Source organism: Bacillus sp. PK6-16 (genome assembly GCF_056530295.1).
In genome coordinates, this window is the sequence record NZ_CP096511.1 from 1865481 (window position 1) to 1980823 (window position 115343).

Consider the following 115343-nt stretch of genomic DNA (forward strand, 5'->3'; position numbering starts at 1 on the left):
GGTCCCAAATACAGGAACAGGAAGTGCAGAAAACGTTGTATTACGTGATAGTATTCCGAGCGGAACGACGTTTGTTGCAGGTAGTGTTACGGTAGGGGGAGTAACACAGCCGAATGCAAACCCTGCTAATGGAATTAATTTAGGCACAATCCCAAATAACACGCAAAGAATTGTTACATTTCAAGTTCGAATAACATCATTCCCGAATCCCAATCCTATTTTAAATCGTGCAATGGTGTCATATCAATTCCGTCCCTTCGTTGGTAGTCCTCCTATTACAAGTACGTCTTCTTCAAACACAGTACAAACGACAGTGAATCAAGCAACTATAAGTATGCAGAAATCTGTAGATTTACAGACGGCAACGCTTAATGATGTATTAACGTACACAGTTAATGTCACAAATAATGGAAACGTCACTGCGAACAATGTTATTTTTGTTGATAGTATCCCTGCTGGAACAACATTTGTCGCAAATAGCGTTACGGTAAATGGAGTAGCGCGTCCAGGAGCGAATCCAGCAAGTAGTATTAATCTTGGAAGTATTAATGCATCGCAAACGACTGTAGTGCGCTTTCAAGTTCGAGTAACATCGAACCCTCTTGTCAATCCAATTCCAAACCGTGCGAGTGTAACATTTACCTTTACTCCAGTGCCTGGTCAACAACCAGTTTCAGGGCAAGCGACAAGTAATACTGTAGTTACGACAATTAATATAGCTGATATAGCAACGAGAAAAACAGTGGATAAAGCTTTTGCAACGGTTAACGACGTTCTTACGTACACGGTAACAATTCAAAATACAGGAAATGTACTTGCAACGAACGTTATTTTTCAAGATCCGATCCCAATTGGAACGACATTTATCGTAAATAGTGTGACTGTGGATGGGGTTTCACAACCTGGGGTAAATCCAGCGACTGGGTTTACAGTAGCTAATATATCTCCTGGCGGAAGTAGGACTGTTACATTTCAAGTACGAGTAACATCTACACCATCGGGAGGTACGATTGCGAATCGCGGAAATGTATCTGCTAATTTCGTCGTTATTCCGAATCAGCCACCGATAACAATTAATAGACAAACGAATACAGTTGTGACACAAGTTAATACAGGCGGTTTAAATGTAATAAAAGAAGTAAATACAACGCAAGCGGCGGTAGGGGATACTTTAACGTACACAATTGCCGTCCAAAATACAGGGAACGTTCCGTTAACAAATGTATTTTTCCAAGACCCTATTTCTTCTGCTGTTTCATTTGTTGCAAATTCTGTAACAATTAATGGAGTACAGCAAAGTGGACTAAATCCGAATACAGGATTCTCTCTTCCGAATATTCCTGCGGCTCAAACGGTTGTAGTCACATTTGACGTAGTAATTGTACAGAATCCAGAAAATGAAGATATTTTAAATCAAGCAAATGTAACAGCAAGCTTTCAAGTGAATCCGAATGAACCACCAGTAACAATCAATGTACCGAGTAATGTTGTGAATACGACAGTACAATCAGGAAACTTTGAAGTTGTGAAAGCAGTCAATACGGATGTTGCAACGGTAGGAGATGTTTTAGTATATACAATCGAAGTTATAAATGCAGGTAGTGTACCAGCTGCAAATGTATTTTTCCAAGATTCAATTCCACAAGGGACATTATTTATTGAAAATAGTGTATTGGTTGATGGTGTTTTACAAGAGGGGGCAGATCCAGGACTAGGATTCCCATTAAATGATTTACCTACTGGCGCGAGTGTAATTATTTCATTTGAGGTATTAATTGATGAAATTCCACCAGGGAATAATGTTGTAAATAACGCGAATGTAACTGGAGATTTTCTTGTAAATCCAACAGAGCCACCAATTACTGTGACGGTTCCAAGTAATACTGTTATGACAGTTGTGAATTCCTCAGGGTTAAATGTAATGAAGAGTGTGAGCGCTACTGAAGCAGGTGTAGGAGATACACTAACATATACAGTTGCTATACAAAATAGTGGAACGGTAGTAGCGACAAATGTATCATTCCTTGATCCGATTCCAGCTGGAACCACTTTTGTAGCGAATAGTGTAACGATAAACGGGACACCTCAACCAGGTTTAAACCCGACAACTGGATTTCCACTTGCTAATATTCCAGTAGGAGGTATGGTGACGGTCACTTTTCAAGTGACAATCACGAGTGTACCACCAAATAGAGTTCTTCCGAATAATGCGAATGTCACTGCTGATTTCCAAGTAAGTCCTCTCCAGCCACCAATTACAATTGTAACGATTAGTAATATTGTTGTGACGCGAGTGAATGTAGGATCACTTAATGTAATGAAGAGTGTAAATACACCACAAGCCGGTGTAGGAGATACGTTAACGTATACGATTCTTATTCAAAATACAGGAACTGTTCCTGCAATGAATATTGTTTTTCAAGATCCAATTCCGTCTGGTACTGCCTTTGTAGCAAATAGTGTGACGATAAATGGAGTCGTACAGCAAGGCGCGGATCCTATGGCAGGATTCCCGGTACCAAATATTCCGGTCGGGCAAACGGCTACCATTACGTTTCAAGTTACAGTGACGGGTGTTCCGAGCGGTGGAAATATAAGAAACCAATCGAACGTTACTGCAAGTTTTCTTATAAATCCAGCAAACCCTCCAATAACGACTGTTACAAATAGTAATTTTGTAGTGACGCAAGTAAACACAGCACAGTTAAATATACAAAAATCTTCATCTGTACAACAAGCAGCACTTGGAGAAACTTACACGTATTCTGTTGTCATTCGAAATAACGGTACAGTAACAGCAACGAATGTCTCTTTCCTTGATCCAATTGCTTTAGAAACAACATTTGTAGCAAATAGTGTAACGATAAATGGAACGCCACAACCTGGATTTGACCCAAATGTTGGTTTCCCGCTTCCTAATATTGCAGCTGGAACAGCATTGACAGTAACGTTCCAAGTTACGGTAGTTGCACCGTCTACACGTGGAGCAGTATTAAATACAGCATCTGCTACAGCCACTTTCTTATTAAATCCTTTACAACCACCTGTAACAACAACGAATTCAAGTAATACAACGGTAGTTACAATACCGTTACCTCCTCCTGGTGAAGTAACAGCAACAAAAACAGTTGATGTTGCAACTGGGGCTGTTGGGGATGTATTAACGTATACCGTGCTCATTTCAAACGTAGGAATTATCCCTGTTACAGATGTGTTCTTCCAAGATGTCATACCAGAAGGAACGACGTTTGTTGACAATAGTGTAACGATAGGTGGAGTGCAGCAACTTGGTTTAAATCCAGAAATAGGATTTACAGTTACGCCATTATTAATCGCTGGTGGAAGTATTGAGGTCACATTCCAAGTGACGATTACAGAAATTCCAGATAATGAAGTCATATTAAATGATGCAGACGTTACATTTACTTCACAACCAAATCCGCAGGAACCACCGATTACGGAAACGATATTAACGAATTTAGTCGTTACGACAATTAATATAGCGTTTATTTTTCCAGTGAAAATAGTAGATAAGGAAGTAGCGACTGTAGGAGAAATATTAACGTATGATGTATTGATTTTTAATTTCGGAACAGTGCCAGCGACGAATGTTCAATTTATCGATACTACTTCCGCCGGTGTAGCATTCGTACCAGGAAGCGTGAGTATAAACGGGGTACCAGCACCAGGATTAGATCCTTTCATTGGTTTTACAGTTCCAGATATACCTGTAGATGATTTTGTACTCGTCACATATCAGGAAGTGGTTACGAGCATACCAGAAGGTGGAACGATTGTTAACTTTGTAGATGTTACAGCTACGTTTGCTGTAAGTGAAACAGAGCCGCCTATTACGGAAACGACGACAAGTAACACGACATTAACAGAAATAAATGAATCTGGTTTGAATGTTTTAAAATCAGTAAGTCAGCCGGTTGTTGCAGTAGGCGATACAATCACATATACAACAGTAGTTCAAAATACGGGAACAGTGATAGCGACGAATGTTCAATATAGTGATGTATTACCATCCTCTATAACATTCGTACCGAATAGTGTAACGATAAACGGTGCGTTACAGCCTGGATTAGACCCTAACACTGGCTTCTCACTTCCGGATATAATTCCAGGTGAAAGTGTAGAAGTCACATTCCAAGTAACAGTTGTTAGCGTTCCGTCAAACGGAACAATTGCCAATACGGCAAATGTTACCGGAAGCTTTATTTTAGTACCAGGAGAACCACCAGTTATAGTAAATCAGCCAAGTAATACAACACTCACAACTGTAAATAGAGGACGCTTTAATGTTATTAAACAAGTAAATAGAGCCGCTACTCTAGTTGGAGATGTATTGACGTATACAGTGCAAATAACGAATACAGGAACAGTAACAGCTAACAATGTTCAGTTTATTGATACGATTTCAACAGGTGCGTCATTTGTACCAAATAGTGTAACGATAAATGGAGCTCCGCAACCAAACTTAAATCCGATTACTGGATTTGGAGTTGGAGATATCCCAGTTGGTGAGACAGTTATAGTGACGTTTCAAGCGACAGTTACAAACATCCCGTCATCAGGAACAATTACGAACGTTGCAAATATAACAGGAAGCTTTACTTTAGTGCCAGGAGAGCCATCGGTTGTAGTAACAGAGCCGAGTAATACGACGATAACTAGAGTGAATAGAGGACGATTCAGCGTTATAAAATCTGTAAATAAAGAAGCGACACGATTAGGAGATACGTTAACGTATAGTGTGCAAGTTACAAATACGGGAACGGTAACAGCGACGAACGTTCAGTTTAGCGATGTTCCATCACCTAGTTTAGAATTCGTTCCTGGAAGTGTACAAATAAATGGGATTCCGCAAGTAGGTTTAGATCCATTTGTAGGCTTTGCATTGCCTAATCTTGCAGTAGGGGATAGCGTATTAATTACATTTGAAGTAAATGTAATCGCAGTTCCGCCTTCTAGTAGCATTATGAATACAGCAAGAGTAACGGGTGATTTTGAATTAATTCCAGGAGAACCTCCGTTTACAATTACGAATTCAAGTAATACGACAGTCACACCAGTAAATAGAGGCAGTTTAGATATGCAAAAAGAAGTAGATCATTCAATTGTTGGTGTAGGAGAAACAGTAAAGTATACGGTTCGAATATTAAATACTGGTACTGCTGATGCGATGAATATTCAATTTATCGATGTCCTATCTCAGGAAGCTGTTTTTGTACCAAATAGTGTAACTGTAAATGGAGTAGCTCGTCCGGGAGTAAATCCGCAGGTTGGATTTACGATTGTAGACATTCCAGTCGGTGAGACGGCGATTGTAACATATGAAGCTACGATTACAAGTTTTCCAGATGGTGGTACAGTAGTGAACGTTGCTGGGGCGTTAGCAGAATATATTTTAGTACCAGGGGAGCCGCCAGTTACAGTGATGGATACGAGCAATACCGTTATAGTGACGGTAAATACTGCAATCTTATTTGTTGCAAAAGGAGCAAACTTTGAAGTAGCAATGATAGGGGATGTTGTCACTTACGGAATCGCTGTTATAAATGATAGTACAGTTCCTGTGACCAACATTGTGTTAACAGATATCATTGATCCGAATACGCTATTTATAAATGGCACGGTAACGGTAAATGATGTATCTTTTCCATTCGCTAACCCGAATACTGGTATTCCGTTAGGTGATTTTCAGCCAAATGATGCAGCAATTATTAATTTCCAAGTTGTAATAATAGGAGGGCAAATAAATAATTTAGTTACAAATACTGCTACAGCGAATGGGCTTGCAACTGTAAATCCGAATGAGCCGCCATTAGTAGTTGAAGGTGATAGTAATACAGTTGTTATCCCGTTTATTCCTCAAAATGTCTCAACGACAGTCGTAAAAACGGCAAATTTACAGGCAGCAACAATTGGAGATGTTATTACGTTTACGACAGTTATTACAAATACGGGGGATACAGCAATACAAAATATTCGTTTTCAAGATATGTTAGATAGTAGTGTTCAATTTGTTCTTGGAACTGTAACGGTTGATAATACGCCAGTGCCAAATGTAAACCCAGTATCAGGATTTATTATAGGAAGTTTAAATCCTGGTGAAGCAAGGACAGTTTCGTTCCAAGTAGCAGTACAGAGCGCGCCAAATGGTTCAGGAAATTATATAAATCAAGCGAGTATTCGTTTTGAACATCAAGTAGGCACAGTGTTGCCACCTGTTACACAAATAGTAGAAAGTAACATAGTTGTCATTCCATTTGTTCCAACAATTGAACAAATTTGCGAAACGAATCTTAATTGCTTAGGGAAAATTCCTTTTCAATGTTCTCCGTGTGATCATTTGTAAATAAAGAAAAAATAAATGAAGAAAGAGCATCCTGTAAGAGAAGGATGCTCTTTCTTCATTAATCATGTAGATTCTTTTTCGGGCGAGGTGAAAAATTCGTCGATTTTGTCGGAAAGTAGTAATGGAATAGCTCCTTTTATAACAGAAATGTCCCAGTCCCACCATGCAAGATTCTCTAGTTTGTCAATTGTTTCTTGCGGGAAACGATATCGAATAAATTTTGCTGGATTACCAGCCACAATTGCATATGGAGGGACGTCTTTTGTAACAACACTTTTTGCACCAATAATGGCACCGTTACCAATTGTAACACCAGATAAAATGCAGGATTGATAACCAATCCATACATCATTGCCAACTACGATATCACCTTTTGAAGAAGGGTGACCAGTAATATGTGCTCCTTCATCAAAAAGTGCATTAAATGGATAAGTTGTTATCCAGTCTGCGCGATGTTCACCGCCAAGTATGAAAACGACTTCTTCTGCTAATGAACAAAACTTACCTATTTTCAATTTTGTTTCATCGTTCCAAGAAAAAATGGTTGGCCCTACTTTACTATAAGTATAATCACCAATATCATATTTATTATATTCAGGTTTTTGATTTAAATATAACATGCTTCTTCAGCCTCCTTTCTCAATTAAGTGATACGTATGGAATATTATATGCAAGATGTAGTAATGTGAACTGTATTAATAGGTGAAATGAATAAAAGGGAGTGGGATGTATGCGATACGAAATGGGTTTATATAATAAACCGTTTCAGTCAATTCAATCAGGGGAAAAAGTATATGAAGTACGCCTATACGATAAAAAACGTCAACTAATAAACAAAGGCGATGAAATCGTATTTACGAATCTTACGACAACAGAAATGATGACGGTAAAAGTAACGGAAATAAAGCGATACGAGAGCTTTAAAGCTATGTATGAACAAATCGATAAAAAATTATTGGATTGTGAAAATGATAGTTTAGAGGAGATGTTAGAAAGTACATACAAAATATATACGAAAGAACAAGAAAAAGAGTGGGGAACAGTTGCGATTCGTATTGAGGTAATAAAATGATAAGAAATCGCGGAGCCGCTATCATTGTACAGGAAGGAAAAATCGCTCTTATAAAACGTATTCGAGAAGAGGAAACATATTATGTTTTTCCTGGCGGAGGGATTGAGGAAGGTGAAACGCCTGAAGAGGCAACGAAAAGAGAGGTATACGAAGAATTAGGGGTACATATACAAGTGGAGCACCTTATTGCAAAGGTAAAATATAAAGGAAATGAATATTATTATGCTGCCTATATTACAGGCGGAGTGTTCGGAAGCGGAACAGCTGAGGAATTTCAGCTGGAAGGTAGGGGAAATTATATTCCGTTATGGCTACCGATAAACGAGTTGGAAAAAGTGAGTATAAAACCTTATGAAGTGGTCAGAAATATATTTAATCATTATAAAATATAACGTCTGACAACATACAAAAAAAACCATTGACATAGTCTTCTGATTTAAGTATTGTATTCGAGTATGTTTATAATCAGGAGGTTTATATGAGCAATCAAACTACTACACATCATGTGAAAATGACAACAGCGGATCCATCTGGAATTGGTCTATTTGGATTAGCGATGGTAACACTTGTAGCATCATCTCAAAAGTTAGGCTTAACAGATGGCGTTTCACTTGTATTACCGTGGGCAATTTTTTTAGGAGGATTTGCACAAATCTTTGCTTGCATTCATGATGCAAAGCATAACAATACATTCGGTACAACAGCATTCGGTGCGTACGGTCTATTTTGGCTAGGTGTTGGAATGACTTGGTTAATTCAACTTGGAGTATTTGGCGAAAAATTAGCACAAGCTGCAGATTCAAAACAGCTTGGTGTAGCCTTTATCGGATATTTGATTTTCACAATCTTTATGACAATTGGTGCAATGGAAACACATAAAGTATTATTTATGATTTTCGTCCTTATTGATTTCTTATTTATCGGTCTTTCATTAAGTACTTTAGGTGTTATGCCGCATGCAATGCATAATTTAGCAGCATATTCTGAACTTCTTATTTCGTTATTATCTTTCTACGGTTCAGCAGCAGCAGTGTTAAATACACACTTCGGAAAAGTTGTTTTACCAGTAGGAAAGCCTTTTGGTATTTTTAAAAAATAATAAAAAAGCACAGATGATTGTATAGTCATCTGTGCTTTTTTATTTATTCCGCTCTTTGTGGGCTGTCTGAAAAAGCCTGATTGGTGAGGACTCATTAAACTTTCACTTTATCCCGCTATTTGCCGGGCAGTAAGACCCCCCGCCTCAAAATTCAGCGGAAACAAAGAAGTTAGGTGGGAGATGAATACCCTCACTTTATTTGAAATAAGTAATGTGAAATGTAAATAAAAGTAGAAAAAATCAATTGAAATTGATTCTCATTATTAATATAATGAGAATGAGAATCATTTATCGTTAGAGGGGGATGCCAAAGTGGCAAAAATTTTAATAGCTTATGCAAGTATGTCAGGAAATACAGAGAGTATTGCTGATTTAATTAAAGTTAGTTTAGATGCTTTTGATCATGAAGTAGTATTGCAAGAAATGGAAGGCATGGATGCTGAAGAATTATTAGCTTATGATGGAATCATTTTAGGATCTTATACGTGGGGCGATGGTGAATTACCATTTGAAGCGGAAGATTTTCATGATGACTTAGAAAATATAGATTTAGCTGGGAAAAAGGTAGCGGTATTCGGATCGGGTGATACGGCGTATGAACTGTTTTGTGAAGCGGTAACGATATTTGAAGAACGTCTTGTGGAACGCGGTGCAGAGCTTGTACAAGAAGGGCTGAAAATTGAATTAGCTCCAGAAGATGAAGAGGATGTTGAAAAATGCAGTAATTTTGCAATTGCATTTGCTGAGAAGTTCTAAGAATGGGAGTGTCAACGTGGAGACAATGTTAAGTGCAACTGCTATTACAAAGTTAAGAGATGGAAAACTGTTGTTAGCTACTACATATAATGGCTTATTTGTTGAACAAGACGGAGAATGGAAACGAATTTTAAATGGTTTTCAAAAACGAATTAGGGATTTACATAGCGAAGATAATGTAGTTTATGGTGTAGGTGACGAAGGGATTTTTATTCGCAGTATGAATGGTGGAGAGAACTGGACAATTCAGCGTTTTCCAACAAAAGCAACGAGTTGGAATGTATGTAGCACTGTACAAGGAACTGTTGTTGCTCATGGAGAAAAAACGCTGTATCTTTCTCATAATTTCGGTTTGACATGGGAAACTATTCATCCGTTTCTTGAGTATGGCAGTGCGGCACCGTCTATTCGATCATTATTTTTATATAAACATTACTTATTTATTGGTACGAAAATACATGCTAAATATGGTGGTGTTTGGCTCTTTGATTTGAAGACACGTAAATTAAAGAGGATTAAAATTGCGATGAATCAAATGATCTCCGCGTTGACTTTACACAATTCTTATTTAGTAGCGGCAAGTGGATCGTGCAAGGGAGTTAGCGGGAATATTTCTTATTGTAAAATAGATGAAAGTATTGCAAGTGAAAAAATATATTGGCATACATGTCAAAGTGAGCAGAAAGCAAGTAGTTATTTAGACTTAAGTGTAGATCAACATGTTTTATATACAACTTCAACGCAAAATAAGGCGGGGATTAGTAGTGTGTGCCGTGTGCTTCTTGAAGAAGGTATTGTTACAGTATGTGATTCAGTTAAAGGGCACGGATGGCGCATTGTTAATCAAAAAGATGGTTATGTAGTAGCCGGATCAGGTGAATTAAAAGCAATGCAGTGGGAACAAAAAATAATTTAAGAAAAAAACTTTACTTTTATTATATTGATATGATATAGTATATTTAAACCATTTTACTTTTAATAATATAGAGATTTAAATGAGCTGTAACTTCCGAGGAGGATAGCAATGTTAAATCTCCTCAGGGGTTGCAGTTTTTTAATATCTGGCTTATTATTGTAAGGTGGTTGAAAATGAATATGTACATATAGGTACATTGTAGGAGGATTTTTTTCATGCAAAACGGTAAAGTAAAATGGTTTAACTCAGAAAAAGGTTTCGGTTTCATCGAAGTTGAAGGCGGAGAAGACGTATTCGTTCATTTCTCAGCTATCCAAGGCGAAGGCTTCAAAACTTTAGAAGAAGGTCAAGAAGTTACTTTCGAAGTAGAACAAGGTAACCGTGGACCTCAAGCTACTAACGTAAACAAGAAGTAATTTTTGAAAAAAGAAGGGCTCGCCCTTCTTTTTTTTTGCATTTTTATAGATGTCCTCCTACTTACATATCATAACAAGACTGAATTTTCATTCATTTATTCGGAGTATTTTTGTATAAAGTACATGAATAAATAAATACTGAAAATAAAGTGTTTGTGTGAAAAGGAATTTAGAAAGAGGTAAATAAATTGAAAAACGCTACACATTTCATTGTGTTTGATATTGAAAGGAATTTCAGACCGTATAAATCAGAAGATCCATCAGAAATAGTTGATATCGGAGCTGTAAAAATAGAAATAGGTACAATGAAGATAATTGAAGAATTTTCGGAGTTAGTAAAACCAAGTGCACGATTAACTCGTCATACAACAAAATTAACCGGTATTACGAAAAAAGATTTAATGGGTGTAGAAAAATTCCCTCAAATTATAGAGAAATTTATTCAGTTCATCGGCGAAGGTTCTATATTTGTTTCATGGGGAAAAGAAGATTATCGCTTTCTATCTCATGATTGTACATTATATGGTGTTGAATGCCCAAGTATAGAAAAAGAAAATAGAATTGATTTGCAAAAATTTGTTTTCCAAGCATATGAGGAATTGTTTGAACATACGCCAAGTTTACAATTTGCGGTAGAACAGCTCGCTTTAACGTGGGAAGGAAAACAGCACCGTGCTTTAGCAGATGCTGAAAATACAGCAAATATACTTCTTAAAGTATATAGCGAGAGAGATATTAATAAGCGATACAAAAGACATGGTGAACTTGAACTTGTAAAAAACGGAAAACTAACAGAAAAAGCGAAAAAAAAGATGCGAAAATGGGTGTTTAAAGAACTAAAGAAAAATACAGAACGCCCTTTTGAATGGAGTACATTTGAAAGTGGTGACACGTGGGAAAGTATAACGGAAAGATATTATATAAGTGAAAATACAGTAGAACTCCTGAAAAAACATTTTCGTACAGCAGTGAGAAAAGCGGAACGGCAGATTAGGTATTTGGCTGAGATGGAGGAGAATACAGAGGTTAAATGAATTTCTCCTCCACCTCTAACTACATACATGTAATAACAGCGTATTGATATTAAATAGGCATCAACTTGTTGTTGTGATTGTGCATTATAATTGCTTTGGGATTGTTAAGACGTAATAAGCGTTTTAAACCGTATTAATAAAATAAAAATATATATAAAGAAAAGAGTGTAGTTTAATGGAAACAATCTTTAACATTTTAACTGTTTTAGTTTTTGGGATAATATTTACCACACAATTAGCATTAACTACACTTTCTTTCATAGTAAAGAAGAATTGGAAAAAACTTAATATCTCTTTAAGTTGTGGTGTATTAAAGTTTAAAATAGAAGAGTAAGATTGAGTTTTGTACAAGGGAGGTGTGATAGTGGTAGACTTGGATATTAAAGATGTCACAGTAAAGATGCAATTAAACGGTGTCTTTTGGAATGAGGATCGGATTGCTGAAATGAAGGTGACTACAAAAGAAGAGCATTCTGTTATTCTTCGTCTAGTAGTTGATTTAGAAAGTAAAACTATTAGGGTGACGAGTGCGGAAATAGTGAATGGATTCTGCCCTCTGTGCAAACAGAAAAGGGACGAATGTAGTGAACTTAATGACTTGCAAAACAAAATGGAAATTTTAGAAGAAGCCTACGATTGGGTGAGAGAACATCCGGAATATCGTTTTCAATTATCTTTTTACGAGTACAATAAATTTGAGGTAGTAAAGTGAAATTTGCATCTTAACAACTTATAGAAGGACTTGGTCAACTAGAAATATTGAAGTAGATATTTCTAATGGAAATAAGCTTGTATAACAAGGAAGGGATGTATTTGATTCTGCAACAAATGTCATCTTGCATCAAAAAAATTTGAAAATAAACATGTTTTATTATAAAGCAGAAAAATCGATTCTTAGTAGAATCGGTTTTTAATATAAACAAAAGAGCGCTTATTAAAAGCGCCCAGTAACAACAGTTATATGGAAGTATTTATCCCGTAAAAGCCCGATTGGTGAGGGTTAATAATTAGTGGGGGATGAACAAAACCCCACTGATTAAAGTTTCACTTTATTCAATACCGCTCGGATCAAACGAATACTGCTGCTTATTCTCAATCCGCTCAATCACATCTTGCAGCTCATCTGGCTTCAGAAACTCAATAGGAGAGAAGCCTTTTTCAAATGTAAGTGTGTCTGCTTCAATCATAAGTACATATCGATCATTTACCTTCGCAATATGTATTTGATCCCCGAAATCAGCAAGCAGGGCCTTCACAGAGATATGATCTGCTTTTAGTTTTAATTCGACTTCAGGAGCATGCTCGACGATTTGAGCAGTTGCTTCCATTACTTCTTCGGTTGAAAATTGTTCCATAATTTCGCGTTTCGGACTGGCAGCCCATACTTCCATCGCTTGGTCGAATTGTTCGCGTTCTTCCGTACCTTCTTCAAATACATCTTCAATTTGGTCGTATACCATGTCCATTACTTGTGTTTTCATAATTTCAGGCATAGAGCGTTCGTATTCGACGAATTTTAAGAAGTCTTCAAAGTAGCGGGCATGTGATGCTTGGTGTATTTTTAGTTCGCCTACTTCAACCATACCTTCTTCAGGCATGTACGGATATTGGATAGATTTCATATTCTTTGTTGTGATGGCCATTTCAACGTTACGAATCAGTGTTGATTCATCAGAAATAGAAGCAACCTTTGGTTCAAAGTCGCATTTCATTACGAATACGAAGGGATCATCAAAGTATTTGCGTAGTTTTGCCTGAGCAATTAAAAATACACCACCACGTACAGCGCTTGTGTCAAGATATGTATAAACGAGAGGTTCGCTCATATCTTTAAAGTTTTCTTTTGTTTCTGCAAAGCGAATACGATTAAAAAGGTTGTAATGAGGGTTTGAATCAAGTTCGTGCCCTTCTTCTACAATAAAGCGACCAATTTTTGTTGGGGCTTGTTCTGTTTTTGCATGACGTTCTACTTTTCGCTTCGATATTTTTAATAACTCACCATTCAAAAATTCTTTTAAGGAACTATCTTCATATTCTTCAGCGTCTAAAGTTTGAAAATGTTTGTAGCGTTTATCAACTGCTTCACCTTTTCCTTCTACTTGTACAACATAAAAGGAAAGATAATTTATTTCAAAATCCATATTTATCACCTTGTTTCATTTCATTAACTCTTATCAGTATAGAGATGGAAAAAACTTTCGTCAATTTATATAAGGAAGGGGAAGCCCCTTCCTTTATATAATCTTTATTTTCTCGATTAAAATCCGTCTTCTAATGCTGCGAATGGAATGTTTAGTCTGTTTTCTACTGTGCGTAAACGTTGGTTTAAGCGGTTTAGTCTACGTGTATGGCGCTCAACTGTATTTTCTAGTTGACGAACTCTTTGTTCAAGCTCATTTACGCGTCTTTCTAATTGACGATTTCCAGTGCCAGGAAAAGAGATTGGAAGTTGGAATTGTCTATTTTGGTCATATGGATTCGTGTGCTCTGCTTGATCTATATAAGATTGATATTGTGTTTGTAAGTCATACTGTGGTTGTTGGTACGCATATTGATTATATGGATCATATGGATTGTAGGGATACATAATAACATCCTCCATTTCTTTAAAATAGGTTGAATTCACCATAATGTATGTGCAAAAGCGGAGTGGTGGCACGGCAAATACCTATTTATGTTGACGGGATTTCTCTTTATCCCGCTATTTGCTGGGCAATAAGACCCCCATGTCAAAATTCAGCAGAAACAAAGAAGGTCGGGATGCCCGTAAAACCCCCACTGATTACAGTTTCACTTTATAAAAAATAGCTTGAGGGTTTTTGATTTGTATTTCTTTTGCTTAATGGTATATACTGGATAAAAGAGAGAGTTTACATAAAAGTTACAATTCTATCAAACCCAAACTTTTATGTAAATATGTATAGACATTTATAAAAGAAAAGAGTAATTTATATAGAGTGAAAAATAACTTGTAACATTTTATAAACATATTGTAAAATGATTGTAACAAAACATACATAAAAATGAAATAAATACATAATAGTGATGTTGGGGAAAGGGAGAGAGTATATTGTTCCGTAAAGTAAAGGGTATATTGGTTGGGGTGTTATGTGTAGCTATAATGAGTGGCTGTGGTGCAAAAGTAAGTGATGTTGCATTGGTAAGTGATATTGGTGGGCATACTGTAGAGGCTAAAGCAGAAGTGCAGGATACTATTAGTTTAGTTGATGGTCGAACTGGTACTGAAGTGAAAAAATTAGATTTATCTAGTTTAGGCTATTTTGAAGATGAAGCGAAATTTAAAAAGTCTGTAACAAAGGTTGTTGGTGAGGTTGGAAAAAGCGTCGACAAAAAAATGGTTCCTTCACGTATAGCACCTGATGGAAGTTGGCAAGAAGGAAAACCTTCTTATGAATTAATGGAAAAAGAATTAGTAGATAAATTGTTAAATGTTGGTATGTGGGATGCTACGTATCAGTTGCCGATTGTGGAGAAAAAACCAGTCGCAACATTAAGTGATGCGCAAGGAAATGGTACGGTAATTGGTAGATATGAAACGAACTTAGGTGGTTCAACAGGTGGCCGTATTGAGAATATTCGTTTGTCAGCAGCGAGCATAAATGGAGTTGTGTTAGCAAAAGGAGACCGTTTCTCTTTTAATTCATTAATCGGTGATACAACACCAGATAAAGGATATCAATTAGGGAAAGAAATAGTAGATGGTAAATTAGTAGATGGATATGGCGGTGGTGTTTGTCAAACATCTTCAACTTTATACAATGCAGCAGATCAAGCTGGCCTGAAAATGGTGGAGAGAACTACACATTCTAAAACGGTAGGTTATGTTCCACAAGGAAGAGATGCTACAATTGCATATCCATATTTAGATTTAGTATTTGAAAATACGAATGATGCACCTGTGAAGCTTTATATGGGCATTCAGGGTGGAAAGCTAGTTGCTGAAGTACATAAAATGAGATAAGAGTTAAAATGCCACCTTTTCTAAAAGTTAGAAAAGGTGGCATTTTTATTATGAAAATAAAAATGCATGTGAATTCTGACTTTTCTTATTTACATAGGATGATTTTAGTTGTATCCTTCATAGTAACGGTTATATGTAATGGGAAAATATAGGGATAAGGAGATGAAGTTATTCATGGTAAAAATTCATCCGAAAACACGTATTGGTCATGTTGAATTTAAAGTGAAAGATTTAGAGCGTCAAATTGCTTTTTATGAGAATGTTGTAGGATTAGAGGTAATTAAGCAAGAGGGGAATAAAGCATATTTATCTGGAAAAGGTGGAAAGAACGCGTTACTTGTTCTTGAAAGGTTAGAGGACGGAGTACTGCAAGAACCGCGTACGACTGGTATATATCATGTAGCCTTTTTAGTTCCGACTCGTGAAGCTTTTGCTTCTGCGCTATTTGGGGTTCTTCGTAATAAAAATGTAATTGACAGCCCGGATGAGCAAGAAGGGCGTTATACATATTCAAATGAAATTTTACCAATTTCAAGGTTTAATAGTGCAAGTGATCATACATATAGCGAAGCTTTTTATTTGCAAGATTTAGAGGGGAATGGTATTGAAATTTATGCAGACCGTCCGCGTGATCAATGGGGAGAAGGGCCAGGAGGAAGTACACCACTTGATTTAAAAGAATTGGCAACACTTGTTGATTATGAGTTTGATGGTTTGCCTGCTAATACTGTCGTTGGGCACGTACATTTACGAATAGCTGATGTAGAGAAATCACATGAATTTTATGTGGAAACAGTAGGTTTTGAAGTACAACAGCGTGAAGAGGATTGCTTATTTATTTCAGCAGGGGGATATCATCACCATATTGGTGCAAATACGTGGAACGGAGTAAACAATCCACACCCACCAGTACATGCAACTGGGCTAAAGGTGTATACGATTGTACTACCATATAAAGAGGCGTTAGATGAAGTGAAAGAAAGATTAATAGAAAAACAACATGAAATAAATGAAACTACAAATGGGTTTGTGGTGGTAGATCCAAGTGGTATTACAGTGCAATTTGAAATAGAAGCAGTGTAAAATAAGCGAGAAAGTGTATAATCACTTTCTCGCTTATTTGTGATCATTCATAGCTCAATCCAATATCTTCTTACTACATTCCCATCTTCCTCAGTGAAATCATGATCACGAAGCCCGCCGTTATGTAAAATCGTTTTTTCAGAAGCGGTATTCACTGCGTCGCAAACGACAAGTACTTTCGTGATGTCTAATTCCTTCGTTTTTTCTAATGATAATGCTAGTAATTTCGTAGCATAACCTTTTCTTCTTTCAGAAGGGCGAATGCCATAACCGATATGACCGCCAGCGTTAAATAGATGTTCAGTTAAACTATGACGTATATTAACAGCTCCGACAATTCTATTATTATTTGTAACGAGCCAATATGTAGAATCTGGTACCCAAGTTTCAGGGATATTTATTCCGTTATGCGCATCGAGAAGTTCTTGAACCATAGCTGGGAAGTTAGCAGGATTTTTTGAGATAACCCACGGGATCATTGTTTCACCGCTATCTTTCCATTCGTTATAGAAATCTAAGTATTCTTCTTGTAAATCAGTAGTAGGTGTAAGTAACGAGACGTTCATTGTTAGTAAGCTCCTTTGTTTATGTAGTATTTATAAAAAATTATGATACAAAATGAAAGCGTTTTCCAAAGTTTCTCAACCTAATTTCATGTAATTCACCTTTTATTTTTTAGAAAATTAGTGAAGGTTTTAAATTAGAAGTTATTTATTTTATGTTAATATTTTAAATATTAACATAAAACGGCCGGAGTATTAAGTGTATTTTAGTGGTATTCCTTCATGTTGATAAATGGATGTTTGTGATATTTTTTGTTTTATCTATCTATAATGAATGAAAGGGGGAAGTGCCCGTGAGTGTAGATTTTGATTTTATTATACGAATCGGTGTTGCTGGCTTGTTAGGAGCAATGATTGGTATTGAAAGAGAAATTCGATCGAAAGAAGCTGGATTAAAGACTCATTTCCTCGTAGCGGTAGGAAGTGCGTTAATAATGGTTGTTTCGAAATATGCCTTTTCAGATATTGTGTTTGAAGAGCATATGTCTCTAGACCCAAGTCGTATTGCAGCACAGGTCGTTAGTGGAGTTGGTTTTTTAGGTGCAGGCACAATTATTATTCAAAAGCAGGCGGTGAAAGGATTAACGACCGCGGCTGGTTTATGGGCTACTGCCGGTATAGGATTAGCAATTGGAGCGGGAATGTATGTAGTAGGCATTGGAGCGACGATTCTCGTTTTAATTGGTTTAGAAATTGTAAGTCGTATTTTTAAGGTGCAATTTTTATTTCCACAAAATATAACAGTGCAAATGTTTGTAAATAAACATGAAGTGATACAACAAATATTAGAAACACTACAAGTGAAAGGCATCCCAATACTCTCATATGAGGTGGAAGCTTCACAGCAAGGTACAGAAACTGTTTATAAGGTAGGAATGCAACTGAAAAATATATCGTCAGAAGAAAAGAATGAGTTTATTCAGCATATGCAAACATTACCGGAAGTTACGTTTATAAAGTTAAAATCATAGTGTTGAAAACGAGGATAGATGTAGCAGAAATTTTGCTATTATCTATCTTTTTTGATATAAAATGCACGGAAAGTCAAGCGTTAATTTTACATGGAATGGATACATGTGTGAACGTTACCTTATTTTTTCTCAATACAGGACAAAAAGTGAAAATAGTAAAATAATGGAGCGGGACACTAAAAATGTAAGGTAGGGGAGAGCATGAAAGGCTATTCAAAGAAAATGTTAGTAGGGGTAAGTTTTGCTAGTTTAATGTTAGGGAGTTTTCAAGGGGGAAGTTTGGCAGAAGATACTAAGGGAGAGCAAGTTTCTTATCGAAATGTGCTCAAAATGGAGCCAGTCGGTGTACAACTACCAGTACAAGAATTAGCTCATTCATCGAAAGTGCTCGAAAGCAAGTCTTTTGAGAAAAGGCTACAATTTGCCGATTTATCACAAAGACCACCTGAGGTGAAAAAAGAAAGTAAGCAATTAGCTGTAGCGAAAACTTATACAATTGCTGAATTAAATCAATTAAGCAATCAGCAGTTAGTAGATTTACTTGTAACAATTGATTGGGAGCAAATTACGGGGCTATTTCAGTTTAATACAGACAGTCAAGCATTCTATCAAAATGATAGTAGGATGCAGGCGATTATTGATAAATTGAAGCAGCGAGGACAAGCCTATACGAAGGATGATTCAAAAGGGATTGAGACATTAGTGGAGGTATTGCGTTCAGGATTTTATTTAGGATTTTATAATTCGGAACTTAGTAAATTAAATGAACGGAGTTATCATGATAAATGCTTACCTGCATTAAAAGCGATAGCTAACAATTCAAATTTCAAGCTGGGTACATTAGAGCAAAATAGAGTGGTATCATCATACGGAAAGTTAATAGGAAACGCTTCGAGTGATGTGGAAACGATAACATCAGCTGCAAAGATTTTTAAACAATATAATGATAATTTTTCTACATTAGTAGATAATCTTTCAGCTGGAAATGCTATTTACGATATTATGCAAGGTGTTGATTACGATATTCAATCGTATTTGTACGATACGAGGAAAGCACCGAAAGATACAGTATGGTATCAGAAAATAGATAGTTATATTAATGAATTAAGTCGTTTTGCATTAATGGGAACGATTACAGCAAAAACCGGTTGGCTTATTAATAATGGCATTTATTATACAGGTAGACTCGGTACGTTCCATAGTACAGGAACGAAAGGGTTACAAGTTGTAACAGATGCGATGAAAATATATCCATATTTAGGGGAGCAATATTTCGTAGCTGCTGAGCAAATTGCAACGAATTATGGCGGGAAAGATGCAAATGGTAAAGTGGTGAATTTAGATCAAATAAGAGAAGATGGAAAGAAAAAATATTTGCCAAAAACGTATACGTTTGATGATGGGGCAATTGTTTTAAAAGCTGGAGATAAAGTGACAGAAGAAAAAGTAAAACGTTTATATTGGGCGGCAAAAGAAGTGAAGGCACAATTCCATCGTACGGTTGAAAGTGATCAACCTTTAGAAAAAGGAAATCCTGATGATGTATTAACGATGGTTATTTATAATAGCCCAGCGGAATATCAATTTAATCGTCAATTGTACGGATATGAAACGAATAACGGTGGTCTTTATATAGAAGGAACAGGTACGTTCTTTACTTATGAGCGTACGCCAGAAGAAAGTATTTATAGTTTAGAAGAATTATTCCGGCACGAGTTCACGCATTATTTACAAGGTAGATATGAAGTACCAGGGTTATGGGGACAAGGAAAAATATATGAAAATGAAAGATTATCTTGGTTTGAAGAAGGAAATGCTGAATTTTTTGCAGGAGCAACGAGAACGGATAATGTTGTACCGAGAAAGAGTATTATAGGAGGGTTATCTTCAAACCCAGCAGAGCGTTATACGGCAGAGCGAACGTTAAATGCAAAGTATGGAACGTGGGATTTCTATAATTATTCCTTTGCTTTACAATCGTATATGTACAATAAGAGATATGATATGTTTGATAAAATACATGATCTTATTAGGAAAAATGATGTAACAGCATATGATGCATATCGCTCTACATTAAGTAAAGATGCGAATTTAAATAAAGAATATCAAGACTATATGCAAATGCTAGTTGATAATCGTGAAAAATATAATGTGCCATTAGTATCAGACGATTATTTAGCGAATCATGCATCGAAGCCAGTTTCAGATATTGCAGCAGAAATAACAGCGGAAGCAAAATTGAAAAATGTATCAGTGAAGAAAAATAAATCACAGTTCTTTAATACATTCACACTACAAGGAACATATACAGGAACTGCAGCAAAAGGAGAATATGAAGATTGGAAAACAATTACACAAAACGTTAATGATACGTTAAAACGTTTAAGTGCAAAGGAATGGACAGGCTATAAAACAGTAACAGCATACTTCGTAAATTATCGCGTGAATGCATCAGGACAATTTGAATATGATGTTGTGTTCCACGGTATTAATACAGAAGAAGGTGCAGAGAATAAAGCACCAGTTGCAGTTATAAATGGTCCGTATAGTGGAAATGTAAATGAAGCAATTTCATTTAAAAGCGACGGATCAAAAGATGAAGACGGGAAAATTACTTTGTATAGATGGGAGTTTGGTGATGGAGCAGTAAGTAATGAGCAAAATCCAACTCACGTATATACAAAAGAAGGAACGTATACGACGAAATTAACGGTAACAGACGATAAAGGAGCAACTAATACTGCTACAGCGACTGTAACTGTTCAAAAGAAAGAAGATAACAGTGTAGAAAAAGAACCGAATAACTCATTCCAAACAGCAAACAAACTGCAGTTAAATCAAGTTTTACGTGCTAGTTTAGGAAATGGCGATACAAGTGACTTCTTTGAAATTAATGTGGAGAATGCTAAAAACCTTCAAATTAACGTAACGAATGAAAATAATATCGGAATGAACTGGGTACTTTATTCTGAAGCAGATTTAAATAATTATGTTACGTATGCTCAGCAACAAGGGAATAAATTAGTAGGTAGCTACTACACGTATCCAGGGAAGTATTATTTACATGTGTATCAGTATGGCGGGGGGACAGGAAATTATACGGTGGAAGTGAAGTAGTAAAAAGGGAGTTGTCTTTTTCAATGAATGGCACAAGGTCTGTACTTTAATGAAAAAACAACTGCAGGAAATGTCCCTAATGATAATAACAAATTAAGTATCGCGAGATATTATATTTACATTAAACAAATCTAATCAGTAAATGAGATAAAATCGATGAACTAGTATTTCATCACGATGTAAGAAAAGTTATAAATATTAAGTGTTTTTAATTGAATTAAACTAAAGGATCAGAGTATATCTGTAACAATAGATATACTCTGATCCTTTTATGTAATTAACTAAATAGAAAATTGTTATCACGTTAGCAAGGGATACTAATAGAAAAACGTGTCCCTTTACCTAATTCACTCTCTATCTCTATATCTCCGTTTAATTCTCTAATAATACTATAAGCAATCATAGTACCAAGCCCAGTTCCTTTTTCTGTTGTTGAATAGAATGGCAAAGCAATTCGTTTTATTTGTTGAGATGACATCCCAATTCCTGAATCAATAATATCAATTATGATATTTTCTTTTACTTTTTGTATATTTATTTGTAATAATCCACCATTTTTCATAGCCTCAATTCCGTTTTGGATGATGTTGTTTAGACAGAGTTTGAATTTTTCGGGGTCCCCATTTATATAAAAGGAATCTGTACTATTTTGTTTGATTTCAACTTTGTATGACAGAGCGAGTGGTGAAATAGTATCTTTCACCTGATTTAAAATGTGATTAATATCTATTTTCTCTTTTAGGGTGTTCTGTGGTTTGGTTAAAGATAAATAGTTATTAATAGTAGATTGTATTTGCTGCATTTCAATTAACATGATTTCTAAGTATTGCTCCTGAGATAGCTTAGAGGCATGTTTTTCATTTAATAATTGAGTGAATCCATGTACCGTGGTTAGTGGGTTGTGGATTTCGTGTGCAATTGACGCTGCTAGTTCGCTAGCTATATAAAATTTTTCAGCCCGTTGCAGTTTTTCTTTCATTTTATATTTCTCAATCATTTCCTCTATAAAATAAACTGATAATAATACTGTGAAAATATTAATGACTATATAATTTAATAAAAATTCTATGAGAGTAGAGTCTATTTTACCTCCTGTATTTATTTGAGTTACAATACCGCAAATAGAAAGTGAAGCTGTACATACTAAAATAAGAAGTAAGCTTAATAATATCTTTTTTTCTTTAAAATACATAGGTAATAAGTAACGAAAGAGCATTGTTATACCCAAAATAATAGTGAAGATAATAAATGATGGAAGAACGCCATTTCCGCCTAAGTAAAACCGGTAAGAAAGATATAAAATTCCTATAAAAACAATGTTTTTTGTATTTCCATATAGAAAAACTAATATAATAGGAATAAAACGTAAATCATAAATAAATCCCACATGTAAATGAAAAGGAAAAGTCATACAAAAAATAATAGCAATGGAGGAAAGGATAGAAAATAACATATTATTACATGTTATTTTTTCTTTAAACTCTAGCCAGAGTACGTGATAGCTAAGGATACAAATTATTATAATAAAGGTATTTAATAAAAGAGTAGAAATTCCCATAGTTTTGCATCTCCGATAGTTTGTAAGTAGAATTATGTATGAGTTGGACAAAGATGTTTAGTATTAGTAGACTTTTTATCTAAAAAGGAAGGGTACTTGAAAAGTGCTGTTATATTACTCGTATTAAAATCGATAAGGAAAATAGAAAAAATAATAGATAAAAAATCTATTTAAATTCATGTGCATATGAATTTATAAACTAACTTTTGTATAGGTAAAATTGGGATTGAGTTACTGATAAAATAAGGTTCTTTAAGTATGAATATTCTGTGAAAATGATATGTGTGGTGACTCCTGTTTTGTAGCCTTCGTTATATTAACATGGAATATATCAAATTACAAAGTGAAATTTTAGAAAAATTTTATTAGTACATTTTATCTGAAATAGAAATGCTATTTATTTGAGTATTTTGGTACTTCCTCGTATAAAACTTTGTTAGAAAAAGATTTTAAAATTTATAAGTTTTTTATGAAGTGTAATATTGTAGCTTTATCTATGTGGCTTTCTCAATAACTATTAAGGCGGAAAGTTAAAATATATAGGTTTATAGATATGAATTATTACATAAAAACGCACTTAAAAAAGGATGTATGATGGTAATAGAATACAAACATCAAGGGGGAACTTAAAATGAAGTTAAATAAACTAGTGCTTAGTTGTGGAGTAGTTTCAGCATTAACACTTGGTGTGTTAGGGAATAATACTTATGCTGAAGAAGTACACAAAACGAATGATCCAATTCATGTAGTTGAACATGTTTCTGCAGACTTATTATTAACCCAAACAATGGATTATAGTGGCGAGGCTGTAACTTCTTTCGTATATGATGGGAGTACTGACTTAAGCTTTTCTATGAAAAATAATGGTCAAAATACAATGGGATATAGTGTAAAAGGTCCAAATACAGAGCTAATTGTTGGTGGTTATATAAAACCTGGAGAACAACAAATTAATGTTACAAATGTACGGAATGCTTTATCTCCATTGCCGAATGGAACATATAAAATTTACGTTTCAAATGATGATGGTTCTAAGGGGCAATTCCAAGTTTCAGTAAGATCTATGAATTAAATTTAAAACGCTTTGTTTTTAAGTTAATTTAATCTTTACTTATTGGAAAGAAGCTAAAGTGAATTGAGAATTACCGATAAAAATGAAAACGAGCACCTTATCTAATTGTGAGAGGGTGTTCGTTTTTTGCTATTAAACAGAAAATAATTATAAATATATTTTGAAATTCCCATTGCTAACCTACTAGATTGTGTCAACTAGAGAATGTCTACTATAAAACATATTAAAATAAAGATGATGTAACATTCCGCTAAATTATATGGGGAAATAGAAAAACCACCCTTATATGAGTGGTTTTAGTAATTATTTTTAGGTTATACATTTAAAATTAGGCTAAGTTATAGAAATAATAAACATTTAATCCGTTGTTATTATTTTGGTTCTGGATAATGATTGTAGTATGAGATTCTAATAAATTCTTGATAGACATTTGTTAATTTTGCATCTCTAAGAGCATCGTTGAATTTTTGCATACGTACACTCCCTTGAGCGTAGCCTCCACCTGGAGTATAAGGGTTTCTTGCTTCAAAGTCATCCAAAAATACTTTTAATTTTTTATAGTCTTGAGATTGATAGAAAGCCACGGCCTCTTCAGGAGTGACATCAAAGTAAGAGGATGACGTTGAGTTATAAGAAGCTGCTTGAGCAGTAGGTGCCTCTAGCATAGTTGCAGCTCCACCGAACATAGTAAGCGCCATAGAAGATACAATAATTTTTTTAAACATAATAAAACCTCCATGTAGAATATTGGATTAATAGTAATCCTGTAATCATTATAGTTACACTGAAAATAATTATCAAATGCAATATTGCATAATGTATCCCGCTATTTTGGGGCAGTAAGACTCCCGCCCAAAAATTCAATGAAAGCAAAGAAGTTAGATGGGAATCGGGAGGATTAAAGTTTCACTTTATTCTTTGAACGAGAAGTCACCTTTATATTTAAATGGAGGAGTGTAATAGATTAGAAGAGGTGTATAAGTTACTCAGGTTAACAAGAAAATGAAGAGGATATTTTTAATAGGGGAAAGCTTAATAACTGGAGTAAAGGAATTGCTATTTATATATTTAACATACATATTTGTCTTTTAAATTGTAGGCGTGTTTTAGAATTTGTATATAGTAAATTCGTTAAAAAACTTGATAAATAATAAAATGTGTAAATTTTTTGACTATTTTATTAAAATTATTTAATATTTGTAATTTATTGTTTTATAATGATAAATGGGTCGATCGTGAATGTTTTAGATATTGCGATATATACTCGGATTAATTTATTCTAGGGAGGTTACAAAATTGGGTAAGAGAGTCATTATAAGAGTTTTTACATTATTATCAGTACTGGCATTATTCCTTAATGTATTTTTACCTAGGGCTAGTGCAGAGGTTATGACGCATGAGAAATATTCAATGGACTGGAGTTATAGTAATAGTCTAGGTAAGTACATTCGCACTGAAATGATTAAAAATTCAAGTGGTCAAATTGCTTATTGCTTAACCCTTGGATTAAAATCACCAAATGGTGAAGATCTTCCTGAAATGGGGAAAACAGATAATGTAGTATATAGAGTCTTATTAAATGGTTTCCCGCAAAAAAGTGCTGAACAGCTGGGAGTAGCTAATAAAAATGAAGCGCATTATGCAACGCAACTTGCGGTTTGGAATGCATTAGGTCAACTCGATGTAAATGAATTAAAACATGAGAATAAAAATGTTGAAAAAGCAGCTAAGGCTATTATTAGTAATGCTAATAATAGTGAAGAGACTCAAGATGTTTTTATGAATGTGATTCCTGCTGAAAAGCAAAAAGCAGAATTAAAGGGTGAATTCTTCGAAACAAATCTATATTCAGTACAAACAAATGCTAAGAGTGGTTCTTATAAGGTAGTAGCGAAAAATGCACCTAATGGAGTTAGAATTGTTAGTGAAAGTGGAGAAGTGAAAGATCAGCTTTCAGTTGGAGAAAAATTTCGTATCCAAATTCCTAAGAATACAAAAACGGGTGAATTTAATTTAAGTGTTGCTGCTAATTTAACTAAAGTTCAAGCAATTGCTTACCGTGGTACGGATACTGTTCAGAATGCTACAGTACTATTAGAGAGAAATGAAGAAAAGCTTAGTAGTGATCTTGCAGTAAATTGGGAAGCAGCTGGTTCTTTAAAAATTAAAAAGGTTGGAGAAAATGGAGAAGTTTTAGCTGGTGCAGTATTTGAGGTCTTTAATGTAAATAATGAATCAGTCGGAAAAATCACGACTGGTGCTGATGGTATGGCAGAATTAAACAACTTACCAATTGGTACTTACACATTAAAAGAAATTAAAGCACCAACAGGCTATGTTTCAGATGATAAACCACAAACTATTGAAGTTAAGACAGGAGAAACAGGAGCTGCCCAAATAGTAAATAACAAAGTAAAAGGTAGCATCGAAATTAAAAAGCTTAGTGATTCAGGAAAGATTTTACCAAATGTTGAATTCACAGTCTTCACTGAAGATGGAAAAGAAGTGAAAAAAGTAGTAACAAAAGAAAATGGAATTGCAAACGTTGAAGGTCTTACGTATGGTAAATATTATTTCTTAGAGACAAAAACACCTAATGGATATATTGGAAATAAAACAAAGTATCCTTTTGAAATTAAAGAGCACAATAAAACACTTACTTTTACAGTGGAAAATACCGAAGTGAAAGGTAGTGTAAAATTACTAAAAGTAGATAATGAAGATATTAGTAAAAAATTAGAAGGTGCAGCATTCGAGCTAAAAGATGCAAGTGGAAAAGTAGTTGGGGAATATAAGACAGATAAAAATGGTGAGATTAACGTCAAAGATTTAGCGTATGGTAAATATTCATTTGTAGAAAAGGCTTCTCCAAATGGTTACGTTCTTGTTAAAGAACCGATTATGTTCGAAATAAAGGAACATGGAAAGATTATTGAGCTATTGGCAGTTAATCATCTTATCAAAGGTGATCTAGAAATTACAAAGGTAGATGTAGCTGATGGAAATAACAAGCTTCCAAATGCAGAATTTACGATTTATAACGAAGCAGGAAAAGAAGTAGTAAAAGGAAAAACAGACGATAAAGGAATCGCTAAATTTGAAAAGTTACCATTTGGAAAATACACATATAAAGAAACTGTTGCACCAAAAGGTTATGTATTAAATGAAGAAACGTTCTCTTTTGAAATTAAAGAGAATGGTCAAATCATTAAACACATTGTCAAAGATGAAAAGATTCCTTCAATAAAAACAACAGCTACTGATAAAACAGATGGTACAAAAGAAATGCACACGTCTAAGTCTGTAACAATCCAAGATAAAGTGGAGTACAAAGACCTACAAGTAGGTAAAGAGTACACTTTAAAAGGTAAATTAATGAATAAAGAGACTAATAAACCATTAGTTGTAAATGGTAAAGAAGTAACTGCTGAAACGAAGTTTACACCAAAAGAAGCAAATGGTTCTATTACACTAGATTTCACTTTTGATGCAACTGGTTTAGAAGAAAAAGAAGTAGTAGTATTCGAAGAGTTACTGAAAGACGGAAAAGTTGTTACGACACATGCTGATATCAATGATAAAGGTCAAACAGTTAAGTTCGTTAAGCCATCAGTAAAAACGACAGCAACAAACAAAGCTGATGGTGGAAAAGAGATTCATTCAAAGGATTCTATCACAATCCAGGATAAAGTGGAGTACACTAACTTAGTTGTTGGTAAAGAGTACACTTTAAAAGGTAAATTAATGAACAAAGCTATTAACAAACCATTACTAATTGATGGTAAAGAAGTAACAGCTGAGACTAAATTTACTGCAAAAGAAAAGAACGGTTTTGTAACATTAGACTTTACTTTTGTTGGTGCTGAACAGCAAGGAAGAGAAGTAGTTGTGTTCGAAGACTTATTACATGAAGGGCAAGTAATTGCAACTCATGCTGACATTAACGATGTAGGTCAAACAGTTCGATTTGTAGAACCTTTTATTAAAACGACAGCAACAAACAAAGCTGATGGTTCTAAAGAGTTAGACGCTTCTAAATCTGTAACAATCCAAGATAAAGTGGAATACAAAGACTTAATCGCGGGTAAAGAGTATGTTGTAAAAGGTAAACTGATGGATAAAGCAACAAACAAGCCATTATTAGTTGAGGGTAAAGAAGTAACAGTAGAATCTAAGTTTATTGCTAAAGAGAAGAATGGTTCTATCACACTAGATTTCACATTTAATGCTTCTGCATTACAAGGTAAAGAAGTAGTAGTATTTGAAGAACTGTATCAAGATAATATATTAGTAGCTATTCACGCTGAAATTGAAGATAAGGGACAAACAGTGAAATTTAAAGAGGTAAAGCCGGAACAACCTAAACCAGAACAGCCAAATTCAGATAAAAATACGCCAACACCAGAGCAACCTAACGAGCAAGTAAAAGAACAACCACAACCTGAGAAAGAAATTCAATCTAAAATTGGATGGTTACCGCAAACAGGTACTAATCTTACAAGTTGGATTTCTATAGCTGCAGGAGCATTACTGTTAATAGTTGGTGGAGTGATTTTCTTAAAACGTAAAAATGCATAGAAATTAAAAAATAAGCACATCTGTTTTTATAACAAGATGTGCTTATTTTTATCATTTTAGCCAAGAAGACTCCTATATTTAAGCGTGAATGGCATTTAAAATAGCAACTTTATTTGTAGTAAACAATACATAATTTTGTTTTACTGTTTTAATTAAAATACGGTCTGTTGTCCCATAAGATGTTCCAATACGTATTACATCTACTTCTTCAACACCAGCATAGGTAGCATCTTCGGTAACCTCAATCACATCACGTAATGGAATTGTAATCTCCGCCAATTGCCATGAAATAATTAATTCTTCATTTGTTTTTTTTACATTAATGCCTAGCATTATACCAAGACCCTTCAATAATAATATGCTACACTTCTAATCTTATTATATAAATTTTTAGATTGTTTATCTATATATAGGAATAGAATTTATTTCTATTTGTGAGCATCTTAATGATGTCAAACAAATAGAAGGATATACATTCTTTCTGTTAAGAACTATATAAACAAAAGCAGACCTTAGAAGAATATATGAATCTATGAAAATAGAATTGAAGAATTAAACTGGCTAGCAATAGAAGTGAGATTGTAAAAGGTAGGGGATATAAATTAAGGTGTTTTTTAATTTCATTGGTGAGGAGGGAAGGTATCCCTCTTCTTTTTTCGTTCCTTGTAAAATTTGAGGATGTCCTAAGGGAGTGAAAAGATGGATTGTGTGGGTGTATTAATAAAGGCCACTTTCGGTGACTTCTAGAGATGTTTTTTGGGGGAATACAATATTATAAGTTGTAGTATTCATTGCAGCAATTGACTATATTATAGGAGCATTCACGTTGGGATATAACAGAGAATTATAGAGTAAAGTGGGATTCAAAAGCATTGTTAAAAATGTGGTTGTTATAAGTTATTCTCCTATCAAAATAATTAGTCTTTGCTCAAAATTTAAGACTGCTATTTTATTATATCAAGTAACTGTTTATATTATTTAATAATTACTTGGTTTACTATTAAGGTGGTTATCTTACAAAAGTGTAAGGTTATTTTAATTGACACTCGTATGTATAAGTAACTATACTGGTTACACAATGTTGGTGAGTATATTTAATAATCTCTATCTATAAGTGTGTGTCCGAGGATTATTTTGGAGTAATAGTTCTATTTTAAATTCGTTATCTGCTATATAGTAATACGAACAATTTAATCTATTCTTTATTCAAGGTCGTATTATTTAAAGATTAATTATAAATGATATATTTACCAAATTGTAATAACTTGATAGAGGTGTTACATTTTGAAATACAAATTAATTGCTACAGGAATTCTTGCTGGAAGTCTATTATCCTACTCATCTAATACATTTGCAAATACTCATAAGTTCCCAGATGTTCCTGCATGGGCGGACAAATCCGTTAATTATTTAGTTGATAAACAGGTATTGAATGGCTATCCAGACGGAACTTTCGGTTCAAATGACTCATTAGACAGAGCTTCGGCTACAAAAATTATGACAAAAGTTTTAGGTCTACAAATTGACTCTAATGCAAAACCATCATTTACAGATTCACAAAACCACTGGGCGACTCCGTATATTGCTGCTGCTGAAAAAGCTGGTATTGTTAAAGGTGAGGGTAATGGAATCTTCAATCCATCCGGAAAAGTAACTCGCGCTGCTATGGCTACGATGCTAGTAAATGCATATAAACTACAAAGCACACCAAATCATAATGAGCAGGTTAAATTTGAAGATTTAAAAGGGCATTGGGGAGAAAAATATGCCAATATTTTAATCGGTTTGAAAATTTCCAATGGTACTGAGAACGGTTGGCAACCAAATAGATTTATAACACGTGCTGAAGCTGCTCAACTTACTGCAAAAACAGATATGATGCAACATCGTCAAAAAAACCCATTAGAAAGCAAAACAATTATTATTGATCCTGGACATGGTGGCGAAGATCCTGGGAAATCCACAAAGGGATTACCTGAAAGTAAGATTGTACTAGACACTTCTTTACGTCTACAACAATTACTTGAAAAGCATACACCATTTACAGTTTTATTAACTCGTCAATCTGATAATAGACCAGGACATGATCAAAAAAGTTCTTTACAGGAACGTGTTAAATTTGCTAAGAAAAATCGGGGTGATATCTTTATAAGCGTACATGCAAATGCTTTTAATGGTAATGCAAAAGGGACAGAAACATATTACTATAAATCTTCTAAATCTGAAAAAACAAATCCTCATGTGGAAGAAAGTCGTGTTTTAGCGGAAAAAATTCAAACACGTTTAGTAGAGGCACTTCAAACACGAGACAGAGGAGTTAAACATGGAGACCTTCATGTTATAAGGGAAAATGACATGCCAGCTGTGTTGACGGAACTGGCATTTATAGATAATGGTATTGATTACAGTAAATTATCTACGGAAAATGGCAGACAAATTGCAGCAGAAGCCATTTATGAAGGAATTTTAGATTATTATGAATGGAAAGGAAATAATGTATCTGAATATAGGCTGTAATAAGTAATTGAAAATATAGTAATTCTCGAAATGAAGAATTCTATAATTTTTTTAAAATTGTTGTTTAAATCGTTATTTTATGTTTTAGTAATGTTGATAATAGTTATCAATAATAGTGAGAGGAAGATTAGTGAAATATGTGTTTTTAGTTAGTGTCATAAAAGTTAATGAATTTCTATATTGTATGGCTATGAATATATCTCTATTTTTGTGAACTAGAAATAATATATTTATATCTTTTAAATGTTTAAGAAGGAGTGGCTGTCTGTATGAAAAAAGCAAAAGAAATAGCTAAATGCGTTGCGGTAGCGTCCGTTATTATGTCTGGATCATTTGGTTTACAAGCAACATCTGCATTTGCAGATTCTAAAGGAACTGTAGAAAATCTTCAAAATGGTGGGAAGGTCTATAATAGTTTTAAAACTACTTATGACATGAAGCAAAATATCAAAAATTCAATAAAGGTTTCTTTTATTGAGGATCCTTACGCAGATAAAAAGATTGCAATTGTTACCACTGATGGTAGTAATATAGATGCTAAATATACAATTAATAGCGGATACTATAACGCAGGTTTAAAATGGCCATCAGCCTATCATACTGAAGCAGAAATAACAAGTGGTGATAGTGCTCAATTCCATAAAGCTGCCCCAGTTAATACAATGACTTCAGCAAAGGTCACTTCGGAGGTAGGGTATACACTTGGTGGAAGTGTTAAAGTAGGAGTAAATGATAAAGGGCCAAATGCCGATGCAAGTATCACAGGTAGCTTTGCTTGGAAAGAAAGTGTATCTTATGATCAAGTAGATTATAAAACGGTATTAGAGACTCACACAGATAAAAAATTAAATTGGAAAGTAGGATTCCAATCATTTAACTTCCCAGAGTGGGGAATTTATAATCGTGATTCATTCAATACTTTCTATGGTAATCAACTATTTATGAAATCACGTAGTTATAATGAAGGAACGAATAATTTTGTTTCAAAAGATACAGTACCAGCTTTAACAGGATATGGTTTTTCTCCAAACGTAGTAGCGGTTATTACTGCTGATAAAACAGAAACTACATCAGATTTAAAAATAACAAATCGTAGAATTTCAGATCAGTACAATATCGAATGGGTAAGTTCAAAATGGTGGGGAACAAATAATAAAGATACATATAATGAATTCTTTACGAACCACTATAAATTAGACTGGAAAAACCATCAAGTTACTCTTGATAACCAAAAAGCCCTTGAAGAACAAATGAATAGTATCAACAGCCTGAATGATAAACTTAACAAAGGAAAAGGGAAATTATCTCTTTCAATGAATGGAAATCAACTTAAAGCTACATCTAGCAATGCTGGTTATGGTATCAGTTACGAAGATAAAGATTGGGGTATCTTTGTAAATGGTGAAAAGGTCTATACTTTTAATGAAAAATCAACTGTAGGCAATATCTCTAATGATATTAACAAATTAAACATTAAAGGACCTTATATCGAGATTAAACAGATCTAGTCAGTAAATGATGGCCGATTGATGGATAATTATCTCATCAATATACGAGTTTATTTTAAATCTGTATAATGTAATGAAAGGACCAAAGTTTATCTATAAAATAGATAAACTTTGGTCCTTATTATTTTTTTGTTTGCACACGAAGTTAAGATAATATTAGATGTTTTTTGTCCAGACTTTCACTCGATTAGAAAAGAGCGTAAAGTATTTGAAAGCTATTGATATTACGCAAGGGGATATTGTTTAAAGTAATCAGAACTTCATCGGTTGTTAAGTTACCACTTTAAATATATAATTAAATTTCATTAAAAAGATACTCTATTCAAAGTCCTTATTGGGCTTTTGAAGTGAAATATATACTATTTGAGGTGTGTGAAATGGGGAAATCTCGAGAGCAGACGATGGAAAATATTTTAAAGGCTGCTAAGAAAAAATTTGGAGAGCGTGGCTACGAAGGTACGAGCATACAAGAAATTGCAAAAGAAGCGAAAGTGAATGTTGCTATGGCCTCTTACTATTTTAACGGGAAAGAAAACCTATATTATGAGGTGTTTAAGAAATATGGTCTTGCTAATGAGCTACCCAATTTTCTTGAGAAGAATCAATTTAATCCTATCAATGCCCTTAGAGACTATTTAACGGTTTTTACTACACATATAAAAGAGAACCCTGAAATTGGATCATTGGCATATGAGGAGATTATTAAGGAAAGTGCACGATTAGAAAAGATTAAACCGTATTTCATAGGTAATTTTGAACAGTTAAAAGAAATATTACAGGAGGGTGAAAAGCAAGGAGTTTTTCATTTCTTCTCCATAAATCATACGATACATTGGATCACTTCTATTGTTTTATTTCCAAAGTTTAAAAAGTTTATTGATTCTTTAGGGCCAAATGAAACGAATGATACAAATCATGAATGGATGCCAGAAGACTTAGTGGACAGGATTGTTACTGCATTAACAGATAAACCTAAAGTGTAAAATTATAAAGAAGTATAATGTATTCTTTTTATTGAAAAAATACAAACCTTTTGGAAGTGAACCTAGTAGTATTAATTTATAGATTTATATACTTTTATGAAAATAAATGAAGTAAATTCAATTTAATCTTATTTATCTTATAGGGATTATAAGTTATACTAAAAGTAGGTACAAAATGTACCATTTGAAAAAGAGTGCATTGCAAAAAGGAATCCGTAAAGGATTCCTTTTTTTGTTTCTTTGAAAATGAAGCAATGTTCTAATAATTAGCAGTCCTTTTTGCATGGACTTACTGAGGTTATAATGAGAAGAAAAAGAACCCTATAGGGTTCTTTTTCAAGGCATATTAACAGTAAGGAGAATCATGAAATGCTACTTCAAATCTTTATTAGGGGAAAGATTTTGAAAAAGCTTAACATGTATTTATTTTTACATAAATGTAAGATGTAGTAAATTGATAATATTTATACTTACTATTACTAATATTCAATTAAGATAGTTAATACTATTTATATAGTGTTAACTGGTGTATAGTACAGTATAGATTTAGAAATTTAATATTAGATTACATTTGTTAAAAAAGTTAATAGATATATTATTTCAAATTCTAACTAACATTTAAACAATTTTAATTGAAATTGGTTGTGTATTAACCCTTATAAGCCAATAAAAGTAAATAAAATAAACAAAGACCCTGTAATAAATACAGGGCCGGATACAGGGTTAAGGGAACGCATAGTTTCTTAATATCATAGTAGCATATATTCTATGTATAGCTACATGAGGATTTTGACAGAATTAAGAACAAGACAGAAAATCTGTAGGAAAGCAAATATAGTGCTGGAAATGTGATTTTAAATTAAGCTATAGGTATATTGAAATGGATGAAAACTCTTGAGTACCATGATTAAATTGCCTTTAATTATGAGGTTTAGGTTAGAGGGATAATTGGATCTTACTGAAAAGAAAAAATGTTTTTTAGATTAAAAGAAGAAAAGACACCTTTTGGGTGTCTTTTCTTTAGGTAAACAGTTCACATATTGCTGAATTAGATACGAAACTATAATTCGACTACGAAATAAATCCTAACATAATCTGAACAGAAAAAATATGTAATATCACATTTTTAGTTTTTAATTATTTTATTCAATATAGAGAAGCAACGTAAATAAAAGGGCATGCAGTCGTATCTGCAGCCCTTTTTAGGAGGAATTCAAGACACCATTAGGACACGTATTGGTAAACAGGTTTAAAAATAGTATGTGTGAAAAGAAAAAGTCCTATACCAAAAGTAGACAGGACCTTATCTTTTTTACATTTTTAAAAATGAAATTCTGTCCTTTTGAAATCAGTACAGCACACACTTGGTTTGAAATGAAATCAGAAAAAGTATACATGAAAATGGCAGACAACTATTTTGTTGCCTGCCGGTGCCAGTGGGTTGAATGAGTTAGTCAATTCAATAAATTGTGCTATCCCATTACCAGAAGAGTGAAGCCGCTAGTTCAAACGGCTTAGACATAGTTTGTCTAATAAAGAAAAAATTATGAGTAGAAATTTTGTTTGCTCTATATGAAAAGATAAATAGATATTCATCAGACAAGGATAATTTAGCATATCTTGAATAGGGTGTAGGAACGAATTAAAGAAAGGGATATTTGTTTAGGAAGGGACTGACTCAGGAGTGGGACTTTCGGACAGGGTTTGGGGAGCGGTGATTGCCTTTGGCATTGCGACTAATATCGTTGCTTGTATAATGGCAGTATACATTCAAAAATATGAGCTAATGATAAATCATCTTACAAATATTTTATTTTTAATCATTATCTCTTTAACGTTTATAAAGATGAAAATTAACAGATGGGTGGCTTTAGGATTTACATTAGTTGTAATAGAGAAAGGTATTAAAGCGGGCTATGACTTCTACACACATAATTATTATAGTGTCAGTTGGAGTTTAGCTATCATTGTCTATTGCATATACGAGATGGAAAAGTATTATATTGAAATAAACGAATAGGCGCAACAAAAAGGTGTTAGTAGGTGGAATTCTTTTTAAAATACTATAAAAAAGACACTACAAGAGTGTCTTTTTTTTGAAAATACTCTATAATTAACTTTGGGGAAGGTAATGTTAGAGTATTCGTTTAGCATTATCTTTATATTTGATAAACCATGAAATCGAAAGATTTTGTGGTTTATTTTATGAACAATAGATATTAAAGTATTGGCAGTGAGTTATTAATCATTTTAAGCATTAGGGGAGAATGGATTAAAAGTCTAACATCGAATAACGGTTCCGGAATATAGTGTTGCGAAATGATCTCCCATATCCCAAACGGTACTTGCCTGTATATAGCCCTTAAAGCCTTCTGAAGAATAATAAATCTCTTTTGGTATACTTTCTTTAGTTTGGAAATGTGCTTTAGAGTACTTTACATAATGGTTTTTAACAACTTTTGCTTCTGGAACAATAGTGTTTTTTTGTTCCAATTTTGGCCTAGCACTAGAAGGTGGTATGAATTTTACATTGTCTTGGTAATTAGGATCTAAGGTGTCAGCTTGTACACTGTGTGACGAAACAAAGGTGCTTAGACTACTTCCCGCGATTAAAGTTGCAAATACTAACTTTGAGAATTTTGTTAATCTACTCATTCTATAATCTCCTTTTTATTATTTTGTAAGGTATCTCCTTACACCTCACAGTCTATATCCACTACAAAAGGGTGTACATACATATTGATAGACAAAATTCTACAAAATACCGCATGTTTTTGGGGTTTATGTATAATAATCCAATGTCTAATAATCTACCAAAAGTAAAAAGGTAGGTCTTATATAAAAGAAAATGAATAATTTATGCAGGTAATGTATATGGAATTATTGTTTAAATATTCTAAAATGAGTTGATAAAGATGTTGGTAGGTTTTTTGGAAAACAAATAATTCCCTAGGTGAAATTTGGAGGGAACATTCTCTGTTAGAGTTTTTATAAGGGAATTCATTTTCGTAGATTCAAAATGTAAAAATAACTAAAAGAGCAAGTGTTTCAATGGGTAAAAAGCTATGTTGAGTCTTTTTTCTCTGTTGGTGGTCGTCTAATCAATGAAATGACGGATGCTTATGATAGTTTTTTGTGTCTAGCAACATTCGTGTATAAACGAATGAATTAAGAAAAGGGTGAAATATTGGATAACTCGAAATGGATGCCTTTAAGTAATGTTGATGATGATGAGGAAATTTGGGTAGGAGCAAGAGTTAGGTTGTACAATGTTGGTATGAATAGAGAAGATAAAGAAAATAATTTCTATGAATATATTATTTCTTATATCTACGACAACACTAACTACTTACAACTAACTAATTTAACAACAGGAAAAGCAGGTTATATTATTTGTGTCATTGAAAAAGAATTACCAAATAATTATGCTTTGGGCAAAACATTAAAGCAAAGAATAGGTTTAGAAAATACCTATTTTAGATTTGAATAATCAACAAATAAGGGAAGCACCAACTCTAAGGTGTCTTCCCTTATTTAATACTTTTTATCAATAATCAATATTAACAGAGCCTAAATAAAAAAGTGAGAAAAATGATAAACACTCTTCTCACTTTCATTAATTAGGGTGGCATATACATAAATATGCGTTTGGGTGGATTTTGGATGAAAAATCCACATGCATAGTATAACAAAAAAATTATGGCTTTTCGCATGTAATATTGCATATGAAAAATAGTAAAGTTTTAAATTTTAATATTAACAACTTATATATATGTGTTACAATGTAATTCTCTAATTTATTTTATTCTCCTATTTAGAATTTATAGTTTAGTGATTCAATAAAACAAAAGTGGTTGTAATAAATAGATAAAACGATGAAATAATACAGTTAGAATGGTTAAAAGGCAGTTAAATATAAGTATTAAAAGAAATAAATTTACTTATTTATGTTTAGTGAATGTATTATGGTAAGAATTTCATCCGATTGGATTAGCGCTAAACTAGATTTTTATCCAAACAAATCCAATAATTATTTTTTAAATGAAGTATATGTTGCATCAAGCTTATTTGGAATAATTCGTAGTCTAATAATTGCTGAATCTAGAAAAATAACATATTCGAAAGGAGGACAGATAAAACTCTGTCTGTGAAAATTAAATCTCTAAATTATAAAGTATGGATAATAGGATGTAATTGTGGTTTCATTTCGAATGGTACCATAAATGAATGTGGAAAAGTAAAGGAGAAAAATTTAAATAAACTATATAAGTAGTAAAAATGAAAAGGAGAAGTAGCTAGTGTTTAATATAAAAGAAAGATTGGGGCAAATAAAGCTTAAAACGAAGTTGTCTATGGCATTTATAGCAATATTAATTATACCAAGCCTTATCGTAGGAGTATCATCTTATAATAAATCAAAAACAGATCTTAATGAAACAATTCTACAATCAGCAAAAGATAATATAAGTATTTTAGATAAGATTGTTGATGATGAATTAGAAAATAAGCATATAGATATCACTCATTTTGCAAAGGTACTCACACAAGGGGATTATAATCCTGAACAATCGCAAAATGTACAGAATAAATTTGATCAATATATACAGTTACATCCAGAGATAGAAACGATTTATACGGCATCCAGTAACAATCAATTTATTCATGCACCTGTTGGAAAAATACCAGAAGGGTTTAATCCGCTAGAAAGCAGTTGGTATAAGGATGCAGTAAAAGCAGATGGAGAGATTATTGTTTCATCTCCATATAAATCAAAGTCTACAGGAAATATGGTAATTGCAATTGCAAAGCAGAATGCAGATAAAAGTGGTGTCATTGGCGTAGATTTGAATATTAAAGATATCGTAAAAACATCCAAAATGATAAAAATTGGGAAGCAAGGATTTGTATCTATAGTTAGTCAAGATAAAACTATAGTTGTTCATCCATCACTAAAACCTGGAGAGAAATTAGATAAAACTTTAGTGGATGAATTGTACAAGACAGAAGATGGAGTAATTACTTATAGCCTCAATGGTGAAGATCGAAACATAAGCTTTAAGACAAATAAAAAAACAGGTTGGAAAATAGCTGGCGTAATGCCTACGAAAGAAATTGAAGAAGCTACCAATCCTATTTTTTATAAAACGCTCACTATAATAGGTGCTTCATTATTGTTAGGTGGAATTGTAATTCTATTCATACTCAAATCTATAATTACTCCACTAAGACAATTAGTCATTTCAGCTCAAAGAATTAGTCAAGGAGATTTAACCGAGAAAATAGATATTCGTTCAAAGGATGAACTTGGTCAATTAGGTGGTAGTTTCAATACAATGGCAGAGTCGTTACGTAATATTATTTCTCAAATTAACACATCTGCAGGACATGTAGCTGCGTCTTCTGAGGAACTAACTGCTAGTGTAGAGCAAGCAAGTGTTGCGACAGAACAAATTACAAAAGAGATGGAAGAAATCTCGAACAGTGCAGAGGTTCAAAATAATGAAGTTGAGTCTGGAGCTGAATTAATTGGTGAGGTAACACGAAATATTCAATACGTAGCTGAGAATGCTTCTGAAGTATCGGCTTCATCCATATACACTAAACAAAAAGCCAATGAAGGTGAACAATTAGTAGAACAAACTGTAACACAAATGCAGTCTATCCATCACTCTGTTTCTCAATCCGATAATGTCATAAAATTATTAGATAAGAAATCACAGCAAATTGGCAGTATATTAGAAGCGATTCAAAATATTGCGGAACAAACAAATTTATTAGCATTAAATGCAGCGATTGAAGCAGCTAGAGCTGGGGAACAGGGGAGAGGGTTTGCAATTGTTGCTGATGAAGTTAGAAAGTTGGCGGAGCAATCATCCGAATCTTCAATGGAAATTGGAAGTTTAATTAAGGAAATACAAGCAGACGTACATGAGACTGTAAAAGCTATGAATGAAGTAGGCGTAGAAGTACAGTCGGGAATTAAGGTTGCGAATGATACAAAACAAAGTTTTTATGAGATTTCAAAATCTGCAAATGATATTGTATCAAAAGTGCATGGTATGGTAGAACTATCAAATAAAATGACAACTGATGCAATGAAAGTTGATACATCGATTGATCAAATAGCTATGGCTGTAAAAGAAAATTCTTCAAGTATGCAAACGATAGCTGGTTCATCTGAGGAACAACATGCTTCTATGGAAGAGATAAATTCTTCAGCAATACAATTAGCACAGATGGCGGAAGAACTTCAAGAGTTAATTGGTGGATTTAAGATTTAAGTTGAGATTCTAGGAGAGAATGCTAGAATCTTGTTACAGAGTGGAAATGAAAAACCTTATAACATAGTAAATAAGTATAATATGTACTCTCTATGCGTATTGAACAAGCAGATAAGCCATTTAAAAACCCTCCATTTGGAGGGTTTTTAAATACATTTACATTAAATTTGTGGTGGTGCACCACCATAATCGTCAACACTATATGAAGGAGCAGGATAATGCCCATGAGTAGCAAGCTGATCTGTTTTAGAAAACTGAAAAATTCCCACCGTTAATACCCCAATAAAAGCAATGCCTGATAATAATAAGCTAATTTTTTTCATTATTTTAACACTCCTTTTGCGATTGATTTTTGTCTTGCTTGATAACAAATATGGAAATAGTCACTTACTTTTTGGTGGTTCTCTAATTGTCTACATTTTGTGGCAAATAATTCGGCGTATTCGACAACATATTCCCATAATTCTTCTTCCTCAAAGTATAAGATTCCTTCTTGAATGATTTTTTCTAATTCTTCCAATGGAATATTTTCGTTTAATTTTTTTAAAATAGAGAAGTGGTGTGTGTATTCTTCGTTATGAATTTCTCTACAAATCTGTAGTCCCTTATCAATGAGTTGGCTGGCCGTTGATTGTTCTCCTAACTTATAATGTTCCTTAGCTTGTAGGAAGATGGCCTTGAAGTGTGTAGGGATTTTTTCTGTTACTTCTGAAAGGTGACGAATAGCTAAAGTAGACATACTTTGATCAGAATACAGCCACCCCATAGTATTTTTTACGTATAACAAGGAATCTTCTTCCCTATTTTTTTGTAGTAAATCAATTGCGCAATGTAGATATTCTTCTGCTTGTTCGTACTGTTTTAAATAGATGCAGCAACCACCTAGCAAACTATTACAAAAGGCTGTTTTTACTTCATAACCTTCGTACTTTGAAAAGATTGCTCTCGATTTATTTGCGTACTCGATAGAAGCGAGATTGTTATAGGTATGGTGATAGAAAGTAGCAATTCTATAGTAAAATTCAGCATGTTCAATTTCATCTGGTATAGCTACCAATATTTTTTCTGCTAGTTTATAATGTTCCTCTGCCTCAGTATAATTAGATATAAAAGTGGAATGAATGGATTTGAAAAAATGATAATAGAATTGTAGAAATTGATCTGTAGGCATATCATAATCGCTAATAGTATCAAAACTATTTTGTTGAATACCAAGGCTATCTGTTAAGACCTTGTAACGAAATTCGAGTAGTGAATAGTATAGTAACAAATTTTGATCCTGATGTTCTTGATCCGGCTCAATGCTTAACTTATTAATTTTTTCATCAATTTTCTTTTTTAGATTAGTAGCTTTTATAACTTGTTGAGATAGCATAGCTCGATACCAGTCGTTCAATAGAGAGGTTAATTGCTCATTTCCCTTTACTGAAACACTCATAATATACGCCCCCATTTTCTAAAAAAATCCTAATCCAATTTAATTATAAACATCATAACAAAATAGAAGAAAAAATGGAGTGATATTACAATATTTTTCAAGAAAATTCATAAAAAACAATCAATTTGTGTCGAATATACTTAGAATAAAACATCCAAAAATTATCAAAAGATGATATGAGTCTTTATACGTTCTATCAGGTGAACTTAGAAACTGTGATTGAAGATTTATGAAATTTCCTTTTCTTAAAACGGATCAATTACATATTAATTTTTAAATTATTTTATCGGATACATATAGTATGTATCCGATAAAATATATAAATCTTGCGTATGTAAATAAGAAGACAATAAAGAAAACAAAAAAGAACTTGTAAGAATTCCTACAAGTTCTTTTTTAGATAATGTAAAAAGGTGAAACAGAACATCTCATTATTTGTAATAGTGAAATTATCTTACTTATGGTTTTGTTTTATAGAAGATGTACTATATTGAAGATTTGTTCTTATTGTTGATTAAAGGCAAATTAAAGACTGGTAGGGAAGAAGTGCATAAAAGAGAAAGCCTTCTTTACTTATTCTGAAAAGATAATTCAAAAAGCAATTTGTGTATAGAATAAGCAATGCATGAATTCATCAACATTGGTGATAATAAATCAGAGAATCAATATATAAGCATGAACTTTAGTGGAATAGCTACAAGAAGGGGATAATTCTATAATAGTAGATATAATTATCAAAATTTTCATCTTAGTTACTTTTCGGGTAGGATAAGTAGAAGAAAATAGGAAGTTTTTCTTTGAAGAAAGCTCTTTTGACAGGAATAGATTTTTTCATAACTAGAACAAATAAATTAATAATCGCATATACTGTATTGTCGTTAAAGCAAGACATTATTTTCTCAGAACAAGGGAATCACTAGAAAAATATGTGATTCCTTTATTCTTAAGTATAATGTCAATAGTTGATTTGAAATAACCGAAGAAATAAAATCTTTGTTAATGGACAATCACATAATTTTAGGTATAGTAGGTTTATAATTTAGACTATAAAAATTAATGTATCTTTTATTATTTTAACCAAGAAGACTCCCTCCATAAGGAACTCACAGCAAGTATGGGGAAGTGGGAGTAGTTCAAAGCATGCAATATTGTTTGATTTGGCTAATACATAGATTTATCATCTCAGAACTGGTGTAAGAATTATAATGTTTATACCATTCTATTGTATTTTCTAAAGTCTGTTGTAGGGACCATTTTGGCTGCCAATTAAGATTGAATTTTGCTTTGCTAATGTCAAGATTTAGTAAATTTGCTTCATGAAAATTTATTGGACCTATATTTTCTGCTGTCCAATCCCCGCAGCCCCAAATATCTAGTAAACTGGTCACTAATTTTTCTACTGGAACAATATTGCTTAGGGATGGCCCGAAGTTCCATGCTCCTGAATAAAGGGTACCATTATTTATAATTTTTTCTGTAAGGAGTAAATACCCGCTTAAAGGTTCTAGTACATGTTGCCAGGGTCTAATAGCAGTAGGGTTTCTAATAATAATGTTTTTGTTTGATTCTAATGCTCGTATACAATCAGGAATAATTCTATCTATTGACCAATCACCACCACCAATTACATTACCAGCTCGAACGCTTGCAATTATTTTCTTGTGTTGAGAAAAGTTTTCTTCTGAAAAGTAAGAATTTCGATAGGAAGAAATTAAAAGTTCACAGCATCCTTTGCTTGAGCTATATATGTCATGGCCGCCCATAGGGTCAATTTCACGATAACCCCAAGGCCATTCTTTATTTTCATAGCACTTGTCACTTGTCACCATAATTCCTATTTTAGCTGATTCATGTAATCGAATTGCCTCTAGTACATTCATAGTCCCTACAACGTTTACCTCGTATGTTTCTCTAGGATATTCATATGAATAATTAACTAGAGGTTGGGCAGCTAAATGGAATACAATTTCAGGTTTATAATCTGTAAAAACCTTATTTAATTTATTAAAATCTCTAATGTCTCCACGAATATCAATTATATTATTTTGAAGGTTAGTAATGTTAAAGTTATCATTCTTATTTTTAGGATCTAATGAATATCCGATTACAGTAGCACCTAATTCATTCAACCATAGGGATAACCAAGAACCTTTAAAACCAGTATGTCCAGTAATTAAAATTGTTTTTCCGTAAAAAGCATTATTAAAGTTTTGGTTTAACAATTAGTCCACCTCCTTTAGTACCCTATTTTTAGGGGGTTAGGTATAAATGTTTATTATTTTTATACCAATTAACAGTTTTTATAATTCCTTCTTCAATATTAATTCTAGGTTCCCAGGAAAGAGAGTTTTTTATTTTTTGCACATCCGCTTCAGGAACCCATCTTTCATTTGTTCTAGAGGAAATTGCACCGTAATTTGGTCTGGAATTGGTTTTCAAATGTTTGAATAATAATTCTACATAATGTTTCAAGGGGTGAATAGTGCCGCTCCCAATATTAAAAATTTCATTTTGTACAGTAGTATTTTCTACTGCTAGGATACAGGCATCTATTACATTTTCTATATAACAATAATCTCTTAATTGATTACATAAAGTTAAATTTACATCTTTGTTTTGTAATACTCGCAAGATTATATAGCTAAAAATTTTATGCGGCTCTTCGCCTTCTCCGAATATGCCAAAAGGTCTTAATGTTATAAGATTAATATTGTTTTCGCTAGCAATTTGATGGGCGAGTATAGTAGCAGCAGCTTTGGTACTTCCATAGATATCCACAGGAGTTAGTAACATATTTTCATGAATAGGTTCCATCTTGTTACCGTATTCAGAACTACTCCCAAAATTGATGATTTTTTTACAATTCACCAATTTTGCTGCTTGAATAATGTTACAAGTCCCTATAACATTTGTTTCTATAGCATGGATGTAATCTGTATGGGCAGAATTTACACCATAGGCTGCCAGGTGAAAGATATAATCGGGATTAATTTTCTTTATTGCATCTTGTACTTGTTTTTTATCTCGTATATCTATTTCATAGGTTTCAATATATTTTAGAATATCCTTTAGTCTCCAAGAGTTTGATGGTGTTCTTATGAAAAGAACAATTTTTGCGTGTAAATTTAAAAGTCTTCGTGCCAAGTGAGAACCAATAAAACCGTATCCACCAGTAATAAGGAAAGTTTTATTTTTAAATGAAGCAATCATAGTGATAATCTATCCTTTATTAAGATGTATTTTTAGTTGCTGAAATAAATAGATTTATTTTTAAATAAGGAAAGTATCAGTCTTAATTGTGATGAGGGGAGGGGTATTTAAAATAATTTTTTATTGTTGTTGTATCAATTTGATCAGCAAATAAAGAGGAGGAAGGTTTTTGAAAAGTATTATGAAGGGTATGACATGTCTTATTCAATTGTTCAATATAAGGAATGTATATATAATCTAAAACTGCTGGAGGTAATTCTAAAGTTTCGTGTTTCCATAAATCGAACTCATTTGGATTAATAATTTGCATACTTCCAAAATGAAAAGCTATTAATTCATCTTGATCAATAAAAACTTTATTATCTGTTTTGGATATAGAACTGCTATTTAAAATGACATTCCAAGGTGCTGCATCAATACCTCTATGAGTCATGATTTTTATATTAGAAAAGATGTTAGGAATGTGATTTAAATATTTTTGATCACCCCATCTATCCATTTCAACATCATAATGATTATTACAATATTCTAGGCATTTATCTTTCCACCATGTTAAAATTTCTTTACTATTTTGATCGTTTTTGAAGCCTACTAAACCAGCTTGGTATATACCGTGTATGCTTTCAATTTCAGTAGAGCTTCTTTGAGGGCAAAGGAATACAGAGTATTTCCACCACTCATCAAGAATGATATTAGGTGCTGTAAAGAAATACATATCAGCATCACAATATATAATGTGATCAACTTCCGGATAAAGACTAAGGACATGTAGACATAGGGACGCTTTTAATGTCCAACAATACTCTTGTAAACTTCTATCATTTTTTATACTGAGGAGTTCATGATTTTCAATTTCTTTTACCGGAATTAGTATGGCGTGCTTTAATTTTAATTTCTCTAATATTTGATAAGTTAGATCATCCATACAACAGATCCATACAGTAAATTTAGCGTTGAAATTTTCTAAGGAATAATAAGAGGTCAATCCTTGAATTAATCGTTCTTTACTTATAATCATGGAAAAGTTCATAAAATGATTGGATTGATTCATTTTTCTTCTTAATTGTGAATCTTTATATAAAGTTTGAGCTTTATTTATATCTTTTTTACTTAAAAATTGTTTAGTATCTTTATTGAATTTATCCTTTAATTGCTTTAAAACAAATTGAATTCTCTCTAAATACGGAGTGTAAATATGGTTTAATATATTATTGGGTATTGAAATTTCTCCCAAAGACCAAAGATCAAAATCATTTTCAGTAAAGATAGTAATACATGCAAAATGGTAAACAACTAGTTTGTCGTTTTCAATAAATATATCATTTTTAGTCTTGTCAATTTTATAATCGTTATTATATATACAGTTCCAAGGCGCAGCATTTATACCTAAGTTATTTGAAATTTTTACTTTTGGAAAATATATAGGGATATAATCTAAATACTTTTGGTCTCCAAATTTCCCCTCTTCAGCCTCGGCACTGCACCAATCTATACATTTATTTTTCCACCATCTTACACTTTTTAGTCCATAGAGATCATTCTTAAATCCAATTAGACCAGCCTGATATTTTCCGTACATTTTTTCTACCCAATCACGATCTCTTTGGGGGGTTAGGAAGATAGAATGGTCACCCCATTCCTCAAAAATAATATTAGGGTCAGAGAAAAAGCATAAATCACCATCACAATATAGAATAGATGGTAAATCATAATTGACCAATAAATATTCTATCAAGACAGATTTTAAAGTCCAACAATATTCATTTACTTTTCTTTTTCTCTTAATTGCTTTTAGTTCACGATCTTCTAATTCTTCAACTTGTAAAAGGTTTACATTAATTAAACTCATTTCTTTTAATAGTGAATATGCAAAAGGATCTATACAACAAATCCACAATGTGAATTTTTCTGAGTACTGCATTAATGATTGCTGTAAAGCAATAATTTTCAAGACATACTCACTACCTACAATGACGCAGAAATGATTATTTAGATCATGTTGTTGATTATAGAATTGGGGATTAATTCTTTTTTGAGTATTTTTTTTGGAGAGATTTGAAGCTTTAATTCCTGTTGAAAGTGGGTTAACTATTTTCTCATTAGAGGGGATGTACAATCGAGGTAAACTTATTTTTTTATCATTAGAGTTCAATGCTTATTCAGTCCTCTCCACTAAAATTTATTTGGATTCCAACTTTCATTTACAGTTTTTAAATCTTTAGGTGTATCGACACTAGCCCAAAAGTCATTGTGTTCATAGACGGCGAGCTCATTGTCTTTTATTAAATTTCGAAGAGGATCTTCTTCTAGAACACAATCATCATTATTACTTAAATAATTGAATATTTCTTTGTTAAATACAAAAAAACCGCCATTAATTACTTCATCAAGTAATGGTTTTTCTTTAAAATCAATAGCAATTCCATCTTCGACCGCCAATAGGCCGTATTGACTATTTTTTTTAATTCCAGTTAATGTAGCAATTTTTCCTTTTTCTTTATGGAATGCTATTAGTTGATCAATATCTATATTGGCTAATCCGTCACCATAAGTTAATAAAAAGGTTTCACCCTGTACAAAGGATTCAAGTTTTTTTAGTCTTGCCCCGGTCATTGTATCAATTCCTGTATCTATAAAGTGTATATTCCAATTTTCTAATTTCTGAAGTAGCGTATATTGACTGGTTTTAAAATTCAAACTAAAGTCATTCTCTTTCCAGCTAAAGTCCATAAAATATTCCTTAATTTTCTCACCTTTATATCCTAAGGGTAAAATGAAATCAGAATGTCCATATTTTCTATACCAATTCATTATATGCAAGAGGAGAGGCTTTCCTTGAACTCGAACTAATGGTTTGGGAATGTCCTCTAAAATTCCTTGCATCCGAAGCCCTTTTCCGCCACACAAAATTATGACTTTCATAGATTTATTTCCTTCCTCTCTATATATTTTACTAATTTAAACTATGTAGTTTGTTTGGTAAATGTATACACGGTTGTACCATAATGACAATCAACTAAAAAAAATATGTTAGATTTATAATTCAGATGCTGATTAAACGTGGAGAATACACACTGTAGTTTATCATTAATTATATGTAAATTAGGTTCTTTTAAAATCTATGCTTTAGTTTATTTAATATTAATGAAAGAAATTGCTTGTTCTTAAGATAAAAGAAGGGGAAGGAAATCAAGGGAATTGAAGAAGCTTATAATGAAATATCCAAGAAGACAAAATATAAGATAAAGTATGGAAGTAAGTAGTCGTGAATGCACTACATAAGCAGAATATGCTGATCGCATAAATGATTATACAGAAATCAATAGAAGAATAACAAAGGGAATTAGCCATTTAAAGGAAAATGGAACAACTATTTTTACATTTTATAAATTCAAAAAAGAGCACCGCATAAAGGTGCTCTAGTGATGGAACTAATTTTGTAAAGAACTATTTATTCAATAAAGAAGGACTTACGAATTATTATATGAACGTTTTGTTAATTAAGTGTGTATCAATTAGACAGGAATTTTATTTTTCTACACCTATTTGATTTTACGGGCCAAATCATGTTAAAAGTAAGAAGAAAATTATTAAGTTAATGTTATTTTGTTTAAAATAACATCCCAATCGGAATCATCACCTTCCCATCTATCCTGATAACGTGGGAGTTCAATTGAACAAACCCTCGATATTCCCCAATTTTGTTCAACAATATTAGATATACCCTCCTTGAAATTAACAATAAGAATATTAAAATCCTTATTTGTAATTTTAGATAATACGTTTTGTAATTCAACCGCTTCATCTCGATTTCCCCAAATTCTAATGAATAAAATGGATTCACTACTATTTATTTTTTCAAGGAATCGATTAATTCTAGTGTCTAATTTAGCTTTAAAAGAAGGATAGATTGATTTCAAATCCTTTTCGGAATTAATAGGAAAATCATGCATTGAAAAACAATTATAATAAGTGTCCTTTATACAGTAGGTAATTCGTTCTGCCCATTTAATTTGATTATCAAATTCTGATTCAATAAGACCGTAACTTTCTGAACCTTCTATAACCATATTTTCCAACTTCATGAATTTTTTAAATCGATTTTGAAGTAATCTGTTTACATCTGAAAGTGATGGATAATAAAACCAATCTAAAGGTCCAGAAAATGTTCTTAAATTGTGTCTTTTGATTTGGTTGGTGACTTGACACAATCCTCCTAAACTTACAATTACGCCATAGGATTTTTGTATATCTTCTAGGTTCATCCTCATCATCCTTTATAAAAGTAATTTAAATTATCTGTTCAGTATATGATGCAATAACATATTGATGTGGACCTATATATCACAGTACATAGAGCTAAGACATTTGTATAAATTTAAAAAGTCAAATACCTAAGTTGAGGGATTTCATCTTTGGCGTTATATCATGGAGTTATTATTGGAATGAAAGCTGGTAGGGATATTGCGCCAGAGTTATATATTCTCCAGTAACTTAATTTAGAAACCTGTTCTTGATTACTGTAGTAAAATTGTTGTTCTTTTAAAAGAATCCTTAGATAAAAAAGAAAAATCTATTGGCTAGCATTTAACCAGTAGATTTTTCTTTTCATCTTCATAGTTTTCCTGCCTCTCTTAAAGTTATGATATATAATCTTTTAAAGACTGACACGGTGCATTTTTTTTCATAATGCACGCAAAAAAATCAGTTTAAGAATTATGTGAAATCGTGTCAAAAAATTAAAGGTAATTATATATGTATTTAAGATGATATCCATCTGCGTGTATTTTTTAAATTTTTAGATAAATGCAATGATAATGGCTTCTTAAGAATTAATTTAGCACCTTGTTTATTTAGAAAAGCCCTATAAACCATTTAGTTCATAGTAAAAGTAATATATTTAATATTAAATGTCTTGCATAATGCGATAAAATTTCACAATTTTTTATCAATATATACAGAAAAAAGGTAACGAAACTTAAGCGATATTTAATACTTTTCATATTTGTGAAGTATGTGAATTTGTTTATTTTAACATCTAAGATGTTAGATGTTGTTTTTTAAACATTACTTATCCGGATTCATGAAAAGTATTTTAATGCATTATTTTTATTTTATATAATAATATTTAGTTTTAATATTAAAACTAAATATGGAAGTAACATAGGGGATTTACGCATATAGTAATGTTGATGGTAAAATTAACGAAATTTTCATTTAAATCAGATAAAACTATGATGTTTTTAACTTATAATCATGTTACTACGATGAAAAAATGGCTACTAATTAGTTAATTTAAAAATCAATTTTAGATAGGAAGAGGATAATGAAGACCAGAGATAGTTATAAAATTATTGTAATTGGTGCTGGGACAGCAGGACTATTTTCTACTGCACATTTATTACGAAATGTACCCCTATTGAAAGAAAGTATAGCAATTATTGATCCATCAAAAAAACATTACTTTCAGCCACTATGGAGTTTAGTGGGGGGAGGAATTGTTTCAAAGGAAAGTACGATGCGTAATCAGGAATCGCTTATTCCAAAAGGGGCAACGTGGATGCCTAAAAGTGTTGTTGAGTTATTTCCATCTGAAAATAAGATACTTTTAGATGACGGACTGCTACTTGAGTATGAAATTCTTATTGTAGCAGCTGGTATCCAAATAAATTGGGACAGTATTAAAGGCTTAAAAGAGTCTATTGGCACTAATGGGGTATGTAGCAATTATTCTTATACATATGTTGATTCTACTTGGAGAGAAATCGAAAAATTTAAAGGAGGAAATGCGCTTTTTACCCACCCTAATACTCCTATTAAATGCGGTGGTGCTCCACAAAAAATTATGTACTTAGCAGAGGAGTATTTTTGTAATAGTGGTGTAAGAAACAGAAGTAAAGTAATATTTTATTCTGCAAACAATAACATATTTCAGGTTCCACGATATGCAAATACTTTAGAACAAGTACTAGAAAGAAAGCAAATTATAACGAATTATAATAAAAATCTAGTGGAAATTATCGCCGAAAAGAGAGAGGCAATTTTTGAAGATACGCAAACACTAAAAAGAGAAACCGTACCATATAGTATGATACATGTTGTTCCGCCAATGGGGCCACCTAATTTTATTAAAGAGAGTGAGATAAGTGATCATCAGGGGTGGGTAGATATAAGCCCTTATACTTTGCAGCATGTGCAATATAAAAATATTTTTGGAATTGGAGATTGTACCAATTTACCTACCTCTAAAACTGGAGCAGCAATTCGAAAACAAATACCCGTCTTAAAACAAAATATTATGGACGTACTTAGCGGAAGAGATTTACAGGCTAAATATGATGGATATACATCATGTCCGATTGTTACAGGATATAAAAGTCTTATACTTGCTGAATTTAACTATGAACATGAGCCTCAAGAAACGTTTCCATTTAATCAAGCGAAAGAACGGTATAGTATGTTTTTACTTAAAAGATATATGTTGCCATATATGTATTGGAATTTAATGTTGAAAGGGATTCTATAGGAGAAGATAAAAAGTGGTTACAAAAAATGAAAATTAATTTGAAATAACTAATTGGAGGGAATAGCTATGCTTTTAAAATATTTTTATGATGAAAAATTAGCACATGCTTCCTATTTAGTCGGTTGTCAGAAAGAAGGCGTAGCAATCGTTATTGATCCTAGTCGCTATATAGAACAATATATAGAATTTGCTAAGAAAGAGGGGATGGAAGTAATTGCTGCGGCTGAGACTCATATTCATGCTGATTTTCTTTCTGGGTCTAGAGAACTTTCTAATCTTTACCATGCAAATTTATATGTATCTGATGAAGGAGATTGTGATTGGAAATATCAATATCTTAACGAAGGTCGATACAAATTGGTTAGAGAGGGCACAGAGTTTAAAGTAGGTCATATAAAATTTAATGTAATTCACACCCCAGGGCATACGCCTGAAAGTATTTCTTTTTTAGTAACTGATACAAGTCAAAATAATTATACGAATGATAAACCGATAGGAATATTCACAGGTGATTTTATATTTGTAGGAGATATAGGAAGACCGGATTTATTAGAAACTGCAGTCGGTATTAAAGATACTGCAAAAATAGGAGCGAAACAATTATTTGATTCTATACAAAAAATAAAAATACTTCCTGATTATTTGCAAATATGGCCATCACATGGTGCGGGAAGCGCATGTGGAAAAGCATTAGGAGCAATTCCAACTTCTACATTAGGTTATGAAAAGATGTTCAATTGGGCATTTCGGTGTAATGAAGAAAGTGATTTTATATCGACTTTATTGACGGGACAGCCAGAGCCTCCAAAGTATTTTTCATTAATGAAGAATTTAAATAAGTATGGTCCGCCAATTCGTAAGAAGAGAAAAAGTACTGCTATTAATACAGTAGAAGAACTTCAAGAAATTTTGAAGAGCGTTTATCAAATAGTTGATATAAGGGATGTAGAGAGTTTTGCTGCAGGTCATATCGAGAAGTCAATTAACATACCTTATAACAATTCTTTCACAACTTGGTGTGGATGGTTATTAGATTATAAAAAAGAAACTTTAATAATTCTAGATGAGGAAAAGGTTAAAGTAGAGGCAGTTATTAGAGAATTTGAATCTATTGGGTTAGATAATATTATTGCTTTTGCACCCTTAAAAGTAATACAAAGACTTGATAGATTTGAAAGTTACAAAGAAAAAACATCGATTGAATTATATCCGCATATAAAAGGTGGAAGCGTTAAGGTTATCGATGTGCGTAGTAAAAAAGAGTGGGAGGAAGGACACCTTCATGATGCAATACATATCACTTTAGGTAATCTATTTGAACAACTAGATTATATACCGAAAGATTTTCCAATAGTTTTGCAATGTCGAACCGGATTACGTTCTGCTATAGCAGCTAGTATTTTACAAAGAGCTGGTATAAAGGAAGTAGTGAATTTAAAGGGAGGATTTCTTGCATGGAAAGAAGAAGGGCTTCCTTATACAACATGCAATCTCAATGTGTAGGAAAATATTATATGCTAGGTAAGAATAATTAAAAGAAGTTATAGATGACGTGTTAGAAAAGGGAATCATAATTGTCGCAGATTCAGGAAATACATTAGGATTATTAATTGATTATCCAGTTAAATATGAAAATGTAATATTTGTTTTAGCATTAAATAATTTAACATTGGATCCATCTTTTATGGAATGGCAGTGTTGGAAGTACTTAGGTATTATCAATAAGAACCCAATTTAAAATTCTCTTGGATGCAAGAGAATTTTTTTATTGGGAATAGTAAGGGGGAGGGGAGGTGCATTACATATGGGAAAAGGTAGAAGTAATAATGCTGGTAAAAAGCAACCAAATTTTGATGATTCATCTAATTTTGCTAAACAAAGCCAACCGACAGAAAAGAAGAAGAAATAAGAACAGGAGCTCTCTTGATAAAGGGAGCTCCTGTTAAAAGTGGACTGACGTTTCAGAATAACATATCGATGGATTAACCCAATAGCCATAAATACAAGGTTTTAATTTTTCGAAGGGCACCTAATTTAATATTATTGTCCCGCTTTTTTATACTTATTGACGCGTTAAATCCATTTAAAATGCTCCTTAATGGCGTTGGGCGTGACCTTCATTAAAATTTTTTAAACCTAATGGGACTTACCATTAAGAGGGCGAGGATTAAAGTAATCCATGCATTACTATATGAAAACAATGCCATACCAGCCAATGATAATCCTGCAGCTGGAATAGGTAATCCCTTAAAATATCCAATAGTTGGTTTAATACTAAATTTAGCTAATCTTAAAGCACCCATTGTTGGGAATAGGATAAATGCCAAAGAAGTTAAAATAGAAGGTGTTGCTATCGTATGAAATAAAAGCGCAGGAGCGACGCCGAAACTAACAATATCAGCTAAGGAATCCAATTCTACGCCAAACTCACTGTTCACTTTTAATTTTCTTGCAATTCTTCCATCAAGAAAATCTAAAACAGCTGAAAAGAAAATGAGAATGGAGGCTGCTCCTAAATATTCACTCATATTCAAGGTGATTGAGAAAACACCGCACAATAAATTTCCAATCGTAAATAAATTCGGTATAACTTTTACAAGCTGATTAAACAAGTTTGTTCCTCCTAAATTAATTAAACTTCACATTTCTGTAGCAATTTCTATATATTCTTCCGTTATTCTTAAAAATATATGACCACTGTATTACTGTAAGCTAATTAAATTTCGATAAGAGAAAAATTGATTTCTTAAATGTTCCACTGGTTTATAAAAATGTTTAATCATTTTCAGTACGCGTTATTGAATATTAGCACCTGATAGTTGATATTTCGAGTAGTCAGGGATTTTCCGGTTCTGGTGCAAAAAATTCAAGGTAATTAAAAATAATCTCTAAAAAGGAGACATAATGATACTATTATTTTAAAAAGGTTCGTGGTTGGTATCGAATATAAAAAAATAGAATTTTTATACAAAAATCACCCGAAAGGGTGCCTTTTGTACCTCTTAAAATGACTGAAGATGTGTTTACTTGAGTTCATTAGGTAGTTAGAGGTTGATAGACTATCTTTAACGAAAATGTTGAGTAGTTCATCTTCATTATATATCAATTTAATAATGATTGGGGATTTAGAAAGTTCCATGGAAAGTACATATCAACCTGATTGGAAGATTGGAAATTTAATAACTGGTGATACATTTTACTTAACACAACATTTTGGTGCGCAAATGAAAATTTTTAAAGTCCACACAAATGGTACCCTAGAACGATTCCAAACAATAGAACCAGAATTAAAATAAAATTTTTGTAGCATCAATTAAATTCATTTCTTTTTATGCAAACACACTTTCAGCGGAACTAACTTCTTCACTATTTTGCGCTGGAAAGACTTTATAAAAAATGGTTACGTTTTCTGATCTTGAAATAACCCTCTCAAATTGCAATCCTGCTTTTTCTAAAAGCTTTACTGCATCAACAATAGAAGTAATTGCTACAAAAGTTTTTCAAATAAAATTTATAAAAGCTTGATAGGTAATGCCAAGGGAAAAGACCGTAGCTACTATATGTGCAGTCCATTTAGGCATATTTAAATTTAATACGGTATTGTACAACATTCCATATACGATACAAATGATTAATATGAATGCAATGAATTGAAGAACTAATAAAAATAGCGGTTGTTCCATTTATTCTCACTTCCTTTATTTGATATATTAATATAATTTATTTAAATGTGAAAGTTTTATTTCTATGAATTTCCAAAAAATGTGATATGAAAGGCATAGTAGTAATCACAAGAATTACTGCAAAACTATAATGGAACTAAAAGTATTATGACGAGATCAGTAAAATAGTAAAGAAGGTCACCATTCACGGCGACCTTCTTTACTATGCGTTATACCCAAATAATTTTAAATCTTCTCCTGAATCTGAAATGATTTTCTCAAATCGTAATCCTACTTTTTCTAAAAGCTTTCCTGAGGCGATGTTATCTATAGAAGTAATTGCTACAATTCGTTTCATGTTGAGCTTTTGTACACCGTATTCGATTATCGCAGAAGCTGACTCGTAGCCGTATCCTTGTGAACGGAATGTCTCTAAAAAGGCAAATCCGATATCAACATCTTCTAATGAATCTCTTTTAATAAGGCCACACATACCAAGTGGAGTGAGATCTTCTTTTCGTTCTACTAAGTAAAGGCCAAATCCGAGTTTGTTATACATATCGATGGGACCGTTTACAATATAATTTTTTGCATCTTCTAAGTTTCTAACTCCTTTGTCACCGATAAACTGAATCCATGCAGGATCGTTTACTAACTCAAGAATAAAAGGAGCGTCTTTTATATCAAACCAACGAAGGTTAAGACGTTCGGTTTCAAGAACTATCAATTATTACACCACCTTTAAAAAGTTATAACAATTAGTATGGATTGTGTAAAACAAAAGTGCAACATATTTTAATGGAGCTTTGTTTGTTCACATAAAGTTCGTTTGTTTTGTATAGAGAGATATTTTATAATTAGGATTGATTGTAAAGAGTGAGATGCTTATACAATGACTCCTAGGTGACTAGGAGTTTTTACTATATAACTATCATTATTACTAAATATGACACACTACACATTCTACTCAAGGAGGTACATAATGAAGAAATTATATAATGCATCGTTTACGTATTTGATTATCGGTTTATTATCAGGGATTTTCGCTAGGGAGTATGGTAAGTATAAAGGGATTTTAGGATCTACTTTGTTAAATCTTTTGCATACACATACACTTGTACTTGGCTTTTTCTTCTTTTTAATTGCCTTAGGATTAGCAAAAGTATTCGCGTTTCATGAAGTGCAAGGGTTTAATAAGTGGTTTGTTTTACATAACATTGCATTAACATTAATGTTAGGTTCGCTAGCAGCGAGAGGGCTTCTTCAGTTAAATGGAGCTGACTTTAAAGGGTTAACTTATATTGTAGGATTTTCTCATTCGTTGATGGCAGTTACTTTAATTTGGTTTATGTTGTTAATAAAGAAATCGTTTAAAATGTAGTGGGAAAGAACTTGTAGCGTGTGCTGCAGGTTCTTTTTTGTATGTTTAGGTTTAAAAATCTAATTTTTCTAATTATTTTGTATAAAGATGGTATACTTGTTTTAAATTTAAAAAGGAGAGTTGATTATGGAAATAACAATTGAACATGTAGTAAATGAATTAAAAGGCATACTTCCTGAAGATCGAGTAGTAATAAATATGACAGTACGAGAGTTACATAGTAAAGATGAATCTTACCATGTTAGTAGTTTACCTGATGTAGTTGTTTTTCCAAAAACGACCGAAGAAGTTAGCACGATAATGAAAATAGCGAGTCAGCACGGAACAGCTGTCGTTCCATTTGGAGTAGGGTCCAGTTTAGAGGGACATGTAATTCCTTACGAAAAAGGAATTACAATGGACTTTTCTCTTATGAACAAAATACTTGAAATAAGAGAAAAGGATTTTCTTGTGAGAGTACAACCAGGGGTGACGCGCTCTCAGCTTAATAAAGAATTGAAAAAGTATGGATTATTTTTTAGTGTAGACCCAGGAGCTGATGCAACGTTAGGAGGAATGGCTGCTACAAATGCGAGCGGAACGACAGCGGTAAAGTATGGGGTAATGCGTGATCAAGTCCGAGATTTAGAAGTCGTTCTTGCTGATGGAGAAGTAATACATACCGGGAATTTAGCGGCGAAGTCATCATCAGGTTATCATTTAAATGGTATTTTCGTAGGCTCAGAAGGAACACTTGGATGTTTCACGGAGTTAACTTTAAAAGTATACGGTATACCAGAACATGTTATGGCTGCGAGGGCATCGTTTCCAACTATAAATGATGCAGTAGAAGCTGTAATTAACATATTACAGGCAGGTATTCCAATCGCGAGAATTGAACTCGTTGATGAATTATCTATGAAACAAGTAAATCATTACAATGAAACAAGTTACAGAGAAGAACCGACACTGTTTTTAGAGTTTCACGGCAATGAAGCAGGGTTAAAGCAAGATATTGAATTTACGAAAGAAATCGTTCTTGATCATAAATGTATAGAAATTGCGTTTGAGATGGAAACAGCAGCGAGAAATAAACTGTGGGATGCAAGACATAATTTAGCGTACTCTTACGTGCATAGTTATCCTGGTAAAAAGCTAATGAGTACAGACGTATGTGTGCCAATTTCGGAATTAGCTGGAGCGATTCAACATGCGAAAGAGGTATTAGATAAAGTAGGGCTTATTGGCGGTATTCTCGGTCATGTTGGGGATGGGAATTTCCATGTACTCTTAATGATTGATACAAATGATAAAGAGGAAGTGAAGAAGGCAGACGAAATAAATGAAAGTATCGTTCAGTATGCTCTTAAACGAGGAGGAACGTGTACAGGAGAACATGGCGTTGGAATCGGAAAACGAAAGTATCAAGAAGAAGAGCATGGGGCAGCATTATTTGTAATGGAGAAAATAAAGAAAGCTCTTGATCCGCAAAATATTTTGAATCCGAATAAGGTGTTTCAATTAAAAGATAGGGGCTGAGTGGATGAAAGTACTAGAAGCGATAAGTAATGTAGCTGGAAAGTATTTTGCATTTTGGACCGGCTGCTGCACTCCCAAGTGTATTAGCAGCAGTATGGCATAACATTGCAGGGCCAATATTAGCAACCATCTGGTCAAAAAATGCAAAGAACACTTTCAGCGATGAAAATGTATCAATAAATATAGAAAAATAGGAATGATAAATAATGCAAAAACGTATTGTACATTTTGAAGGAATGGTTGTATTTTTAGCCACGATTTATATGTATTCAATATATGAGTTTAGTTGGATTATATTTTTTGTATTCCTTTTAGCGCCGGATTTATCAATGTTAGCGTATGTGATCAATAATCACGTTGGTGCGAAAATATATAACGTATGTCATACATATATCATATCCATATTAATGGTTCTAATAGGTGTCTATTTTAAGACAGATACCGTTATAATGATTGGCTTAATATGGACAGCACATATTGGAATGGATCGAATGTTTGGATATGGATTGAAATATGAGACGGATTTTAAGGATACTCATATTCAACGGTTATAATTTGTTTTGAGAAGAGGGGTACGTTGAAGCAGAGAATTGCTATCGAAGAATATAATGTCAAATGGGAAAGTGAATTTAATAAACTACACACTCTTATTAACAATGTAATGGAAGACAGCATTGTATCTATTGAACATGTTGGGAGTACATCTGTTAAAGGGCTTGCATCAAAACCAATACTAGATATTGATATTGTAATAGAAGAGTACGAAATTTTTCATGAGGTAGTAAAAAAACTTGAGAAGATAGGGTACTATCATCAGTTAGAATGGAGCTTTAAAGGAAGAGAGGCGTTTGGAAGAAAGGATACGTTCGTTCCATGGAACGGGGGAAATACAGTTTGGATGGAGCATGTGTGTGATAAAAATAGTGAAGAGTTGAGAAGGCATATAGCGTTTCGAGATTACCTTCGTGAACATACTGAAGTAGCTAATAAGTATGGAAACTTGAAGGAAGAGTTAGCAAGAGAGTCGAAAAATCGATCTAGTTATATTGAAGGTAAGACCGTATTTATTACAAATATATTAGAAAAAATAAACTAAGGCAGCATGGAATACATGCTGCCTATTGTTTTGAAATAGAAAGCTGCCATTATAAAACAAATACAAACTGGCCCTGTTGATTGATGCGGTTACTAAATATAATAGGAAATAAAATAGAAAAGAGCGGAAAAGAGGGAGCTTATGTACATACCAAAATATTTCGTAATACAAGATGAAGAGATGAAGTACGAAATAATGGAACAAAATAGCTTTGCGACATTATTTTCTCAACATAACGGAGAACCATATGCAACGCACTTGCCGTTGTTATTAAATAGGGAGACCCTTACTTTACATGGTCACTTCGCACGACCGAATGAACAGTGGAAAGATATTGGGACTCAGCAAGTACTAGCTATATTTCAAGGACCACATAGTTACATCTCGCCGTCATGGTATGAAACAAACAATGCAGTACCAACATGGAATTACGTTGCAGTGCATGTATATGGTGAATTAGAAATTGTTGAAGATGAGAAGACATTAGTAGATTCTCTTCAAGATTTAGTAAATAAATATGAAGATCCAGAGAGCACCTACTCACTTAATGATGTAGATCCAAATTATATGGGAGGATTAAGTAAGGGAATAGTTGGATTCAAAATAAAGATAAATAAAATAGAAGGAAAAGCGAAGTTAAGTCAAAATCATTCTGTAGAGAGACGGAATTTAGTTGTGGAGAAACTTGAGAAAGTTGGTAGTGAGGAGAGTAAGAGGATTGCGGAGTTGATGAGAAAATAAAGCCTACATGAAAGGGAAATATTCTAAATAAGCGTATTTAAAAAGACCTTCTTAATTGAAGGTCTTTCATTTTTTAAAGTGCTTTTTCAGTTGTTGTTGAGTTGTAGTCTTTACTTACGTCAACGGATTGAACAAGGTCAGGTCTTTGTGGTGCAGGAAGATCAGCATGACCCGCTTGGTATGTAAATGAACTATGAATGCCAGTAGCCAAAATACCGAAAACAGATAGTCCTAAAAAAACAGAGCTAATTTTTTTAATCATTTCAATGCCCCTTTCTCAAACGTTTTTTCTTTTGCTTGTAACGCTTTATGAAAATATTCACTTGCCTTAATATGGTTATTTTCACTATAAAATTTAACAGCTAATTTTTCTGAGTATTCTTGAGTGTAGTTATATAATAATTCTTTGTCGAAAAACGTAATTCCTTTAAGGATAATTGTTTCTAATTCTTCAGAACCAACATTATTATTTAGTTCGTTTAGAATTTTAAAATGATATATATATTCTTCATTATTTAATTCCGTACAAATTTTTAACCCTTTTTGGATTAATCCTTCAGCGATACTTGTTTCATCTAGTTTAGAGTGTTCTCTTGCTTGCAAGAAGAGAGCCTTGAAATGTGTTGGTTTCTTTTCGGTCACTTCTGATAGGTGACGGATTGCGAGTGTGGAGAGGTTTTGACTGGCATACAACCAACCCAAATTATTACGTACACTTAAAATTAATTCTTTTTCATCAGATTTCTGTAAAAGGTGTATTGCTGAATTATATTGCTCTTCTGCTTGTTCATATTGTTTTAAATATACAAATGAGGCACCTAATGTATTTTTACATAATCCAACTTTAACTTCAAAGCCAGTTTGTTTATCGAAAATCTCTTTAGCCTTAGTTGCATATTCAATAGATTCAATTGGTTGGTAAAAGTGATAATGGAAAATCGCCATTCGATAATAAAATTCAGCATGCTCTAGATTATCAGTGTTATTTACTAATAATAACTTAGCCTGTTCATAATGTTCGCTAGCTAAGTTATAGTCTGTGGTTAAAGTTGCATAAATGCCTTTAAAGAAGTGATAGTAGTAAGACAGTGGATGATTGGATGAGATTACGTAAGAATCTATTTTATCAAAGCTATCTTTTGAAATACTTAAACTATCTGTCAAAACTTTATGTCGAAACTCTAGTAAGGAATGATATAATGCTAAATTTTCATCTTCTTCAAAGTTTAGTTCCTTTTCCTCAATTTCATGCTTTAAGTTTGCCGCTTGGGACACATCTTGTTTTAACATAGCTAAATACCAGTCATTAAATAATTTTGTAATTTGTTCATTACCTTGTAGTTGAACGTTCATGAAATCCCCTCACTTTTTGAATATTCTTATAAAATATAGTATCAAAAATAAAAATATTTAGAAATGATGTTTTATATTTCTCAATATTTGTTTAACAAGCTTACGAGTAAGTCTATTGGAATAGTGTAGAATTTGTTTTGGATTAAAGAAATGGCATCGGGGGATGTGCATTTTAAAGTTTTAGTTGAGTGGGGGGATATAAAAAGGGTGCGTTCACACAAATTATATGAACGCACCTTTTTACATATTAAACAATCAAGTCCCACAAAAAGTACGATAAGGGCGATTCGTCGGTGCAGGCGGAGCGCAGTATTCTTCTTGATCTGTAGAATACGCATAAGGGTTTGATAAAGCTTCAAGAAGTTTCTCCATTACGCTATAGTCGTCATTTGTAACAGCTGCTTCTAATGCTTCTTCTACACGGTGGTTCCTCGGGATGATTGATGGGTTATTATTTTTCATCATCTCGTAGGCGTTTTCTTTCGATTGTTCTTGTCTTTCTAATCGAGATTGCCACAGTTTGTACCATTCTTTAAATTCAGGACTTTCAAATAGAGCTGTATTTTCGATAGCATCAAGAGTTAATGAACGGAATGTATTTGTGTAATCCGCTTTATATTTCTCCATCATTTTTAAAAGTTGCTCAATAAGTGAGTGATCTTGTTCTTCGTTGCTAAATAGTCCTAATTTCTTTTTCATTCCAAGGAACCACTGTTTTTCATACTGTACGCTAAATTTCGAAATTTCGTCTTGAGCGATTTTTAATGCTTCTTCTTCATCTTCGTGCAGAATTGGTATTAAAGATTCAGCTAGTCGTGCGAGATCCCATGCGGCCATATATGGTTGATTTCCATATGCATAACGACCTTGTGTGTCAATAGAGCTAAATACAGTTCCTTGGTCGTAATTGTCCATAAATGCACAAGGACCGTAATCAATTGTTTCGCCACTGATCGTTATATTGTCAGTGTTCATTACGCCGTGAATAAATCCAACAAGTTGCCATTTTGCGATAAGACTGGCTTGTCTTTTAATGACTTCTTGTAGTAATGCAGTATATCGGTTTTCATGAGATTCAATTTCTGGGTAATGCCTTTTTATCGTATAGTCAGCTAGTGATTTCAGGTCCTCTATTGAACCACGAGCTGCAGCATATTGAAATGTACCGACGCGAATATGGCTACTAGCTACTCTAGTTAAAATTGCTCCAGGTAACTTTGTTTCACGATAGGTTGGTTCACCGGTTGTGACAACTGCTAAACTGCGGGTAGTTGGAATATCGAGTGCATACATTGCTTCGCTAATAATATATTCACGTAGCATCGGACCGAGTGCAGCACGGCCATCTCCTCGGCGTGAATAGGGAGTAGGGCCAGAACCTTTCAGTTGAATATCGAAACGCTCACCTGAAGGAGTAATTTGTTCGCCAATTAAAAGAGCACGACCGTCGCCTAACATATTAAAATGTCCGAATTGATGACCAGCATATGCTTGAGCTAATGGATGAGCTCCTTCTGGGAGTGCATTACCAGCGAAAATAGCAATTTCAGCTTCCTTTTTCAGTTCTTCAGGGGTCAAGCCAAGAGATATAGCTAATGAATGGTTTAGTTTAACTAACTCCGGTGAACTTACGGGAGTAGGGGGGATTTCTGTATAAAATGATTGTGGTAAAGTCGTATAACTATTATCTAAATTCCAACCTGTTTCATTATTTTTAGTCATTGTATCTCCTCCTTTTTGTATTTTAAGTTATGTATTTGTACGTATGTATTCTTTGTAAAGTTAACTAAAAGTATAATATAATATTTCCCCTTGCAATCTATTGTAAGGACTTCATTGCACTATGTCTATTTAACAGCAAATTTAAAACCTCCATTTTAAGAAAATGGAGGTTTTATTATTATTTAATTTTTACAATTATTTTTCCTTTTGCTCTTCCAGACTCTGAATATTCCATTGCTTTTTGCGCATCTTCAAAAGGGAAAACTCGATCGATTACCGGTTTAATTTTTCCGGCTTCAATATAGTTTGCAATAGTACGTAATTGATCCCCGCTTGGCTTCATAAATAAAAATGAATATTGAGCATTATGCTTTTTTTCAAGTGCAGTAAGTTTTTTGCTGGCTAATGAAAATAAGAGAGTTTTAAAGAATCCTGAACCAAATTCTTTACCGAAGCGAGCATTCGGCATACCTGAAACGGAAACAATGTTTCCTCCGCTTTTTATAATATTGAATGATTTTTCAAGTGTTGCACCGCCGATTGTATCAAATACCGCATCATAATTTTTTAGTATATCTTCAAATTTTTCTGTTTTGTAATTAATAATTTCATCTGCGCCAAGAGACGTTACTAAATTTGCACCAGCTTCACTAGCAGTCGTTGTAACAGTAGCACCCATTATTTTTGCTAACTGAATAGCGAAAGTACCAACACCACCGGATCCAGCGTGAATTAAAATCTTTTGTCCTTTTTGTAATTGCATGATGTCATGTAAAGCTTGATAGGAAGTTAAGCCAACGAGTGGAATCGAAGCCGCTTCCTCAAAACTTAGATTTTTTGGTTTTAAAGCAATATCATCTTCATGAATGGCTATATACTCCGCGAAAGTACCAATCTTATTTTTTCTTGGACGAGCATATATTTCATCACCGACTTTAAAACGAGTCACTTTTGATCCAACCTTCGTGATGACACCGGAAAAGTCATTCCCAAGGATTAGAGGCATTTCATATTTCAGTAACATTTTAACTTTTCCATCACGTATTTTAAAATCAATTGGGTTAATACTAGCTGCATGAATTTCTGCGAGCACTTCATACTCATTAATTTCAGGAGTAGGTACCTCTGCCATACGCATTGGGACTTTTCCATATCTATCAATTATCATTGCTTTCATATATTATACCTCCAAGTTTTAATAAAAGTTTTGCAATAGCTTCTCAATATCTAATACAAGATTTTTTAATAAACCTAATTTTGTACGTATATCAATATAATAAAAATTCTTTGTACCTTCTTTTCTCATTAAAATAATGCCAGCTTCTCGTAAAATCTTAAGGTGATGTGATACTGCTGGACGGGAAAGGTGTGTTTGCTTCGTGATTTCTCCTACACGTAATCCTGTTTGACATTCTGTTTCCATTAGCACTAATAAAATAGCTTGACGTGTTTCATCACCAATTGCCAATAATACTTTTTGAGAATCAATAAAATCTTTTTTTATAATATTTAATTGTTCTTGTTTATTCATTTCAATCACTTTGCCTCCAGGTAATTAGTCGAAAGGTTTAAGATGATGAACCATTACTTCGATACGGTAATGCTACATGATTGTTGTACGAGGTGCAATATTGGGAAAGAAAATCGAGACGAATGAATTTTTTATTGTTGAAAATTATAGGGAGATAGAAAAGGGATTGGAAGGATTACATAACACAATAGATGAAGTTTTAAAAACAAAAAATGATGTAACAATAAAATAAGCGGTCGTAACCTTGTATAATCCATAAGGTTACGACCGCTTATAATGTTTATATTATTTTTGATTTTTACGATAGAACATGGTTCAACGTAAAGTAAGTTCTTTTGTTTTACACTTTCATACAGACACAATTCAGGTGGATTATAGATGTATGAAAAGGTAAAAGGAATTTTGGGGCGTAATCTATCTATATGATAATTCAAAATGAAATATAAGTCTATATTTTAATGTTTTTTTTGATTATATTTATGTCACTGAGCTCAGAACAATGATGTGGAGGGTAAATATATGAAATCGAATTATGTACCAGTTTTAATTGTTGGAGGGGGATTATCTGGGTTAGCGTCTGCGTTATTTCTTGCAAAACATAACATTGAGTACTTACTTATTGAAAGGCATCCGTCTACTGCCATTCATCCGAAAGCAGGTGGTCTTACTTTACGTACAATGGAGTTATTTCGAGAATTAGGCTTGGAACAAAGAATTAAATTGGCAGGTAAAGCATTAGAGAACTGCCGAGTAAGAATAGCGGTTCATACAATAGCTGAAGCGAATAAAGAAGACTTGGAACAAATGAGAGCGACGCAATACAGAAACGATGAAGAGTTACTTCAAAAAATAGAAAAGATTAGTCCATCAAAACAAACTGCATGTTATCAAATTATTTTAGAAGAGATGATGTTACAAGAGGCAAAAACGCTAGGCGGGCAACTATCTTTTTATCATGAATTAGTTTCATTTGAACAAAGTGAAAACGGGGTAAAAGCAAAGATTCGAAATCGTGAAACAGAAAAAGAAAGTGTCATACATTGTGACTATGTAATTGCAGCGGATGGAGCGAAAAGTAAAATACGTGAGCAGTTAGGGATTAAAACTGAGGGTCGTGGAACCATTGGTGGCTATTATATGAATATTTATTTTGAAGCTGATTTAAGAGAGTTTATACAAGGAGACGCATTCGGTTTTTCGATGGTACTTCATCCGGAGGTTCTTGGTGCACTTATCCCGGTTGATAACGTAAAAAAATGGATTTATCATGTAGCCTACGATCCGTTAAAAGGAGAGGGGCTAGAGGACTTCACTATAGAACGTTGTAAACAAATTATTCAAATAGCAATTGGAAGTACAAATGTTGAATCAAAAATATTAAGTGTTTTACCGTGGGAAGCGGCCGAAAGTACAGCGGTGAAATTTCAAGGGAATCGAACCTTTTTAGTTGGAGATTCAGCACATATTATGCCGCCAACAGGAGGATTTGGTTCAAATACAGGAATACAAGATGCGCATAACTTAGCTTGGAAATTAGCGGCTGTTATAAAAGGGAAGGCAAAACCAAAACTGTTAGAAACATATCATGAGGAGAGACACTCTGTTGCAAAATTAACGACAGCTTATGCAAGTAGTTTACTGTTTCGTGCTGCGAATAGAGAGGAAGGCAGTTTGAATAATATGGATGGTTTAGCTGTTACAGTTGGATATCAGTATTGTTCAGAGGCAATTATAGATGATTCAGTCACTCCGCATAGAATGGATAGCATAGAGTTGAACGGAAGACCTGGAACGCGAGCGCCACATTTATGGGGAACGTATGAAGGGAAGAAAGTTTCTACATTAGACTTATTCGGTAACAGTTTTGTATTACTTACAGGAGTAGAAAATAGTTCTTGGGCTGAGGCAGCACATGCTGTTTCAGCTAAATTAGGAATACATATAAAAGGGTATCGTGTTGGCTTAAGTGGAGACTTTGTTGTTCCAGAAGATATTTTTAGCAAATTATATGGTATAGAGAATGGAGGTGCTGTATTAATTAGACCAGATGGCTTTATCGGATGGCGTTCGGAAAAAACGGTAGTAAATCCAGATATAGTATTGGAAGAGGTAATGAGAAATTTATTATGTGATTTTTAAGTAACTACAGAAATATTGTTTTATGTGCTTCACTCTACTGAAAAAAATATTCACAAATTTCAATAGGTTTGATATGATTAAATTCGACAAGTTAATAGAGGCCGGAGATATTTGAGAAAAGCCATAAATTTATTTAGGGACACAGGAGTGTAGCCTAAATAATTTATGGCTTTTTTTATTGAATGAACCGTACAAAATAGGGAGTTACATGTGAAAAGGAGGGTTATAGAAATTAAATAGGATAATACTAGTTTTCTATATTAATAATATAGAAAACATTTGTAAGATTGGAATTTTAATATAGGTTTATAAAAATAATGAAAGTGTGTCTTCTGTTTCGTGTAAATCTCATTAGCTTGTTGAAATTTGCAACGTAGGAAGGGTTAGAAGAATGAGAAAGATTATTAGCGTTTTAGTTATTTTCTTTATGACTGGAAGTATCTTTGCTGGGGGAGCTGTTCATGCGAAAGCAGAAGGAAAGCATGAATGGAATACGAATAAGTTTTTAAATATTGCACATCGCGGAGCAAGTGGGCATGCACCTGAGCACACTTTTGCTTCTTATGATTTAGTGAAAAAAATGAAAGCGGATTATTTAGAATTAGATATTCAATTAACAAAGGATGGCCAATTAATTGCAATGCATGATACAGCAGTTGATCGCACTACAAATGGAACAGGCGAAGTACGCGATAAAACGTTAAGCGAAATAAAGAGTTTAGATGCTGGATCATGGTTTAATAAAGCGTATCCAGAAAAGGCTAAGCAAGAGTATGTTGGGCAAAAGGTTCCAACTCTTGAAGAAATCTTCCAAAAGTATGGAAGAAGTATGAAGTATTATATTGAAACAAAATCACCAGATGTGTATCCAGGAATGGAAGAGAAATTGTTGGCGTTGTTACAAAAATATAATTTAGTAGGCCAAAACATGTCTTCTAGCCGTGTTATGATTCAATCATTTAGTAAAGATAGTTTGAAAAAGATTCATAGTATGAATGAAAATATTCCGTTAGTTCAATTGCTTTGGTATTATCTAAATGAAAACAATGAAATTGTTGAATGGTCTGGCATTACACATGAACCGAAAAGTGTAACAAATGATGATTTTCAAGAAATTAAAAAGTATGCAGCGGGTATTGGACCAAATTTACGTAATGATAACGGGGAACTAATTATTGATGAGTCCTATATGAAAATGGCTAGGAAAAATGGACTGTTAATTCACCCTTATACAATTAATGAGAAATCAGATATGAGACTGTTAATCAAATGGGGTGCTACAGGAATGTTTACAAATTATCCGGATCGATTACATAGTGTATTGAAGGAAAAATAAGTGGAACAGGGTATACCAGTGTTTTAGGTATACCCTTTTTAATCTAACTCTCCGATAAACAGAATCTCTTTTTCATAGCATTCATCTGCATCATAAATAATTTCTTGAAAGTGAAGCGTTTTGAAGGAATGACAAACTGACATTTCCCATGTCTCCCAAAAATCAATTTCATTTGAAAGAAGAATCCATTTTTGAAATTCACTATCTCTATTAAAGAAATTATGAAAGTAGTCCTCATTTTTAAATATAATGATTTGCGAATCCCACAAATTATTTATAGAAATCAAAACAACAACTCGATATGTATGTGTATTGCTCGGTTTCATATTTATTAAATGATTTGCTTGATTTAATAAGGTTTGAATACATAACCGTTTTACTTTTCTAGGTGTTTTACGAGAGTCAATAAAAGCTTGCGAAACTGGCAATAGCATATTCCAATATTCATCGTTATAGAAAGTAGAAGGGAACGATTTTGTATGTTCCTCAATTCGCTTTATCATAGTGTTTGTTTTTCGTTTCATACCACGTATTTTCTTTTCACGCATTGTGAGTCATCTCCATAAATTTTTGTAATGCAGCAGAGTGATATATATCTTTTCTAGTAATAAAAGTAGTAGGAACTTTTTTGAAGCTATTTGGCAAAGGGTTGAATGATATGTCATGTTGATGACCATTTAAAATAGACTTCATCATAATTGCTATGCCCATACCTGATTTTACACATGCGAGTATCGCTTCAATTGTTCCAAACTCTAATACTCGCTTAGGTGAAATTCCTTCTTCTTGAAGCCAATCTTCTAATAAATTTCTATAATAGCACCCGTGACTAAATGCAAGTAAATTCATGTCTCCTATGTCTTTAAAGGAAGATAAAGGCTTTTTGCTAATGAGAACTAATTCTTCTTCACGAAATATATTTGTATGAAGTTCAGCATGCTGAGTAGAGCCAGCTATAAACGCTCCGTCCAGTTTTCGTTCTAGTACAAGCCTAATCAATTGTTCCGTCGTATTTGATTCTAAAATCAATTCGACTTTTGAGTATTTCTCATAATAGGCCGTTAATATAGATGGAAGTCTTACAGCGGTTGTAGATTCTGTACATCCAATTTTTAAAGTGCCCCTTGGTTCGATCCCATTACTTTGAACTGCTTTAACAGATTGATCCATTAAGTGGATAATTTGTTTAGCGTATGTTAATAAAATCTCACCGTTAGAAGTTAAAGTTACACCTTTTCCGTTTCGGTAAAATAAAGGTACACCTAGTTCATTTTCTAGTTGTTTCATACGCATTGTTACGCCAGACTGTACATAGTTTAAATTTTTAGCTGCGTGAGATATGTTTTTTTCTTTCGCAACTTCGTAAAATACAGTTAAATCTTTTATATCCAAGTATCATCCCTCCAGAAAAGGTATCATTTTTTTTGATGGATTACATGATAAATCTTTATTTTATATGATATCAGAACTTTCATACAATGGAAGGGGATGGAGGGATTATTGTGTTAATGGAAGAAAGGGTGAATAGTACTTATAAGTGGGTTATGTTAATTTTTGCGACGGTTGCTCAAACAACAGCGACACTTATAACGTATGGTGTTGGAGCGTTTGCTTTATTTTGGAAAGAAGAATATGCACTTACGAATACGGAGATTGGATTGTTAGTAAGTGTTGTAAATATAGGACCGCTATTTTGTATGCTTTTTGTCGGGCGGCTACTTGATCAATACAATGAAAAGTTGTTAATTTCGATAAGTTCATTTTTACTAGGAGGTTCGTTTTTACTGACTAATATGGTCAATGGATTTAATGGGTTACTCTTTGTACTTTTATTAGTAGGAACGTTTTATAGTGTTTCGCAGCCAGGAGGAAGTAAGGTGATAATGAAGTGGTTCTCAAAAGAAAATCGCGGGTTAGCGATGGGGATTAGACAAGCCGGTATACCGATTGGTGGTACATTAGCGGGAGTATTGATCCCGTTTCTTACAATAAAATATAATATGGCCTATGCGGTAAATTGTATTGCATGTATTTGTATAATTGGAGGGTTTTTATTTTTTATATTTTATAAGGAACCATATATTCAAGAGAAAGTTAAACAAGAACGTAGTAAACTTTCTTTTTGGATGCAGTTAAAAGAAGTGATGTGTAAAAAAGAGTTGTATGCAATTTATATAACTGGCATTTGTATGATTTCATTGCAAATGGTGTTAGTTGCGCACTTTATAAAATTTTTAGTATTGGAACAATCAATCACGCCAATTTTAGCTGGAAAAGTATTTTCCGTTATGTTCTTTTCTGGAATGGTTGGTAGGGTTATATTAGCAGCTACTAGTGATTTATTTTATAAGGGGAATAGGCGTACCCTCTTATTTATAACTGTTTGTATTTCTATTTTCTTTATTCTAATATTAGTAATGAGCATACATACAATAACGAATGTATTGTATGGTGTAAGTGCGTTGTTAGGATTCTTTTCAATTGGATGGTTTAGTCTTTTTATAACTGAAGTTGCGGAATCAGCAAGTGAAGAATCGGTAGGGATGACAGTGAGTTTTGCACTTACATTAAATCAAATTGCCATTATTGCTGCGCCTGCTTTATTTGGTTATATTGTAGATAAGAAGGGATATACGTATGCGTGGTTATGCATAGTTGTATTACTAACTATTTCAGCGGTTAGCTTATATAGGAAGTATAGAAAATGAAGGAATGTTAGCAATGTAAATTTTTTATGAAGAAAGTCTAAAGAAATGTTGAATGAGCGACATTTCTTTTTTTATTTGTTGTATAATCAAAATGTAAATGAGATTCGTTTTCAATTTCGTTCATTACCTCTTTTGAAATTACCTGTAATTTTAGCCATAATTAGCTGTTTTTCTTTATCGTTATTTGCATGATTTATTTTATTTAAAAATTTTTCAGCATCATTTCCTTTTAATGCCATAATCTGTTTTCCGTAATATTCAATTAATACCATGTTATTTTTTGTTATCCGATAATGAAACATCTTATCATCTAAACGATTGCGTTTATCGGTGTTTTTCATATTACATCTCCATTCTTTTTAGTATGTAACAAATGTTACAAAAGAATTTGAAATTATAGTGTAATGCATCCGATTGTATGTTGGAAATTTTGCAAGAAAGAAATACAATAGAGAGTAGTCAAAATTGAAAATGAGAAAAAGGAATCTAGTTTTAACAGAGTGAATATTAAATAATATTATAATATACTTGATAATTAAAAGATATAAAATAGAATGGATGTACGTTAAGTGAAACTAGATAAAAGAGGGTTCCTAGTATGTTAAAGAAATGGTTAATCGTTTTCTTTATTTTTGCAGTTTTTTGTGGAAGTATTGTTACACTAATACATGCAAATAAAGGAAAAAAATATGATGCAAAGGCATTTTCTAATGTAAATAGTAAGCAAAAAGATGTTAAGCAGGAAATTGATGCGAATGAGAAAAAGCGTTATGAAATTGCAGCTGGAAAACTAGATCAGTACTTAAAAGATAAAGGATTTAATGGAAGTGTTCTTGTAGCAAGTAAAGGTCATGTGATTTTACGAAAAGGCTACGGTTATGCGAATGTGAAAGATCAAGTATTAACAACGCCAAGAACGAAATATCGCATTGGTTCTATTACGAAAACAGTTGTTGCAATATCTATTATGCAACTAAAAGAAAAAGGGAAGTTGAACATTGAAGACAATGTAAATAAATATATCCCATCGTTTCCAGCAGATAAAAATATTACGTTACGAAACTTGTTAACACATACGTCTGGATTACCAGAACAGGGACAAGGTAGTGTTGATGCAGCATCACGGTTAAAATTAGTAACGTGGATTGGGGCACAAACGTTACAATTTCCAGCAGGGACAGGATGGAAATATACAGATTATAATTATATGGTGCTTGCATATATTGTAGAAAAAATATCGAATAAACCACTTGCTGAATATGTGAAAGAAAATATTTTGACTCCCGTTGAAATGAATGAATCTGGAATGGGCGCAACACTTCCAGAAGATATTTTCTTAGCAGAAGGGTATACGAAAAAAGATAATAAGTTAATAGCCACGCCGCGCTTAAAAATGAACTGGCTGTATGGTTGTGGTGAAATGTATACGACTGTTGAAGATATGAAAAAGTTAGATGAAGCTATTATGGATGGTAAACTACTTTCTAAACAAAGTGTATCAGATATGTTTTCTGCATCACCTGCAAGAAAATATGGATTTAGTTTCTATATTTACCCAGATTATTATCATAACCACGGTGTATTAGCTGGCTGGAACACTTTTAATAATTTTAACTGGGATAAACGAACGTTTGTCATATTATTTTCTAACGTCCAAAATGGTATGAATGACGCATTTAATCAAGAATTCAGGAAAATGGCGAATGATTTAATAGAAGGAAAATAATTATAAAAAATCGGTATTGATATGTAATTATCAATACCGATTTTTTTATTTTGTAAAGTTTTACTTACTGAATAAAGTGAAACTTTATTCAGTGGAGGGGCTTTGTTCATCCCCCACTGAGTAGAAGCCCTCATCAATCGGGCTTTTACGGGCAGCAGGGCCCCCACCTAACTTTTTTGCTTGCGCTGAATTTTGAGGTGAGGGTCTTACTGCCCATAAATAGCGGGATAAATAGGTAAGAAAGGTGATTGGCATATGAATAAATCTAAATAGGTAGTTAAATGCTAAGTAATGCAAAGAACAATTGGTAATTTTTACATTGATAAAAAAGCTTGAGCTTCACACTATGTGAAGCTTTATATTATTGGAGACAAGAACAGGAGGTTGAAAAAATGAAAAAAGCAATAAAGTTTTGTTTAATAGCTACATTATCTACAACAATTATTAGTGGATGCTCTTTTGAGGGTAACAATGAAAATGTTAAAGGGAAAGAAGGGGAAAAAGTAGAGGTACAGAAAAATGCTGGGAAATATACGATGCCAGATGAAAAAGATAAACATGAAGGTACATGGCTGCAATGGCCACATGAATACACATATGGTGAAGAGTATAAGAAGGAAGTTGAACCTATTTGGGTTAAGATGGCAAGTGCTTTAACTGAGGGTGAGAAAGTCCACATTGTTGCATATGACCAGGAAGAAAAAGAAAGAATCAATAACCTTTTAACAGATGAAGGGTTAAATATGGAGAAGATTGATTTCTTTATCGCGCCTACTGATGATGTATGGGCAAGGGACAGTGGACCAATTTTTGTTTATGACAGCAATAAAAATCTCAAAATATTAGATCCAGCATTTAATGGTTGGGGGAAGAAAACACCTTATAAAAATGATGCTCAAATACGTAAGAATGTTAGTAAACAATCAGGAATTGAAAGAGTTGATTGGGGGAAATTTGTCCTTGAAGGCGGCGCAATTGAATTAGACAGCAATGGGACTGCTTTATTAACTCGAAGTGCAGTAACGAATAAAAATAGAAATCCTGATTTATCAGAAAAGGAAATTGAAAAATATATAAGTGACCTTGGGGTATCAAACTTTATTTGGTTAGACGGAGTACCTAATTTAGATATTACGGACTTTCATATTGATGGATTTGCTAAATTCCATAATAAATCTACCATTGTAACGATGAAAGAAGATGACCTAGCCGAATGGGGTTTATCTAATAAAGATATGGATACATTGTTAGATGCAAAAAATGCTTCAGGACAGAAATATAAGTATGAATACTTGCCGCTTAGTAAAGAAAAGGTTGCTTTAGAAAATGGAAAAACTCTCGATTATAAGGGATCGTATATCAATTATTATATCGGAAATACAGTTGTATTAGTGCCTAATTATAATGATCCGAATGATAAAATTGCAAACGATACGATTCAGAAGTTATACCCAGATCGTAAAGTAGTCGGTATTGATGTGAGAGAGTTGTATAAAAACGGCGGTATGATTCATTGTGTGACACAACAACAACCAATTGCATTGAAGTAATTGATTGTAATTTCGTTGTTCTGCTATATAGACAAAATAGGTGGAATCTTATTACCTATTTTGTCGTTCCTTATTATTTATAATAATAAAATTTTAATATAATGATAAAAGAATTATAGTGTATATTCACTTTTCGTTTTATATGGTAAAGGAGAAAAATGTTTGTGTTAAAAAATTTTAAAATAGTGTTTTCGTATTTCCCTATCGTTTTACAGTACATTTTAAATGTAGCTTTAATTTGCTTAGGGTTTATTCTAAGTGTGTTTCTTATGAAAGAAGTCATTCAGTTTATACAAGAACTGAAATTGGATGGTAATGAATCGAGTTATCATTTAATTGATAGTATCGTCGTATTCTTTCTGTACTTTGAATTCATCGTAATGATTATAAAGTATTTTCAAATGAATTTTCATTTTCCATTACGATATTTTATATATATAGGTATAACAGCTATTGTGCGTCTCATCATTATAGATCACGATAGTCCGTTAGATTTATTGTTATATGCCTGTGCAATCTTTGTATTAATTAGTGCATTGTTCATTGCGAATTCTAAAATGATGCGTCGGGATTTAGAATAGTGACATTTGTTGTTGAATTAAATAAGATATTTTATCTTTTTGCAAAAAAGGAGTAACGGTATTGAAAGAAATAATCTTAACCAGCCTCATAATGATAGGGTTTATGATTCTATTATTTAATTGTATACTTTCATGATTTAAAAGAATAAAAGGTTAATAGAGAAAGAGGTTTTTGTAAATATGGTTCATTACAATAATCAAAATAGTTTACATCAAATATTTACATTAAAAGGGACAATTATAAGAGATATTTTCCCACAAATCGTATTATATACGTGTATTTCAACGATAGTAGCTGTGATTAATTATTACTATACAGAAATAAATATAAATCAGACTCCTTGGGTAATCGTCGGAGGAGCTTTAGGATTACTATTAGTGTTTCGTACGAATACTGCCTATGATCGGTACTGGGAAGGTAGAAAGCTGTTTGGCACGATTGGTGCTTGTACTAGAAATTTAGCAATTAGTTTTTTGTGTCATTGGGATTCTAAAGGGAAGAGTATGGAGCAGGAAAAAATAAAATTTTTACATCTATTAATTGCATTTCCAAAGTTAGCGAAAGGACACTTGAGAGAGGAAAAAGATTTATCTGAAGTGAAATCATTGCTTGCTGTCTGTTCTGAGAAGGAAAAAGCATTTTTGGTTGAGTCCAATCATTTACCGATTAGTATAGTTTTTATGTTGAAAACTATACTATCAAAAGGTTTGAAAACGGGGCAAATTCATCCAAATGCGATAATTAGTATGGAAACAGATTTGAATACGTTACTTACATCTGTGGGTGGATGTGATCGTATCAAAACAACACCTATTCCTTTTGCATATTTTGCTCATATAAAAATTTTATTGATTATATTTTGTGCAACTTTACCGATTGGTCTTGTTGATAGTCTCGGATGGTTTACAGTACTTGCGACTACGTTTATAAGTTTTGCATTCATAGGTATTGAAGCAATAGGGGTTGAAATTGAAGATCCCTTTGGTCAGGATCCAAATGATCTTCCGCTAGAAGGAATTTGTATAGGAGTAGAAGCGCATTTGGTGAATCTATATAATCAAAATGATCTATTAGAAGTAATGGGTTTGAATCTTGATAAAAAAATCATTTAATCATTTATTGTTGTTTTAAAATAGGTTATTTAAAAACTTGTCAAGAGTCAATTTAAGGCTTAACGTCAGCTTTATATTTTTTATATAAATATATAATATTCCTCCATGCTATAATCCATTCATGAAATGTACATGTTGCATGAGTTGGAATGAAAAAGACATGAATTGAGGATTAGTTGGCTTTGTGAAATCAATTATGTAACTACTATTAAAAAGCGAGGTAAATAATATGGAACAAAAACATAATGGAATTATTTTTACTGCAATACCAGACGAATCAAATGAATATTATCAACCATTTTATGAAGACTTGATTTACTTTAATGAATGTTTAAATGAAAAGAAATCAATTGCGGATCAACTTATATCTTTATCTGCTGAAGAACAAGACTTTCATACGAGCTGTTTTGAGTATGATGATATTTGGCTAAGAGATGTTGCACCGGTTGTCACAAATCATCTAGTTAAATTTAAATATCGACCAAATTATTTACCAGATGATCAAGGGCGATATTTAGATCAACAATTTAATAAATGGTTGAAAAAGAATGACTTTGAATATGAAAAATCCCCATTAATATTAGATGGTGGTAATCTTATTTGGAATAAAAAAGATACTGTAATATTAACAGAACGCATATTTGATGATAACGATGATTGGACAGAAGAGGAAATTATTGAGCAGTTAGAATGGGATTTAGATGTGAGCCGAGTTATTATTATTCCTGCTGAAGAAGGGGATGTACTAGCACACGCAGACGGAATGGTTAAATTTATTGATGAACATACAATGTTTATTAGTGATTTTTTAGGGGATCATGAATTTAGATATAGTGTTCAAGAGATTATTCAAGAACAAATGCCAGAAGCTGAATTTATAGCTGTTCCCTCATCATATACAGAGAAAGGACAATATGATCAAGAGATAGCATCGGCAAAAGGGTTGTATATAAATATGTTAGAATCATGTGATGCTCTTTATGTTCCTAAGTTTGGACTAGCTAAAGATGAGGAAGTTTTACGTTATATTCAACAGTATACGGAGAAACAAGTTATTCAAATTCATGTAGGAGAAATATCAACAATGGGAGGCGCAATGAATTGTTTAACATGGTATTGTCCAAGTCATTTGTTACCTTCAAAAATGAGAAGATTGAAAAATCAGAATGGAAATTTTTCAATGAAGAAGATTTTTGATTGGTTTTAAGAAATAAGTAATGAAAAGAAAATATATTCAAGGAGTATTAATATGTATACCATCGCTGAATTTTCTCGGATTTGTAAAATGAGTACGCGGATGTTAAGACATTATGACAAAGAGGAGATATTAAAACCGGCATATGTGAATCCGGTTAATGGGTATAGGTATTATGAACAAGAGCAGCTGGAAGTAGCGTTGAAAATAAAAAAGCTAAGGGAGTATAAATTTCCTCTTCCAAAAATTAAAATTGTTTTGCAGTCATCGGATCAAGATTCGTTTGTTCAACATATACAATCACAAATTATCGAGTTGTCTCAGGAAGTGAAGCAAAATTTACAGGTTATTTCAGAAATGAATGAAATGGTAATGGTGAATAGTAGTCTAAATATTGCTCGCCATAGAAGTTACGATATATTAATGGGAATGAGGAACGAAGTAACGCTAATTACTCAAAGAGTAAAAATAGATATAGATGATATGGATGATTATTTTTATGACTTATATGAAGAGGTACAAAAAAATAACTTTCAAATAGTCGGTTCTCCATCTGCAGTCTTTTATGATGAAGAATATATTCCAAGTAACAGTGATATTGAGTTAAGAATTCCGGTTATGCAGGGGAATGATGAAGACGTAGCACAAGAGTATGAAATGAAACAACTAAGTCCACATCATATCGTTACTACTATGCATTATGGAAGTTACGACTATATAGGTTACGCTTATATAGCGTTAGAAGAATGGATTGAAAGAAATGGGTATGTGATAATTAATTCGCCATACGAGGTTTATATAAAGGGACCTGAATGTGATTGTTTAGCAGAAGAGTATGTGACACAAATTTGTTTTTTAGTTACGAAAATAGAATGAGAATAAGGATTGACATTAACATTATGTCAATCCTTATTCTATGTGTGAAAGCAATTTATCATAATAAAAAGGAGAGAGAATATGAGAAGAATAATCATGATTATTTGTCTGATTCTAAGTATGGTATGGATTTCCGCATGTACTTCTGGAGTAGGAGAAGGTGAGAGTGGTAGCGCTGTTCTACCTAATCAGCTACCTAAAAATGTAGTGTTTAAAAATGGTACAATCTATACTTCAAATGAAAAGCAAGACATCGTAGAGGCTGTAGCCGTTAAAGAGGGGAAAATTATATTTGTTGGTTCAAACAAGGATGTAGAGGAATTTATAAATGAAGATACGAAAGTGTTGGATTTACAAGGACGTTTTATCCTTCCTGGTTTTGTGGACAATCATAATCATATATTTGAAGCAAAATCACCAGCAGCAGGAAATTGTAGTGTTTCACCAGATGCTTCTCTGCAAAAACAACGCTCGTATTTAAAGGCTTGTAAAAAAGGTGTGAAAGATGGCGGATGGATAAGTGGAACGGGGTTCAGTTTGGAAGCGTTGTTAAAAGATATGGACGAAAAATCAGAGCAACAAACCCCATTACAAGTTCTTGATGAGTTATTTCCTAATAATCCAGTATTAATTATGGAAAGAACCTCCCATTCTGTATGGGTTAATTCAAAGGCACTCGAGTTAGCTGGAATAAATAAAGATACAAAAGATCCACAAGGTGGAAGGATTATTCGGGATTCCGAGACAGGAGAACCGTTTGGTGTTCTTTATGATACAGCAGGAGATATCGTGATGGAAAAAGCATGGAATTCTCAACCAAATCTGTTTGAAAAAAATTATGAAGGTTTATTAGACGGTTTAGATGAGGTTGCAAAGAATGGTATTACTACAGTTGGTGATGGACGTCTTTATTGGAAGCGAGGCTGGTTAGACGTTTGGAATAAAGTAAATGACGAAAAAAAGCTAACGTCACGCGTAGTACTTCGACCATGGGTATATCCAAATTTAAACGAAGCAGAACAAATGGAGTACTTCAAAAAAATTAAGCGTGATGATGTGTCATCCCGTATGCTTATTAATCAAGTGAAAATGTATAGTGATGGAATTAGTATTAATAGCACTGCTAAAACACTAGAAAAATATAAATTTGAATGGTTTACAGGAACTCCGTATGGGTTGAATTATATTCCAGAAGAAAAAATGAAATGGTGGTTAACCGAATTAAATAAAATTGGTTACGGTGCACTTATTCATACAATTGGAGATGCTGGGGTAAGAGAGAGTTTAAATGCGATTGAAGCAGCGAAAAAAGAAGGTGTAAACCAGCCTTATACACTTACGCATGTGGAAATGGTAGAAGATAGTGATATAGATCGTTTTGCTAAGTTAGGTATTAGCACTGATTTTCAAGTAGGTCATGATTTTGCGGAAGATCCAAAACAAAGCTGGGCAAGTACGTATTTTACAAATCAGCAAATGAAACGAATTATGCCGTTAGGGCGAATTTGGAAAACCGGTGCGAATGTATCACTTAGTAGTGATTGGGATGTAAACGAACTGAATCCACTTGTGACGATTTCAAATGCATTAAGCATTGATGAAAAGGGCTTGTCTGATGTATACGCAGCTATTGATGCCTATACAATTAAGCCAGCTAAAGCGCTAGGTCTTGATAACATTACAGGTTCGATTGAAGTAGGCAAATCAGCTGATATGGTATTACTAAATGAAGATATTACTAAAATGAGTGCCGATAAGATTCCGAATGCGAAAGTTTTAGTGACGGTTTTACAAGGAGAAGTAGTGCATCACAAGGAGAAATAAAGAGTCACCTTATAAAGTTGCTACAAGTAAATGAATATATTCCTGTTGACCTTAACACGATGTCAAAGTATAGACTGGACATACATTCATATAAGGGGTGAACACGTATGAGAAATATAGAAAATAGTTTGTATTATATGCCTGCGGAATGGGAGAAACATGAAGGTACATGGCTCCAATGGCCACATGATAAAACACATAGGGGTGAAGGTTACAGAGCTAAGTTAGATGATATTTGGATATCGATGGCAAAGGAGCTTCACTATGGAGAAAATGTCCATATTGTTGTATGTGATGAAGAAGAAAAAATACATGTCCAATCGAAGTTAATGGAAGCTAACGTGAATATGAATAAAATTGATTTCTTAATTCAAGAAACTGATGATATTTGGATAAGAGATAACGGACCAATCTTTGTAAAAGATAAAGAAGGGAACCGCTATCTAACGCACTGGATATTTAATGGTTGGGGAGATAAATATCCGTACGAAAACGACGCTAATATTCCGAATAAAATAAGTGAAATGTATCGCATTCCAAAAGTTGAATCTAGTGTCTGTCTAGAGGGTGGGGGAATTGAGATAAACGGCAACGGGACCTTAATGGCGGCGAAAACGTCTATTATAAATGAAAATCGAAATCCCACACTAAGTCAGAAAGAAATTGAAATGGAGTTAACGAAATATTTAGGAGTAACAAATTTTATATGGATAACTGGTATACGTGGAGAAGATAATTATGATGAAGATACGGATTATCATATTGATGGCGCAGCACGGTTTGTAAATGAAAATACGATACTGTATGAATATGATCCTTTCGATGAAGGAGAGCCATACCTTTTGGAGGCGTACGAAAAGCATTATCAAGAATTGCGGCAAGCGAAAAATATAGATGGAAAGCCATTTCAGCTCATTCCAGTACCAGTAACAAGAAAAGTGGTAAAAGAAGCAGACTGTAAAGGGTCTTACTTGAATTTTTACATTGGCAATGAAGTCGTATTGGTACCTATATACGGTGATGAACATGATAAGTTAGGGATTCAAATCATTGAAGGGCAATTTCCAGGGAGAAGAATTATCGGTATATATGTTAATGAATTGTATGCATATGGTGGTATGATTCACTGTGTGACGCAGCAGCATATAGAATAGAGTAATTCAAATAAAAAGCATGCAGAGCATATACTCTGCATGCTTTTTATAATGTTGAAAACTCTTCAACAAGTTGAGTGAATTGTTTCAATGCACTTTCAATCGGTTCTGGCGTAGTTAAATCAACACCAGCTTTTTTCAATAAGTTTAGTGGATAGTCAGAACTTCCACCTTTCAGGAATTCAATATAATTTTTCTGAGCATTCGGATCACCACTTAATAGTTTATCAGCGATTTGAATGGCAGATGCGAATCCAGTTGCATATTTGTATACGTAAAACGGGCGATAGAAATGAGGGATTCTAGCCCATCCGTATTTTACTTCTTCATCAAATACAAGTGAATCACCGTTATATTCTTTAAATAGCTTTTCATAAATTTCACTGAAGACTTGTGCATTTAATGGTTTACCTTGTTCAGCCATTTCATGTGTAATTTTTTCAAATTCTGCAAACATAATTTGTGTAAAGAAAGTACCTTTAAATTTCTCAATAAAATGGTTAATTAAATGGTTACGCACGTCCGTATCTTTTGCTTCTTTTAATAAATAGTGAATTAATAACACTTCATTTACTGTAGAAGCGACTTCTGCGACAAAGATAGAATAATGTGCAGAAATTCTTGGTTGGTATCCATGTGAATAGTGCGTATGCATACCGTGACCGCATTCATGAGTAAGAGTGAACAGGCTGTTTAAATCATCGTGATGATTTAAAAGAATGAAAGGATGAACGCCGTATACACCAAAGTTATAAGCACCAGAACGTTTTCCTGGTGTTTCTCTTACGTCTATATATCTTTTATCTTTAAAACTTTTTAATGTCTCAATATATTCTTCTCCTAAAGGAGCTAGTGATGAAATCATAATGTCAAATGCTTCACTATATGGGATGTCTTGTTTTGCACCTTCCACTAAATCGACGCCTAAGTCGTATTGTCTTAGTTCATCTACGTTTAATTTTTCTTTTCGAATTTCATTGTATGTATGTAATGTTTGAATGTTTTTTTTCGTTGTATCAATTAGGTTTTCATATACTTCTTTCGGAACCATATCGCCAAATAATGATTTCTCTAGCGCTGATGGATAGTTTCTTAATTTCGAAACAGTAACATTATTTTTAATAGCAGCGGATAAAGTAGATGCGATGGAATTCTTTAACTGAACATATGGTTTGTAATATGCTTTATAAGCTTCTTTACGCTTTTCACGATTCGTATCTTCTATTAACTTTGCATACATTCCGCGTGTTAAGTTCACTTTTTCTCCATCGTCAGTCGTCACTTCACCAAATAATATATCTGCATTATTTAACATACCAAATGTGTGCTGTGGAGAAGAAAGAGCTTCACCCATTTGTGATAAAATTGCTTCTTGGTCCTTATTCAATACGTGTTTTTTATAACGATATAATTCAAATAAGTCTTCTTTATAATATTGTAAGCCTTCTGTATCTTCTATGTAAGAATGTAATGTGTTTTCATCTATGCTAAGTAAGAAGGGGGAAAAGAAAGATTTCGCTGCACTTACTTTCACGTGTAATTGTGATACTTTATCGACAAGAGATTGCGCGTCAGTATCGCGTGTATCAAGGTCAGATTGTAATCGTGCATAAGCGAACATTAAAGATATTATGCTAGAAATTTCTTCACTCTTCGTTAAATAAGCTAATAAACTATTGCCATCGTGAATATTGCCATTAAATTCTTGTAATTCCTTCGTTAATACTTCAATTTTATGAAAATCACTTTCCCAATCTTCAATTGTATGGTAAATGTCTGTTAAATCCCATTTTTCTATATCAGCTACTTGTAATCGATCTTTAAGTTCTGTCATAATCATTTCCTTTCTAAACATGTAGTTATATTTCTATATAACTATGAAATACAACAAATTGCAAAAAATCCCTGCTGAAAATTGAAAAGCCTTGCTAAAATAACAAGGCTTACTTACTTATAGTGTAATTCCGAATTTTGAATGTAAAAGGTTTGTATATTGCATGTCTGTAACGGTTTCTTTCGTTTTTTTACCATTTTTCGCTACTGTAAGGCTATCTTTCGTTAAAGAGGCATGCCCATCTTCAGTTAGTTTTACAATAAGAGGTACTTTATTAAAGGGTGATCCTTCATGTTCAACGATAATTTTTTGTGCTGTATTTGCTTTTTCTTCATCCACTTCTTCTATATAAAATGCATAGCCTAACGTCCAATCATCAGCAGAAGATTGATCCAAGAACTCATTGTTTTTCCGCATCTCTAAAATGTAGTTTCCCTTTTCGGTCATTTCTTTACGAATACGATAATCTCCTGTAGCAGAGTGAATGACTTCACCTGAGAAAGGGACAGGGGCAAGAGGTAAGTATGATCCGAATCCTACTTCAATTAAATAAAGTTCATTATGATGTGTTAAAACGGTTGCGATATGGCCAGAATCAACAGCCCATATGGAGTTTGCAGCGTTATAAACTGTTCCTGAAACGAGATGAACATCGAATCCAGAATCTTTCAGGAAGTAATACATAGTAGGATTGAGTTCATAACAAAGACCGCCACGGTTATTTACTAAAATTTTCTCTTTCAAATTTTCTTTTGATATTTCTTTAAAATTCTTTTCGAGAATATTTAAGTTTTCAAAAGGAACAGTTTGTGCCATTGCGTACATAATGTTAGATAAATCTTCAAATGAAACTGTGTCTTTTTCTTCTATATGTAATCGTGCGAAAAATTGTTTTTGAAAGTCTGTCATCGAAATCCCTCCGTTATGCTTTTATAGGTAAATTGTAAACAATCTTGAATAGGATGTGAAATGAAAACTACGTTGAATATTTGAAATTAGATTAAAAATAATATGGGAGAGTGAGAGATTGCTACTTTACTAACGGTGGGACGAATATTATAATAATTCTGATAAACTATGCAAACGCTTTCTTGGAAAGGGATGGTGTACAGATGTTTAAAAGAATAACAATAGTCGGATTGTCAGTTGTTATGTTTTTACCTAGTATATATGAGGGGAGTAAGGCATATGCAGACACAGTTAACAATGGAACGTTAATGCAGTATTTTGAGTGGTATTCTCCGAATGATGGGAATCATTGGAATCGTTTGCGTACTGATGCTGAAAATTTAGCGGAAAAAGGAATTACATCTGTTTGGATACCACCTGCATATAAAGGAACTACGCAAAATGACGTAGGATATGGAGCATATGATTTATATGATCTGGGGGAATTCAATCAAAAGGGCACAGTGCGGACGAAATATGGGACGAAAGCACAATTGAAATCTGCAATTGACGCTTTACATAAGAAAAACATCGATGTATACGGTGATGTAGTTATGAATCATAAAGGTGGGGCTGATTATACAGAAACTGTCACAGCAGTTGAGGTAGACCCGAGCAATCGAAATAATGAAGTATCAGGTGATTATGAAATTAGTGCGTGGACGGGATTTAACTTTCCAGGGCGTGGAGATTCTTATTCTAATTTCAAATGGAAATGGTATCATTTTGACGGAACGGATTGGGATGAAGGAAGGAAATTAAACCGAATTTATAAATTTAGGGGCATAGGTAAAGCATGGGACTGGGAAGTATCTAGCGAGAATGGGAATTATGATTATTTGATGTATGCGGATCTTGATTTTGATCATCCAGATGTTGCGAATGAAATGAAAAAATGGGGAACGTGGTATGCGAATGAATTAAATTTAGATGGTTTTCGTTTAGATGCTGTTAAACATATTGATCATGAATATTTGCGTGATTGGGTAAATCACGTTAGACAGCAAACAGGGAAAGAAATGTTTACAGTAGCTGAATATTGGCAAAATGATATCCAGACTTTAAATAATTATTTAGCGAAGGTTAATTATAATCAATCTGTGTTCGATGCACCACTTCATTATAATTTTCATTATGCTTCAACAGGAAATGGAAATTATGATATGAGAAATATTTTAAAAGGAACGGTAGTTGCGAATCATCCTACACTTGCGGTTACTCTAGTTGAAAATCATGATTCACAGCCTGGTCAGTCATTGGAATCTGTAGTGAGCCCTTGGTTCAAACCGCTGGCATATGCATTTATTTTAACGCGTGCAGAGGGGTATCCTTCTGTTTTCTATGGTGATTACTATGGTACAAAAGGAAATAGTAACTATGAAATTCCAGCGTTAAAGGACAAAATTGATCCGATTTTGACGGCACGAAAAAACTTTGCATATGGTACGCAACGTGATTATTTTGATCATCCAGATGTGATTGGCTGGACAAGAGAAGGTGATAGTGTACATGCTAATTCTGGTTTAGCAACATTAATCTCTGATGGACCAGGAGGGGCGAAGTGGATGGATGTTGGAAAGAATAACGCAGGGGAAGTATGGTATGATATTACGGGTAATCAAACAAATACTGTAACAATTAATAAGGACGGATGGGGGCAGTTCCAAGTAAGTGGAGGATCAGTTTCCATATATGTTCAACAATAATTTGGTGATGAAAAAGAAGAGGTAGACTGAAATATAAGTTTTCCTCTTCCTTTTTACATTCTGTATAGTTATAAAAGTATGACACCTTTACTTCTCACGTAACATATAGTATGATGATTTCAATAAATTAGATTTCAATGACTATAATATAAATTAATGAGAGGTGCTTTTTGTGAGTGCGGTAGGTATTAAATAGGAAAAATTTAATGAAATAAATCGGATAAGACCAAGGGATTTTTATGTACATCATACCCCTAATTTTGTCATGCATTTATTTCAAAACCTATGAAGATACCTACAATACTTTATAAAGCGTGTAATAAGGGACTGCCATCTATTTTTTATGGCTTATTTCCTCATATGTTATTACACATGCCTTGTAAATGTAAAAGCTGCGGTATCCCCGCAGCTTTTTTGTATATGTTTTTATTGTATAATTATGGAATTTTATATATGACTCATTGGAATCTAATGAGTAGGTATCTTCATTTATGATAAAAATCAATCATAGTGAGGAGAAACAAAATGAATACGATGACTTTTGAAAAGTTACAATATAACGAATTAAAGGATATAGTGAAATCTTATTGTGTTAGTGGATTAGGTAAGGAATTATTAAACAAATTAGAGCCGAGTACGAGTATAAAAGTAGTGAGAAATCGGTTGAATGAAACGACAGAAGCACGAGCTATATTAGATGCAGAAGGGCATGTTCCTTTCTTCGGCATTTCTAATATTGCTAGTACAATTCAAAAATTAGAAAAAGGGATGATTTTAGATCCAGAAGAATTAGTAAGTGTTTCAGACTTTTTACGTGGATGTAGAAAGATTAAAAAGTTTATGTTAGATAAAGAATTTTTTGCACCAGTATTAGCTTCTTATGCAAATTCAATGACTGAATATAAAAGTATTGAAGAGGAAATTAACTTTTCAATTAAAGGAAATAGTATTGATGCAGCTGCAAGTAAAGAGTTAAAACGAATTCGAAATAATATCGATTCTGTAGATGGGAAAATAAAAGAACGTTTAACGAAGTTTTTAAATAGTAGTGCAAATAAGAAATTCATTCAGGAATTCTTTATTAGTAAAAAGGATGACCGTTATACGATTCCAATTAAATCTTCCTATAAAAACCAAGTTGCCGGAAGTATTATTGAAGCCTCGGCAAAAGGTTCTACTGTATTTATAGAACCGCATACGGTTACGAAATTGAATGCAGAACTAGCAGGTTTGAAAGCAGAAGAAGCGGTTGAAGAATATCAAATTTTAGCGACTTTATCAGGGATGGTATTAGAAAATATTTATAGTATAAAGATTAACATGGAGCTAATTAGTCAGTATGATATGGTATTTGCGAAAGCGAAGTTTAGTAAATCGATTGATGGAATAGAACCGAAGTTAAATGATCATGGCTACATTCATTTAGTGAATTGTAAGCATCCGCTTTTAACAGGGCAAGTTGTACCCTTAAATTTTAAAATTGGTCAAGAGTATCGTAGTTTAATTATTACAGGGCCGAATGCGGGCGGAAAGACAATTGTGTTAAAAACAATTGGATTGTTAACATTAGCTACAATGTCAGGTCTTCATATTGCAGGAGATAAAGGGACAGAAATCGCTATTTTCGAAAATGTATTTGTAGATATTGGTGATAATCAAAGTATTGAAAACGCACTAAGTACATTTTCATCTCATATGAAAAATCTTTCTGAGATTATGAGGATGTCAAATAATAATACGTTACTTTTATTTGATGAAATAGGGAGCGGTACAGAACCAAATGAAGGTGCAGCACTTGCAATTTCTATTTTAGAAGAGTTGTACTTTGCGGGATGTATTACCGTTGCGAGTACGCATTACGGAGAAATTAAACGATTCTCAGAAATGCATGATGACTTTATGAATGCAGCGATGCAGTTTAATAGTGAAACGTTAGAGCCGCTTTATAAATTAGTTATCGGAAAATCAGGAGAAAGTAATGCACTTTGGATTGCGAATAAAATGAACGTAAAAGAACATGTACTGAAAAGGGCGAAAGAGTACATGGGAAATAAAGAGTACGCTTTAGAAAAAGTGAATGAAAGTAAAATTAGAAAACCGAAATTCGTACAAGAAAAAAGAGAATCTCATTATGAGTACAAAATCGGCGATCGTGTTAATTTATTGGATCATGATGATTTTGGTATCATCTATAAGGAAAAAGATAATTTTTATAACGTTGTTGTATATTATAACGGTGAATTCGTTGAAGTAAATGTAAAACGTATTACTTTAGAAGTAGCAGCGAAGGAGTTATATCCAGAAGGATACGATTTAAATACACTATTTGTTGATTATAAAGAAAGAAAAATGCAACACGATATTGAGCGCGGATCGAAAAAAGCACTTCGTAAAATTCAAAAAGAAATAAGAAAGAATAGAGGATAAGTTAAAATGGTAACGATTAGACAAGAACAAAAAAACGATTGTAGAAAAACAGAAGAAGTCGTAAAAGAGGCATTTTCACTTGAAGAATTTAGTGATAAAACAGAACATGAACTTGTAAAACGTATTAGAGAATGTGACGCGTTTGTTCCGGAGTTATCAATTGTTGCGGTAGATGAAGATATAGTTGGTCACATTATGTTATCGAAAATTACAATAGAACAATGTGGAACTTCTGTAGAATCGTTAGCACTTGCACCAGTTTCAGTTGCTAGGGGCCATCAGAAGAAAGGAATTGGTGGAAAACTGATTACGGCTGCTTTAGAAAAAGCGAAAGAACTTGGATACGGATCAGTTGTAGTATTAGGACATCCAGAGTACTACCCGAAATTTGGTTTTAAGAAAGCAAGTGAGTGGAATATAAAAGCACCGTTTGAAGTGCCTGAAGAGGTATTTATGATAAAGGAATTAACAGAAAATGCTCTTCTAGGTGTAGAAGGAATTGTACAATATTCGAGTGCTTTTGCTGAGTAGGAGTACCGGTTAAGAAATGTAATCATAAAAGGTGCTATCTTTTTGTATGGATATACAGAAAGATAGCTTTTTTTATTAAGCGGATCTACTGACGTATATTTTGCTCAATGAATAATTGAGGTGGTAAAATTGATATAGAAACGTAAAGGGAGAGAATGAAATGAATAAGCGAGAAACAGATAGCAATGAGAATGTAGTGACGTTATATGTTACAAGACACGGTAAAACAATATTAAATACGAATCATCGCGCGCAAGGTTGGGCAGATTCTCCTTTAGTAGAAAAAGGTGTTGAAGTTGCCACAAATTTAGGAACAGGATTAAAAGATATTCATTTTATGAATGCATATAGTAGTGATAGCGGCCGCGCAATTGAAACTGCTAATTTAGTATTAAAATATAGTGAGCAATCAAAATTAAAACTTGAGCAAAGAAAAGATTTGCGAGAATTAAATTTCGGTATTTTTGAAGGTGAAAAACTTGAGAATATGTGGGATGTGGTTGGAAAAGCTGCAGGCGTTGCATCACCAGAAGAACTTATGAAGTTTTCTATTCAAGAAGTGATTAATCTTATTAGAGTAGCAGATCCTACGAAACAGGCGGAAGATTGGGACTTATTTTCTACTCGTATAAAAACAGAGATAGATAAAATTAGTGAAGAAGCTGCTGGAAATGGTGGCGGTAACGTTTTAGTTGTCGTTCATGGGCTTTTGATTACTACCTTAATAGAAATGTTAGACAGTAGCAAAACAAAACTTGGAGTGGAAAATGCTAGTGTGACGAAAATTGTATATCAAGATGGAACATACACAGTCGAGTCTGTTGGAGATATGAGTTATGTTGCAAAAGGAAAAGAAAGTGTTGAAATATAATTAAATCTCCAATAGAAATAAGAAAAGGAAGGTAGAGAAATCTAGCTTCCTTTTCTTATTGGAATGATTATGGAATTAATAAAATCTTTCCTGTACTTTTTCTACTCTCTAATAATTTATGTGCAAGAGCACCATCTTGTAAAGAGAATGTAGTAGGACTCGCGATGTTTACTTTTCCGCTAGTGATCCAATCAAATAATTGAGTAGAGCGCTGCTTACGTTCTTCAAAAGTAGTAAGCACGTTCCAAAGGTCTCCGCCAGTTAAAGTTTTTGAAGTATCCATAAGCATACGCGGATCAACTGGAGCAGGATTACCACCAGCCATTCCGTAAAATACGACAGTACCGCCAATTTTAGTAGCGTTAAAACTTTCCTCTAATGTAGAACCTACTGATTCATATACAATATTTACTCCAGTTCCATTAGTCATTTCAAGTACTTTCGTATGCCATTCTTCAGTATATAAAAATACGTGATCGGCACCAGCTAATGTAGCTATCTTTGCTTTCTCTTTTGATGACGTTAAACCAATTACTTTTCCGCCATATAGTTTAATCATTTGAACGAGAAGTTGACCGACGCCACCAGCTGCAGCGTGTACTAAAGCTGTATCACCTTGTTTTATTTGATAGCTATCTTGCGTTAAATAATGTGCAGTTAATCCTTGTAATAAGACAGAAGCGGCTGTTTCAAAAGAAATAGAATCCGGAAGTAGGATGGCTTTTTCTGATGGAACGGCAACTAGTTCTGCATTTGCAAATGGGACGTCCGCAAATGCAATACGGTCTCCTAGGTTGATAGTAGTAATGTCAGCTCCTACTTTTTCAACAATTCCAGCTCCTTCATAACCTAATACATAAGGCGGATTGCCAGCGAGATGATAATCACCGCGGCGTCTATAAATATCAGCGAAGTTTAATCCGATTGCTTTCGTGCGTACTAGAATTTCATTTGGGTTTATGGTTGGATCGTTTATTTCTTTATATTGTAGTACATCTGGACTTCCAAACTGTTCGAAACAAAGTGCTTTCATATGGAATACCTCCATTTTATTGTTTGTCGATGCTCTTTATCATACAATATAAATATCAATAGACAAAGAGGATTATTTCGATGAAATCAATCGAAAATACCGATTGAAAAAGAAGGATGATAAATGGAGATAAAACAATTAATTACATTTAAAGTAGCAGCAGATACTTTGAACTTTACACAAACTGCGAAGAAATTAAACTTTGCCCAATCGAGCGTTACAGCACAAATTAAAACATTAGAGGCTGAGCTCGGTACACCACTATTTGAGAGATTAGGGAAACGTCTTTTCTTAACTGAAGCAGGAAGAAAGTTTCAACTATATGCGGACAAGATAATCGCACTTAGTAACGCAGCGAAGACGGCTGTGAAAGATGATGAGGAAATAGCAGGTACGTTAATAATTGGTGCACAAGAAAGTCAATGTACATACAGACTGCCTTCTATATTAAAGAGGTTTAAAATACAATTCCCAAAAATAAAACTTATATTTAAACCAGCACATTCCAATAAAGATGCGAAGGAACAATTGATGGAGGGAAAAGTAGATCTTGCATTTATTTTGGATGAGTGTAAAACAGAAGATGTTTTACATGTGGAACCACTTATGAAAGAAGAATTAAAAGTAGTAGTTGCTCCAGGGCATCGTTTACTTGAACAATCTTCAGTTTCTATAAAAGATTTAGAGAGTGAAACACTTTTACTAACAGAATTAGGCTGCTCGTATCGGACTTTATTTGAAGAGCTATTTCGCGGGGAAGATGTATATCCAGCAAATAAAATTGAGTTTGTTAGTGTTGAAGCAATTAAACAATGTGTTATTGCAGATTTAGGCATAGCCGTTTTACCAGCAATAGTAGTAGAAAAAGATATACGAGAGGGGACGATAAAAGAGTTACATTTAGAAAATACAATCTCTCCGATTTATACGCAAATCGCTTGGCATAAAGACAAATGGATGACAGTGCCACTGCGACAATTTATTGATGTAACGAGGGAGTTTTTTGTAACGGATTAAGTGGAGAAATATTTATTTTATATAAAAGAAAAAATGACAATTTTGTATAAAGAACCGATGCTTGAATATAACAAGTATCGGTTCTTTTATGTTTTAAATATAGAATGCTATAAAATGTGTATTTCTCAACTTTTTTTCTTACAAGGATAAGTAAAATTCTTCGTATATTCCAATAATCATAAGGGAATTTACAACGTTTATTCGTTTCTGTAAGATGCCTCTAGGAAGCGTGAAAGGAGGACTTACATAGCAGTATAGCTTGTCTTTAGTATACGTACTTATTGTGAGGAGGAATTTAAAATGTTTAAAAAGTTAATGAAAGTATGCGTGTTAAGTGCGGCAAGTATAGGTGTATTATTTAGTTTTCAAGAAAGTACATTTGCAGCTACTGATTTAAGTAGTTATTATGACGGGAAAAATCCAGCAACAACGAAAGTATACGGGGGAAGTACGACGTGTGATGCAGATGGATTTAATGCAAAGTCTACAGCAGTTTATGAAGGTAGTAAAAAAGTAGGAACAGTGTATTTACGTTACAGTAATAAATGTCATGCAGCATGGTCTAAGCTTGTTTTAGATCAACCAGCTCCTTCTGTTTCTGGAGGGGTATATGCTTACGCTGTTATTAATAAATATAAAAATGGTGTATTCCAAAAATCAGTAGACTCTAATAGTGGCAATGGAGCAATAAAAACAGGACAAACGAGTACGTATACAGGAATGGTGTTTGATTTAACTGCTGATTTTGGTTATACAGCTGATGCCGAAGCGGTGACGATTAATAACGGCTACGGGAAAACTGGACGTTATTAATAAAGGAGTGGAATTCTATGAAGCTTTTTAAAAAGGTAAGCGCATGTCTTTGTCTGGCATTGCTCATCGTAACTAGTGTGTTTAGTACGACCAACAATGATAAAGCATACGCAGAAGACCATTCATATGATGGGAAAAGTCCTTATTATAATAGCTGTGATCAATCCGCAGTAACGAAAGAAAAGAAGTGGATTGATTCAAATTCTTATGTAGAATTAAAATTTAGCACGACATGTAAGACAGCATGGGCAAAAGTTACTGTAACTTGCCTGGCAATTTATAATAATGAAGCTGATGCAAGGATTGTTAGAAAAACAGATGGAAAGGCATACACTTGCGGAAGTGCTGGAGGAAATGGTGTTGTAAATAAAGGGCAAACATCATGCTATACGCCAATGGTATATGATTTAGATCCAAGAAAGGCACAAGCGCAGGGGAAACATGCAATTCCGAATAGTGATGCATATAATTATGCGGAGACTATTTGGTATTGATACGATTATACATGTTTTAAGAGCTGTTATTTGATATAAAAATGAAAGAGCCTTACTGCATTTTATTGTGGTAAGGTTCTTTAAATTTGTTTAATAGATTAAGTGCATCCATTTACAAAGGTCTCTCTATATAATCGCTTTTAAGTATGGCCATAATAATTTCATCTGAGTATGTATCGTTATAAAATAAAGATTGACGTAAGGTTCCTTCTTTTACAAAACCAACTTTTTCATAAGCTTTAATTCCGCTTAAATTATGGCTAAATACTTCTAACTGTAAACGATTTAATGATAGTTGTTCAAAAACAAATCTTAAAACTATTTTAATAGCTTCAGTTCCATAGCCTTGTCCTGTTAATGCTATTGAAAGCATTGATATTCTGAATCCTGCTCTTTTGTTCTCCTCATCGATATCTAAAATCGACAACTCTCCAATCATCTCGTCAGTACTTTGTAAACAAATAGCGAAATCATAGCGACTTGAATCATTATTTATATGTTCTATATGTTTCGTAATTTGCCCCAATGAAAAAGTGGACTTAGTTCCAGTCATATATCTTATTTCATCATCCATTGTACTTTCTAATATAATAGGAGCATCTAGCTGACAAAGAGGCCTTAAATAAATTCCTTCGCTCTCTAATCTCATTATAATTTTCTCCTTTAGTTAGTAATTGAATGTATAAATACTTAACTTTCTTCAATGAGTTACATAAAAAATATGAATCTTAATTCGATGTTACATGAATTTTATAATGGCATGGTATACCTAAAACAAATAATAAATGTTTTATACACAACAAAATGTATCAAAGAGTTTTTTGATCATACTATTATTCTTGCTGCTCATTCCGCTTTTAAATGAACACGAATGTATTAACTAAGGTCTGTATCAGGAGGAGTATATCCAAGGTGCCTAGCCATTGATACAATTTGTCCTTTATGATGAAACTCATGAGTCTCTGTATGAGTTAAAAGCCATAGCGGAGTTGTGCTCCAAGGTTCTCTTTGCCATTTCACTTCATTTGCTATATTTTCGAGCCAACGGTCATTGTATTCATCTAAAAAACGTTGTACAGTCTCATCTACTAATTTAAATCTAGCACGGACTTTCGCGACATCTGCATGCTCAATTTCGTAATCGCTAGCAAATGAAAAATCTGCTCTTTTTTGCTTGAATGCGAATGACCCAATCCAGTATCGATAGCAATCGGCTACATGAATATGTGTCTTTATAATGCTACCGCTCCCGAAATTCGGAACAGTGCTATGTAATTTTTCTACTGGGATTTCTTCCAAAAACGAAAATAGAGTTTCTCTTGTAGCGCTAATAAGATTATATTGTTGTTTTAAAATATGTAACATGCAAGTACACTCCTCTTTTATTAACATAGTAAGTAATTCTATATTTACGAGGAGTGAACCTTTTTATTATTTTTAATAAGCATATTAGATGTATTTCTTATTTGTTTCTGATAGATTAAACAAGGTGAAACTTTAATAAGTTGAACATTCTTAGTTCATAATAAATTGTACATCAAGAAGGGGAACGATAAAATGAATAGACTAGTGGGTTTAAAACAATTTGAAATAACGCGCGGGGCGTTACTTAAATTTATGGAAACGTTAGATGATAAAACTGTGGATACGCAGCCAGAGGGTTTTAACAATACAATTCGTTGGCATATTGGACACGTGTTAACAGCAGCAGAGACTTTCATGTTCGGAAGAGAATTTAAACAATTGCCAACTGAATATCCAGGTATGTTTGGATATGGATCAAGACCATCAAAATGGACGACAGAAGGACCATCGTTAGAAGTGTTAACGGCTCAATTAAAAGAACAAGCAAAACGTATTAACGAAATTCCAGCAGAAGCATTTGAAAATAAACTGCCAGAGCCATTCCTAGGATTGGAAACAGTAGGGGAGCTTTACGGTATGATGCTTTATCATGAAGCTGATCATATTGGGCAAATGAAGGCGATGGAACGTATTATTAAAGCTCTTTAGTCTTAATTGCATATAACAAGCAATACAGTTGTAATGTTAAATAATATATACAAAAAAGGTAGATAAATTATTATCTACCTTTTTTGTATAACTTCTTGAAGGATTAGAGGATTTTTTATGTTGTGATTATTAATTATAGTATTCCTAAATATGGAATATACGTATAATGATAGAGAAGAACTAGAAATAGGGGTGAATACTATGATTACATTAGAGAAAAAGTTGGAGCAATATAAACATACATATGTACAGTTAAAGGGAGAACTAAAATGGAAAACGAGTGATTCTCGAACAGGAATGATGATTGCTGCTATGTATGCAGGTAGTGATAAATTGTTTGATCTCGGACGTTTTTTAGAAATTAGTAGTTATATTAAGAATCAGGTAGGGATGTTTTCATACTTAAAGTCTTATCATCGTTTTGTAGTGGCCGCAACATTAGATATTCACTTTACAGATTACAAGAAAGCTTTTCGGACGTTTTTAGATTTATATGAACAATTGGTCACTGGTGGCTTTAGCCGGAGTATATTTACTTATCTCGCAGCAGCTGTGCTTTTGACAGAAGAAGATGAACAGCATGGCGCGCACATTCAGCGTTCGATGCAAGTATATAAACGCATGAAAAAGGATCATCTCTTTCTTACAAGTACAAATGATTATCCGCTCGCAGTTTTATTAGCAGGACAATCAGAGCATGTAGAAACACTTATGGACCGAGTGGAACGTCTTTATCAGAAACTAGCGACAGCTGGTTTGCGTAAAGGGAATGATCTTCAATTCTTGAGTCATATTCTTTCATTAAAGAAGGAGGTCAGGGAAGAACTATTAGTTGCAAAATGCACAAATATATGGAATTTGTTAAAGCAAGAAAAGGTAAAAGTAAAACAGATGCATTACCCAGCTATCGGGCTACTAGCGTTACTCGAGGATGGAGAAAAAGAGATTCATTCTATTCGAGCATTTATTGAAAAATTGCAGGGGGATAAATTGTTCCGTTGGCATACAGATACAAATATTCTTATTGCTATTCAACTGTTCGTAAGTCAGAAAGGTGAGGAAAGTAAAGCTACCAACACAGGTTTACAAACAATGATAGAAGTCCTCATACAAGCACAACAGGCAGCCATGATGGCAACGATTGCCGCTTCATCTGCAGCAACATCTTCTGCTAGTAGTAGTTCATAATGTGCAACTGCTTATACTCTTGTAAATTATAATTCCTTTGATAAGGTCGGTTTAAAAAATATTACTAAAAAAAGCCCATCACTCTCTAATGAGTGATGGGCTAACTGTTTTTACATAATTAGCATTATCTTTTTGATTGCTTCAAATATTTGAGTTGCGTAAGAATCATAATACTAATAACAACTAATAAAAACCATGAGCTAATTTTGCTTAAGTGAACGAGGTTCCATGCTTCCCGTTGATTTGGATATTGCCATGCACCGAAAAATGTTGCGATGTTCTCTGCAATCCAAATGAAAAATCCGATAAGGAAAAAGGAGAGAACGAGTGGTATTTTATATGTAACGCCTCGTAATGAAAATTCCACAAATGTCTGAAAGAAAACGATGAATAGAAGTAAAGTTAAGAACCATCTAAAATCGTATAGAAAATGATGCGTAAAAAAATTGAAGTAAATCATTGCTCCTAATGGCACGGTAAAAATAGTTTTCGGCCAATGATGCATTTTTAAATGCAACCTTCTCCAGGCTTGACATATGTAACTCGCGACACTCGCATACATAAAACCGCTGTAAAGCGGAACTCCAAAAACCTTCGAATATGCCTCTTCGGGATAACTCCATGAACCGAAATGTACTTTATATATTTCTAGTAAAAGGCCGATGAGGTGGAAGATGGTAATTACTTTTAGTTCGTCTTTTGTTTCAAGACCAGTCTTGTACATAATCCACTGCATAAGAAGGCATACGATGAGTATGAAATCATAGCGGTATAACCCTGGGATTGAAACGATTTTTGAAAGGGCTAGTGTTAAGAAAATAACGACTGGGAATAAGCAAGATAATGCTTGCTCGTAAGTGAAGTGTAGTAGTTGTTTTATATAGAACATTGTGTCACCTTTGGAATTTTTATTAGAAAAATCAAAATAATTAATAAGTATACTACAATTTAAAAAATAATTCAGTAGTCTATTTTGCGTGTATTTGTAAGTCTTGGAAGGGAATTGTAATGAGTATTTTAATATTTAGCGAAGTGAAAAAATAGTTTGCTATTTAAAAAAAGTGGCGATATAATATCTAAATGAAAATGATAATTATTATCAATAATAATTACAAATAAAAAATAATTATAAAAAACAACTGAATATAAAGGATGAAATGAAACATGTTACATAAGTCTACTGTACATGCTGGTAATAACCGCTGGATACATATTAAGTTCATATGTTTCATGAGCTTAACAATTTTATGTTTAATTGGATCTATATTTTTAGCCATTTCATTTGGTGCAAAAGATATTCATGTACAAACGGTGTGGGCAGCGGTTTTGGATTATAATCCGAAACTAACACAGCACCAAATTATTTATGAATTAAGGCTCCCGAGAGTAATTGGTGCAGCAGTTGTAGGGGCAGCTTTTGCGGTTGCTGGTGCTGTTATGCAAGGTGTAACACGAAATCCTTTAGCTGATGCAGGTGTACTCGGAATAAATGCAGGTGCGATGTTTGTAGTAGCACTTAGTTTTGCTTTTTTCCCACATATGCCGTATTCCTATTTAATGATTGTTTCCTTTATTGGAGCTGTCTTAAGTACAGTACTTATTTTTGTTATTGGATCAGCAACATCAGGCGGGTTAACACCAATGAGGTTAACGATTGCTGGAGCGGTTATGGCAGCGCTTTTACATTCATTAAGTTCAGGTGTTGCGATTTATTATGATTTAAGCCAAGATTTAGCGTTTTGGTATGCTGGTGGTGTTGCGGGGGTTAAGTGGGAACACTTGAAATTTTTAGTCCCTATTATTCTTATAACGATTATTTTCGCGACAATGCTAGGGAGATCTATTTCACTCATATCAATGGGAGATGATGTTGCTACAAATTTAGGAGTGAAAACGAACCGAACGAGAATACTAGGGATGATTATAGTAGTTATTCTGGCAGGTGTTTCTGTTTCAGCTGTTGGTTCTATTGGATTTGTAGGACTAGTTATCCCGCACATTGCTAGAAAATTAGTTGGTGTTAATTATAGACTCATTATTCCTATGTCAGCATTATTAGGAGCTATGTTATTAGTTGTAGCTGATTTAGGGGCAAGAACAGTAAATCCTCCTAAGGAACTTGCGATAGGGATTATGGTAGCTCTTGTTGGAGTTCCGTTCTTCCTCTATATAGCACGTAAAGTTGGGAGGGAGTTATAAGTGAAGGATCTTTTTAACACGGATAAAAAGAGAGCTATTACTGTAACTACAATCTTCGGATGTATAAGTATCGCTGTAATTTTAATTAGTTTAAATACAGGGACACTGAGTATAGCGCCACTTAGAGTAATTGAAACACTTTTGGGTTATGGTAATTTTGAGAGTGCAACCGTGCTATATGATTATCGTATGCCAAGAATAATAATCACGATGTTAGCCGGTATTGGTCTTGGTATTTCCGGTGCGATTTTGCAAGGGTTATCACGTAATACACTTGCAGATCCTGGTATTTTAGGGTTGCATTCAGGTGCATCTTTCGGTCTTATCGTATTTGTTACTCTCTTTCATTCTATTAATGAGAGTGCATCCATTTTAATACCGTTATTTACATTTGGCGGAGGAGTATTAGCTGCATTTCTTATTATTTTACTTGCGAGTGATCGGTCAAAAGGTTTACTTCCCATTAGACTTATTCTCGTTGGTATTGCAGTTTCAGCTGGCTTTAGTGCAATTTCGTTATTTTTCTCTCTCAAGTTAAATGATGAGACGTATACATTCGCTTCTAGATGGCTAGTTGGTAACGTGTGGGGAAGGGATTGGATTCATGTCTTTGCATTATTACCTTGGATTTTCATACTAACCCCTTATGCGTGGCTAAAATCTAAAACGTTAAATGCATTGTCACTAGGTGATAGTGTAGCAGCAGGACTTGGTGTTTCTGTTCAAAAAGAACGGTTATTACTTTTAGCTACAGCGGTTGGATTATCTTGCACAAGTGTATCGATGGCAGGAGGAATTGGTTTTATCGGTTTAGTTGCTCCGCATATCGCAAGGAAGTTAGTAGGTACTACATATCAACACTTTCTTCCTTTAGCTGGCATTATCGGAATGATTATTTTAGTGCTAGCAGATACGATAGGTCGTTCTATATTTGAGCCAAACTCTATTCCAGCTGGTGTAGTAGTGGCAGCTTTAGGAGCACCGTATTTTCTTTATTTACTTACAAAAACAAAATAAATACTTCAAAGAGGAGAACATATGAAAAAGAAACTTACTATTTTATTTAGCATGATGTGTATTTTAGTATTAGCAGCATGTGGTCAAACGAAAGCTAATGAAGAGGCAACGAAAAAAACGGAAAAAAGTAATGATCCAAAAATTGCTTCAATGTCTATTCATTTAACAAATGATTTACTTGCATTAGGAATTACACCAGTAGGTTCTGTTATTGGTGGAGATTTAAAAGATTTCTTACCGCACGCTAAAGAGAAGTTGAAAGATACGAAGAAGCTTGGTGTTGTAACAGATCCGAATATGGAAGCGTTACTTCAATTAAAGCCAACTGACATTTATGTTGATGAAAAATATGCTGGTAAAGATGTAGCGAAATACGAAAAAATTGCAAAAACACATTCTTTCAATTTAGATGAAGGTACGTGGAGAGAGCATTTAAAACAAGTTGGTAAACTTGTAAACCGTGAGAAAGAAGCAGATAAATATATTCAAGATTACGAAGAGCAATCAAAACGAGTAAAAGGTTTAATAGATAAAGAGCTAGGTAATAACGAAAAAGTAATGGCAATTCGCGTTACTGCAAAAGAATTGCGTGTATTTAGTACGAAAAGACCGATGGGACCAATTTTATTCCAAGACCTAGGGTTACAACCTGCAAATGGTGTAGAGAAAATTGATGGAAACCGTCCTTTCGAAGTCATTTCACAAGAAGTATTACCTGACTTTGATGCAGATGCGATTTTCGTTGTTGTAAATAGAGATGATAAAGCAAAAGCAGCATTTAAACAACTTCAAGAAACGCCAATTTGGAAAGACTTAAAAGCAGTTAAAGGCAAGCACGTATACATTATCAATGATCAACCATGGCTTGACTATTCTGCTTTAGGAAACAAAATGGCAATGGATGAAGCGGAGAAAATGTTTACGAAATAATATAGTTTTGCTATTAGGAAAGGCCCTCAAAATTTGGAGGGCTTTTTATTATTGTTAGAATAAACGAAAAATTATACAATGAAGTTAATTTCGTGTAGAGGAGATGTGCCAATGTCAGCGCTTATTGTAAGTATCCCGTTTATGAAACAGTTTATGGAACAAGGGGATAAATAGGCTAAAATAAGTATCCCTGTTATTTAAAAGGGGGAGTTTGAAGTGACAATGAATCTTTTTCGAAATAAAACGATTAAATTATCAGCTATGAGAGAAACAGATGCTGAAGTAATGGCTATGTGGCAAGAAGATAGTGAGTATTTAAGAAATGTTGATACAGATGTAGCATTCCCGCAATCTTTAAATGAAATAGCAAGTGATGGGTTATTAAAAGGACGGAGATCGAATAGTGTTTCTTTCATGGTAAGGACAGTTCAAGAAGATCGCTTAATTGGTTTTGTGGCGATTCATAGTATAGAGTGGAATAACAGAACAGGTTTATTAGCCATTGGTATAGGAGATGCGAATGATAGAGGAAAAGGATATGGGAAAGAAGCAATACATCTTATTCTAAAGTATGCTTTCTATGAATTGAATTTACACCGCATCGGTCTCGATGTTATTTCGTATAATAAACCTGCCATTGCATTGTATAAAAAGATGGGTTTTGAAATGGAAGGCTGTATGAGAGAAGCGGTTCAAAGAGATGGGAAGTGTTTTGACCGTATGATTATGGGGATATTGCGGGATGAATGGATAGAGCGGCAAGGTTAGAAAGTACATTCGAAATTATATATGTAGTATGCAGGAGATATAATGGTAATTGGCGAAAATTTACAGTGTGTTGATTGAATTTATAAGGAGTCATGCAAAATGAATTTAGAAAAGGAAAAACCAGTAAATGAAGAGGTCGCCGAATTAAAAGAACTTATTAAAGAGTTACACGGAAGTGTGCACCAACTTCAAAGTGAAGTGCAGCAACTAAGGCACGAAAGACCAGTTGTTGAAGTGAGAAAAGGTGTTCAATTATCACCAACAATTGTCGGACAAATTGGTGGTATGATTTTAGGTGGTTTAGCAATTATCGGTATATTTTGGTGATGAAAAAAGGTTTGCAGCATGATGCTGCAAACCTTTTTGTATTTGACGATATAATGTCATGCAATACAACTTTTACATTAAATAACGTAAATATATATAGGCATGTGATAACAAAAGTGCAACAATAGTTAATGGTAAACCAATTTTTAAGAAGTCCATATAAGAGAAGCCATGTCCTTCACGTTTTGCAATACCAGCAACGACTACGTTTGCAGATGCTCCGATTAGTGTTCCATTTCCTCCTAAGCAAGCTCCAAGGGATAACGCCCACCAGAGTACTTCGATTTGCGGAGAATCGACAGATAGTCCGAGTCCTGTAGCTAAGTCTTGAATAAGAGGAATCATCGTTGCGACAAATGGGATGTTGTCGATTGTCGCAGATGCGATGCCAGATACCCATAAAATAAGTATAGCTGCGAATCCGATGTCACCGTTTGTTACGTCGATTACTTCTCTTGCAAGTGAAGAGATAAGTCCGATATCAATTAACCCGCCAACGAGAACAAATAATCCGGCGAAGAAGAAAATGGTAACCCATTCAACGTGGGCAAATACATCTTCAATATCATGTTCTTTCACGCCGATTAACATAAGAAGTGTAGCGCCTGTCATCGCGATAACAGCAGCGTCTACATGAATAATCGAATGAAGTACGAAGCCTAAAATAGTGAGTCCTAAAATCGAAATAGATTTTAAAAGGAGGCTTTGATCTTTAATATAATCTTTTTCGTTTAATGCCATTAGTTTTTCGATTTGTTCAGGTGTTGTTTTTAGTTTGTTACGATACATGAAGTAAATAATGCCAAGTGTCACGATAGAAATAATAATTACGATTGGAGCTAAATTAATTAAAAAGGCGTTAAAGTCTAAATGCTTGTTTGCTGATCCAATCATAATATTAGGTGGATCACCGATTAATGTTGCTGTTCCGCCTATATTTGAAAACAGCACTTCTGAAATCAAATAAGGCACAGGATTTACTTTTAAAATACGTGTAATGGATAATGTAACAGGAACGATTAATAAAACAGTCGTTACATTGTCCAAAAATGCTGATCCGACGGCAGTTAATAGGGATAGTAATAATAAAATGCGAATCGGTTTTCCGCCAGCTGCTTTTGCCGCTTTAATGGCCACAAATTCAAAGACGCCTGATTGACTCGTAATATGTACGAGAATCATCATCCCAATTAAAAGGGTAATCGTTTCCCATTGAATATGTGATGTGAAAGCAGTATGTAAATCTACAACTCCAAAAATAATCATAATAGCAGCACCGAATAGTGCGATTACAGCACGATTCAATTTCTCAGAAATAATAAATCCGTACGTGATTAAAAATACGGCAATTGCAAAATAATATTGCCAATTTGCTACTTCATGTGCTGACTGTTCCAATCATGTCACCTTCTTTAAATTATGTATTCAATTGTCGAAATGTATCTCGCTGCAATAATACGGGATAAAATATATTGTAGCAAATTCAAAAAAGAAAGAAAACTATTTAACAAAGTGAAGGAAAAAATGTATTTTTTACATATCATATAAAAAATATAAAAAACACAGTGCAAATTATTAGGAAAAGTGAGCGTTGTCCTCTAATATAGAGATAGCAATTTACATTATTTTTGCGTAAAATGGTTTAAAGAGGTGAATTCCGATGGAAATAGTAAAAGATAGTTCTCTTATTCAAAATGAAATTGAACGTTTTGTAAATAAAGATGTATATATTCATTTAGAAACGACAAACGGAGCGTATGCATCACACATAAATGAAAAGATGATGACAGTTGGTGCTTTCATTCGAAATGCGATTATCCGTTTTGAACGCGGGAAGATAACTGGAACAAATCCATACCGAGTTGGTCTGAAAATGGATCACGGTTGGGTATATGCTGAAGGTATTACGCACTGGGAAGTAGACGATCAAGAGCGTTTATTATTAGCTGGACATGATAATTTAGGTCGTCTAGCAGTTGCACTTGAGTTAAGCTTAACACCATTTAAGTAAGAAGGAGGGAAACTTATGGAGAGACATGTACTTGTTGTATTTCCGCATCCAGATGATGAAGCATATGCTGCGGGAGGAACAATTCGCTTATTAACAGATCAAGGAGTACCTGTAACGTATGCATGTGGTACTCTAGGACAAATGGGACGTAACATGGGTAAGAACGTATTCGCTAACCGTGAAACGATTCCACATATCCGTAAGAAAGAATTGAAAGATGCTTGTGAAGCGATGGGTATTAAAGATTTAAGAATGCTTGGCTTCCATGATAAAACGTTAGAATTTGAAGATGTTGATTTCGTTGCTGACAAAATTGAAGCAATCATTCAAGAAGTAAATCCATCTCGAATTATTACATTTTATCCAGAGCACGGTGTACATCCAGATCATAATGCATTTGGCCGCGCTGTCGTTCGCGCTGTATCACGTATGCCAAAAGAAGAGCGCCCAGTTATTCATGCTGTTGCGATTACGAAAAATCGTGAAGCAGTATTAGGAGAACCGGATGTTGTAAATAACATTAGTGAAGTATTTGATCATAAATTAACTGCATTAGGTGCGCACCGTTCACAAACAGAAGCAATGCTTGAAGACACGCATGCAAAAATAAAAAACAAAGATGCAGCAACATTAAAATGGCTGCAACTTGAACAGTTTTGGACTTATAAATGGGAGTAGGCTAGAAGGATACCTTCTAGTTGCTCTTACATAGAAAAAGCGCCGTCACTTGTGATGGCGCTTTTTCTTGTTGAAGACTATACATTTTTTAGGGTGCTTCAAAATTTTTAAATTAACGTGCAGTATAGCCTCCATCAACAAGAAGTGTTGTACCGTTAACAAAACTAGCATCATCACTTGCTAAAAATAAGACAGCTTTAGCGACTTCTTCTGGTGTTCCAAGTCTGCCTTGCGGATGAAGTGAAGCTAAATATTCTTTCTGTTGAGGATTAACACTACCCAGTAAAGGGGTGTCAATATAACCAGGGCACACCGCATTAATACGTATTCCATATTTAGCGTAGGCAGTACATAAATTTTGAGTTAATAGTTTCACACCACCTTTTGCAGAGGAGTATGCTGTTGGGGTAGGTAATGAAACAAAACTATGAATCGAACCAGCGTTAACGATGACACCACCTGTACCTTGTTTAAGAAATTGTTCAATCGAATATTTATCAGAAAGGAATACCCCAGACAAATTAATATCAATAGTTCTTTTCCATTTTTCATAGGATAATTCGTTTGCCGGTGCATCATCAGCAACGCCGGCATTGGCATACATAATATCTAATTTACCGTATGTACTTACTGTCTCATGAATTAGCTGTTTAATATCTGCCTCTTTTGTTACATCAGTTTTAATAAATAACGTATTATATCCATGTGCATTCAATTCATCTGATAGTTCTTTTCCACGTTCAGAAAAGTCAGCAATAACTACTTTTGCACCTTCTTCGATAAAAAGACGAACAGTAGATTCGCCAATTCCACTTGCACCACCAGTTATGATTGCCACTTTGTCTTTTAATTTCATATAAACCTCTCCATTCATCAATGAATTTAAGTCGAATTTTTAAATCTTGTTACTAAACTATTAACCTTAAATAGTAAGTAGATAGAAGAAAAAGCTCGCGTTTACTTAATCGTGAGAGTGCTATTTTTTCTTTATCCCGCTATTTTCCAGGCAGTAAGACCCTCACCTCAAAATTCAGCGGAAGCAAAGACATTAGGTGAGGGCTAATAATCAGTGGGGGGGAACAAAACCCCCACCGATTAAAGTCTTACTTTATTGTACTTTTTGATACAGTGATGGGCGAAAATATTAATTTGGTCAATTTTATCATTAGATCGAATATTTGGTAAAGTATTCTCAAATAGAGTGAGTGCTGAAGCTAAACTACTGACCTACATAGGTATAACGAGGGGGATTTACATATAATTGCTCTTTTTTATTTTAGTAATTAACAAATTTTCAAACTTGCTGATGATGTAGTGGACTTAAATAAGTCACTTGTTTTTAAATTGAATCAAAAATAAAAACAGTAAAAATAAAACGTTTAATAATAATTATTTATTGAAAAACAATAAATAAAATGATATTATCAAATTGAAAATTAGTAAGAGAGGTGCTTTTTATAAAATGTAAAACGAATGTTATGTATTAAAAAGAAGTTGATGTAAATTAGGAAAATTATATATTTTAATAGTGAAATAAAAAAAGGGAGTTAGAGCATGATTAATAAAACAGTAAAGAAAGTTATCTTGATTGCAGGTGGTTTGTATATTACATATTTAGTAGGTGTAGTTATTTTAGCGGAATCTATACCGTATCCTACATCTCAACAACTTAAAGAAGCCGAAAGAGTAGTTGAACGCTATGTAGGTGAAAATAATGGAGTAAAAATGATAAATACATCTAGCAGCTTCACGGCTGAGATGTTCAATCGTACAATTCATATTGAAGGAAATTCAAAAGAAAATCCGGAACAAGTATATCGAATGAATTTAGATCAAGTTTCTAATGAAAGTGAAAAAATAACCGAAAAATCGATAAATACAGTTTGTAAATCAAATGATGGAGGAAAGAATTTTACGTGTGCTGATACTGAATAGCTAAAAGTAGGATCCGTAGCAGCATAGTAACAGTTGATAACCATTACTCTAGTTAAATAGGAAAAAGCCTCGCAGGGGGGCGAGGCTTTAAACAGGGTATTAAAAATTATCGATTCATTAAGAATAACTTCTATTGAATAAACTAATTTTAGCATGATAACTCATCTATATGTGTTACGAATTTATGAACAAAAAATCAATAATAAGAATGTAGAAAAGATAATAATTTATTTAGAATTTGTATCATTACATAAAGTTTGAGTGGAGAAGAAATTATACTTTTGTATGGTGTAATAAAGATATAGTCCGCCTACAGAAATAGGCGGGCTATTTTTTATAAAGAAAAGACAACTTAAGGTAGAGATCTTGTTAAGAAATAGGATAAAAACAAGAATCTTTAAGAAGAGATAAGGTCGTTCAAAAGATAAAGGTATTGTATTTGAAACACGTTATTATTCGTGGATTAAGTTATATTTTTGATAAAAAATCTTTAAAAAGCATTATAATCCCTAGAAGAGATAAGACTTCAATTGAAAACCAAAATACACTTTTTTGAGGTTTTTTAAACTCCATTATTATGGAGAAAAATAAAAAGATAGCAATGAAAAAAATAATTAAGAGACGAAGTATATCAAACATCAATAGCACTCCTAATAGTTAATTTGTTTCACTATATAGTTATTTCCAATATTACAGAATTTAAGAAGCGACTTATTAATATTAAAGCAAAAAGTTCTCAGAATCTATGAATTAAAAATAAAAAAATTTCGAACTACTGAGCACAGAGGGATTATATATTAATTAGTTTAGCAATTGAAAGAGTAATTTTTTAATCTTGTAAAAGTCCGATTGGTGAGGGCTGATTAAAGTTTCACTTTATTTGTTTTCTTTTTTATATAAAGCCTTAGAACTGGGATTTAGTAATGGTTTATAAGAAACATATATTTTGAATTATTTAATAGAATAATATATATTTATATTGATTTAGTGATTTTAGTTTGTTAAAAATGGGGAAATCGATATGAAGGTTAAAATTGCCGTAATAAAAGATGAGAGCTTTGATTGTAGTTTATTGGAAACAAAATTATTGAAAACTTTTAAAGAAGTAGATTGTGAAGCAGATATTGTAAAGGTTGAGGATGGAATTTTTGAAAACAATGATATACAAACGTATTTATCAGAAATAACCATTCATGTTACTGGAAAAAATATTGGATATAGATCCGTTTCAGCCAGTATATTTATTGTTCTAGAGAGTTTATCAATACAGCTATTTCGTATTCATATTAGTATACTTTAAGCAGTTCAAAAAGTGGCTTCTTCAGAAAATCATACTGATTATATGGAGTTGTAAATATGAAAACAATAGAAATTATCGTAGGTGCTCCCGAATGTTGGATTGCACCTTGTTTGTTGTTAAATAAACAAGGGATTCCTTTTTTAATTTATCTTAACGCTGATTTATATAGAAGATAGGAAACATGTGAATAATTCAATTAGATTGTACAAATAATTTGGTACGCGGATATACGCAATGTATTCACAGGTAAGAGGGTTGTCTCATAATATATATAGATTTTTCTATTAAGATGAACAGAGGGTGTGAATATATGGAAGATGTTTACGCTAAAATTGACAGTCTCAAGGCGGAGCAAAAAGAAATTATGAGAGACATTCGAAATTTAGAAACGCGTACCACTATTAATGAGAAAGACATAGCAACAATCAATAAGCAATTAGAAAAAATAAGTACAAACACAACTTGGATTTTGCGAATTATTATTAGCGCGATAATAATGTCAGTTTTAGGATTGATATTCAAAGGAATGATTTAGTCTTGTGAAATAGAACGATATAAAAGAAAGAGGGGAGCTCCCTCTTTCTTTTATGTAAATGAGAAGCTATAAATTTTCCGTTTCCTTTTCACCTGCATATTTTTCCTCTAAAGAAATTAATAGAGGAATGGATACAGTTACTAGAATGATTAAAGTAGTTATAAAAGATTTAGAAAGAGAAAAAGAACCTTCAATTAAAGGTAATAAAAACTTGAATGAAAGTATACTTGTTATGAAGGAAATTACTAAAAAGCTCAAAAGAGATATATTTTTATTCTTTATAGATGTCTCTATAAAGTCTTTAACACAGGTTATTACGACAAATATAGTTAATATGATAATAGAAACAAAATAATGTGTTAAATTCGTCATACTAATAGTAGGATCGTCTATTATGTAAGCAAGTAACTTAGATACTAATATTCCTCCAAACAATAAAATAATAAAAGCAAGTAATCCTTCCGATATATAAGTGCTTAAATTGTCTTTCTTGTTAAAGAGTTTATAGTTTAGAGTAGATTGGGTTATTTGAATTAGGAATAGGGTAATAATCCATACATAATATACAAATGGTAATTCTCCTGAGAATAGAGAAATTAGAAAGTTTACTACTGTCCTTAAAATTTCAATCATTACGAAAGTCCTCCTACTTGTTCAGCTTTATGACATTAGGAATATATGAGTCTATCATTTTATAATTAGGTTTGTAGATTCAAACTATTTCTAATTATTCCATAATAAGGTGGTTATATCAAGTAGTTATCTTCTATGGTGTGTATTAGTTGTTCACTAATATAAAAAGAACATTTGAACGTTAATACTAGAAAAATAAAAGTAATATGTAATATAATTGAAAAAGTATGTTTTAAAATCAATGTTAATATTACCCTCCTATAAGTATTAACATACGTAATTGAGGTGTTTTCTTTGTTGTTTTATGACCGGATTTCTATCATGGCCCCTCCTGTTCCGTAGCTTAGGAAAGTCTTTTTACTTCTGAGATTTTCAAAGTTATAGGAGGGTATGAAAAATGAAAAAAGTCTCAGTACCATCACTTTTGTTAATGATTATTCTTGTCGCATTTCCGCAAATTAGTGAAACGATTTACACACCGTCTTTACCAGACATTTCAAAGGCATTACATGTAAGTAATAATGAGGTGCAGTTAACACTTAGTGTGTATTTTGCTGGATTTGCGTTAGGTGTATTTTTTATTGGGTGGTTATCAGATATAATTGGCCGTCGCCCAGCAATGTTATTTGGAATTGTAATATATGGCGTTGGGAGTTTCTTATGCTTTATTGCAAATTCCATTGAAGTTTTATTGGTAAGTCGTTTTATTCAAGCGTTTGGAGCAAGTGCAGGATCCGTTATTACACAAACGATTCTTCGGGAAAGTGTAGAAGGGCATAAGCGGCATGTTATGTTTGCTCAAATCTCGGCAGTCATTGCTTTTACACCAGCGATAGGACCGTTAATTGGTGGCTTTCTTGATCAAATGTTTGGATTTAAAATAGTATTTTTAAGTTTAGTAGTTATGAGTATCGGTATTTTTCTGTATACATTTGTTTCTCTTCCTGAAACAAAAACGGGCTCAGTAACGAATAAAATAAATGTATTTTCAGTCTTGAAGAGGTTAATTACAAATCCGAAAGTGGTAACATATGGGCTGTTAATTGGAGGAGCAAATGGTGTTTTATTTAGCTATTATGCAGAAGCGCCGTTTATCTTTATTGAATATTTTCAATTATCGCCTAGTATGTATGGATTTCTAGGAATTGTTGTTGCATCTGCTTCTATTGTTGGAGCGAAAATTTCAAAACGTTTACTTGCTACTTATAAACCAGAGAAAATTATATATATTGGTTGTCTTGTAATGACAGGGGGAGCTATCCTTTTATCTGTTATTACGTTTATTGGATCAAATCCGAATGTAATATATATGGTTGTATTTTTAATAGCAATGTTTATATTGTTATTAGGGATTGGAGTAGCGTTACCTAACTGTTTAAGTTTAGCATTAGTAGATTTTCAAGATGTTATTGGTACAGCCGGAGCATTGTTTAGCTTAGGATACTATGTAATTGTAACGATGACAATTTTGGGGATGAGTCAGCTGCATACGGGCTCGTTACTGGTGATGCCACTTTATTTTCTGGTTATAGTAGTTATAATGGTAGTGTTTACTAGGGTATTTATCTTTGGTAAGCAAACTTCGAAATCGATTTAAATATGAAATTGTAAAAGAGTCTCATTTTTTAATGAGACTCTTTTATATTTTGGCTGGGGTAAAGAAGTTAGTAGTTTATTAATATATTAAATTTCTCATTGGTATATAAATCGAATGTGTGGGAAATTACGTTATCAACTATAAAGGTTGAAGTATTTGACATATGAAACCGAGAAAGAAATGCTCTCCTCTGTTATTTATATTGTAATAATATACATGCCGGAATCATATTGAATAGATGTATTTTATTGTTAATTTAGTTAAAAATTAATCAGGCTTATGTATAATAATTTATTGAAAAAATAATTGAATTTTTCAGATTAATGAATTAATATAAGGTAAGTAATTTTAAGATTTATAGAATATTGGAAGATGAAAGGTTTTGAAAATTTTATTAGGAGCACAAAACGATTTTAGGATAGCTTTAAAGCTAGTGTAAAATGACGTTTGCTTCATCATTTTCAGGGCCGAAAGGAATTAGGGGAAAGCATCTTGTGTTAAAATGCGGCTATGAATCATCTAAGAGGGGGAAGTGAAGTGGCAAACAAAGAATTGAAAAGAGGTTTAGAAGCACGTCATATTCAAATGATTGCTTTAGGCGGAACGATTGGTGTTGGTTTGTTTATGGGGTCAGCCAGCACAATTAAATGGACAGGTCCGTCAGTAATGCTTGCTTATGCAATTGCAGGTATTTTCATCTTCTTCATCATGCGTGCCATGGGAGAAATGTTGTATATGGAGCCAAGTACAGGCTCATTTGCGACGTTCGGTCATAAGTATATTCATCCGCTAGCTGGTTATATGACAGCTTGGAGTAACTGGTTCCAGTGGGTTATTGTTGGGATGTCAGAAATTATCGCGGTTGGAGCGTATATGCAATATTGGTTCCCGGACTTACCAGCTTGGATACCAGGTATAATCGCAATGGTCATTCTTGGCGCAGCTAACTTAATTTCTGTTAAGTCATTTGGTGAATTTGAATTTTGGTTTGCGATGATTAAAATCGTTACGATTCTATTAATGATTATTGCAGGATTTGGCCTTATTTTCTTTGGAATTGGTAACGGTGGAGAAGCAATTGGCATATCTAATCTTTGGTCAAATGGCGGTTTCTTTACAGGTGGTTTTTCAGGATTCTTCTTTGCTTTATCACTTGTAGTTGGTGCATACCAAGGTGTGGAATTAATCGGTATTACTGCTGGTGAAGCGAAGGATCCAAAGAAGACACTTACAAGAGCGATTCAAAGTACAATTTGGCGTATCTTAATTTTCTATATTGGTGCTATTTTCGTTATTGTAACTGTGTATCCGTGGGATCAATTAAGTACAATTGGTAGTCCGTTCGTAGCAACTTTTGCGAAAGTTGGTATTACGGCAGCTGCTGGACTTATTAACTTCGTTGTAATTACAGCAGCAATGTCTGGTTGTAATAGTGGTATTTATAGTGCTGGTCGTATGCTTTATACGTTAGGTGTAAATGGACAAGCACCGAAATATTTCACGAAACTTTCTGGAAATGGTGTACCTTTATTTGGTACAGTTGGCGTAATTATCGGTCTGGCGGTTGGTGTTGTTTTAAGTTACATCGCACCGAAAAACTTATTCGTATATGTATATAGTGCGAGTGTACTTCCTGGAATGGTACCATGGTTTGTCATTTTAATTAGTCAAATTAATTTTAGAAAAGAAAAGGGAGCAGAGATGAAAGATCATCCGTTCAAAATGCCATTTGCTCCTGTTACAAACTATTTAACAATTGCCTTTTTAATTATGGTATTAATCGGAATGTGGTTTAACGATGATACTCGTATTTCATTAGTTGTAGGTATTATTTTCTTAGCTATCGTTACAATTAGTTTCTATGCTTTCGGAATAGGAAAGCGAGCTCCGTTAGACGTTCAAAATAATAAAGAGATTTCAAGTAAATAAAGAAAAGGCTGTTCATCTGGAACAGCCTTTTCTTATTGTTGTTATTTGTCGATAAATCGATATAATTTGATTTGTGATAGATATATTTGAAAAATCGTTGATATATTGTACGTTATGATAGATATATTCGAAAAATCGTTAATATAATTTTACATACTATCTGTCACTATCATGATTAAAATTTCTCTAATACGATTTTCCCAATGGTGTGCCCGCTTTCAAGTAGTGCATGTACTTTCATTAAGTTTTCAGCGTTAATCGGTGTTAATGTTTCATTTTTATGTAAGCTGTACTGATAGTCTAGAAGGAGTTTATTTCTAAAAAGAAGAATTTTTTACTGTATTACTTTATCCCAAACTAAATGTAAAGGTGGATACATAATGACAGTAAAGAAACTTTATTTCATCCCAGCAGGTCGTTGTATGTTGGATCATTCGTCTCTTAACAGTACGTTAACACCGGGAAAATTATTAAACTTGCCGGTATGGTGTTATCTTTTGGAGACAGAAGAAGGTCCTATTTTAGTAGATACAGGTATGCCAGAAAGTGCAGTTAATAATGAAGGGCTTTTTAACGGTACATTTGTTGAAGGACAGATTTTACCGAAAATGACTGAAGAAGATAGAATTGTGAATATATTAAAGCTTGTAGGGTATGAGCCGGACGACCTTTTATATATTATTAGCTCTCACTTACATTTTGATCATGCAGGAGGAAACGGTGTTTTTACAAATACACCGATTATTGTGCAGCGAACGGAATATGAGGCAGCACTTCATAGAGAAGAATATATGAAAGAATGTATATTACCGCATTTGAACTACAAAATTATTGAAGGGGATTATGAAGTGGTACCAGGTGTTCAATTATTGTATACGCCAGGCCATTCTCCAGGCCATCAGTCGCTATTCATTGAGACGGAGCAATCCGGTTCAGTTTTATTAACGATTGATGCATCGTACACGAAAGAGAATTTTGAAGATGAAGTGCCGTTCGCAGGATTTGATCCAGAATTAGCTTTATCTTCAATTAAACGTTTAAAAGGAGTTGTGGCGAAAGAGAAACCAATTGTTTTCTTTGGTCATGATATAGAGCAGGAAAAGGGTTGTAGAGTGTTCCCTGAGTATATATAGTGCAAAAAGTCATGAGTTCGCGTGCTCATGACTTTTTCGTTCAAATAATTTTTTTAAATAAATTATAAACTTTTTTTGAACTATCTTCGTTTAACTGATAGTACGTAAGGTTTACATCATCAGGAGTATCTTGCTGAGCAATCATCACTTCGCTGCTGTGATGATCAACTATCCATATGAAATATTTTTTATAAGTTCCATCCTCGAAAGTAATCCACATATCACAATCTATTAAATCTGATCCTTCTTCATCCAATGTTAATTTGCCTTTTTTTGCGGTATTCATACTGTTAATAAATGTTTTTAATTCATCTGTTTTTGTGAGAAAGATATCCTGTTTTGTTTTAATTGATTCGACATGTATATCTTTTATTTCCTGTTTACCTAAAAAAACAGGAGGCTCATTTGGATCTCGCGAGCTTGAAATAATAGTAGCTTTCTTTTTCGGTTTATTTGCAGTATAGAGATCTTGAATAGATTTTCCCGAGTTTATAAACCATACAATTCCACAAATAATCAATACACTACCTAGCAATAAAATAATTTTTTTAATAGGATTTTCTCCTCTCTATTACTTCGTGTGAAGAGCTTTTCTATTAATATATGATAGGTAAGCGTAAAGTATTATAGTTGAACTTGGTTATGCTTCACAGTTTTTATCGGGCGATCTATGAGTAAATTGTAAGTGAGCCCAATTAATACGAAAATGCCACCGATAACTTTACCAATTGAGAGTTCATTTGTTAGGAAGAAATCAATAATAGTCCCCGCAAATAATTGTCCGATAAAGATGAGTAATGTTAAATAAAAGGCTGATATTTTAGGAGTAATATAGTTGGATAATGAAATAACGATAACGCCTACTAATCCGCCTAAGTATACGGCGATAGGAATAGATTGCAATTTATGAATAGGGATATACAATGAATCTGAACTGAAAATTAAAAATAACATAGAGAAAAATAATCCAGTAATATAATTGAAAAACGTGCCTTCCCAGTTTCCAATTTCCTTTGCTAAATTCGCGTTAATAATTCTAGCAACGACGATAGAAACACCAGCTAAAATAGCGATAGTAATATATAACATATTTTTGCCCCCATTAATATATTGTCATGATAATAATCCCAGAAGAGATGAATACTAATCCAACTAGTTTTTTCTTTTCAAACTTTGCAACTTTCATTCCTAATAAGCCGAAATGATCGATAATGATGGAAGCAATGGGTTGGCCGAGTAAACTTAATGCGATCGTAATAGAGGCACCAAGGACGGAGAAACTTATATTATTAAAAAGAACAGTGAATACTCCAATCGCTCCAGCGCTATATAAAAAAAGCGGAATACCTTTATCGAAATGAATTTTATGTTTGTTTAAGATTAAAACGAAAATAACTGCAATTAAACCGACAAGGTGAATGACCACGCTTGCTGTATACTTGCCAATTAACTCAGATAAAATCCCATTCAATGGAAGCATAACGGCGATGAGCACACCAATAAAGACAGAAAGAAAGTTATACAATGCAATATCCCCTTTGTATTTCATATTTGTAATGACTGTATCATGCTGAAATTGTGTATTACTATGACATATGTCATAGTGGAAGAAGAAAATTTTGATTACAATGGGGATGAGTTGTAAAGGTGGGGAACTATGAAGAAAGTATGTAATTCTATTAAATTAGCAGAGTATATGAAGAAAAATAATATTGATTCATTTTTTAGTCATGATATGAAGCCATATATGGAACTTATATTTTTTAAAAAGAATGAGTTTATTTGTAGAGAAAATGAAGAGATAGATTATTTATATTTCTTTGTTGAAGGAAAAGCGAAAGCGTTTAACACATTAAGTAACGGGAAATCCGTATTACTGTGTTTTTATGATAGTTTGCAGTTACTTGGAGATGTGGAGTTAATTCATTCCCAAAGGATTACTTCAAATGTACAAGTAATGGCAGATTCATATTGTGTTGGTTTACCATTAGGAAAAGTGAGAAATCAGCTATTTCATGATGCGAAATTTTTAAGATGTATTTGTGGATCGTTAGCACATAAGTTAAATCGACTTTCAAAAAATAGTACAATTAATTTATTGTATCCGCTTGAAAATAGACTTGCGAGTTACATGTTAGCAGCAGGGGAACGAGCAGTTCAGCATGAAAATAGAATTGTATTTAGTGGGAATTTAACGGAAATAGCGGAATTGTTAGGAACGAGCTATCGGCATTTGTTGCGAACATTAAATATTTTTTGTGATAAAGAGATAATAAAGAAGAACGATGGATGCTATGAAGTAGTAAACGTGGATGTTTTGAGAGAATTGGCAGCAGATGTTTATAAATAGGAGGAGAGTATAAATGATAACACCTATATTTAGAATTTTTGATATTGAAAAAGCAAAACTATTTTACTTAGGTTTTTTAGGATTTAAACTGGATTGGGAACATCGGTATGAGGAAAATATGCCATTATATTTGCAAATTTCGTTACAGGATGCTGTGATACATTTATCAGAACATCATGGTGATGCCTCACCAGGTGGTGCGATTCGGATCAAAATAGATGATGTAAAGGATTATCATTCTATATTATTAAGTAAAGAATATGCTTATTCGAAGCCGAATATAGAAAAAACACCTTGGGGTACAATTGAATTAACTGTAATTGATCCGTTTTCAAATAGAATTACACTGTACGAGGAAAAATTGTAGAAATGGAATGAAGAGTAGTTCATAGAGCAGTGAACTGCTCTTTTTTATTTTGAGTAGATATTGAATCATATAAAAAGAAAATGTTATGATTATGGAAACGTATGAATATATGAACAAGTATTCATACGTTTAAGAAGAGGAGGGATTAGAATGAAAGACCTAATTATTATTGGGGCGGGTCAAGCTGGATTAACAATGGGATATTACTTGAAGCAAGAAGGGTATAATTTTTTATTACTTGAGGCAGGAAAACGAGTTGGTGATTCATGGAGAAATCGATATGATTCTTTGCAGCTTTTTACCTCAAGGTCTTACAGTAGCTTGCCGGGTATGACGTTAATAGGTGAAAAAAATGAATTTCCATATAAAGATGAAATTGCAACTTATTTAGAAGAATATGCAAGACATTTTCAATTACCGGTACAATTACAAACGGAAGTTTTAAAGATAAAGAAAGAAAAAGAAATATTTGAATTACACACTCCTACAGAAATTTTACAAACGAAAAA

General features: G+C 33.3%; 104 protein-coding genes and 1 pseudogene (2 of these 105 cut by a window edge). 67 read left to right on the forward strand and 38 right to left on the reverse strand.

Annotated features, from left to right (window positions below):
- On the forward strand, positions 1 to 6364 hold the 3' portion of the coding sequence (locus tag M1D66_RS09670) for a DUF7507 domain-containing protein (protein WP_242555236.1). 1094 nt of this gene lie to the left of the window's left edge; the window shows 6364 of its 7458 coding nt (coding positions 1095-7458); its start codon lies beyond the left edge, outside the window; it ends in the stop codon at positions 6362 to 6364.
- Positions 6365 to 6426: 62 nt separating this feature from the next.
- On the opposite strand, the gene M1D66_RS09675 is transcribed toward M1D66_RS09670, so the two are convergent.
- Complete coding sequence (locus M1D66_RS09675; protein ID WP_000966302.1) at positions 6427 to 6984, reverse strand: CatB-related O-acetyltransferase; 558 nt, start codon at positions 6982 to 6984, stop codon at positions 6427 to 6429.
- Positions 6985 to 7094: 110 nt separating this feature from the next.
- Between M1D66_RS09675 and M1D66_RS09680 the strand changes: the two genes are divergently transcribed.
- From M1D66_RS09680 to M1D66_RS09715, 8 genes are all read left to right on the forward strand, one after another.
- Positions 7095 to 7436: an ASCH domain-containing protein gene (locus M1D66_RS09680; protein ID WP_001268346.1), complete on the forward strand. Its 342-nt coding sequence runs from the start codon at positions 7095 to 7097 to the stop codon at positions 7434 to 7436.
- Positions 7433 to 7828 carry an NUDIX hydrolase gene (locus M1D66_RS09685; protein WP_086385078.1) on the forward strand — a complete coding sequence of 132 codons (396 nt, stop codon included), beginning with the start codon at positions 7433 to 7435 and terminating at the stop codon, positions 7826 to 7828. Before M1D66_RS09680 ends, M1D66_RS09685 begins: the two co-directional genes overlap by 4 nt.
- An 86-nt stretch (positions 7829 to 7914) precedes the next feature.
- The gene (locus M1D66_RS09690; protein WP_000070938.1) at positions 7915 to 8535 is read left to right on the forward strand and encodes an acetate uptake transporter; all 621 of its coding nucleotides are present in this window, start codon (positions 7915 to 7917) and stop codon (positions 8533 to 8535) included.
- Positions 8536 to 8847: 312 nt separating this feature from the next.
- Positions 8848 to 9291, forward strand: a complete 444-nt coding sequence (locus tag M1D66_RS09695; protein WP_001062752.1) for a flavodoxin — start codon at positions 8848 to 8850, stop codon at positions 9289 to 9291.
- Between the two features lie 16 nt (positions 9292 to 9307).
- Positions 9308 to 10207, forward strand: a complete 900-nt coding sequence (locus tag M1D66_RS09700) for a WD40/YVTN/BNR-like repeat-containing protein (protein WP_006922620.1) — start codon at positions 9308 to 9310, stop codon at positions 10205 to 10207.
- 215 nt (positions 10208 to 10422) lie between these two features.
- Entirely contained in the window at positions 10423 to 10623 is a 201-nt protein-coding gene (gene cspB / locus M1D66_RS09705; RefSeq protein ID WP_001179150.1) for a cold shock-like protein CspB, read from the forward strand.
- A gap of 188 nt (positions 10624 to 10811) precedes the next feature.
- Complete coding sequence (locus tag M1D66_RS09710; RefSeq protein WP_000786417.1) at positions 10812 to 11657, forward strand: exonuclease; 846 nt, start codon at positions 10812 to 10814, stop codon at positions 11655 to 11657.
- A 364-nt stretch (positions 11658 to 12021) separates the two neighbouring features.
- Positions 12022 to 12369: a hypothetical protein gene (locus tag M1D66_RS09715; protein ID WP_140335663.1), complete on the forward strand. Its 348-nt coding sequence runs from the start codon at positions 12022 to 12024 to the stop codon at positions 12367 to 12369.
- Between the two features lie 337 nt (positions 12370 to 12706).
- On the opposite strand, the gene M1D66_RS09720 is transcribed toward M1D66_RS09715, so the two are convergent.
- Both M1D66_RS09720 and M1D66_RS09725 read right to left on the reverse strand, forming a co-directional pair.
- Positions 12707 to 13798, reverse strand: a complete 1092-nt coding sequence (locus M1D66_RS09720) for a DUF3900 domain-containing protein (RefSeq protein WP_000345046.1) — start codon at positions 13796 to 13798, stop codon at positions 12707 to 12709.
- A 116-nt stretch (positions 13799 to 13914) separates the two neighbouring features.
- Positions 13915 to 14244 (reverse strand): hypothetical protein, encoded by a 330-nt coding sequence (locus tag M1D66_RS09725; RefSeq protein ID WP_000283715.1) that lies wholly within the window; start codon positions 14242 to 14244, stop codon positions 13915 to 13917.
- 483 nt (positions 14245 to 14727) lie between these two features.
- Here M1D66_RS09725 and M1D66_RS09730 point away from each other — a divergent pair, with 483 nt between their 5' ends.
- Both M1D66_RS09730 and M1D66_RS09735 read left to right on the forward strand, forming a co-directional pair.
- Complete coding sequence (locus M1D66_RS09730; protein WP_000488973.1) at positions 14728 to 15639, forward strand: VanW family protein; 912 nt, start codon at positions 14728 to 14730, stop codon at positions 15637 to 15639.
- Positions 15640 to 15777: 138 nt separating this feature from the next.
- Entirely contained in the window at positions 15778 to 16722 is a 945-nt protein-coding gene (locus M1D66_RS09735; protein WP_002024552.1) for a VOC family protein, read from the forward strand.
- A gap of 47 nt (positions 16723 to 16769) precedes the next feature.
- On the opposite strand, the gene M1D66_RS09740 is transcribed toward M1D66_RS09735, so the two are convergent.
- A complete protein-coding gene (locus tag M1D66_RS09740; RefSeq protein ID WP_001103123.1) occupies positions 16770 to 17288 on the reverse strand; it encodes a GNAT family N-acetyltransferase in 519 nt (172 codons plus the stop codon).
- Positions 17289 to 17578: 290 nt separating this feature from the next.
- On the opposite strand from M1D66_RS09740, the gene M1D66_RS09745 reads away from it, so the two are divergent.
- Both M1D66_RS09745 and colA read left to right on the forward strand, forming a co-directional pair.
- Positions 17579 to 18256: an MgtC/SapB family protein gene (locus tag M1D66_RS09745; protein WP_086385081.1), complete on the forward strand. Its 678-nt coding sequence runs from the start codon at positions 17579 to 17581 to the stop codon at positions 18254 to 18256.
- 201 nt (positions 18257 to 18457) lie between these two features.
- Positions 18458 to 21373: a collagenase ColA gene (gene colA / locus M1D66_RS09750; RefSeq protein ID WP_086385082.1), complete on the forward strand. Its 2916-nt coding sequence runs from the start codon at positions 18458 to 18460 to the stop codon at positions 21371 to 21373.
- Positions 21374 to 21677: 304 nt separating this feature from the next.
- Here colA and M1D66_RS09755 read toward each other — a convergent pair whose 3' ends face one another.
- The gene (locus M1D66_RS09755; RefSeq protein WP_000513034.1) at positions 21678 to 22931 is read right to left on the reverse strand and encodes a sensor histidine kinase; all 1254 of its coding nucleotides are present in this window, start codon (positions 22929 to 22931) and stop codon (positions 21678 to 21680) included.
- A 631-nt stretch (positions 22932 to 23562) separates the two neighbouring features.
- Here M1D66_RS09755 and M1D66_RS09760 point away from each other — a divergent pair.
- Positions 23563 to 24003, forward strand: a complete 441-nt coding sequence (locus M1D66_RS09760; protein ID WP_000773522.1) for a hypothetical protein — start codon at positions 23563 to 23565, stop codon at positions 24001 to 24003.
- A 371-nt stretch (positions 24004 to 24374) separates the two neighbouring features.
- Here the strand turns inward: M1D66_RS09760 and M1D66_RS09765 are convergent, their stop codons facing one another.
- Positions 24375 to 24728 (reverse strand): hypothetical protein, encoded by a 354-nt coding sequence (locus M1D66_RS09765; RefSeq protein ID WP_000473483.1) that lies wholly within the window; start codon positions 24726 to 24728, stop codon positions 24375 to 24377.
- A gap of 571 nt (positions 24729 to 25299) precedes the next feature.
- Here M1D66_RS09765 and M1D66_RS09770 point away from each other — a divergent pair.
- Positions 25300 to 28581, forward strand: a complete 3282-nt coding sequence (locus M1D66_RS09770; RefSeq protein WP_242555235.1) for a VaFE repeat-containing surface-anchored protein — start codon at positions 25300 to 25302, stop codon at positions 28579 to 28581.
- A 78-nt stretch (positions 28582 to 28659) separates the two neighbouring features.
- Here the strand turns inward: M1D66_RS09770 and M1D66_RS09775 are convergent, their stop codons facing one another.
- Entirely contained in the window at positions 28660 to 28914 is a 255-nt protein-coding gene (locus tag M1D66_RS09775) for a SunI/YnzG family protein (protein ID WP_000900696.1), read from the reverse strand.
- 951 nt (positions 28915 to 29865) lie between these two features.
- Between M1D66_RS09775 and M1D66_RS09780 the strand changes: the two genes are divergently transcribed.
- The 4 genes from M1D66_RS09780 to M1D66_RS09795 all read left to right on the forward strand — a co-directional run bounded on the left by M1D66_RS09780 (position 29866) and on the right by M1D66_RS09795 (position 35609).
- Complete coding sequence (locus M1D66_RS09780; RefSeq protein ID WP_000875660.1) at positions 29866 to 31098, forward strand: N-acetylmuramoyl-L-alanine amidase; 1233 nt, start codon at positions 29866 to 29868, stop codon at positions 31096 to 31098.
- Between the two features lie 269 nt (positions 31099 to 31367).
- The gene (gene hlyII / locus M1D66_RS09785) at positions 31368 to 32606 is read left to right on the forward strand and encodes a hemolysin II HlyII (RefSeq protein WP_242555234.1); all 1239 of its coding nucleotides are present in this window, start codon (positions 31368 to 31370) and stop codon (positions 32604 to 32606) included.
- 377 nt (positions 32607 to 32983) lie between these two features.
- The gene (gene hlyIIR / locus M1D66_RS09790) at positions 32984 to 33589 is read left to right on the forward strand and encodes a hemolysin II regulator HlyIIR (RefSeq protein ID WP_006928663.1); all 606 of its coding nucleotides are present in this window, start codon (positions 32984 to 32986) and stop codon (positions 33587 to 33589) included.
- 1684 nt (positions 33590 to 35273) lie between these two features.
- Complete coding sequence (locus M1D66_RS09795) at positions 35274 to 35609, forward strand: hypothetical protein (RefSeq protein WP_000524433.1); 336 nt, start codon at positions 35274 to 35276, stop codon at positions 35607 to 35609.
- Between the two features lie 260 nt (positions 35610 to 35869).
- On the opposite strand, the gene M1D66_RS09800 is transcribed toward M1D66_RS09795, so the two are convergent.
- Positions 35870 to 36244, reverse strand: a complete 375-nt coding sequence (locus M1D66_RS09800; protein WP_000088960.1) for a hypothetical protein — start codon at positions 36242 to 36244, stop codon at positions 35870 to 35872.
- A gap of 550 nt (positions 36245 to 36794) precedes the next feature.
- Here M1D66_RS09800 and M1D66_RS09805 point away from each other — a divergent pair.
- A complete protein-coding gene (locus M1D66_RS09805) occupies positions 36795 to 37079 on the forward strand; it encodes a hypothetical protein (protein WP_041184038.1) in 285 nt (94 codons plus the stop codon).
- Positions 37080 to 37887: 808 nt separating this feature from the next.
- On the forward strand, positions 37888 to 39870 hold the full coding sequence (locus M1D66_RS09810; RefSeq protein ID WP_000481867.1) for a methyl-accepting chemotaxis protein: 1983 nt from the start codon (positions 37888 to 37890) through the stop codon (positions 39868 to 39870).
- Positions 39871 to 40031: 161 nt separating this feature from the next.
- On the opposite strand, the gene M1D66_RS09815 is transcribed toward M1D66_RS09810, so the two are convergent.
- From M1D66_RS09815 to M1D66_RS09845, 7 genes are all read right to left on the reverse strand, one after another.
- Positions 40032 to 40193, reverse strand: coding sequence for a hypothetical protein (locus M1D66_RS09815; RefSeq protein ID WP_000724106.1), 162 nt, complete (start codon positions 40191 to 40193; stop codon positions 40032 to 40034).
- Positions 40193 to 41308, reverse strand: coding sequence for a Rap family tetratricopeptide repeat protein (locus M1D66_RS09820; protein ID WP_000116953.1), 1116 nt, complete (start codon positions 41306 to 41308; stop codon positions 40193 to 40195). The genes M1D66_RS09815 and M1D66_RS09820 overlap by 1 nt, the downstream gene beginning before the upstream one ends.
- A gap of 1133 nt (positions 41309 to 42441) precedes the next feature.
- Complete coding sequence (gene rfbG / locus M1D66_RS09825) at positions 42442 to 43530, reverse strand: CDP-glucose 4,6-dehydratase (RefSeq protein ID WP_242555233.1); 1089 nt, start codon at positions 43528 to 43530, stop codon at positions 42442 to 42444.
- A 28-nt stretch (positions 43531 to 43558) separates the two neighbouring features.
- Entirely contained in the window at positions 43559 to 44518 is a 960-nt protein-coding gene (locus M1D66_RS09830) for an NAD-dependent epimerase/dehydratase family protein (RefSeq protein ID WP_000561949.1), read from the reverse strand.
- Positions 44519 to 44600: 82 nt separating this feature from the next.
- Positions 44601 to 46670, reverse strand: coding sequence for a hypothetical protein (locus M1D66_RS09835; RefSeq protein WP_001087529.1), 2070 nt, complete (start codon positions 46668 to 46670; stop codon positions 44601 to 44603).
- A gap of 20 nt (positions 46671 to 46690) precedes the next feature.
- Positions 46691 to 47440, reverse strand: coding sequence for a sugar phosphate nucleotidyltransferase (locus tag M1D66_RS09840; RefSeq protein WP_000864434.1), 750 nt, complete (start codon positions 47438 to 47440; stop codon positions 46691 to 46693).
- Positions 47441 to 48108: 668 nt separating this feature from the next.
- Entirely contained in the window at positions 48109 to 48783 is a 675-nt protein-coding gene (locus tag M1D66_RS09845; protein WP_086385086.1) for a papain-like cysteine peptidase, read from the reverse strand.
- A gap of 1061 nt (positions 48784 to 49844) precedes the next feature.
- On the opposite strand from M1D66_RS09845, the gene M1D66_RS09850 reads away from it, so the two are divergent.
- Together M1D66_RS09850 and M1D66_RS09855 are read left to right on the forward strand one after the other, a co-directional pair.
- Complete coding sequence (locus M1D66_RS09850; protein ID WP_242555232.1) at positions 49845 to 51044, forward strand: FAD/NAD(P)-binding oxidoreductase; 1200 nt, start codon at positions 49845 to 49847, stop codon at positions 51042 to 51044.
- A 66-nt stretch (positions 51045 to 51110) separates the two neighbouring features.
- Positions 51111 to 52547: an MBL fold metallo-hydrolase gene (locus tag M1D66_RS09855; protein ID WP_000925322.1), complete on the forward strand. Its 1437-nt coding sequence runs from the start codon at positions 51111 to 51113 to the stop codon at positions 52545 to 52547.
- A 617-nt stretch (positions 52548 to 53164) separates the two neighbouring features.
- Here the strand turns inward: M1D66_RS09855 and pssA are convergent.
- The gene (gene pssA / locus M1D66_RS09860; protein ID WP_000483080.1) at positions 53165 to 53656 is read right to left on the reverse strand and encodes a CDP-diacylglycerol--serine O-phosphatidyltransferase; all 492 of its coding nucleotides are present in this window, start codon (positions 53654 to 53656) and stop codon (positions 53165 to 53167) included.
- Positions 53657 to 54157: 501 nt separating this feature from the next.
- Between pssA and M1D66_RS09865 the strand changes: the two genes are divergently transcribed.
- Complete coding sequence (locus tag M1D66_RS09865) at positions 54158 to 54340, forward strand: DUF5065 family protein (RefSeq protein WP_002000399.1); 183 nt, start codon at positions 54158 to 54160, stop codon at positions 54338 to 54340.
- 204 nt (positions 54341 to 54544) lie between these two features.
- On the opposite strand, the gene M1D66_RS09870 is transcribed toward M1D66_RS09865, so the two are convergent.
- Together M1D66_RS09870 and M1D66_RS09875 are read right to left on the reverse strand one after the other, a co-directional pair.
- Positions 54545 to 54727: a hypothetical protein gene (locus M1D66_RS09870; RefSeq protein ID WP_000437513.1), complete on the reverse strand. Its 183-nt coding sequence runs from the start codon at positions 54725 to 54727 to the stop codon at positions 54545 to 54547.
- 202 nt (positions 54728 to 54929) lie between these two features.
- Positions 54930 to 55433 (reverse strand): GNAT family N-acetyltransferase, encoded by a 504-nt coding sequence (locus M1D66_RS09875; RefSeq protein ID WP_000636203.1) that lies wholly within the window; start codon positions 55431 to 55433, stop codon positions 54930 to 54932.
- Between the two features lie 255 nt (positions 55434 to 55688).
- Between M1D66_RS09875 and M1D66_RS09880 the strand changes: the two genes are divergently transcribed.
- The 6 genes and pseudogenes from M1D66_RS09880 to M1D66_RS09905 all read left to right on the forward strand — a co-directional run bounded on the left by M1D66_RS09880 (position 55689) and on the right by M1D66_RS09905 (position 59442).
- Positions 55689 to 56087, forward strand: a complete 399-nt coding sequence (locus M1D66_RS09880; RefSeq protein WP_000737896.1) for a DUF2871 family protein — start codon at positions 55689 to 55691, stop codon at positions 56085 to 56087.
- A 126-nt stretch (positions 56088 to 56213) separates the two neighbouring features.
- Positions 56214 to 57605, forward strand: coding sequence for an FAD-binding oxidoreductase (locus tag M1D66_RS09885; protein ID WP_000406585.1), 1392 nt, complete (start codon positions 56214 to 56216; stop codon positions 57603 to 57605).
- A gap of 50 nt (positions 57606 to 57655) precedes the next feature.
- A pseudogene (locus M1D66_RS09890) lies at positions 57656 to 57799 on the forward strand (bile acid:sodium symporter family protein); the annotation flags it as partial.
- A gap of 12 nt (positions 57800 to 57811) precedes the next feature.
- On the forward strand, positions 57812 to 58159 hold the full coding sequence (locus M1D66_RS09895; RefSeq protein ID WP_001172069.1) for a DUF4260 domain-containing protein: 348 nt from the start codon (positions 57812 to 57814) through the stop codon (positions 58157 to 58159).
- 23 nt (positions 58160 to 58182) lie between these two features.
- Positions 58183 to 58701: a GrpB family protein gene (locus M1D66_RS09900; protein ID WP_149287587.1), complete on the forward strand. Its 519-nt coding sequence runs from the start codon at positions 58183 to 58185 to the stop codon at positions 58699 to 58701.
- Positions 58702 to 58842: 141 nt separating this feature from the next.
- Positions 58843 to 59442 (forward strand): FMN-binding negative transcriptional regulator, encoded by a 600-nt coding sequence (locus tag M1D66_RS09905; protein WP_242555231.1) that lies wholly within the window; start codon positions 58843 to 58845, stop codon positions 59440 to 59442.
- Positions 59443 to 59515: 73 nt separating this feature from the next.
- Here the strand turns inward: M1D66_RS09905 and M1D66_RS09910 are convergent, their stop codons facing one another.
- The 5 genes from M1D66_RS09910 to M1D66_RS09930 all read right to left on the reverse strand — a co-directional run bounded on the left by M1D66_RS09910 (position 59516) and on the right by M1D66_RS09930 (position 64057).
- Complete coding sequence (locus M1D66_RS09910) at positions 59516 to 59704, reverse strand: Phr family secreted Rap phosphatase inhibitor (protein WP_000592016.1); 189 nt, start codon at positions 59702 to 59704, stop codon at positions 59516 to 59518.
- Positions 59701 to 60795: a response regulator aspartate phosphatase gene (locus tag M1D66_RS09915; RefSeq protein WP_001102703.1), complete on the reverse strand. Its 1095-nt coding sequence runs from the start codon at positions 60793 to 60795 to the stop codon at positions 59701 to 59703. Before M1D66_RS09915 ends, M1D66_RS09910 begins: the two co-directional genes overlap by 4 nt.
- Positions 60796 to 61050: 255 nt before the next feature.
- A complete protein-coding gene (locus M1D66_RS09920; RefSeq protein ID WP_242555230.1) occupies positions 61051 to 62517 on the reverse strand; it encodes a protein adenylyltransferase SelO in 1467 nt (488 codons plus the stop codon).
- A gap of 178 nt (positions 62518 to 62695) precedes the next feature.
- On the reverse strand, positions 62696 to 63694 hold the full coding sequence (locus M1D66_RS09925; RefSeq protein ID WP_000646442.1) for an NADP-dependent oxidoreductase: 999 nt from the start codon (positions 63692 to 63694) through the stop codon (positions 62696 to 62698).
- A gap of 18 nt (positions 63695 to 63712) precedes the next feature.
- Positions 63713 to 64057, reverse strand: a complete 345-nt coding sequence (locus M1D66_RS09930; protein ID WP_000571870.1) for an ArsR/SmtB family transcription factor — start codon at positions 64055 to 64057, stop codon at positions 63713 to 63715.
- Positions 64058 to 64148: 91 nt separating this feature from the next.
- On the opposite strand from M1D66_RS09930, the gene M1D66_RS09935 reads away from it, so the two are divergent.
- From M1D66_RS09935 to M1D66_RS09945, 3 genes are all read left to right on the forward strand, one after another.
- Positions 64149 to 64280: a hypothetical protein gene (locus tag M1D66_RS09935; RefSeq protein ID WP_254915713.1), complete on the forward strand. Its 132-nt coding sequence runs from the start codon at positions 64149 to 64151 to the stop codon at positions 64278 to 64280.
- Positions 64281 to 64567: 287 nt separating this feature from the next.
- Positions 64568 to 66187: an FAD-dependent oxidoreductase gene (locus tag M1D66_RS09940; RefSeq protein ID WP_242555229.1), complete on the forward strand. Its 1620-nt coding sequence runs from the start codon at positions 64568 to 64570 to the stop codon at positions 66185 to 66187.
- A 391-nt stretch (positions 66188 to 66578) separates the two neighbouring features.
- Positions 66579 to 67523: a glycerophosphodiester phosphodiesterase gene (locus M1D66_RS09945; protein WP_242555228.1), complete on the forward strand. Its 945-nt coding sequence runs from the start codon at positions 66579 to 66581 to the stop codon at positions 67521 to 67523.
- 38 nt (positions 67524 to 67561) lie between these two features.
- Here the strand turns inward: M1D66_RS09945 and M1D66_RS09950 are convergent, their stop codons facing one another.
- Positions 67562 to 68071 carry a DUF3916 domain-containing protein gene (locus M1D66_RS09950; RefSeq protein ID WP_086388737.1) on the reverse strand — a complete coding sequence of 170 codons (510 nt, stop codon included), beginning with the start codon at positions 68069 to 68071 and terminating at the stop codon, positions 67562 to 67564.
- The gene (locus M1D66_RS09955) at positions 68064 to 68915 is read right to left on the reverse strand and encodes a LysR family transcriptional regulator (RefSeq protein WP_086388736.1); all 852 of its coding nucleotides are present in this window, start codon (positions 68913 to 68915) and stop codon (positions 68064 to 68066) included. The genes M1D66_RS09950 and M1D66_RS09955 overlap by 8 nt, the downstream gene beginning before the upstream one ends.
- Before the next feature lie 86 nt (positions 68916 to 69001).
- Between M1D66_RS09955 and M1D66_RS09960 the strand changes: the two genes are divergently transcribed.
- On the forward strand, positions 69002 to 70231 hold the full coding sequence (locus tag M1D66_RS09960; protein ID WP_140159216.1) for an MFS transporter: 1230 nt from the start codon (positions 69002 to 69004) through the stop codon (positions 70229 to 70231).
- Positions 70232 to 70341: 110 nt separating this feature from the next.
- Here M1D66_RS09960 and M1D66_RS09965 read toward each other — a convergent pair whose 3' ends face one another.
- Positions 70342 to 70572, reverse strand: a complete 231-nt coding sequence (locus M1D66_RS09965) for a hypothetical protein (RefSeq protein ID WP_086385092.1) — start codon at positions 70570 to 70572, stop codon at positions 70342 to 70344.
- A gap of 257 nt (positions 70573 to 70829) precedes the next feature.
- Between M1D66_RS09965 and M1D66_RS09970 the strand changes: the two genes are divergently transcribed.
- The 8 genes from M1D66_RS09970 (at position 70830) to M1D66_RS10005 (ending at position 80250) form a co-directional block, all read left to right on the forward strand.
- Positions 70830 to 71957 carry a serine hydrolase domain-containing protein gene (locus tag M1D66_RS09970; protein ID WP_000915192.1) on the forward strand — a complete coding sequence of 376 codons (1128 nt, stop codon included), beginning with the start codon at positions 70830 to 70832 and terminating at the stop codon, positions 71955 to 71957.
- 392 nt (positions 71958 to 72349) lie between these two features.
- Positions 72350 to 73507 carry an agmatine deiminase family protein gene (locus M1D66_RS09975; RefSeq protein ID WP_000709181.1) on the forward strand — a complete coding sequence of 386 codons (1158 nt, stop codon included), beginning with the start codon at positions 72350 to 72352 and terminating at the stop codon, positions 73505 to 73507.
- A 164-nt stretch (positions 73508 to 73671) separates the two neighbouring features.
- Positions 73672 to 74088: a phosphate-starvation-inducible protein PsiE gene (gene psiE, locus M1D66_RS09980; protein WP_000916566.1), complete on the forward strand. Its 417-nt coding sequence runs from the start codon at positions 73672 to 73674 to the stop codon at positions 74086 to 74088.
- A gap of 180 nt (positions 74089 to 74268) precedes the next feature.
- Entirely contained in the window at positions 74269 to 75201 is a 933-nt protein-coding gene (locus M1D66_RS09985; protein ID WP_000233822.1) for a bestrophin family protein, read from the forward strand.
- 229 nt (positions 75202 to 75430) lie between these two features.
- The gene (locus M1D66_RS09990; protein WP_242555227.1) at positions 75431 to 76408 is read left to right on the forward strand and encodes an agmatine deiminase family protein; all 978 of its coding nucleotides are present in this window, start codon (positions 75431 to 75433) and stop codon (positions 76406 to 76408) included.
- A 42-nt stretch (positions 76409 to 76450) separates the two neighbouring features.
- A complete protein-coding gene (locus tag M1D66_RS09995) occupies positions 76451 to 77272 on the forward strand; it encodes a MerR family transcriptional regulator (RefSeq protein ID WP_000287984.1) in 822 nt (273 codons plus the stop codon).
- Positions 77273 to 77353: 81 nt separating this feature from the next.
- Positions 77354 to 79096 carry an amidohydrolase gene (locus M1D66_RS10000; RefSeq protein WP_086385095.1) on the forward strand — a complete coding sequence of 581 codons (1743 nt, stop codon included), beginning with the start codon at positions 77354 to 77356 and terminating at the stop codon, positions 79094 to 79096.
- Positions 79097 to 79203: 107 nt separating this feature from the next.
- Entirely contained in the window at positions 79204 to 80250 is a 1047-nt protein-coding gene (locus M1D66_RS10005; RefSeq protein WP_086385096.1) for an agmatine deiminase family protein, read from the forward strand.
- A gap of 46 nt (positions 80251 to 80296) precedes the next feature.
- Here M1D66_RS10005 and pepF read toward each other — a convergent pair whose 3' ends face one another.
- Positions 80297 to 82084, reverse strand: a complete 1788-nt coding sequence (pepF, locus tag M1D66_RS10010; RefSeq protein ID WP_000137548.1) for an oligoendopeptidase F — start codon at positions 82082 to 82084, stop codon at positions 80297 to 80299.
- Between the two features lie 117 nt (positions 82085 to 82201).
- Positions 82202 to 82993, reverse strand: a complete 792-nt coding sequence (locus M1D66_RS10015) for an arylamine N-acetyltransferase family protein (protein WP_000129193.1) — start codon at positions 82991 to 82993, stop codon at positions 82202 to 82204.
- Between the two features lie 203 nt (positions 82994 to 83196).
- Here M1D66_RS10015 and amyS point away from each other — a divergent pair, with 203 nt between their 5' ends.
- From amyS to M1D66_RS10035, 4 genes are all read left to right on the forward strand, one after another.
- A complete protein-coding gene (gene amyS, locus M1D66_RS10020) occupies positions 83197 to 84738 on the forward strand; it encodes an alpha-amylase (RefSeq protein ID WP_000476411.1) in 1542 nt (513 codons plus the stop codon).
- Between the two features lie 525 nt (positions 84739 to 85263).
- Positions 85264 to 87165: an endonuclease MutS2 gene (locus M1D66_RS10025; protein ID WP_001095187.1), complete on the forward strand. Its 1902-nt coding sequence runs from the start codon at positions 85264 to 85266 to the stop codon at positions 87163 to 87165.
- A 6-nt stretch (positions 87166 to 87171) separates the two neighbouring features.
- The gene (locus M1D66_RS10030; protein ID WP_000256457.1) at positions 87172 to 87696 is read left to right on the forward strand and encodes a GNAT family N-acetyltransferase; all 525 of its coding nucleotides are present in this window, start codon (positions 87172 to 87174) and stop codon (positions 87694 to 87696) included.
- A 160-nt stretch (positions 87697 to 87856) separates the two neighbouring features.
- Positions 87857 to 88567 (forward strand): histidine phosphatase family protein, encoded by a 711-nt coding sequence (locus M1D66_RS10035; protein WP_016123107.1) that lies wholly within the window; start codon positions 87857 to 87859, stop codon positions 88565 to 88567.
- Positions 88568 to 88634: 67 nt separating this feature from the next.
- Here the strand turns inward: M1D66_RS10035 and M1D66_RS10040 are convergent, their stop codons facing one another.
- Entirely contained in the window at positions 88635 to 89600 is a 966-nt protein-coding gene (locus M1D66_RS10040) for a quinone oxidoreductase family protein (protein WP_153595147.1), read from the reverse strand.
- Positions 89601 to 89723: 123 nt separating this feature from the next.
- Between M1D66_RS10040 and M1D66_RS10045 the strand changes: the two genes are divergently transcribed.
- The 3 genes from M1D66_RS10045 (at position 89724) to M1D66_RS10055 (ending at position 91924) form a co-directional block, all read left to right on the forward strand.
- Entirely contained in the window at positions 89724 to 90617 is an 894-nt protein-coding gene (locus M1D66_RS10045) for a LysR family transcriptional regulator (protein WP_086385098.1), read from the forward strand.
- A 300-nt stretch (positions 90618 to 90917) separates the two neighbouring features.
- A complete protein-coding gene (locus tag M1D66_RS10050; protein ID WP_086385099.1) occupies positions 90918 to 91430 on the forward strand; it encodes a DUF2690 domain-containing protein in 513 nt (170 codons plus the stop codon).
- Between the two features lie 17 nt (positions 91431 to 91447).
- The gene (locus tag M1D66_RS10055) at positions 91448 to 91924 is read left to right on the forward strand and encodes a DUF2690 domain-containing protein (RefSeq protein WP_242555226.1); all 477 of its coding nucleotides are present in this window, start codon (positions 91448 to 91450) and stop codon (positions 91922 to 91924) included.
- 112 nt (positions 91925 to 92036) lie between these two features.
- Here the strand turns inward: M1D66_RS10055 and M1D66_RS10060 are convergent, their stop codons facing one another.
- Together M1D66_RS10060 and M1D66_RS10065 are read right to left on the reverse strand one after the other, a co-directional pair.
- Positions 92037 to 92573 carry a GNAT family N-acetyltransferase gene (locus M1D66_RS10060; RefSeq protein ID WP_086385100.1) on the reverse strand — a complete coding sequence of 179 codons (537 nt, stop codon included), beginning with the start codon at positions 92571 to 92573 and terminating at the stop codon, positions 92037 to 92039.
- Positions 92574 to 92800: 227 nt separating this feature from the next.
- Positions 92801 to 93289 (reverse strand): DinB family protein, encoded by a 489-nt coding sequence (locus M1D66_RS10065; protein WP_086385101.1) that lies wholly within the window; start codon positions 93287 to 93289, stop codon positions 92801 to 92803.
- Positions 93290 to 93481: 192 nt separating this feature from the next.
- Here M1D66_RS10065 and M1D66_RS10070 point away from each other — a divergent pair, with 192 nt between their 5' ends.
- Positions 93482 to 93937, forward strand: a complete 456-nt coding sequence (locus tag M1D66_RS10070) for a DinB family protein (protein WP_001081123.1) — start codon at positions 93482 to 93484, stop codon at positions 93935 to 93937.
- Between the two features lie 150 nt (positions 93938 to 94087).
- Positions 94088 to 95125 (forward strand): DUF4003 domain-containing protein, encoded by a 1038-nt coding sequence (locus M1D66_RS10075; protein ID WP_140335666.1) that lies wholly within the window; start codon positions 94088 to 94090, stop codon positions 95123 to 95125.
- Between the two features lie 124 nt (positions 95126 to 95249).
- On the opposite strand, the gene M1D66_RS10080 is transcribed toward M1D66_RS10075, so the two are convergent.
- A complete protein-coding gene (locus M1D66_RS10080; RefSeq protein ID WP_086385103.1) occupies positions 95250 to 96014 on the reverse strand; it encodes a DUF817 domain-containing protein in 765 nt (254 codons plus the stop codon).
- Between the two features lie 275 nt (positions 96015 to 96289).
- Between M1D66_RS10080 and M1D66_RS10085 the strand changes: the two genes are divergently transcribed.
- The 5 genes from M1D66_RS10085 to M1D66_RS10105 all read left to right on the forward strand — a co-directional run bounded on the left by M1D66_RS10085 (position 96290) and on the right by M1D66_RS10105 (position 100366).
- On the forward strand, positions 96290 to 97324 hold the full coding sequence (locus M1D66_RS10085; protein WP_000902730.1) for a FecCD family ABC transporter permease: 1035 nt from the start codon (positions 96290 to 96292) through the stop codon (positions 97322 to 97324).
- Entirely contained in the window at positions 97325 to 98341 is a 1017-nt protein-coding gene (locus M1D66_RS10090) for a FecCD family ABC transporter permease (protein WP_000653823.1), read from the forward strand. It abuts the gene before it with no gap.
- A 21-nt stretch (positions 98342 to 98362) separates the two neighbouring features.
- Positions 98363 to 99271, forward strand: a complete 909-nt coding sequence (locus tag M1D66_RS10095; RefSeq protein WP_000728218.1) for an iron-hydroxamate ABC transporter substrate-binding protein — start codon at positions 98363 to 98365, stop codon at positions 99269 to 99271.
- 216 nt (positions 99272 to 99487) lie between these two features.
- On the forward strand, positions 99488 to 100039 hold the full coding sequence (locus tag M1D66_RS10100) for a GNAT family N-acetyltransferase (RefSeq protein WP_086385104.1): 552 nt from the start codon (positions 99488 to 99490) through the stop codon (positions 100037 to 100039).
- A gap of 99 nt (positions 100040 to 100138) precedes the next feature.
- Positions 100139 to 100366 carry a coiled-coil domain-containing protein gene (locus M1D66_RS10105; protein ID WP_017673084.1) on the forward strand — a complete coding sequence of 76 codons (228 nt, stop codon included), beginning with the start codon at positions 100139 to 100141 and terminating at the stop codon, positions 100364 to 100366.
- Between the two features lie 72 nt (positions 100367 to 100438).
- Here M1D66_RS10105 and M1D66_RS10110 read toward each other — a convergent pair whose 3' ends face one another.
- Positions 100439 to 101764: an ArsB/NhaD family transporter gene (locus M1D66_RS10110; protein WP_086385105.1), complete on the reverse strand. Its 1326-nt coding sequence runs from the start codon at positions 101762 to 101764 to the stop codon at positions 100439 to 100441.
- 262 nt (positions 101765 to 102026) lie between these two features.
- On the opposite strand from M1D66_RS10110, the gene M1D66_RS10115 reads away from it, so the two are divergent.
- Positions 102027 to 102377: a YojF family protein gene (locus M1D66_RS10115; protein WP_000407045.1), complete on the forward strand. Its 351-nt coding sequence runs from the start codon at positions 102027 to 102029 to the stop codon at positions 102375 to 102377.
- A gap of 15 nt (positions 102378 to 102392) precedes the next feature.
- Complete coding sequence (gene bshB2 / locus M1D66_RS10120; protein WP_000439483.1) at positions 102393 to 103055, forward strand: bacillithiol biosynthesis deacetylase BshB2; 663 nt, start codon at positions 102393 to 102395, stop codon at positions 103053 to 103055.
- Between the two features lie 112 nt (positions 103056 to 103167).
- On the opposite strand, the gene M1D66_RS10125 is transcribed toward bshB2, so the two are convergent.
- Positions 103168 to 103911: an SDR family NAD(P)-dependent oxidoreductase gene (locus M1D66_RS10125; protein ID WP_000768018.1), complete on the reverse strand. Its 744-nt coding sequence runs from the start codon at positions 103909 to 103911 to the stop codon at positions 103168 to 103170.
- A gap of 698 nt (positions 103912 to 104609) precedes the next feature.
- Between M1D66_RS10125 and M1D66_RS10130 the strand changes: the two genes are divergently transcribed.
- The 3 genes from M1D66_RS10130 to M1D66_RS10140 all read left to right on the forward strand — a co-directional run bounded on the left by M1D66_RS10130 (position 104610) and on the right by M1D66_RS10140 (position 106825).
- Positions 104610 to 104990 (forward strand): hypothetical protein, encoded by a 381-nt coding sequence (locus tag M1D66_RS10130; RefSeq protein ID WP_000608951.1) that lies wholly within the window; start codon positions 104610 to 104612, stop codon positions 104988 to 104990.
- A gap of 1021 nt (positions 104991 to 106011) precedes the next feature.
- On the forward strand, positions 106012 to 106290 hold the full coding sequence (locus tag M1D66_RS10135; protein ID WP_086385108.1) for a hypothetical protein: 279 nt from the start codon (positions 106012 to 106014) through the stop codon (positions 106288 to 106290).
- A gap of 310 nt (positions 106291 to 106600) precedes the next feature.
- Positions 106601 to 106825 carry a hemolysin XhlA family protein gene (locus M1D66_RS10140; RefSeq protein WP_086385109.1) on the forward strand — a complete coding sequence of 75 codons (225 nt, stop codon included), beginning with the start codon at positions 106601 to 106603 and terminating at the stop codon, positions 106823 to 106825.
- Between the two features lie 66 nt (positions 106826 to 106891).
- On the opposite strand, the gene M1D66_RS10145 is transcribed toward M1D66_RS10140, so the two are convergent.
- On the reverse strand, positions 106892 to 107458 hold the full coding sequence (locus tag M1D66_RS10145; RefSeq protein WP_000570043.1) for a DUF5823 family protein: 567 nt from the start codon (positions 107456 to 107458) through the stop codon (positions 106892 to 106894).
- A gap of 397 nt (positions 107459 to 107855) precedes the next feature.
- On the opposite strand from M1D66_RS10145, the gene M1D66_RS10150 reads away from it, so the two are divergent.
- From M1D66_RS10150 to aiiA, 3 genes are all read left to right on the forward strand, one after another.
- Positions 107856 to 109055 (forward strand): multidrug effflux MFS transporter, encoded by a 1200-nt coding sequence (locus tag M1D66_RS10150; RefSeq protein ID WP_086385110.1) that lies wholly within the window; start codon positions 107856 to 107858, stop codon positions 109053 to 109055.
- A 537-nt stretch (positions 109056 to 109592) separates the two neighbouring features.
- Entirely contained in the window at positions 109593 to 110984 is a 1392-nt protein-coding gene (locus M1D66_RS10155; protein WP_001284404.1) for an amino acid permease, read from the forward strand.
- 380 nt (positions 110985 to 111364) lie between these two features.
- Positions 111365 to 112117: a quorum-quenching N-acyl homoserine lactonase AiiA gene (aiiA, locus tag M1D66_RS10160; protein ID WP_086385111.1), complete on the forward strand. Its 753-nt coding sequence runs from the start codon at positions 111365 to 111367 to the stop codon at positions 112115 to 112117.
- A 40-nt stretch (positions 112118 to 112157) separates the two neighbouring features.
- Here the strand turns inward: aiiA and M1D66_RS10165 are convergent, their stop codons facing one another.
- The 3 genes from M1D66_RS10165 to M1D66_RS10175 all read right to left on the reverse strand — a co-directional run bounded on the left by M1D66_RS10165 (position 112158) and on the right by M1D66_RS10175 (position 113666).
- Positions 112158 to 112652: a YhfM domain-containing protein gene (locus tag M1D66_RS10165; RefSeq protein ID WP_000901692.1), complete on the reverse strand. Its 495-nt coding sequence runs from the start codon at positions 112650 to 112652 to the stop codon at positions 112158 to 112160.
- Positions 112653 to 112741: 89 nt separating this feature from the next.
- Positions 112742 to 113206 carry a DMT family transporter gene (locus tag M1D66_RS10170; RefSeq protein WP_000965811.1) on the reverse strand — a complete coding sequence of 155 codons (465 nt, stop codon included), beginning with the start codon at positions 113204 to 113206 and terminating at the stop codon, positions 112742 to 112744.
- Between the two features lie 13 nt (positions 113207 to 113219).
- Entirely contained in the window at positions 113220 to 113666 is a 447-nt protein-coding gene (locus tag M1D66_RS10175; protein WP_242555225.1) for a DMT family transporter, read from the reverse strand.
- Positions 113667 to 113774: 108 nt separating this feature from the next.
- Between M1D66_RS10175 and yeiL the strand changes: the two genes are divergently transcribed.
- The 3 genes from yeiL to M1D66_RS10190 form a co-directional block, all read left to right on the forward strand.
- The gene (gene yeiL, locus M1D66_RS10180; RefSeq protein WP_000754830.1) at positions 113775 to 114467 is read left to right on the forward strand and encodes a transcriptional regulator YeiL; all 693 of its coding nucleotides are present in this window, start codon (positions 113775 to 113777) and stop codon (positions 114465 to 114467) included.
- A gap of 13 nt (positions 114468 to 114480) precedes the next feature.
- On the forward strand, positions 114481 to 114834 hold the full coding sequence (locus M1D66_RS10185; protein WP_086388722.1) for a glyoxalase superfamily protein: 354 nt from the start codon (positions 114481 to 114483) through the stop codon (positions 114832 to 114834).
- Positions 114835 to 114984: 150 nt separating this feature from the next.
- Positions 114985 to 115343 carry the beginning of a flavin-containing monooxygenase gene (locus M1D66_RS10190; protein WP_149287611.1) on the forward strand. Its footprint extends 685 nt past the window's final position, so 359 of the gene's 1044 nt are visible here — the first part of the coding sequence; it begins with the start codon at positions 114985 to 114987; its stop codon lies off the right edge, out of view.

Excerpts from the sequence above, each read along its gene's own strand:
- M1D66_RS09675 (WP_000966302.1), bottom strand. The coding sequence starts at position 6,984 with ATGTTATATTTAAATCAAAAACCTGAATATAATAAATATGATATTGGT.
- M1D66_RS09680 (WP_001268346.1), top strand. The coding sequence starts at position 7,095 with ATGCGATACGAAATGGGTTTATATAATAAACCGTTTCAGTCAATTCAA.
- M1D66_RS09685 (WP_086385078.1), top strand. The coding sequence starts at position 7,433 with ATGATAAGAAATCGCGGAGCCGCTATCATTGTACAGGAAGGAAAAATC.
- M1D66_RS09690 (WP_000070938.1), top strand. The coding sequence starts at position 7,915 with ATGAGCAATCAAACTACTACACATCATGTGAAAATGACAACAGCGGAT.
- cspB (WP_001179150.1), top strand. The coding sequence starts at position 10,423 with ATGCAAAACGGTAAAGTAAAATGGTTTAACTCAGAAAAAGGTTTCGGT.
- M1D66_RS09720 (WP_000345046.1), bottom strand. The coding sequence starts at position 13,798 with ATGGATTTTGAAATAAATTATCTTTCCTTTTATGTTGTACAAGTAGAA.
- M1D66_RS09725 (WP_000283715.1), bottom strand. The coding sequence starts at position 14,244 with ATGTATCCCTACAATCCATATGATCCATATAATCAATATGCGTACCAA.
- M1D66_RS09735 (WP_002024552.1), top strand. The coding sequence starts at position 15,778 with ATGGGAAAATATAGGGATAAGGAGATGAAGTTATTCATGGTAAAAATT.
- M1D66_RS09740 (WP_001103123.1), bottom strand. The coding sequence starts at position 17,288 with ATGAACGTCTCGTTACTTACACCTACTACTGATTTACAAGAAGAATAC.
- colA (WP_086385082.1), top strand. The coding sequence starts at position 18,458 with ATGAAAGGCTATTCAAAGAAAATGTTAGTAGGGGTAAGTTTTGCTAGT.
- M1D66_RS09755 (WP_000513034.1), bottom strand. The coding sequence starts at position 22,931 with ATGGGAATTTCTACTCTTTTATTAAATACCTTTATTATAATAATTTGT.
- M1D66_RS09760 (WP_000773522.1), top strand. The coding sequence starts at position 23,563 with ATGAAGTTAAATAAACTAGTGCTTAGTTGTGGAGTAGTTTCAGCATTA.
- M1D66_RS09765 (WP_000473483.1), bottom strand. The coding sequence starts at position 24,728 with ATGTTTAAAAAAATTATTGTATCTTCTATGGCGCTTACTATGTTCGGT.
- M1D66_RS09775 (WP_000900696.1), bottom strand. The coding sequence starts at position 28,914 with ATGCTAGGCATTAATGTAAAAAAAACAAATGAAGAATTAATTATTTCA.
- hlyII (WP_242555234.1), top strand. The coding sequence starts at position 31,368 with ATGAAAAAAGCAAAAGAAATAGCTAAATGCGTTGCGGTAGCGTCCGTT.
- hlyIIR (WP_006928663.1), top strand. The coding sequence starts at position 32,984 with ATGGGGAAATCTCGAGAGCAGACGATGGAAAATATTTTAAAGGCTGCT.
- M1D66_RS09800 (WP_000088960.1), bottom strand. The coding sequence starts at position 36,244 with ATGAGTAGATTAACAAAATTCTCAAAGTTAGTATTTGCAACTTTAATC.
- M1D66_RS09805 (WP_041184038.1), top strand. The coding sequence starts at position 36,795 with ATGCCTTTAAGTAATGTTGATGATGATGAGGAAATTTGGGTAGGAGCA.
- M1D66_RS09815 (WP_000724106.1), bottom strand. The coding sequence starts at position 40,193 with ATGAAAAAAATTAGCTTATTATTATCAGGCATTGCTTTTATTGGGGTA.
- M1D66_RS09820 (WP_000116953.1), bottom strand. The coding sequence starts at position 41,308 with ATGAGTGTTTCAGTAAAGGGAAATGAGCAATTAACCTCTCTATTGAAC.
- M1D66_RS09830 (WP_000561949.1), bottom strand. The coding sequence starts at position 44,518 with ATGATTGCTTCATTTAAAAATAAAACTTTCCTTATTACTGGTGGATAC.
- M1D66_RS09840 (WP_000864434.1), bottom strand. The coding sequence starts at position 47,440 with ATGAAAGTCATAATTTTGTGTGGCGGAAAAGGGCTTCGGATGCAAGGA.
- M1D66_RS09845 (WP_086385086.1), bottom strand. The coding sequence starts at position 48,783 with ATGAACCTAGAAGATATACAAAAATCCTATGGCGTAATTGTAAGTTTA.
- M1D66_RS09850 (WP_242555232.1), top strand. The coding sequence starts at position 49,845 with ATGAAGACCAGAGATAGTTATAAAATTATTGTAATTGGTGCTGGGACA.
- M1D66_RS09855 (WP_000925322.1), top strand. The coding sequence starts at position 51,111 with ATGCTTTTAAAATATTTTTATGATGAAAAATTAGCACATGCTTCCTAT.
- M1D66_RS09865 (WP_002000399.1), top strand. The coding sequence starts at position 54,158 with ATGATTGGGGATTTAGAAAGTTCCATGGAAAGTACATATCAACCTGAT.
- M1D66_RS09870 (WP_000437513.1), bottom strand. The coding sequence starts at position 54,727 with ATGGAACAACCGCTATTTTTATTAGTTCTTCAATTCATTGCATTCATA.
- M1D66_RS09880 (WP_000737896.1), top strand. The coding sequence starts at position 55,689 with ATGAAGAAATTATATAATGCATCGTTTACGTATTTGATTATCGGTTTA.
- M1D66_RS09885 (WP_000406585.1), top strand. The coding sequence starts at position 56,214 with ATGGAAATAACAATTGAACATGTAGTAAATGAATTAAAAGGCATACTT.
- M1D66_RS09895 (WP_001172069.1), top strand. The coding sequence starts at position 57,812 with ATGCAAAAACGTATTGTACATTTTGAAGGAATGGTTGTATTTTTAGCC.
- M1D66_RS09905 (WP_242555231.1), top strand. The coding sequence starts at position 58,843 with ATGTACATACCAAAATATTTCGTAATACAAGATGAAGAGATGAAGTAC.
- M1D66_RS09910 (WP_000592016.1), bottom strand. The coding sequence starts at position 59,704 with ATGATTAAAAAAATTAGCTCTGTTTTTTTAGGACTATCTGTTTTCGGT.
- M1D66_RS09915 (WP_001102703.1), bottom strand. The coding sequence starts at position 60,795 with ATGAACGTTCAACTACAAGGTAATGAACAAATTACAAAATTATTTAAT.
- M1D66_RS09920 (WP_242555230.1), bottom strand. The coding sequence starts at position 62,517 with ATGACTAAAAATAATGAAACAGGTTGGAATTTAGATAATAGTTATACG.
- M1D66_RS09925 (WP_000646442.1), bottom strand. The coding sequence starts at position 63,694 with ATGAAAGCAATGATAATTGATAGATATGGAAAAGTCCCAATGCGTATG.
- M1D66_RS09940 (WP_242555229.1), top strand. The coding sequence starts at position 64,568 with ATGAAATCGAATTATGTACCAGTTTTAATTGTTGGAGGGGGATTATCT.
- M1D66_RS09945 (WP_242555228.1), top strand. The coding sequence starts at position 66,579 with ATGAGAAAGATTATTAGCGTTTTAGTTATTTTCTTTATGACTGGAAGT.
- M1D66_RS09950 (WP_086388737.1), bottom strand. The coding sequence starts at position 68,071 with ATGCGTGAAAAGAAAATACGTGGTATGAAACGAAAAACAAACACTATG.
- M1D66_RS09960 (WP_140159216.1), top strand. The coding sequence starts at position 69,002 with ATGGAAGGGGATGGAGGGATTATTGTGTTAATGGAAGAAAGGGTGAAT.
- M1D66_RS09965 (WP_086385092.1), bottom strand. The coding sequence starts at position 70,572 with ATGAAAAACACCGATAAACGCAATCGTTTAGATGATAAGATGTTTCAT.
- M1D66_RS09970 (WP_000915192.1), top strand. The coding sequence starts at position 70,830 with ATGTTAAAGAAATGGTTAATCGTTTTCTTTATTTTTGCAGTTTTTTGT.
- M1D66_RS09975 (WP_000709181.1), top strand. The coding sequence starts at position 72,350 with ATGAAAAAAGCAATAAAGTTTTGTTTAATAGCTACATTATCTACAACA.
- M1D66_RS09985 (WP_000233822.1), top strand. The coding sequence starts at position 74,269 with ATGGTTCATTACAATAATCAAAATAGTTTACATCAAATATTTACATTA.
- M1D66_RS09990 (WP_242555227.1), top strand. The coding sequence starts at position 75,431 with ATGGAACAAAAACATAATGGAATTATTTTTACTGCAATACCAGACGAA.
- M1D66_RS09995 (WP_000287984.1), top strand. The coding sequence starts at position 76,451 with ATGTATACCATCGCTGAATTTTCTCGGATTTGTAAAATGAGTACGCGG.
- M1D66_RS10000 (WP_086385095.1), top strand. The coding sequence starts at position 77,354 with ATGAGAAGAATAATCATGATTATTTGTCTGATTCTAAGTATGGTATGG.
- M1D66_RS10005 (WP_086385096.1), top strand. The coding sequence starts at position 79,204 with ATGAGAAATATAGAAAATAGTTTGTATTATATGCCTGCGGAATGGGAG.
- pepF (WP_000137548.1), bottom strand. The coding sequence starts at position 82,084 with ATGACAGAACTTAAAGATCGATTACAAGTAGCTGATATAGAAAAATGG.
- M1D66_RS10015 (WP_000129193.1), bottom strand. The coding sequence starts at position 82,993 with ATGACAGACTTTCAAAAACAATTTTTCGCACGATTACATATAGAAGAA.
- amyS (WP_000476411.1), top strand. The coding sequence starts at position 83,197 with ATGTTTAAAAGAATAACAATAGTCGGATTGTCAGTTGTTATGTTTTTA.
- M1D66_RS10025 (WP_001095187.1), top strand. The coding sequence starts at position 85,264 with ATGAATACGATGACTTTTGAAAAGTTACAATATAACGAATTAAAGGAT.
- M1D66_RS10030 (WP_000256457.1), top strand. The coding sequence starts at position 87,172 with ATGGTAACGATTAGACAAGAACAAAAAAACGATTGTAGAAAAACAGAA.
- M1D66_RS10035 (WP_016123107.1), top strand. The coding sequence starts at position 87,857 with ATGAATAAGCGAGAAACAGATAGCAATGAGAATGTAGTGACGTTATAT.
- M1D66_RS10040 (WP_153595147.1), bottom strand. The coding sequence starts at position 89,600 with ATGAAAGCACTTTGTTTCGAACAGTTTGGAAGTCCAGATGTACTACAA.
- M1D66_RS10045 (WP_086385098.1), top strand. The coding sequence starts at position 89,724 with ATGGAGATAAAACAATTAATTACATTTAAAGTAGCAGCAGATACTTTG.
- M1D66_RS10050 (WP_086385099.1), top strand. The coding sequence starts at position 90,918 with ATGTTTAAAAAGTTAATGAAAGTATGCGTGTTAAGTGCGGCAAGTATA.
- M1D66_RS10055 (WP_242555226.1), top strand. The coding sequence starts at position 91,448 with ATGAAGCTTTTTAAAAAGGTAAGCGCATGTCTTTGTCTGGCATTGCTC.
- M1D66_RS10060 (WP_086385100.1), bottom strand. The coding sequence starts at position 92,573 with ATGAGATTAGAGAGCGAAGGAATTTATTTAAGGCCTCTTTGTCAGCTA.
- M1D66_RS10065 (WP_086385101.1), bottom strand. The coding sequence starts at position 93,289 with ATGTTACATATTTTAAAACAACAATATAATCTTATTAGCGCTACAAGA.
- M1D66_RS10070 (WP_001081123.1), top strand. The coding sequence starts at position 93,482 with ATGAATAGACTAGTGGGTTTAAAACAATTTGAAATAACGCGCGGGGCG.
- M1D66_RS10075 (WP_140335666.1), top strand. The coding sequence starts at position 94,088 with ATGGAATATACGTATAATGATAGAGAAGAACTAGAAATAGGGGTGAAT.
- M1D66_RS10080 (WP_086385103.1), bottom strand. The coding sequence starts at position 96,014 with ATGTTCTATATAAAACAACTACTACACTTCACTTACGAGCAAGCATTA.
- M1D66_RS10085 (WP_000902730.1), top strand. The coding sequence starts at position 96,290 with ATGTTACATAAGTCTACTGTACATGCTGGTAATAACCGCTGGATACAT.
- M1D66_RS10095 (WP_000728218.1), top strand. The coding sequence starts at position 98,363 with ATGAAAAAGAAACTTACTATTTTATTTAGCATGATGTGTATTTTAGTA.
- M1D66_RS10105 (WP_017673084.1), top strand. The coding sequence starts at position 100,139 with ATGAATTTAGAAAAGGAAAAACCAGTAAATGAAGAGGTCGCCGAATTA.
- M1D66_RS10115 (WP_000407045.1), top strand. The coding sequence starts at position 102,027 with ATGGAAATAGTAAAAGATAGTTCTCTTATTCAAAATGAAATTGAACGT.
- bshB2 (WP_000439483.1), top strand. The coding sequence starts at position 102,393 with ATGGAGAGACATGTACTTGTTGTATTTCCGCATCCAGATGATGAAGCA.
- M1D66_RS10125 (WP_000768018.1), bottom strand. The coding sequence starts at position 103,911 with ATGAAATTAAAAGACAAAGTGGCAATCATAACTGGTGGTGCAAGTGGA.
- M1D66_RS10130 (WP_000608951.1), top strand. The coding sequence starts at position 104,610 with ATGATTAATAAAACAGTAAAGAAAGTTATCTTGATTGCAGGTGGTTTG.
- M1D66_RS10135 (WP_086385108.1), top strand. The coding sequence starts at position 106,012 with ATGAAGGTTAAAATTGCCGTAATAAAAGATGAGAGCTTTGATTGTAGT.
- M1D66_RS10140 (WP_086385109.1), top strand. The coding sequence starts at position 106,601 with ATGGAAGATGTTTACGCTAAAATTGACAGTCTCAAGGCGGAGCAAAAA.
- M1D66_RS10145 (WP_000570043.1), bottom strand. The coding sequence starts at position 107,458 with ATGATTGAAATTTTAAGGACAGTAGTAAACTTTCTAATTTCTCTATTC.
- M1D66_RS10150 (WP_086385110.1), top strand. The coding sequence starts at position 107,856 with ATGAAAAAAGTCTCAGTACCATCACTTTTGTTAATGATTATTCTTGTC.
- aiiA (WP_086385111.1), top strand. The coding sequence starts at position 111,365 with ATGACAGTAAAGAAACTTTATTTCATCCCAGCAGGTCGTTGTATGTTG.
- M1D66_RS10170 (WP_000965811.1), bottom strand. The coding sequence starts at position 113,206 with ATGTTATATATTACTATCGCTATTTTAGCTGGTGTTTCTATCGTCGTT.
- M1D66_RS10175 (WP_242555225.1), bottom strand. The coding sequence starts at position 113,666 with ATGAAATACAAAGGGGATATTGCATTGTATAACTTTCTTTCTGTCTTT.
- yeiL (WP_000754830.1), top strand. The coding sequence starts at position 113,775 with ATGAAGAAAGTATGTAATTCTATTAAATTAGCAGAGTATATGAAGAAA.
- M1D66_RS10185 (WP_086388722.1), top strand. The coding sequence starts at position 114,481 with ATGATAACACCTATATTTAGAATTTTTGATATTGAAAAAGCAAAACTA.